Source organism: Halotalea alkalilenta DSM 17697 (genome assembly GCF_000621205.1).
GTDB classification, from domain to species: domain Bacteria; phylum Pseudomonadota; class Gammaproteobacteria; order Pseudomonadales; family Halomonadaceae; genus Halotalea; species Halotalea alkalilenta.
In genome coordinates, this window is sequence record NZ_KK211226.1 from 96,001 (window position 1) to 182,946 (window position 86,946).

82 protein-coding genes, 1 other RNA gene and 1 riboswitch are annotated in these 86,946 nt (G+C 66.4%); of the genes, 41 read left to right on the plus strand and 42 right to left on the minus strand.

Annotated features, from left to right (window positions below; all coding sequences use genetic code 11):
• Window positions 1-238 precede the first annotated feature (238 nt).
• The 3 genes from Q376_RS0109665 to Q376_RS0109675 form a co-directional block, all read right to left on the minus strand.
• On the minus strand, window positions 239-961 hold the full coding sequence (locus Q376_RS0109665) for a 16S rRNA (uracil(1498)-N(3))-methyltransferase (protein WP_027350138.1): 723 nt from the start codon (window positions 959-961) through the stop codon (window positions 239-241).
• A gap of 6 nt (window positions 962-967) precedes the next feature.
• Window positions 968-1,426, minus strand: a complete 459-nt coding sequence (secB, locus tag Q376_RS0109670) for a protein-export chaperone SecB (RefSeq protein ID WP_027350139.1) — start codon at window positions 1,424-1,426, stop codon at window positions 968-970.
• Between the two features lie 78 nt (window positions 1,427-1,504).
• Complete coding sequence (locus tag Q376_RS0109675; protein ID WP_027350140.1) at window positions 1,505-1,927, minus strand: rhodanese-like domain-containing protein; 423 nt, start codon at window positions 1,925-1,927, stop codon at window positions 1,505-1,507.
• A gap of 455 nt (window positions 1,928-2,382) precedes the next feature.
• On the opposite strand from Q376_RS0109675, the gene Q376_RS24010 reads away from it, so the two are divergent.
• Both Q376_RS24010 and Q376_RS22135 read left to right on the plus strand, forming a co-directional pair.
• Entirely contained in the window at window positions 2,383-3,885 is a 1,503-nt protein-coding gene (locus tag Q376_RS24010; RefSeq protein WP_027350141.1) for a murein hydrolase activator EnvC family protein, read from the plus strand.
• Between the two features lie 76 nt (window positions 3,886-3,961).
• Entirely contained in the window at window positions 3,962-5,365 is a 1,404-nt protein-coding gene (locus Q376_RS22135; protein ID WP_081803489.1) for a S41 family peptidase, read from the plus strand.
• Window positions 5,366-5,406: 41 nt separating this feature from the next.
• Here Q376_RS22135 and Q376_RS0109690 read toward each other — a convergent pair whose 3' ends face one another.
• From Q376_RS0109690 to Q376_RS0109700, 3 genes are read right to left on the minus strand one after another with little or no spacing between them, the layout of a single operon-like run.
• Window positions 5,407-6,660: a UbiH/UbiF/VisC/COQ6 family ubiquinone biosynthesis hydroxylase gene (locus Q376_RS0109690; RefSeq protein WP_027350142.1), complete on the minus strand. Its 1,254-nt coding sequence runs from the start codon at window positions 6,658-6,660 to the stop codon at window positions 5,407-5,409.
• A gap of 45 nt (window positions 6,661-6,705) precedes the next feature.
• Window positions 6,706-7,917 (minus strand): 2-octaprenyl-6-methoxyphenyl hydroxylase, encoded by a 1,212-nt coding sequence (gene ubiH / locus Q376_RS0109695; RefSeq protein WP_027350143.1) that lies wholly within the window; start codon window positions 7,915-7,917, stop codon window positions 6,706-6,708.
• A 26-nt stretch (window positions 7,918-7,943) separates the two neighbouring features.
• Window positions 7,944-8,558 carry a UPF0149 family protein gene (locus Q376_RS0109700; RefSeq protein ID WP_052365114.1) on the minus strand — a complete coding sequence of 205 codons (615 nt, stop codon included), beginning with the start codon at window positions 8,556-8,558 and terminating at the stop codon, window positions 7,944-7,946.
• A 329-nt stretch (window positions 8,559-8,887) separates the two neighbouring features.
• Here Q376_RS0109700 and Q376_RS0109705 point away from each other — a divergent pair, with 329 nt between their 5' ends.
• The 4 genes from Q376_RS0109705 to pyrC all read left to right on the plus strand — a co-directional run bounded on the left by Q376_RS0109705 (window position 8,888) and on the right by pyrC (window position 11,710).
• Window positions 8,888-9,193 (plus strand): cell division protein ZapA, encoded by a 306-nt coding sequence (locus Q376_RS0109705; protein WP_027350145.1) that lies wholly within the window; start codon window positions 8,888-8,890, stop codon window positions 9,191-9,193.
• Window positions 9,194-9,234: 41 nt separating this feature from the next.
• A non-coding RNA gene (gene ssrS / locus Q376_RS24330) (6S RNA) lies at window positions 9,235-9,417 on the plus strand.
• Between the two features lie 5 nt (window positions 9,418-9,422).
• A complete protein-coding gene (locus tag Q376_RS22140) occupies window positions 9,423-10,199 on the plus strand; it encodes a 5-formyltetrahydrofolate cyclo-ligase (RefSeq protein WP_081803490.1) in 777 nt (258 codons plus the stop codon).
• 455 nt (window positions 10,200-10,654) lie between these two features.
• The gene (gene pyrC, locus Q376_RS0109720) at window positions 10,655-11,710 is read left to right on the plus strand and encodes a dihydroorotase (RefSeq protein WP_043447227.1); all 1,056 of its coding nucleotides are present in this window, start codon (window positions 10,655-10,657) and stop codon (window positions 11,708-11,710) included.
• A gap of 64 nt (window positions 11,711-11,774) precedes the next feature.
• On the opposite strand, the gene Q376_RS25535 is transcribed toward pyrC, so the two are convergent.
• The 3 genes from Q376_RS25535 to Q376_RS25060 form a co-directional block, all read right to left on the minus strand.
• Window positions 11,775-11,897, minus strand: coding sequence for a hypothetical protein (locus Q376_RS25535; RefSeq protein ID WP_281173355.1), 123 nt, complete (start codon window positions 11,895-11,897; stop codon window positions 11,775-11,777).
• Between the two features lie 837 nt (window positions 11,898-12,734).
• A complete protein-coding gene (locus Q376_RS24795; protein ID WP_155834271.1) occupies window positions 12,735-13,118 on the minus strand; it encodes a hypothetical protein in 384 nt (127 codons plus the stop codon).
• A gap of 394 nt (window positions 13,119-13,512) precedes the next feature.
• Window positions 13,513-13,821, minus strand: coding sequence for a hypothetical protein (locus tag Q376_RS25060; RefSeq protein WP_162177903.1), 309 nt, complete (start codon window positions 13,819-13,821; stop codon window positions 13,513-13,515).
• Between the two features lie 565 nt (window positions 13,822-14,386).
• Between Q376_RS25060 and Q376_RS0109740 the strand changes: the two genes are divergently transcribed.
• Entirely contained in the window at window positions 14,387-14,914 is a 528-nt protein-coding gene (locus tag Q376_RS0109740) for a hypothetical protein (protein WP_027350148.1), read from the plus strand.
• Between the two features lie 408 nt (window positions 14,915-15,322).
• Here Q376_RS0109740 and ilvA read toward each other — a convergent pair whose 3' ends face one another.
• Window positions 15,323-16,864, minus strand: a complete 1,542-nt coding sequence (gene ilvA, locus Q376_RS0109745) for a threonine ammonia-lyase, biosynthetic (RefSeq protein WP_081803491.1) — start codon at window positions 16,862-16,864, stop codon at window positions 15,323-15,325.
• A gap of 329 nt (window positions 16,865-17,193) precedes the next feature.
• On the opposite strand from ilvA, the gene rpiA reads away from it, so the two are divergent.
• The 4 genes from rpiA to Q376_RS22145 all read left to right on the plus strand — a co-directional run bounded on the left by rpiA (window position 17,194) and on the right by Q376_RS22145 (window position 20,426).
• Window positions 17,194-17,895, plus strand: coding sequence for a ribose-5-phosphate isomerase RpiA (gene rpiA, locus Q376_RS0109750; RefSeq protein WP_027350150.1), 702 nt, complete (start codon window positions 17,194-17,196; stop codon window positions 17,893-17,895).
• Window positions 17,896-17,928: 33 nt separating this feature from the next.
• Window positions 17,929-18,135: a hypothetical protein gene (locus Q376_RS0109755; protein ID WP_027350151.1), complete on the plus strand. Its 207-nt coding sequence runs from the start codon at window positions 17,929-17,931 to the stop codon at window positions 18,133-18,135.
• 111 nt (window positions 18,136-18,246) lie between these two features.
• Entirely contained in the window at window positions 18,247-19,263 is a 1,017-nt protein-coding gene (locus Q376_RS0109760) for a GlxA family transcriptional regulator (RefSeq protein ID WP_027350152.1), read from the plus strand.
• A complete protein-coding gene (locus Q376_RS22145; protein WP_043447231.1) occupies window positions 19,260-20,426 on the plus strand; it encodes an MFS transporter in 1,167 nt (388 codons plus the stop codon). Before Q376_RS0109760 ends, Q376_RS22145 begins: the two co-directional genes overlap by 4 nt.
• A gap of 748 nt (window positions 20,427-21,174) precedes the next feature.
• Here the strand turns inward: Q376_RS22145 and Q376_RS22150 are convergent.
• The 4 genes from Q376_RS22150 to Q376_RS0109785 all read right to left on the minus strand — a co-directional run bounded on the left by Q376_RS22150 (window position 21,175) and on the right by Q376_RS0109785 (window position 28,021).
• Window positions 21,175-24,099: a DEAD/DEAH box helicase gene (locus Q376_RS22150; protein WP_081803492.1), complete on the minus strand. Its 2,925-nt coding sequence runs from the start codon at window positions 24,097-24,099 to the stop codon at window positions 21,175-21,177.
• 89 nt (window positions 24,100-24,188) lie between these two features.
• Window positions 24,189-25,469, minus strand: a complete 1,281-nt coding sequence (waaA, locus tag Q376_RS0109775) for a lipid IV(A) 3-deoxy-D-manno-octulosonic acid transferase (RefSeq protein WP_081803493.1) — start codon at window positions 25,467-25,469, stop codon at window positions 24,189-24,191.
• A 4-nt stretch (window positions 25,470-25,473) separates the two neighbouring features.
• Window positions 25,474-26,907 (minus strand): bifunctional D-glycero-beta-D-manno-heptose-7-phosphate kinase/D-glycero-beta-D-manno-heptose 1-phosphate adenylyltransferase HldE, encoded by a 1,434-nt coding sequence (gene hldE, locus Q376_RS0109780; protein ID WP_027350154.1) that lies wholly within the window; start codon window positions 26,905-26,907, stop codon window positions 25,474-25,476.
• Complete coding sequence (locus Q376_RS0109785) at window positions 26,897-28,021, minus strand: glycosyltransferase family 9 protein (RefSeq protein WP_027350155.1); 1,125 nt, start codon at window positions 28,019-28,021, stop codon at window positions 26,897-26,899. The genes hldE and Q376_RS0109785 overlap by 11 nt, the downstream gene beginning before the upstream one ends.
• Before the next feature lie 129 nt (window positions 28,022-28,150).
• On the opposite strand from Q376_RS0109785, the gene Q376_RS0109790 reads away from it, so the two are divergent.
• Window positions 28,151-28,900 carry a 3-deoxy-D-manno-octulosonic acid kinase gene (locus Q376_RS0109790; protein ID WP_027350156.1) on the plus strand — a complete coding sequence of 250 codons (750 nt, stop codon included), beginning with the start codon at window positions 28,151-28,153 and terminating at the stop codon, window positions 28,898-28,900.
• Here the strand turns inward: Q376_RS0109790 and Q376_RS0109795 are convergent.
• On the minus strand, window positions 28,882-30,000 hold the full coding sequence (locus Q376_RS0109795) for a glycosyltransferase (protein ID WP_027350157.1): 1,119 nt from the start codon (window positions 29,998-30,000) through the stop codon (window positions 28,882-28,884). The genes Q376_RS0109790 and Q376_RS0109795 overlap by 19 nt on opposite strands.
• A 61-nt stretch (window positions 30,001-30,061) precedes the next feature.
• Here Q376_RS0109795 and Q376_RS0109800 point away from each other — a divergent pair, with 61 nt between their 5' ends.
• Window positions 30,062-31,108: a glycosyltransferase family 9 protein gene (locus Q376_RS0109800; protein WP_027350158.1), complete on the plus strand. Its 1,047-nt coding sequence runs from the start codon at window positions 30,062-30,064 to the stop codon at window positions 31,106-31,108.
• Between the two features lie 22 nt (window positions 31,109-31,130).
• Here Q376_RS0109800 and Q376_RS0109805 read toward each other — a convergent pair whose 3' ends face one another.
• The gene (locus Q376_RS0109805) at window positions 31,131-32,222 is read right to left on the minus strand and encodes an NAD(P)H-dependent flavin oxidoreductase (RefSeq protein ID WP_043447236.1); all 1,092 of its coding nucleotides are present in this window, start codon (window positions 32,220-32,222) and stop codon (window positions 31,131-31,133) included.
• An 81-nt stretch (window positions 32,223-32,303) separates the two neighbouring features.
• Window positions 32,304-33,005 (minus strand): glutathione S-transferase, encoded by a 702-nt coding sequence (locus Q376_RS0109810; RefSeq protein WP_043447239.1) that lies wholly within the window; start codon window positions 33,003-33,005, stop codon window positions 32,304-32,306.
• Between the two features lie 150 nt (window positions 33,006-33,155).
• On the opposite strand from Q376_RS0109810, the gene Q376_RS0109815 reads away from it, so the two are divergent.
• Window positions 33,156-33,476: a hypothetical protein gene (locus tag Q376_RS0109815; protein ID WP_027350161.1), complete on the plus strand. Its 321-nt coding sequence runs from the start codon at window positions 33,156-33,158 to the stop codon at window positions 33,474-33,476.
• Between the two features lie 32 nt (window positions 33,477-33,508).
• On the opposite strand, the gene Q376_RS22155 is transcribed toward Q376_RS0109815, so the two are convergent.
• From Q376_RS22155 to rfaD, 4 genes are all read right to left on the minus strand, one after another.
• Window positions 33,509-34,207 carry a hypothetical protein gene (locus Q376_RS22155; RefSeq protein ID WP_052365115.1) on the minus strand — a complete coding sequence of 233 codons (699 nt, stop codon included), beginning with the start codon at window positions 34,205-34,207 and terminating at the stop codon, window positions 33,509-33,511.
• A gap of 63 nt (window positions 34,208-34,270) precedes the next feature.
• Window positions 34,271-35,029: a glycosyltransferase family 2 protein gene (locus Q376_RS0109825; protein ID WP_027350162.1), complete on the minus strand. Its 759-nt coding sequence runs from the start codon at window positions 35,027-35,029 to the stop codon at window positions 34,271-34,273.
• Entirely contained in the window at window positions 35,026-36,072 is a 1,047-nt protein-coding gene (waaF, locus tag Q376_RS0109830) for a lipopolysaccharide heptosyltransferase II (protein ID WP_027350163.1), read from the minus strand. The genes Q376_RS0109825 and waaF overlap by 4 nt, the downstream gene beginning before the upstream one ends.
• Entirely contained in the window at window positions 36,069-37,028 is a 960-nt protein-coding gene (gene rfaD, locus Q376_RS0109835) for an ADP-glyceromanno-heptose 6-epimerase (protein WP_027350164.1), read from the minus strand. Before rfaD ends, waaF begins: the two co-directional genes overlap by 4 nt.
• Window positions 37,029-37,186: 158 nt before the next feature.
• Between rfaD and glyQ the strand changes: the two genes are divergently transcribed.
• From glyQ to Q376_RS22170, 9 genes are all read left to right on the plus strand, one after another.
• Window positions 37,187-38,179 (plus strand): glycine--tRNA ligase subunit alpha, encoded by a 993-nt coding sequence (glyQ, locus tag Q376_RS22160; protein WP_081803495.1) that lies wholly within the window; start codon window positions 37,187-37,189, stop codon window positions 38,177-38,179.
• 2 nt (window positions 38,180-38,181) lie between these two features.
• Entirely contained in the window at window positions 38,182-40,260 is a 2,079-nt protein-coding gene (gene glyS / locus Q376_RS0109845) for a glycine--tRNA ligase subunit beta (protein ID WP_027350165.1), read from the plus strand.
• Window positions 40,261-40,387: 127 nt separating this feature from the next.
• Window positions 40,388-40,484: riboswitch (Fluoride riboswitch) on the plus strand.
• Window positions 40,485-40,580: 96 nt separating this feature from the next.
• Entirely contained in the window at window positions 40,581-40,964 is a 384-nt protein-coding gene (crcB, locus tag Q376_RS0109850) for a fluoride efflux transporter CrcB (RefSeq protein WP_027350166.1), read from the plus strand.
• A 94-nt stretch (window positions 40,965-41,058) separates the two neighbouring features.
• Window positions 41,059-41,628, plus strand: a complete 570-nt coding sequence (gene gmhB, locus Q376_RS0109855; RefSeq protein WP_027350167.1) for a D-glycero-beta-D-manno-heptose 1,7-bisphosphate 7-phosphatase — start codon at window positions 41,059-41,061, stop codon at window positions 41,626-41,628.
• Window positions 41,629-41,632: 4 nt separating this feature from the next.
• The gene (locus Q376_RS0109860) at window positions 41,633-42,853 is read left to right on the plus strand and encodes a winged helix-turn-helix domain-containing protein (RefSeq protein ID WP_027350168.1); all 1,221 of its coding nucleotides are present in this window, start codon (window positions 41,633-41,635) and stop codon (window positions 42,851-42,853) included.
• Between the two features lie 331 nt (window positions 42,854-43,184).
• Window positions 43,185-44,015: a transporter substrate-binding domain-containing protein gene (locus Q376_RS0109865; RefSeq protein WP_211266641.1), complete on the plus strand. Its 831-nt coding sequence runs from the start codon at window positions 43,185-43,187 to the stop codon at window positions 44,013-44,015.
• Window positions 44,016-44,082: 67 nt separating this feature from the next.
• Window positions 44,083-44,754, plus strand: a complete 672-nt coding sequence (locus tag Q376_RS22165) for an amino acid ABC transporter permease (protein ID WP_043447243.1) — start codon at window positions 44,083-44,085, stop codon at window positions 44,752-44,754.
• A complete protein-coding gene (locus tag Q376_RS0109875) occupies window positions 44,751-45,410 on the plus strand; it encodes an amino acid ABC transporter permease (protein ID WP_027350170.1) in 660 nt (219 codons plus the stop codon). Before Q376_RS22165 ends, Q376_RS0109875 begins: the two co-directional genes overlap by 4 nt.
• A gap of 16 nt (window positions 45,411-45,426) precedes the next feature.
• Window positions 45,427-46,326, plus strand: a complete 900-nt coding sequence (locus Q376_RS22170) for an amino acid ABC transporter ATP-binding protein (protein ID WP_081803496.1) — start codon at window positions 45,427-45,429, stop codon at window positions 46,324-46,326.
• Window positions 46,327-46,459: 133 nt separating this feature from the next.
• Here the strand turns inward: Q376_RS22170 and Q376_RS0109885 are convergent, their stop codons facing one another.
• Together Q376_RS0109885 and Q376_RS24800 are read right to left on the minus strand one after the other, a co-directional pair.
• Window positions 46,460-47,014 (minus strand): glycine zipper 2TM domain-containing protein, encoded by a 555-nt coding sequence (locus Q376_RS0109885; RefSeq protein WP_027350171.1) that lies wholly within the window; start codon window positions 47,012-47,014, stop codon window positions 46,460-46,462.
• Between the two features lie 169 nt (window positions 47,015-47,183).
• Window positions 47,184-47,435, minus strand: a complete 252-nt coding sequence (locus Q376_RS24800) for a hypothetical protein (protein WP_155834273.1) — start codon at window positions 47,433-47,435, stop codon at window positions 47,184-47,186.
• A gap of 68 nt (window positions 47,436-47,503) precedes the next feature.
• On the opposite strand from Q376_RS24800, the gene Q376_RS0109890 reads away from it, so the two are divergent.
• Window positions 47,504-49,156: an electron transfer flavoprotein-ubiquinone oxidoreductase gene (locus tag Q376_RS0109890; RefSeq protein ID WP_043447247.1), complete on the plus strand. Its 1,653-nt coding sequence runs from the start codon at window positions 47,504-47,506 to the stop codon at window positions 49,154-49,156.
• A 24-nt stretch (window positions 49,157-49,180) separates the two neighbouring features.
• Here Q376_RS0109890 and Q376_RS0109895 read toward each other — a convergent pair whose 3' ends face one another.
• Together Q376_RS0109895 and Q376_RS0109900 are read right to left on the minus strand one after the other, a co-directional pair.
• Complete coding sequence (locus tag Q376_RS0109895; protein WP_027350173.1) at window positions 49,181-49,456, minus strand: hypothetical protein; 276 nt, start codon at window positions 49,454-49,456, stop codon at window positions 49,181-49,183.
• A 79-nt stretch (window positions 49,457-49,535) separates the two neighbouring features.
• Window positions 49,536-49,886: a hypothetical protein gene (locus tag Q376_RS0109900; protein ID WP_027350174.1), complete on the minus strand. Its 351-nt coding sequence runs from the start codon at window positions 49,884-49,886 to the stop codon at window positions 49,536-49,538.
• 254 nt (window positions 49,887-50,140) lie between these two features.
• On the opposite strand from Q376_RS0109900, the gene Q376_RS0109905 reads away from it, so the two are divergent.
• Window positions 50,141-50,467: a hypothetical protein gene (locus tag Q376_RS0109905; RefSeq protein ID WP_027350175.1), complete on the plus strand. Its 327-nt coding sequence runs from the start codon at window positions 50,141-50,143 to the stop codon at window positions 50,465-50,467.
• Window positions 50,468-50,480: 13 nt separating this feature from the next.
• Here Q376_RS0109905 and Q376_RS0109910 read toward each other — a convergent pair whose 3' ends face one another.
• Together Q376_RS0109910 and Q376_RS0109915 are read right to left on the minus strand one after the other, a co-directional pair.
• The gene (locus Q376_RS0109910; protein WP_027350176.1) at window positions 50,481-51,407 is read right to left on the minus strand and encodes an electron transfer flavoprotein subunit alpha/FixB family protein; all 927 of its coding nucleotides are present in this window, start codon (window positions 51,405-51,407) and stop codon (window positions 50,481-50,483) included.
• Window positions 51,404-52,156 carry an electron transfer flavoprotein subunit beta/FixA family protein gene (locus tag Q376_RS0109915; RefSeq protein WP_027350177.1) on the minus strand — a complete coding sequence of 251 codons (753 nt, stop codon included), beginning with the start codon at window positions 52,154-52,156 and terminating at the stop codon, window positions 51,404-51,406. Before Q376_RS0109915 ends, Q376_RS0109910 begins: the two co-directional genes overlap by 4 nt.
• Before the next feature lie 242 nt (window positions 52,157-52,398).
• Between Q376_RS0109915 and Q376_RS0109920 the strand changes: the two genes are divergently transcribed.
• From Q376_RS0109920 to Q376_RS0109970, 9 genes are all read left to right on the plus strand, one after another.
• A complete protein-coding gene (locus tag Q376_RS0109920) occupies window positions 52,399-53,736 on the plus strand; it encodes an enolase C-terminal domain-like protein (protein WP_027350178.1) in 1,338 nt (445 codons plus the stop codon).
• A gap of 92 nt (window positions 53,737-53,828) precedes the next feature.
• Entirely contained in the window at window positions 53,829-54,773 is a 945-nt protein-coding gene (locus Q376_RS0109925; protein ID WP_027350179.1) for a tripartite tricarboxylate transporter substrate binding protein, read from the plus strand.
• A gap of 19 nt (window positions 54,774-54,792) precedes the next feature.
• A complete protein-coding gene (locus Q376_RS22175) occupies window positions 54,793-55,293 on the plus strand; it encodes a tripartite tricarboxylate transporter TctB family protein (protein WP_043447251.1) in 501 nt (166 codons plus the stop codon).
• 15 nt (window positions 55,294-55,308) lie between these two features.
• A complete protein-coding gene (locus tag Q376_RS0109935) occupies window positions 55,309-56,802 on the plus strand; it encodes a tripartite tricarboxylate transporter permease (protein ID WP_027350180.1) in 1,494 nt (497 codons plus the stop codon).
• Window positions 56,799-57,812: a 3-dehydro-L-gulonate 2-dehydrogenase gene (gene yiaK / locus Q376_RS0109940; RefSeq protein ID WP_027350181.1), complete on the plus strand. Its 1,014-nt coding sequence runs from the start codon at window positions 56,799-56,801 to the stop codon at window positions 57,810-57,812. Before Q376_RS0109935 ends, yiaK begins: the two co-directional genes overlap by 4 nt.
• Before the next feature lie 1,173 nt (window positions 57,813-58,985).
• The gene (locus tag Q376_RS22180) at window positions 58,986-59,870 is read left to right on the plus strand and encodes a Bug family tripartite tricarboxylate transporter substrate binding protein (RefSeq protein ID WP_162177904.1); all 885 of its coding nucleotides are present in this window, start codon (window positions 58,986-58,988) and stop codon (window positions 59,868-59,870) included.
• A gap of 119 nt (window positions 59,871-59,989) precedes the next feature.
• Window positions 59,990-60,436, plus strand: coding sequence for a tripartite tricarboxylate transporter TctB family protein (locus Q376_RS22185; protein WP_081803497.1), 447 nt, complete (start codon window positions 59,990-59,992; stop codon window positions 60,434-60,436).
• Entirely contained in the window at window positions 60,436-61,947 is a 1,512-nt protein-coding gene (locus Q376_RS0109965; RefSeq protein ID WP_027350183.1) for a tripartite tricarboxylate transporter permease, read from the plus strand. Before Q376_RS22185 ends, Q376_RS0109965 begins: the two co-directional genes overlap by 1 nt.
• Before the next feature lie 84 nt (window positions 61,948-62,031).
• Window positions 62,032-62,766: a FadR/GntR family transcriptional regulator gene (locus tag Q376_RS0109970; protein ID WP_027350184.1), complete on the plus strand. Its 735-nt coding sequence runs from the start codon at window positions 62,032-62,034 to the stop codon at window positions 62,764-62,766.
• 29 nt (window positions 62,767-62,795) lie between these two features.
• On the opposite strand, the gene Q376_RS0109975 is transcribed toward Q376_RS0109970, so the two are convergent.
• From Q376_RS0109975 to Q376_RS0109985, 3 genes are read right to left on the minus strand one after another with little or no spacing between them, the layout of a single operon-like run.
• The gene (locus Q376_RS0109975; protein WP_027350185.1) at window positions 62,796-64,127 is read right to left on the minus strand and encodes an enolase C-terminal domain-like protein; all 1,332 of its coding nucleotides are present in this window, start codon (window positions 64,125-64,127) and stop codon (window positions 62,796-62,798) included.
• Window positions 64,124-65,062, minus strand: a complete 939-nt coding sequence (locus Q376_RS0109980) for a 5-dehydro-4-deoxyglucarate dehydratase (protein ID WP_027350186.1) — start codon at window positions 65,060-65,062, stop codon at window positions 64,124-64,126. The genes Q376_RS0109975 and Q376_RS0109980 overlap by 4 nt, the downstream gene beginning before the upstream one ends.
• A 26-nt stretch (window positions 65,063-65,088) precedes the next feature.
• Window positions 65,089-66,669: an aldehyde dehydrogenase (NADP(+)) gene (locus Q376_RS0109985; protein WP_027350187.1), complete on the minus strand. Its 1,581-nt coding sequence runs from the start codon at window positions 66,667-66,669 to the stop codon at window positions 65,089-65,091.
• Window positions 66,670-66,880: 211 nt separating this feature from the next.
• Here Q376_RS0109985 and Q376_RS0109990 point away from each other — a divergent pair, with 211 nt between their 5' ends.
• Window positions 66,881-68,938 (plus strand): AsmA family protein, encoded by a 2,058-nt coding sequence (locus Q376_RS0109990; RefSeq protein WP_027350188.1) that lies wholly within the window; start codon window positions 66,881-66,883, stop codon window positions 68,936-68,938.
• Between the two features lie 22 nt (window positions 68,939-68,960).
• On the opposite strand, the gene Q376_RS0109995 is transcribed toward Q376_RS0109990, so the two are convergent.
• From Q376_RS0109995 to Q376_RS0110005, 3 genes are all read right to left on the minus strand, one after another.
• A complete protein-coding gene (locus tag Q376_RS0109995) occupies window positions 68,961-71,363 on the minus strand; it encodes a TonB-dependent siderophore receptor (protein WP_027350189.1) in 2,403 nt (800 codons plus the stop codon).
• 112 nt (window positions 71,364-71,475) lie between these two features.
• Window positions 71,476-72,462, minus strand: a complete 987-nt coding sequence (locus Q376_RS0110000; RefSeq protein ID WP_043447254.1) for a FecR family protein — start codon at window positions 72,460-72,462, stop codon at window positions 71,476-71,478.
• Between the two features lie 6 nt (window positions 72,463-72,468).
• Entirely contained in the window at window positions 72,469-72,978 is a 510-nt protein-coding gene (locus Q376_RS0110005) for a sigma-70 family RNA polymerase sigma factor (protein WP_027350191.1), read from the minus strand.
• Between the two features lie 282 nt (window positions 72,979-73,260).
• Between Q376_RS0110005 and Q376_RS0110010 the strand changes: the two genes are divergently transcribed.
• Window positions 73,261-73,464: a cold-shock protein gene (locus tag Q376_RS0110010; protein WP_027350192.1), complete on the plus strand. Its 204-nt coding sequence runs from the start codon at window positions 73,261-73,263 to the stop codon at window positions 73,462-73,464.
• Between the two features lie 99 nt (window positions 73,465-73,563).
• Here Q376_RS0110010 and Q376_RS0110015 read toward each other — a convergent pair whose 3' ends face one another.
• Window positions 73,564-75,864 (minus strand): ATP-dependent DNA helicase, encoded by a 2,301-nt coding sequence (locus Q376_RS0110015; protein ID WP_027350193.1) that lies wholly within the window; start codon window positions 75,862-75,864, stop codon window positions 73,564-73,566.
• The gene (locus Q376_RS0110020) at window positions 75,861-77,513 is read right to left on the minus strand and encodes a VRR-NUC domain-containing protein (RefSeq protein WP_027350194.1); all 1,653 of its coding nucleotides are present in this window, start codon (window positions 77,511-77,513) and stop codon (window positions 75,861-75,863) included. The genes Q376_RS0110015 and Q376_RS0110020 overlap by 4 nt, the downstream gene beginning before the upstream one ends.
• Before the next feature lie 145 nt (window positions 77,514-77,658).
• Between Q376_RS0110020 and Q376_RS0110025 the strand changes: the two genes are divergently transcribed.
• Complete coding sequence (locus Q376_RS0110025; RefSeq protein ID WP_027350195.1) at window positions 77,659-78,033, plus strand: hypothetical protein; 375 nt, start codon at window positions 77,659-77,661, stop codon at window positions 78,031-78,033.
• Window positions 78,034-78,213: 180 nt separating this feature from the next.
• Window positions 78,214-78,663, plus strand: coding sequence for a MerR family transcriptional regulator (locus Q376_RS22190; RefSeq protein ID WP_081803499.1), 450 nt, complete (start codon window positions 78,214-78,216; stop codon window positions 78,661-78,663).
• Between the two features lie 31 nt (window positions 78,664-78,694).
• On the opposite strand, the gene Q376_RS0110035 is transcribed toward Q376_RS22190, so the two are convergent.
• Genes Q376_RS0110035 through Q376_RS0110060 form a run of 6 tightly spaced genes read right to left on the minus strand, consistent with a single transcriptional unit; the run spans window position 78,695 to window position 83,184 of the window.
• Complete coding sequence (locus tag Q376_RS0110035) at window positions 78,695-79,576, minus strand: arginase family protein (protein WP_027350196.1); 882 nt, start codon at window positions 79,574-79,576, stop codon at window positions 78,695-78,697.
• A gap of 32 nt (window positions 79,577-79,608) precedes the next feature.
• Window positions 79,609-80,295, minus strand: a complete 687-nt coding sequence (locus Q376_RS0110040; protein ID WP_027350197.1) for an ABC transporter permease — start codon at window positions 80,293-80,295, stop codon at window positions 79,609-79,611.
• 3 nt (window positions 80,296-80,298) lie between these two features.
• On the minus strand, window positions 80,299-80,979 hold the full coding sequence (locus Q376_RS0110045; protein WP_027350198.1) for an ABC transporter permease: 681 nt from the start codon (window positions 80,977-80,979) through the stop codon (window positions 80,299-80,301).
• A 9-nt stretch (window positions 80,980-80,988) separates the two neighbouring features.
• Window positions 80,989-81,753 (minus strand): transporter substrate-binding domain-containing protein, encoded by a 765-nt coding sequence (locus Q376_RS0110050; protein ID WP_043447260.1) that lies wholly within the window; start codon window positions 81,751-81,753, stop codon window positions 80,989-80,991.
• 51 nt (window positions 81,754-81,804) lie between these two features.
• Entirely contained in the window at window positions 81,805-82,569 is a 765-nt protein-coding gene (locus Q376_RS0110055; RefSeq protein WP_027350200.1) for an ATP-binding cassette domain-containing protein, read from the minus strand.
• Between the two features lie 18 nt (window positions 82,570-82,587).
• Window positions 82,588-83,184 (minus strand): helix-turn-helix domain-containing protein, encoded by a 597-nt coding sequence (locus tag Q376_RS0110060; RefSeq protein ID WP_027350201.1) that lies wholly within the window; start codon window positions 83,182-83,184, stop codon window positions 82,588-82,590.
• Window positions 83,185-83,558: 374 nt separating this feature from the next.
• Between Q376_RS0110060 and Q376_RS24015 the strand changes: the two genes are divergently transcribed.
• Entirely contained in the window at window positions 83,559-84,725 is a 1,167-nt protein-coding gene (locus Q376_RS24015; protein ID WP_052365117.1) for a siderophore-interacting protein, read from the plus strand.
• A gap of 31 nt (window positions 84,726-84,756) precedes the next feature.
• Window positions 84,757-85,587, plus strand: a complete 831-nt coding sequence (locus Q376_RS0110075) for a TrmH family RNA methyltransferase (protein ID WP_043447264.1) — start codon at window positions 84,757-84,759, stop codon at window positions 85,585-85,587.
• Between the two features lie 23 nt (window positions 85,588-85,610).
• On the opposite strand, the gene Q376_RS22200 is transcribed toward Q376_RS0110075, so the two are convergent.
• On the minus strand, window positions 85,611-85,871 hold the full coding sequence (locus Q376_RS22200) for an aspartate/glutamate racemase family protein (RefSeq protein ID WP_052365118.1): 261 nt from the start codon (window positions 85,869-85,871) through the stop codon (window positions 85,611-85,613).
• A gap of 210 nt (window positions 85,872-86,081) precedes the next feature.
• Between Q376_RS22200 and Q376_RS0110085 the strand changes: the two genes are divergently transcribed.
• Window positions 86,082-86,765: an HAD family hydrolase gene (locus Q376_RS0110085; protein WP_027350203.1), complete on the plus strand. Its 684-nt coding sequence runs from the start codon at window positions 86,082-86,084 to the stop codon at window positions 86,763-86,765.
• Window positions 86,766-86,946 lie beyond the last annotated feature (181 nt).

Genomic DNA, 86,946 nt, shown 5'->3' on the forward strand with positions numbered 1-86,946 from the left:
CCTCGCCGGCTATCCGAGCATCCTGAGCGAGCGAAGCGAGCCGAAGGACACGAGCGGTCGACAAACCCGTTCGTCCCGAGCGGCGCCCATACGCGCCAAGGTCGAGCACCCGCTCGGCAATCGGGGGCGCCAGTCGAGGGATCGAGGGACATGCACGATGGAATCAAGGGACCGCCCTCGGCACCGAAGCCGCTGACTGGAAAACCATGGCAGGGTTTCGCATTCCCGCCAGCGAGACTCAGAGATCGCCGTAGAGGTGCTGGAGCAGGGTCAGGGCGACGATGGGGGCGGTCTCGGTGCGCAGGATCCGCGGGCCGAGCGCGAGGGCGTCGAAGCCATGGCTGCGCGCGATGTCGACCTCGGTGGCGCTGAAGCCGCCTTCGGGGCCGATCAGCAGCGCGGCGTCGCTGGGTGCGGGGCCATCCAGCGCGCGCGAGGCCTCGCCGGGATGGAGAATCAGGCGCAGCTCCTCGCTGCGCTCGGCGAGCCAATCGCCGAGCGCACGCGGTGGATGGACCTCGGGAACCCAGGCGCGCCCGCACTGCTCGCAGGCGCTGACCGCGACCGCCTGCCAATGGGCGAGCTTCTTCGCCTCGCGCTCGCCCTTGAGCCGGACATCGCCGTGCTCGCTGTAAAGCGGCGTGATCGCGGCGACGCCGAGCTCGACCGACTTCTGGATCGCGAACTCCATCCGCTCGCCCTTCGACACTACCTGCCCGAGATGCACCGCCAGCGGCGACTCAGGGCGTGCCTGGCGCGATTCGAGCACGCTGACCTCGACCACTTTACGGTCGGCGCGCTCGATTTGCGCTTCGACCTCGTGACCACGTCCATCGAAGAGGCCCAGCCGCTGCCCTACGCGTGCGCGCATCACCAGTCCAACGTGGCGGGCCTGCGCCTCGGGTAGCGCCAAGCGTTCGCCGAGGCGTTCGGTCAGATCGAGATCGAGGTGGATGCGCATCGAGGATCAGGCGTCGGCTTTCTGCTTCTGCTGCTTCTGCGCGTAGAGGGCATCGAAGTTGACCGGTGCCAGCATCAGGGTCGGGAAGCTGCCACGGTTGACCAGGTTGTCGATGCACTCGCGGGCGTAGGGGAAAAGGATGTTCGGGCAGAAGGCGTTGAGGGTGTGGTCGAGCTGCGTCTCGGGAAGGCCCGAGATGGTGAAAAGGCCGGCCTGCTGCACTTCGGCGAGGAAGGCGGTGGCCTGCTCTTCGCCGTTGAACACCTGCGCGGTGACGTGCACCACCACCTCGTAGACGTTGTCGGCGACCTTGGTGAAGCCGTTGTCCACGTCGAGCTTGACCTTCGGCTTGAACGGCTGCTGGAAGAGGCTCGGTGAATTCGGCGCTTCGAACGAAATGTCCTTGACGTAGATGCGCTGCAGCGCGAACTGCACGTCGTTGCTCTGGGCGTTCTGCTGGGTCATGGAAGACTCCCGGGGTCGATGATGGCGATGAAAGAGGTCAGGGCCTGCGAGCGCAGCCGCCAGGGCTGCGGCTGCGCATCACTTGGTCACGGTCGGCAGGTCGTCGGCCTGCCATTGGCTGATTCCGCCGCGTAGCCGGGTCACACGGGTGAAACCCGCTTTATCCAGCTTGGCCGCGGCGGCGGCGGAGCTCTGGCCGGTCTTGCAGACCAGGATCACCGGTTTGTCCTTGAACTTGTCGAGCTCGCTGAGCCGGGACTCCAGCCGGGCATCGGGGATGTTGCGAGCCCCGGAAATATGCCCGGCCTTGAACTCCTTCGGCTCGCGCAGGTCGATGACGATGGCGTCTTCGCGATTGATCAGGCGGGTCGCTTCACTGGAACTCACCACATTGGCACTGCTGCGGCGGACTTCGTAAAGGATCCATACCAGCAGGACGGCGAGGAAGCCGCCGACCAGCAAGGGGTGGCGCGAGGCGAATTCGAAAAGCTGTTCGATCATGGGGATGGCGGACTCTCAAACGTCTCGGTGCGTTCGGGAAGGCGACCCTGCCAGCTGTCCGGGTCGCCATCGCGCGGGCGAATGACGGAGCACGCCTCCCTCCACCCAACGCACTTCCAAAGCGAAAGCGCGACGGCACGGAGGAAACGTGCCCGAAGCGCGGGCCAGTATACACTAGGGCGGGGTATCGTTTAGCCACCGACTGCGTTGCCGGCCAGGGCGCCCAATCCCCGGACCAGCTGGCACCCGCATCGCAGGCCGGCCGTGACGCGTTCGGCTGACGCCGTCTGGCCCGCTACGGTATGATTCCCCGGCGCACGCCGCCTCCGGCGCCCCGCTTTCCGGGCCGCGCCACGGAGTATTGCCCATGTCCGACGGCGGACCCTATGACGATTGTTGAAGGCAGCGGTATCCCGAATTCGCGGCTCCCCAGGCCAGGCCCAGGCAGCACGACGGTGAAGCTGGCATCGCTTGCAGCGCTGGCGCTGGTGGCCACCCTGGCTGCGCCACTGCAGGCCGCCGATGTCGACGTCTCGCCGCAGCGGCTGCGTGAGATCAACGCCGATATCGCCTCGATGCAGGCACGGCTGCGCAGTACCGAAAGCCAGCGCGACGAGGCTCGCAGTGCGCTACGCCAGGCCGAGCAGGCGCTCGCGCAGACCCATGCCCAGCTCGCCACGCTCGGCGAGCAGCGCCAGAGCGCGAGCGACACCCTGGCCCAGCTCGACCAGCGCCTCGGCGAGCTGCGCGAAGAAAGCGCAGCGCAGAAGGCCGCTCTCGCGGCCCAGCTCGATGCGCTCTATCGCCTCGGCGCCCAGCCGGAGCTCAAGCTGCTGCTCGAACAGCGCGACCCGACTCAGCTGGAGCGCTACCAGCGCTACCTCAACGCCATCGAAGGCGCCCGGCGAGAACGGCTCGAGACCCTGGCCCGGCTCGATCGGGAGATCAACGCCAACCGCGCAGAGGCGAGCCGACAGCACCAGACCCTGGAGCGCTTGATCGAGGAGCAGCGCAGCCGGGAACAGCACCTCGCCAGCCAGCAGAGCGAGCGTGAAAGCGCCCTCGCCCGGCTCGATGCCAGCTATGCCAACGACCAGGCGAGGCTCACCGATCTCGGCGAACAGCGCCGCGACGCCGAGGAGACCCTGGCGCGGATCGAGCGTGAAGTGGCCGCGGCCCGCGCCGCGGCCGAGCGGGCGGCCGCTGAGCGCGCGCGCCAAGCCGAACAGGCCCGCCAGGCCGAACTGGCGCGTCAGGCGGCTGAACGCGAGCGCCAGGCCGAGCAGGCACGGCTCGCGCAGCAGCGCGATGAACGCGCCCGCGCCACCGAGGAACTCGCCCGGCGCACGCAGCAGCAGTCTCAGCAGCCGCAGCCGCAGCCGCAGCCGCAGCAGTCTCAGGATCGACCGACGCCGCAGGATCGACAGCCCGCCCCGCCACCGAGCGGCTCGCAGCTGACCGAGGAAGAGATGAACGCAGAGGCCCCCGGCACGCTGGCGAGCCGGGCACCAGCGCAGAGCGCACCACCTCCACCGCCGCCCGCGCCAAGTGCGCAGAACGAACCTCGACTGCGCGCCGGGAGCGCCTGGAGCGGGCGCTGGCCGATCGATGGCCGGCTGGTTTCGAACTACGGTGAGGGCGAGGGGCTGAGCCGCAATGGCGTGGTGATCCAGGCCGCTGAGGGCACGCCGATTCACGCCATCCGTGCGGGCCAGGTGGTGTTCGCCGATTGGCTCAACGGCTTCGGCTACCTGGTGATCGTCGACCACGGCGGTACCCTCACCGTCTACGCGCACAACCAGCGCAACTCGGTCGAAGTCGGCGACCGGGTCGAGCGCGGCACCGTACTCGGCACCGTCGGCGACACCGGCGGGCGCTCGAGCCCAGCGCTTTACTTCGAGGTGCGCCGCGGTGGCAAGCCGGTCAATCCGACCGGCTGGCTCTCCGCCTCCCGCTAGATCGAATCGTCACTGATCCAACGCGCGCCTTCGGGCCGTGAACGGCCCTATTGCCAAGGTATGCCAAGGAGATTTCATGCCCGCTTCCACCTTGCTCAAGCGCTCTCTCGCAGGCACCGCACTGGCGCTGATGTTCACCGGCGTCCAGGCACAGCAGCCGGCCCCAACGCCGCAAGTCCCTGCGGCCGAACGGCCCGAAGATGCGCCGGTAAGCGGTGAGATGCCGCTTGCGGACATCCGCGCCTTCGCCGAGGCATTCGAGCGGATCAAGCGTGGCTACGTCGACGAGGTCGACGACCAGACGCTGCTGCACGGGGCGATCCGCGGCATGCTCGCCGAGCTCGACCCGCACTCAAGCTACCTCGACGCCGAGCAGCTCAGCGACCTGCGCGAAGCCACCGAAGGGGAATTCGGCGGTATCGGCATCGAGGTCGGCCTCGAACAGGGTCGGCCCGCGGTGATCTCACCGATCGACGATACCCCCGCCGCCCGGGCAGGACTCAAGCCCCACGACCTGATCCTGTCGATCGACGGGACCTCCACCGACGGCATGAGCCTCGAAGAGGCGGTCGGCAAGATGCGCGGCGAGATCGGCAGCCCGATCACCTTAGGCATAGGCCGCGAGGGCGAGAGCGAGCCGCTCATCGTCGAGCTGGAACGCGCCAGCATTCGCGCCAATAGCGTGACCTCGCGGCGCCTCGCCGGCGATATCGGTTACGTGCGGATCAGCCAGTTCCAGGTCCGCACCGGCGAGGACCTGCGCAAGGCGATCCAGAGCCTCAACGATGAACGCCCGGTCGAAGGGCTGGTGCTCGATCTGCGCAACAATCCAGGTGGGGTGCTCAATGCCGCGGTGGACGTCGGCAGCGTGTTCATCCCCTCGGGCCTGGTGGTCTACACCGAAGGCCGGATCGAGGGCAGCGAGTCCCGCTTCGAGGCCAACGGCGACCCGATGGCGCCGGAGCTGCCGATAGTAGTACTGATCAACAGCGGCACCGCCTCGGCGGCGGAGATCGTCGCTGGTGCCCTGCAGGACCATCACCGCGCGGTGATCATGGGCACCGACAGCTTCGGCAAGGGGTCGGTACAGACCGTGCTGCCGCTCGACAACGGCGGCGCGCTGAAGCTCACCACCGCGCTCTACTACACCCCGGACGGCCGCTCGATCCAGGCCGAGGGCATCGTTCCCGATGTCGAGGTCGCGCCCGCACGGATCACCAGCGAAGCGGCCCAGCAGCTGCTGCGCGAGACGGATCTCGAGCGCCACTTGGAGAATGCGGCACCCCGCCCTGAACAAGCGGTGCCCGAGGGCGACCAGGAAGGCGCACAGGACGACCCCACCGCCACCGATTACCAGCTGCACGAGGCGACCAATCTGCTCAAGGCGCTGAAAGTGGTCGAGCGAGGGCGTCAGGCCCGCGAGGCCTCCGCGCCCGCCTCCGCGCCCGCCTCCGCGCCCGCCGCCGCGAACGACGAATAGCCGGGCCGGGCCCGGCGGAGAAGCGCTATCGCCGGCAGCGCTCAGGCGATGTCGAGGTGGCGATCGATGCGGTTCGGCAGGTCGAAGCGCTCACCCAGCGCCTGGCGAATCAACAGGCGCTTCAGCGGCCGGCAGCGATCGACCCTGGTCAGTCCCAGGTTGCGGACCAGGCGAATCAGCGGCTGGCGGCTACCGAAGCCGATTCGGAAGGCGTCCATCAACCGCAGCATGGCGGCATTGTCGAGCCGGCGCCGGCGCGCATAGCGCGCCAGCACGCGCGGGTCGCCCAGCGGAGCGCCCCGCCGGGCCGCGCGAGCCAGCTCTTCGGCCAGCACCGCGACATCCATCAGCCCAAGGTTGGCGCCCTGGCCGGCGAGCGGATGGAGGCTGTGGGCGGCGTCACCGACCAGAGCGAAGCTCGGCGCCACGTAGCGCTCGGCGTGGCGCTGGACCAGCGGGAAGTCGATACGCTGGGTGACCGACTCGATCGCGCCCAAGCGCTGCTGGAAGGCACCACCAAGCGCCACGGCGAACGACTCGTCGTCGAGGGCGAGCAGCTCCTGGGCCCGCGCTTCGTCGGCGGACCATACGATCGACGACCAGTGCTGGTCGTCCGCGCCGAAGGCGAGCGGCAGGAAGGCGAGCGGGCCGCTGGGCAGGAAGCACTGCCGCGCGGTGCGCCGGTGCGGCTCGAGATGACGGACGCTGGCGACGATCGCGCGCTGGCCGGTGGGCCGCTCGGACGCCGCGATCCTGACCAGCGCGCGCAGCGGCGAATGGCTACCGTCGGCGCCGATCACCAAGCTGGCGTCCAGGGTCTCTCCGTCGTCCATAGTGAGCGTGCGCTCACTTACACCAGGAGCGCTGGTTTTCGGCGGGCTGAGTTCGACCACTCTACGCTCGCTCAGCAGGGTGACCCGGCTAGACTCGCGCAAGTGGGCAAGGAGGCTGTCGAGGATCGCGCCGTTCTCGACGATGTGGCCCAAGGTCGCGGCACCGACGTCGCTGGCGTCGAAGCGGATCTCGCCGCTGCCCTCCTGATCCCACACTTCCATCGCAACGTAAGGGCTGACCCGCCGCGCTTCGATCGATGACCAAAGCCCGAGGGAGGCGAACAGCGCCTTCGACGCGCTGGTGATCGCACTGACCCGGGCGTCGATGCGCGCCGGCGCCCAGCGCGACTCGAGCGTGCCCGCATCGATCAGCGCCACCCGCAGGCCCGCATCGTCGAGCAGCGCGGCAAGCGTGGCGCCGATCATGCCGCCACCGGCGATCGCCACATCGTATCGACTCATCCTCCTACCCTCCTGGTCGTTGCAGTGATCGTGCTGAACTCGGGCTCAACGCTCCAACCCCATCGCTCGCCGGGTCAGCGCACGGCGCAGCGGCGAGGCGAGGTTGAGCCCGACCAGCCCGGCCGCGCGCAGATGGGAAAGCATCGGATTGCCGATGCCGAACAGCTCCACCAGCCGGTGGCTGGCTTGGACCATCACATCCCTGTCGCGCCGCCGGCGCGATTCGAAATCCATCATCGTCGCCGTCTCCCCCACCGTTCGGCCGGACTCCAGCGCGACCTCGAGCGCATCGCGCAGGTCGAGCACGCCGCGCAGGGCAAGGTTGAACCCTTGGCCCGCCACCGGATGCAGCGAATGGGCGGCGTTGCCGAGCACCGCCAGGTGCGGCCGTACCTGCTCGCAGGCCTGGACCAGCCGCAGCGGATAATGGCGGCGCGCACCGATGCGCTGGAAGCGGCCGAGACGATCGCCGAAGAACGCCTGCACCTCGGCGAGGAAAGCCCGGTCGTCGAGTTCGAGCATCCGCTCGAGCGCCTGCGGAGCGAGCGTCCACACCAGCGCCATGCGCCGACCGCGCAGCGGCAGCAGCGCCATCGGTCCGCGCGGGTCGAAGCGTTCGTAGGCGATACCCATGTGGTCACGACCGAGCTCGAGATTGCCGATCAGCGCATGCTGGCCATAGTCATGCACTCGGCTTGCGATGCCGAGACGCGCCTTCAGCGGCGATCTGCCGCCGTCGGCCAGGACGGTGAGCCCCGCTTCCAGCACCGCGCCGTCATCGAGGGTCAGCCGATGACCACCGGGACACGACTCAACCATCACCACCTGCGCGGGGCAGCGCCAATCGATCGAAAGCCGCTCCAGGCGCCGCATCAGCACTTCGCCCATCCAGGCATTGGGCACCACATAGCCGAGCGCTTCGACCTTCATCTCGGCGTGGTCGAGGCGCACCGCACCGAAACGTCCGCGCTCGGCGATGTGGATCCGCTCGATCGCCGCCGCCTCCCGGGCGAGCCCAGGCATTGAAGCGGCATCGTGCCAGAGCCCGAGGCGCTCGAAGTGCAGCCGCGAGCCATAGGAGAGCGCGCTCGATCGCTCATCGAAGCTTGGCTGGTAGCGCACGCCCTCGGCCGAAAGCGGTGTCGCCTCGATCACCGCGATACGCAACCGGTGACGCTCGGTAAGCCCCGCCAGCGCGCAGGCGAGGCTCGCCCCGACCAGACCACCACCGATGATCGCGACATCGACTCGCTGCATCGCGTCTTCGCTCCTTGCAGATTGGTTCAGTGCAGCCGCGGCGGCACACCGTCGTCGTCGACACCCTCGACCCGTGGATTGCCTGGGTGGCACTCGAGATAGAGCAGGATCGCCGCGACCCGGGCGTGCTCGGCCAGCGCCAGCAGGTCGGCCTCGCTCTCGCCATCATCCTTCACGCCCTCGTCGAGATCGAGCTCGCCGATGCCGCGCAGGTCGTCGAGCGCCTCGCGCAGCGGTGCCGACCAGCGCTCGTCGATGCCATGATCGTCGAGCGCCTCGCTGAACCCCTGGCACCACGCCTTGAGCCCCTCGGCACGCTCGGTGAGGGTGAAGAGCTCATCGGGAAGCAGCGGCTCGAAGCTCATCTCCTCGTCCGCCAGCCGCGCCTTGGCACGAGCGCGCCAGCCGAGCAGCAGCCCAGCGTCGTCGCGATCGCGCGGCGACTCGACGCCGAGCACCTGGCAGACCTCGGCCAGCCAGCGCTCGCTGGCCTCGACCCCGTCGTTCTCCCCAAGCGCCAGCCTGGCGCTCATCCGACCGTCGAGAAAGGCCGGGGAGGCCAGCGAGCCGTAGCTCAAGAACAGATCGGCGATCGTCGCGAAATCGATCGCGGTATCGCCCGCACGCAGGTCGTCGCTCATCGCGTCCTCGTGGCTTGCATGGGACGCCGCCCGATAACCCGGCGGCGTCGAGAATCCAATGCCGGACAACGCCGCGATACCGCATGGCCCGGTTCGTGACGTTTATCGGCAGACTGTTATAGTGGGCGCCAAGAAGGCAGGCCACGGCGCCCGACGTGCATGGTACCCGCCGAGCGGCACGGCGTCTCCTCATCGCGCCACCGCCCGAGGTAGCCGCATCGCTGGGATCGCCGATGCGTACCATGGTCATCGTCCCGAGCACAGTGAGCGATTCGGCGGCGCCAATCCGAGCGTCGCCGCATAGCGAATCAGGTCCCCAGGAGCAGAGTATGAGCGACTCCCCCCGCAGCACCGTCGAGATCACCCTGCTCGGCCAGTCCTACACCTTTCGCTGCGCCAAGGGCGAGGCCGAGGGGCTGCAGCGCGCGGCGCGCTATCTCGACAAAGCCTTGGCCGGGGTCAAGCAGCGCGCAGGCGGCATGAGCGATGAAAAAGTCGCGCTGATGACCGCATTGAACATCACCCATGAATTGCTGCAGGCGCTCGAAACCCGCGGCGAGCTCGAGGAGCAGGCGTCCCGGCTCGGCCAGCGGATCGATACCGCCTTGGCCAAGGTTCGCCTTGCCGAGCGCTGAGCCTGCACTGTCGCCGCGCCTAGCATCTGTTACACTGGGCGCGTTCTCTGGGGTGTTCGCCAGTTGTCGAAGTCCCTCGAGCCTATGTGTAGTACCTGGGGGCATTATGCTAGTGAGGGGCCGTGTGCATGTCCGTGCGTCGGAACGCCTAAAGCCCTTCCTGCAGCCACCCACCTGAACCGGTAGGTTCAGGGCCAGAACAACAGCGGCACTCTGGAGAACTCTCTACATGCTTTCACGCCACTCCCGGCGTGCCCGGCGCCCCTTCACCGCCTCTTTTCTCTTCACCCCGTCCCCTTTGCCACTCGTCGCGGACCACGCTCCGGTACTCGCGCCGCTGCCGTTCGATGCCGATCGTCGCCTGCTCAGGCAGCGCCTGCGCGCTCGCCGCCGCAGCCTCGGCACCCAGGCCCAGCGCATCGCCGCGCGCCGGCTGGCTCGTCGGCTGCTCGCCGAGCCCCGGCTTCGTCATGTTCGTCATCTCGCGCTCTACCTGCCAAGCGACGGGGAGATCGATCCGACCCCGTTGATTGCGCTGCTCGCCCGGCGCGGCGTGCGTATCTACCTGCCAGTGCTGCGCCCGTTGGTCGAGAACCGGCTGTGGTTCGTACGACTCACCCCACGTACCCGCCTGGCGCCCAATCGCTTCAATATTCCCGAACCCCAGACCCGCGCCTCGGCCCATCCCGCCAGGCGGCTGCCCGCCTGGGCACTGGGCGCAGTGCTGCTGCCGCTGGTCGGGTTCGACGCGCGGGGCGAGCGGCTCGGCATGGGAGGGGGATTCTACGATCGCAGCCTCGGCTTCGTGCGCCGTAATGTGGGTCGGCGCCCGAGACTCTATGGCATCGCCCATGCGCTTCAAGAGGTCGAGCGGCTGCCGGTGGCCCCCTGGGACGTACCCCTCGACGCGGTAGTGAGCGATGCGGGAAGGGTAGTGCCAAGCCATCGAATGAAGCCAAAAACGGCTAGAAATGACGACCGAAACGCCGAACGGGCCGGTGGCTAAGCCACCGGCCCGTTCGGGGTCGATCTGGTGTCGCTCGCTGCTGGTCAGGAGTTGATCAGCGTCTGCGCGTAGCTCGTCGCTACCATGCCGATGCCGAATACCAGGACCAGGGTCAACACTAAATCGGGCTTGCGTCGTCTCATCTCTGCTCCGCGAATTCGAAACACCTGACCGGCTACATGACGCCGCGGCAGTGGACGCTCGTCCTGCGCCCCCGCCTTCGAACTGCTAAAGCGTCTGGCATCGGGTATCGGTCGGCTTCCGCGACGCAAGAATATTATGACCATGCGGGACGTGTGGCAACGGGAAAAGCATCTACTGCGCGCCTTCCGTGCACCTTCTGACGCTGCCCGGGCGATACGTTATGCTGTGCCATCCGATACCGGGCGCGACAGCCGTCATGTCCGGTGTCGCTAGCGCCTTCCATCCCAACAAGTCCGAGCCTTGCGACCGCCATGACAGCCTCCGCCGAACCCTCCCGCTTGACCCTGCGCCGCCCCGACGATTGGCACCTTCACTTTCGTGACGAGATGATGCTCGAGACGGTGGTACCCAGTACCAGCGCCCACTTCGCGCGGGCCATCGTGATGCCCAATCTGGTCCCACCGGTCACCAGCATCGAGGCAGCCGTCGCCTACAAAAAGCGCATCGAGGCGGCGATCCCAACAGGCGATGACTTCGCCCCGCTGCTCACCTGCTACCTCACCGATGGACTCGACCCCGCCGAGCTCGAGCGCGGGCACCGCGAGGGCGTGTTCACCGCCGCCAAGCTCTATCCCGCCCATGCCACCACCAACTCGAGCCACGGCGTCAGCGACGTGAGCAAGATTCGCCCGCTGCTCGAGACCATGCAGCGCATCGGCATGCCGATGCTGGTGCATGGCGAAGTCACCGATCCCACCGTCGACATCTTCGATCGCGAGGCGGCGTTCATCGAGCGGGTGCTCGATGGCGTGCGCCGAGACTTTCCCGAGTTGAAGATCGTGATGGAGCACATCACCACCAAGGATGCCGCGGACTACCTGCGTGAGGGCAACGACTACCTCGGCGCGACGATCACTCCCCAGCATTTGCGCCACAACCGCAACGACATGCTGGTCGGCGGCATCCGGCCGCATCTCTACTGCCTGCCGATCCTGAAGCGCAACGTTCACCAGCAGGCCCTGCGCCAGCTGGTGGCGAGCGGCTTCGAGCGGGTCTTCCTCGGCACCGATTCAGCCCCGCATCCGCGCCACGCCAAAGAGAGCGCCTGCGGCTGCGCTGGGGTGTTCAACGCATCCGCCGCACTCGGCGTCTATGCAGAGGTATTCGAGGAAGAGAACGCGCTCGAGCATTTCGAGGCGTTCTGCTCGCTCAACGGCCCGCGCTTCTACGGCCTGCCGATCAACCAGGGCGAGATCACCCTGGTCAAGCGCGAGACGCGCTATCCCGAGCGGGTCGGCCACGGTGATATCGAACTGTTTCCCTTCCTCGGCGGCGAGAGCACCCGCTGGGGCGTCGAAAACGGCTGAGCGTCGTCCTCAAGCCTTGCGCGCGCGGGGCCTCGGGCCGCGCGCGCGCTAATCAACAGGCGGTTCAGATGTCCTCACCCTCACCGCTCTTCATGCCTTTCAGGCACTGTCCGCACATCAACGCCACGATGCTCGAGATCGCCAGGATCCCGGCGGATACGGTCAGGAAGATGAAAAAGGTCGTCATGGCTAAGCCCCACTGGCTGTCTTCGCCCGCCTTCTAGTCGAGAAAAGCGCCGAAGCGGCTCAATGGGCTGGAGACAGCCCCGAAAAGGAGGGTCCGGCGGGAAGACTCACCTTCCGAGCGATGGCGCGATCATGGTCTTGAGAAGTGAGGATACTGCCCGTGGGGCGATGTCAATCTCAGGAGTAACGAGGTAAAACGCCCCCATTTGACGCCTTTGCCCGCAAGGGACACCGCCCCGGCGGGCAGCGCCCACGATCACGCATATCGCTGCGTGGTGTTTCACGTGAAACGCCACGCAGCGATTCAAGCCAGAAACAGCCTGTAGGCGGGGTTGTCGCTCTCCTTACCCGGCGGCACGGCAACCAGCCGCTTGGCCGAGCCGTCGCTCTGCGGTACCGAACGATCAGAAGAATAGGTTGCCTTCGCCGATCTCCCAGTTGATGAAACCCGGCTCCCGGTTCTGGTCCGCGGTGATCTCCGAGTTCAAGCTGCCCCAGCTCAACATGCCCTGTGTAACAGACCGCTGACAAAGTATTTGAAGATGCCACGATGGCTTCCAGCCGCCTCCAAGAGCGCGCTGGCCGGCAATCGATTGCACCGGGGTTTGCGACATGGATGTCGCAAAAGGCGCGCCCGGACAGGGACGTCCATGCGCGCCGACCCGAGGGCAAGCGATTGCCGGCCAGGGTTTCGCGATCTTGTGGCGGCGCATCCCCATCAGGGGGAGCGCGAGGGGTCCGCCCCTCGCATCTAAACGAGCGATAGGCTCGTTAGAGCGAAAACGGTTCTCGACTCGCCAGGATCGAAAGTGTCGCTGGGTCCGAAAGGGGTTTGTCATTAATCTGGTGTAATGACATTGTTCTTTAGCGCGCCCCCCTTCAGTGCGGAAAACTGCCCCTCCGTAAGAACGGAGCTGAACAGCTCACCCATATACTTTGGCAGCTTGCTTACCTCAGGGATCAAATGATTGAACAGAGCATCACCTGTTCCTTTCTTGCTTTCAGGATCAACATAATGCCTGGACTCATCCTCATAGTTTTCATAGTAATAGTCATTGTTTTGACCGATCAAATTATAAATATAGTAAGTAGGCACCGTGGGCCCACTGCCACTGCTGAAGTGTACACCGGCCATTGTGAACCCGCCGCCAGCATAATTCGGTTGCGTTGGAGGAGTATAATATCCCCAGACGGTCATCGCAGAAGCTGTTTGCATCGTCATCGTTCACCTCGAATGATTTTCTTTTTAAGCAAGGCACGATCTAAACGACTTGGGTCAACCACAAAAATAGGTGGCGCCGGGAGATTTATAATAAGTCAGCACGAAAAGGCTAACTGACATAGAGTTAATACGACACAGACTCAAATGCAAGTGAATATCATTAAGATTTGTCTAAGAAAAGGCTTTTCTCCCCCGGCTATACTGCTAGCAGCGCCGGCCTTCACATTGATCCGTGCGCTTAGCCTCTACCGCATTCCTTGCGGCGAGGCCGGAGACGGATTTTCTTTTTCACCCCGGTCGAGGGCGAATTTAGGCTACCAAGGCATTGTTTAACGGTGAAAATCTGGTAGAGGAAGAATGAGCGGATCGAGGCACGAAGCAGTCAGCGAAGCGACTAGCAACGGCCAAGCGACGAAAAAGGGAAAGGATAAGAGAAACAAGCTAGAGGATTAGGACAATGCGTTTGGACGGGTACGGATATGCGTTTTTCGAACGCAAGGAAGATGGCGTCATCATATACCATGGCCAGTTCCGTGGCCCTGGCTACATCGTTACCGAAGAGATCAAAAGGAAAATCAAGAGGCTCTTCGCCTTCATATTCACTACCCAGCTCTTCGTCATCTTCCCTATTTTCTCCACCGGAAATTATCTGCTGGGACTCTCCATCGCCACCGTGGTCGTAGCGATCTTTTACTATGTCCATGGGAAACTAGTGAAAGACCTCCCAATATCTCCTTATCCGCGCCAGCGCTTCCCTCAGAGAGTCGATCGCATCGCAGAAAATATGCCTATTTGGTATTTCCTTTTTTTCCCTTTCTTACTCCTACTCTTGTATGTTTTCACAAATCATTTCTTTAACCAAGAGGATCACAAGCTTTTAGCATTCGTAAGCATGATATTCCTGCTCATACTCAATGCATGGGCGGTCTTGTGCTTGGTCGTCAAGATAAAGCACCTTTTCGAATACATACAGAAACGTCGACAGATAAAATAATAAATAGTATTGCACTGAAAATCACTTGGCTAAGAGAGGAAAACGCCCGTACACACTATTGGTTTCTCGCATTCTTATTCCTTATCTTTTTTCATTACTACACCTGGCTTTTTGTCCAAGGCGATAAAAAATAGAGGGCCACCCCAGTATGACTGCGCTCTCTATGAATATGACCTCGGAGATCAAAATAAGACTTTTCATAAGATCCAGACAAAACATTGAGTGGTTCGTATTTTTCCACACCATAAGCGTCTCGAACAGGAGGAATAGACCAATGCGCTCGAGAGGACTCGGGAATATTTTTTTTGAAACCAAAGAAGATGGCACCATTATCTATCATGGTAAGTTTAGAGATCGTGGCTATATCGTCACCGAAAAGATAAAGAGCAAGCTGCTGGCGCTCTATTCCTCTGCCTTTGGTATCCAATTTTTTGTCATCTTTCCTGCATTTAGTACCGGACATTATTTCTTCGGACTTTTCCTGGGAGGCCTGATCGTCATGATTTTCTACTTCATCCACCGCCGATTGGTCAAAAATCTGCCTCTTTCCCCCTATCCTCGGCAACGATTGCCACAACGAGCCGAGCGGGTCGGCAGGGAGGCGCCTTTATGGCTCCTGCTTTTCTCACTTCCATTTCTGTTCATGATTACCTATTTCCTCGCATGGCATTTTTTCACCCAGGATGATCAGAAAGCATTGGCCCTAAGCGCAATGATTTTCTTCATCCTGCTGGATATGATCCTGATCGTGACTCTAGTGATCAAAACAAGGCTTTTCCTCCGATCCCGGAAAAAACGTTGAGAGGCTCATGCTTTCCATGCGCTCCCCGATCAACCGTGCCATTGGCAGCCCCCTATAGCCTCGTCCAGAAAACCCATATCCAGAAGAACAGCGCCGGCACCTGGATCCAGTACCGTGGGGCCTGCGCCAACAACCGGCAGCGCTGCTGCGGCAGACGCAGATAGAGCAGCGGTTGCGGACTGCATTGAACTAGCGCTCAGCTTGATCCACGAAAGGGAACCATTGCCGCCTTTCGTGAAGACTCACTGGATATCATTGAATACATCGGGATTGAACGCAAAGTAGCCGCACCGCCATCGCTGAACGGCTTTCCCGCCAGCGCGTCACCTCGATGCGGGTGACTGCGGCTCAGCGCGTCGGGCCATTCGCCGCAGCCAATGGCCCGATCCATTAGCACCGAACCCCATTTCAAGCCAGAAACAGCCTGTAGGCGGGGTTGTCGCTCTCTTTCCAGTAGCGGTAGCCGATTTCGTCGAGGTGGCTCTCGAGCCCTTCGAGCTCGGCGCTGGGTACCTGCATGCCGACCAGCACCCGGCCGTAGGCGGCGCCGTGGTTGCGGTAGTGGAACAGTGAGATGTTCCAGCTCTCCGGCAGGTGGCTGAGGAAGTTCATCAGCGCGCCGGGACGTTCGGGAAACTCGAATCGATAGAGCGCCTCCTCCACCCCTTGGCGGTCACCGACCGGTGGCCTGCCGCCGCCGAGATGGCGGATGTGCAGCTTGGCCAGTTCGTTGTCGGAAAGATCCTCCACCGGGTAGCCCGCCTCTTCTAGCCGGGCGATGGCACGACGCCGGTCCTCGCCGCCGGGGACGACCTGGATGCCGACGAAGATCCGCGCCGCCTGGGCATCGGCGTAGCGATAGTTGAACTCGGTCACCATCCGCGCGCCGATGTTCTGGCAGAACTGCTTGAAGCTGCCCGGGCGTTCGGGAATGGTCACCGCGATGATCGCCTCGCGCTGCTCGCCGAGCTGGGCGCGCTCGGCGATGTGCTGGAGCCGGTCGAAGTTGGTGTTGGCACCGGAGTTGACGCATACCAGCGTGCGCCCCGAGACACCGGGACGCTTGGCGTACTTTTTCAGCCCCGCCAGCGACACGGCACCAGAGGCTTCGGCGAGCCCGCGGGTGTCTTCGAAGATGTCCTTGACCGCCGCGCAAACCTCGTCGGTGGTCACCGTGATCACCTCGTCGACCAGATCCTTGAGCAGTGCGAACGGCGCTTCGCCGATCCGCGCCACCGCCACCCCTTCGGCGAACAGGCCGACGCTCGTCAGGGTCACCGGCTCCCCCGCGTCCATCGCGGCCTTGAGGCAGGCGGCGTCCTCCGGCTCGACCCCGATCACCTTGATCTCCGGGCGCAGGTACTTGATGTAGGCGGCCATCCCGGCGATCAGCCCGCCGCCGCCAACCGGCACGAACACCGCATCGATCGGCCCCTGGTGCTGGCGCAGAAGCTCCATCGCCACGGTTCCCTGGCCCGCGATCACGTCGGGGTCGTCGAACGGCGCCAGGTAGGTGTAGCCGAACTCGCGCTGGAGCTCGAGCGCGTGGTCGAGCGCGGCGTTGAACGCATCCCCCTCGAGCACCACCTCCGCGCCCCGCGCCCGCACCGCGGCGACCTTGATCTCTGGCGTGATCCTCGGCATCACGATCACCGCCTTGACCCCCATCTGACGCGCCGCCAGCGCCACGCCCTGGGCATGGTTGCCGGCCGAGGCGGTAATCACGCCCTTGGCGCGCTGCTCCTCGCTGAGAAAGGTCATGCGGTTGTAGGCGCCGCGAATCTTGAACGAGAACACCGGCTGCAGGTCCTCGCGCTTGATCAGCACGCGGTTGCCCAATCGTTCGGAGAGGAAGGGGGCGGGAGAGAGCGGAGTTTCGATCGCCGCCTCGTAGACCCTCGCGGTGAGGATCTTCTTGACGTACGACTCGAGCATCGAGGTGTCAGGCATGTTCCAGGTCCAGACAGCGGACGCGTCGCTTGGCTCGAAAAGACTATGGCGACGGCGAAGGCATCGTTCGGTGGTTGATTAAGGTGCCGCGGCGAAATGCAAACCTCGCCCTGCGGGGCGAAACGAAGCGGCTCAGTCCGCCATTGGTATCAGGCGCGCGTCGACGCGTCCAGTACCAAGCGAGGCAGCGACGCTCGCCCATCGGCGCGCGCGGTCAGCGAGTCGATAAGGGCGCCACGGTTTCGCTTCCCCCGGGCGGGCGGCCTATAATCTCCGGGTTCGCCACCCTACTCGACGTCGCCGCAAGGCGGCGACCGCGGAGCCAAGCCATGCCTGCATCCCCCTCCGGCGCTAGCCGCCAGGATGAACTCAAGCGTGCCGTCGCACAGGCCGCCCTCGATGAAATCACCCCGCTCCTCGAGCGCGATACCGTCATCGGCATCGGCACCGGCTCCACCACGAGCCTGTTCATCGACGCCCTTGCGCCGCTGCGCGATCGTTTCCTCGGTGCGGTGGCGAGCTCGGAGGTCAGCGCCAAGCAGCTGCGCGACCACGGCATCGAGGTGCTCGAGCTCAACAGCGTCGGGCGCATCCCGTTCTATGTCGACGGCGCCGACGAGATCGACCACGAGCTTGCGATGATCAAGGGCGGCGGCGCGGCGCTGACCCGCGAGAAGATCGTCGCCGCCTGCGCCGACCGCTTCATCTGCATCGCCGATGAAAGCAAGTGGGTGCCCCAGCTCGGCCAGTATCCGCTGCCGATCGAGGTGATCCCGATGGCGCGCTCGTACGTCGCCCGCGAGTTGGTGGCGCTGGGTGCCTCGCCGATCTACCGTGAGGGTGTGGTGACCGACAACGGCAACCAGATCCTCGATCTCTACGACTTCCCTATCCCGCAGCCCAAGGCGATGGAGAGCCGGATCAACGATATCGTCGGGGTGGTCTGCAACGGCATTTTCGCCCATCGCGGCGCGGACCTGCTGCTGCTCGGCCGCACCAACGGCGTCGAGCGCCTCGAGCGTCGGCGCTGATCCTCACCGCGCCGCTCTACTACTGGAGTCCTCATGTCACGTCTCGCCTCCTTGCCACTGCTGGCACTGGCCTGGCTCGCCTGCTCACCTCAAGCGCTCGCCGCGCGTGAGGCGGACCCGGAAGCGATCGCCTTCTGGCGCGCCGCCGGCCCGACGGTGATCCTGATCATGGCGACAGCGAGCATCCTGATCGTCCTGGTCGTTGCCTTGATCCTCGCCCGGCGCGCCAAGCGCCCCTAGGGCCCCATCGGCACGCCCTGGCCGAATCGTCCGAATCCGTGGGGTCGGTGTCATTGTGGACGCCGCGCCACGGTCGCACACTCGAGGCATCTTCCCCATCGAGATGCCACGATGACCAGCCCGCCGCCCATCCGCACCGTTGCCAGCCTGCTCTACCCCAAGGTGATGAGCCTCGACGTCTGCGGCCCGCTGCAGGCGTTCGCCTCGGCCAACGTGGAACTCGGCCGGCGCGCGGCCGAGCCCGCCTATGCCATCCGCCTGCTCGGCACCGGGCCGGGCGTGATCGAGAGCTCCGCTGGTATCCGCCTGGTCCCGGACCAGCCCTATACCGACTGCTCACCGGCCTCGCTCGACACCCTGCTGGTGCCCGGCGGGGAAGGAGTCGAGGCGCTGCTCGACGATCCCGCACTGACCGACTGGCTGCGCCGGGCCGAGCCGCAGGTACGCCGGCTCGGCTCGGTATGCTCGGGGGCGCTGCTGCTCGCCGCCACCGGCCTGCTCGACGGTCGTCTCGCCACCACCCACTGGGCCGATGCCTCGCGACTTGCCAGCCGTCATCCGCGGGTCTCGGTCGATGGAGACCGGCTGCACACCTTCGATGCCACGGGCCGCGACGGCGATCCGCACCTGTTCACCTCCGCGGGCGTCACTGCCGGAATCGATCTTGCTCTGGCGCTGATCGAAGCCGATCTCGGCCGCAGCCTCTCACTCGCCGTGGCACGCCGACTGGTGATGTTCGTCCGCCGTCCCGGCGGGCAGGCGCAGTTCAGCGCACTGCTGGTTCCAGACGCGCGCAGCGAAAAGCTCGGCGCGCTGCTCGAGTGGATCGCCATGCATCTCGACCAGGATCTATGCCTGGAGCGCTTGGCCGAGCGCGCCTGCACCACGCCGCGCAGCCTCTCGAGGATGTTCGTCAGCGAGCTCGGCATGCCGCCGGGGCGCTATGTCGAACGGCTAAGGGTCGATACCGCGCGCGGCCTGCTCGACGACGGCCAGGTCGGCATCGACACCGTCGCGCGGCTGACCGGGATCAAGCACGCCGAGACCCTGCGGCGGTTGTTCCACAAGCATCTGGCGGTCTCACCGAGCGCCTATCGAGCCCGTTTCACCGCAGGAGAGAACGGATGACCCCGGTACTGCTGAGACTCTTCTGCCTCCAGGCGCTGTTCTGGAGCGCATCGATCGCCGGGATCACCCTGACCGGACTGGTGGGACTGGAACTCTCTCCCTGGCAACGCCTCGCCACCCTGCCGCTGGCGCTGCAGGTGCTCGGCGGGCTGCTCGCCACCCAGCCGCTCTCCAACCTGATGCAGCGTCGCGGGCGCGGCTTCGGCCTGCGCCTCGGGGCGCTGGCGGGGCTCACTGGGGCGATGATCTGCGCCTGGGCACTGCTCGAGCGCCAGTTCTGGCTGTTCTGCGCCGGAACCCTCGCCCTTGGCGTCTATCAGGCCTCGGCGATGTTCTATCGCCACTGCGCGCTGGAAGTGGTCGCCCCGGCCAAGCGCGGCCGCGCGATCGCCCTGGTCCTCGGCGGCGGCCTCTGCGCCGCGCTGATCGCCCCGAGCCTTGTGGTGCACGGGCGCGATGCGCTGAGCGTCCCCTACCTCGGCGCCTATTTATTGATCGGGCTGCTCGCCGTACTGGCGCTGGTCATACTCTCAGGCCTGCACGTCCCGGCCCCGCCGCCCGCGACGCAAGGGACACCGACGCCGCTACGCGCGCTGCTGGCGCGCCGCGACATTCGCCTGGCGCTGCTGGTCACCGCGTCCGCTCAAGGGCTGATGATCCTGGTCATGAACGCGACCCCGCTGGCGATGCATGCGGTCCACCATCCTCTCGATTCGTCCGCGACGGTGATCCAATGGCATGTGATCGGGATGTTCCTGCCGGCGTTCTTCGCAGGCCCCTTGGTCGATCGATTCAGTGCCAGGTACATGGCACTGGCCGGCGCCCTGGTGCTGGCGGCGAGCGCGACGATCGCACTCAGCGGGGAGGGATTCACCACCTTCCTGCTCAGCTCGCTGGCGCTCGGCCTGGGCTGGAACCTGCTGCTGGTCAGCGGCACCGCACTGCTCGCCCAGAGTCACGCCGCAGAGGAGCGCGGCCGCGCCCAGGGCGCGATGGAACTGGCCAACGCCCTCGCCGCCCTCATCGGTAGTGCCGCGGCCGGTGTCGGCATCGGCACGATCGGCTGGAGCGGGATCAATTGGCTGATGCTGGGGCTGAGCGTGGCGCTGCTTTCGCGATTGGTCATCTTCGACCGCTCCTCCCCCTGTGCCGAACGAGCGTAGCGAGTCGAAGGAGCCTCGCTGGCTCGCTGGCTCGCTGGCTCGCTACGAAAGGATATGAGGGCCTGGCCTTGGGAGTGGGCCGTGGTTCGACTCGGCTCGTTCCTCGCCGGCTCACCACGAGCGGACAAAGCGCCCTCGCCGGCCCACCACGAGCAGACAAGGCACCCTCGCCGGCTCACCGCGAACGGATATGGCGCCCTCGCCGGCTCACCACGAGCGGACAAGGCACCCTCGCCGGCTCGCTACGAGCGGATATGGCACCCTCGCTGGCTCGCTATGAGCGGATATGGCACCCGCGCCGGCTCACCACGAGCGGATAAAGCGCCCTCGCCGGCTGACCACGAGCGGACAAGGCGCCCTCGCCGGCTCACCACGAGCGGACAAGGCACCCTCGCCGGCTCACCACGAGCGGACAAGGCACCCTCGCCGACCCACCACGAGCGGACAAGGCACCCTCGCCGGCCCACCACGAACGGATATGGCGCCCTCGCCGGCTCACCACGAGCGGATATGGCACCCTCGCTGGCTCGCTATGAGCGGATATGGCACCCGCGCCGGCTCTCCACGAACGGATGCTGGCCCACCATGAACGGCTGTGGTGCGAACGGGGTGGGGGGTATCGGGTCTTGGCGCCACTCCCCCTCCCGTTCGTCCCGAGCGGCGTCCCGCTCAATGGGCCTTCGGGCGAGCGGGACAGCGGGGGACGCCTGTCGAGGGACCTGGGCGGGACGCCGAGGTAGGGGCAACCTCAGTCGAGCGGGGCGAACAGTTGGTGCAGGGTGGTGTGGTCGAACGACCAGTCGAGGCCGCGTTCGCCTTCGAGCAGGGTATCGCTGAGCGCTGCCTTGCGCCGCTGGATCGATTGGATGCGCTCTTCGACGGTGCCGCGTGCGATCAGCCGGTAGACGAATACCGGTTTGTCCTGGCCAATGCGGTGGGCGCGGTCGATCGCTTGGTTCTCCACCGCGGGGTTCCACCATGGATCGAAGTGGATCACCGTATCAGCGGCGGTCAGGTTGAGCCCGGCGCCGCCGGCCTTGAGGCTGATCAGGAACAGCGGCGCTTCACCGGCCTGGAAGGCGCGCACCGGCTCGCGGCGGTCGCGCGATTCGCCGGTCAGCAGCAGGTAGCGCCAGCCGCGCCGTTCGAGTTCGCGCTGGATCAGGGCGAGCACCGAGGTGAACTGGGAGAACAGCAGCACCCGGCGCCCGGCCTCGAGCATCGGGGCCAGCATCTCGAGCAGGGTCACCAGCTTGGCCGAGTCGCCGCCGACCGTGACCGGACGCAGCCCTCGCTCCGCCTTCGGTTCGAGCAGCCGGGCGTCGCAGCTCACTTGGCGCAGCCGCAGCAGCGCTTCGAGCACCACCATCCGGCTGCCGCCCAGGCCGCGTGCGGCGACCGCTTCTTCGACCCGCGCCAGCATGCTGCGGCGAACCTCTTCGTAGCGCTCGCGCTGGCGCCCTTCGAGCTCGACGCGAACCACGATTTCGCTCTTGCCGGGCAGGTCGGCGGCGACCTCTTCCTTGGTCCGACGCAGCAGGTAAGGGCGCAGCCGCGCGAGCAGCAGTTCGAGCCGGGCTCGATCGCCACGGCCTTCGATCGGCTGTCGATAGCGGCGGGTGAATCCGCTGGCATCGTCGAGCCAGCCGGGCATCAATAGTTCGAACTGCGACCATAGCTCACCGAGGTGGTTCTCCACCGGGGTCCCGCTCAGGCAAAGCCGCAGGTCGGCCTTCAGCCGCCGGGCCGCGAGCGCAGTGCGACTGGAGGGGTTTTTCAACATCTGCGCCTCATCGCACACCAGCACCCGCCAGGAGCGCTGCTCGAGCAGCTCGACGTCGCGGGCGAGCAGCGGGTAGGAGGTGAGCACCACCTGATGGCGATCGATCTCCTGGTGCATGGCACGGCGCCCGCCTCCATGCAGGGTCAGCACCGCGAGGGCCGGGGCGAAACGCGCCAGCTCGTCCTCCCAGTTGGCCAGCAGGCTGGTCGGCGCGATCACCAGCGCCGGGCGGTCGAGACGCTCGGCCTCGAATTCGCCGAGCAGGAAGGCAATCACCTGGAGCGTCTTGCCAAGCCCCATGTCGTCGGCCAGCAGGCCTCCAGCGTGGATGCGATCGAGCCCGCGTAGCCAGGCCAATCCCTCGCGCTGATAGCCTCGCAGCGTCGCCTGGAGTCCTCGCGGCGGCTGGTCGAGCGGCACTGCATCCAGTGAGCCCAGGGCATCGAGCGATACCTTGGCCGGCCATTCGTAGGCATCGGAGGCGAAGGGGGCGAGTCGCGCAAGCTCCAGCCGCGACCAGCGCAGCGGCTCGCCCTCGGCGAAGGCGGCGGGGTCGAATCGCAGCTCCTCGAAGGCGCTCAGCAGCGCTTCGAGCCGTGCATGGGGCAGCGCCAAGCGCAGCGCCGGGCGCTCGGCCTCCGCTGGCAGCTCCAGCACCAGCGCCGCTTCCTCGCCACCGGCGGCGAGGGTCTGCGGCGAGAAACGCTGCGGTGCACGCAGGATCGCCCGTGCCAGCGCCGCGCGCAGATCGATACGGTAACCGCCCGCGCGGACACCGAAGGCCACATCGAAGTGGGCGGCCTCGGGGTCGAAATCGAAAAACCAAGCGTCTATCGGGGTCAGATCGAAGGCGAAGTCGGGCTGGATCACCACCTCCCAGCCGCTGTCACGGAGCTTGGGCAGCGCCTCGCGGACGAACTTGAGCCAGCCCCGCTCGCCGTTCATCTCGAACGCATCGCCACTTGCGGAACTCAGCGCATCGCTACGCCGGGCGGCACGCTTGAGCCCCCAGGCGGCGAGCTCGCGCTGCGCCGCGCGCTCGGTCTCGAAGCGCCGGGTCACCTGCCAGCGCCGCTGGTCGCGCTCGACCACCAGCGCCTTCGGGGTCTCGCCGAACGCCAGGGTGCCGCCATAGTCGAAGGCCAGCGCGGCGCGGTGGCGCTGACGCAAAGTCATGCGTCCGCTGCGCGGTTGGAACACGCGCTCGCGGAGGCTGCCAAGGGTCAGGCGAGGCACCGGCGCGAAGGCATCCTCCATTGCGGCGGTCAGCGGCGGCGGCGGTGCCGGAGACCACTGGACGAGCTCCGCGCGTAGCCGCTCGGCGGCATCGACGTCGAGCGGCGCCTGGGCGGCGGCGCGAACCGCCAGCTCGACCGGCAATCCGGTGTCGAGCGGCCCCACCAGGCCATGGCCGAGATCCAGATAGTGCGGCGGCGCAAGCGCCAGCAGCCGCTCGAATCCCTGCGCGGGATCGACGGCGAGCCAGGCCAGCCGGTAGCGCGGCGCACGCCCGGCCAGCGCCCGCCAGTCGAAGCGCACCGCGCGGATTTCGCCCATGCGCAGCGCGAGGCCATCGACATTGTGGAGATAGAAGCGTTGGCTTGCGAGCAGCGCCTCGAGCGCCTCCCGACCGCCTTCGCCGTCCAGGCGCAGGCGTTCACCGTCGCCCTGGCGAGCCGCCAGTTCGGCCAGCCGGCGATCGAGGGCGTCGGATTCATCACCGACGTCGGCGATCCCGACCCACTCGACGCCGTCGAGGCTGCCGTCACGACGCCTGCGAACCCGGTAGGCTTCGATCAGGGCGAAGTCGTCACGAGCATAGGGAGCGAGCACGTATTCGCGCTGCCACTGCGACGCGCGGAGTTCGTCGCGAAGATAGCTCGACACCATGGAGGAACACCTGGAATGCGAACGAAGCTTTCCATGCTATGGCGTCTCATCCTTGCTGCACAAGCCATTGGCTCAGCTCAAGGTCAGATTCAGCGCCGTCGATCGCGCGGCTCGAGCGGAATCATCGCCAGCAGATGGTCGCGAATCAGCTTCTTGGCCCCACGGTTGGCGTCGACCACGCCACGTGCGGCGGCGCCAAGACGGCGCCGCCGCGCGGGGTCATCGAACAGTTCGACCAGCGTATCGCCGAGACTCGCGGCATCGTCGACCTCGATCCGCGCATTCGCACGAGCGAGCGCCTCGGCGATCTCGCTGAGGTTGGCGAGCTGCGGGCCGCTCAACACGGCAACGCCGAGCGCCGCCGGCTCGAGCAGATTGTGGCCGCCGACCGGCACCAGGGTACCGCCGACGAAGGCGACCTCTGCGCAGGCGTAGAGGCCCATCAGCTCGCCCATGGTGTCGCCGAGGTAGACCTGGGTCGTCGCGAGGATCGCATCGTCATGGCTGCGCCGCGCCACCGCCGGTGCGCCCAGCTGGTCGATGCAGAGCCCAGCGACGGCGTCGAAGCGCTGCGGATGGCGCGGCACCAGGATCAGCAGCGCCTCGGGGTAGCGGCTGCGCAGCCGCGCATGGGCCTCGAGCGCGGCGCGCTCCTCACCCTCGTGGGTCGACGCGGCGATCCACACCGGACGCGGGCCGATCCGCTCGCGCAGCGCCTCGCCCAAGGCCCGCGCCGCCTCGTCGACTTCGAGGTCGAACTTGAGCGCACCGGCCACGGTGATCCGCTTCACCGGCAGGCCGAGGGCGCGAAAACGCTTGCCGTCCTCGCCGCTCTTCACCGCCGCCCAGTTGATCCTGATCAGCATGTCGCCGACCAGCCGCTTGAAGCGCAGGTAGCGCTTGAACCCACGCTCGGTGATCCGCGCATTGATCAGCGCGATCGGCACATGGTGGTCGGCGGCGGCGTGGATCAGGTTCGGCCACAGCTCGGTCTCGACGATCACCAGCAGCTCCGGGTCGAGCAGACGCACCATCCGTCGCGTGGCAGCGGGGAAGTCCAAGGCAATGAAGTAATGACTCACTTCGCTGCCGAACAGCGCGGCTACGCGCTCTGCCCCAGTGGCGGTCATGGTGGTGACGACCACCCGGTGCTCCGGGTTGTCATCGATCAGCGCGCGGATCACGGGCGCCGCCGTGACCACCTCGCCGACCGAGGCGGCGTGCACCCACAGCACTCGCTGGCCGCGATGGTCGGGAATCCGGCCGAGCCGCTCGGCGCGCGAGCGCCCGGGCAGCTGCTCGCGCCAGACTCGCTTCCACACCAGCGGGGAGAGCGCGTAGAACAGGCCGCTGTAGAGTCGTCTTCCCACCCGCTCACTCCTGGCCGCGGATCGCGTCGATCAGCGCGCTGGTCGATACGCCGCGCTCGAAGCCGAGCACCTTGACCTCGCCACCGTTGGCGAGCACCGCCTCGTGCCCGGCGATCTGTTCGACCGAGTAATCACCACCCTTGACCAGCACGTCCGGCAGCACCGCCTCGATCAGCCGCTGCGGCGTGTCCTCGCTGAACGGAATCACCCAATCGACCGCGGCCAAGGCGCCGAGTACCCGCATCCGCCGGTCGAGCGGGTTGACCGGCCGGCTCGGCCCCTTGAGCCGGGCCACCGAAGCGTCGTCGTTGACCGCCACGATCAGCCGATCGCCGAGCCGGCGGGCCTGCTCGAGATAGCCGACGTGGCCGGAGTGGAGGATGTCGAAGCAGCCGTTGGTCATCACCACCCGCTCGCCGCGCTGCTGGGCCGCCCGCACCATCCGGATCAGTGCCATCTCATCCCCCTCGCCGCTCTCTTCCGCGCTCAGCCCGTACTCGTGCAGCGCACCGTAGAGCTCGGCCATGGTCAGCGTCGCGGTGCCGGGCTTGGCCACCACCAGTCCGGCGGAGAAGTTGGCCAGCCATAGCGCATCGTCGAGGCTCTGGCCGGCGGCGAGCGCCAGGCCGAGAATCCCGATCACGGTGTCGCCCGCGCCGGTGACGTCGTACACCTCGCGGGCATGGGTCGGCAGGTGCAAGGGCGGCACGCCCTCGCGGATCAGCACCATGCCGCGTTCGGAGAGGGTCACCAGCAGCGCCTCGAGCTCGAGCTCCACACGCAGCCGCTCCCCCTTGGCGAACAGCTCGGCATCGTTCTCACTACGCCCCATCACCGCCTCGAATTCGCTGAGGTTGGGAGTGAGCACGCTAGCGCCGCGATAGCGGGAGAAATCGGTGCCCTTGGGATCGACCAGCACGCGCTTGCCTTGGGCACGACCGAGCTGGATCAGCGTCTGGACCCTGGAGAGGGTGCCCTTGCCGTAGTCGGAGAGGATCATCAGGTCGCACTCCGGGAGCGCGCGCGCGACCTGCTCCTCCAGCGGCGAAGTGTCGACCGAGGCGAGCGGGCTTTCGAAGTCGAGCCGGATCAGCTGCTGGCTGCGGCTCATCACGCGCAGCTTGGTGATCGTCGGCACCGAGCGACTGGCGTGGAACAGCGGCTCGACCCCGGCGGCGACCAGGGCGCGTTCGAGCAGGGTGGCGTTGTCGTCGACCCCGACGACCCCGGCCAAGCGGCTCTGCGCGCCCAGCGAGGCGATGTTGAGCGCCACGTTGGCGGCCCCGCCGGGACGGTCCTCGACCTCGTCGACCCGCACCACCGGCACCGGCGCTTCGGGAGAGATCCGCGAGGTCGGGCCATGCCAGTAGCGGTCGAGCATCACATCGCCGACGACCAGCAGGCGGGCGGCATCGAAAGCGTTCAGGTCAAGCTTCACGAGGATTCTCCGAAGAGCGGGAGGAAGTGGCGGCGGTATCGAAGATCAGCCGGTCGAGCTGGGCGCAGACCTCTTCGCTGGTGATCAGCGCCATCGCGTCGGGATGGCGCACCCGTGCGCCCCAGCTGATCTGGTCGGGGGACTTGTGCATGAAGGTGCGCACCGCGTCAGGGTAGCGATTGACCACGTAGTCGCGCCACAGGTAGGGCGCGGCGCGATCGGGGTTGGTGGTGGCATAGAGCCCGACCACTGGCGTGCCGAGGGCATTGGCCATGTGTACCGGCCCCGAGTCCGGCGCGATCACTACCCGCGCACGCGCGATCAGCGCCAGCAGCCCCTTGAGCGAAGTGCGTCCGAGCAGGTCGACCGGCGCCCCCTCGCCGAGGTGGGCGCAGAGCGCCTGGATCCGGGCGACCATTTCGCGCTCGGCGGTGCTGGTGCCGCCGGTGAGGAAAGAGGTCAGGCCATGGCGATGCCAGGCGTGTTCGATCACCGCGGCGTAGCCCTCGGCCGACCAGTTGCGGAAGTTGCGCAGCCTCGGGTTGGCGCAGGGGCTGATCACCAGCGCCCGGCGCCCGGCGAGCAGGCCCTCGGCTTCGGCCTCGGCGGCGTCGGGAATCGCCAGGTCCCAGCGCAGCCGGGAGAGCTCCTGCTCGGCGTCGAGCCCGAGGGCGACCGCGAAGTCCATGAACGACTCGAGCACGTGGGCATGCGGATGCGGCGCGATCCGCCGGTTGGTGAACCAGGTCTGCCAATCCTTGGAGCGCTCGCTGTCATAGCCGATTCGCACGCGGGTCTTGAGTCCGAGCGAGAGGATGCTCGCGCGCAGCGACTGCTGCATGTGCAGCAGCAGGTCGAAGCGAGTGTCACCGAGGCTTAGCCACAGCGCGCGCATCCCCTTGAATCCGGTGGCTTTGTCGTAGACCACCAGCTCGACCCCGTCGATCCCGCTGAGTAGACTGTATTCGGCCTTGCCGACGATCCAGGTGATCCTTGCTTCCGGCCAGCGGCGCGCCAGCGCACGCACGGTGGGTACCAGGTTGCAGACGTCACCCAGGGCCGAGAGCCGCAGCACGCAGATGTGGCCAGGGCGTGCTGGCAAGGGTTGTTTCATGCGAATGACCATGTCTGGTTGGCGATGCTCTGACCGGCGCCCGCCGCCGCCATCGACGACGCGCCCCGGTCCAATGGGGCCGCGCGCCGTTCTCCTTCACTTGCACGGAACCTAGCAAGCCGCTCATCCATGCCAATCATCCGCTCACGACGCGCGAATGCGCACATTCTATATGATGCCGATCGTCTTTGCGGCGTCGCCGGGAAACCGGGCGACGCACCGAGCGAGGGGATCGATCCGGCGCTGTTCGAGCCGCGCTTCTGGACGCAGCGCAAGGCGGTGGTGGCGCGCGCCCCGGGGCGCGGCGAAAGCCTGTTCGTCGAACCGGGGGAGCTCGCCCGCACGACCGACGAGCAGTGGGTATTGCGCCCCTACCGGCGCGGTGGCGCGGTGGCGCGGGTGAGCGAGAAACGCTACCTGTGGCGCGGCGCCGAACGCTCGCGGGCATTTTTGGAGCTGCGCCTCACCGCGCGGCTTCACGCCGAGGGGCTGTCGGTACCGCCGCCGGTCGGCGCCTGCGTGTGGCGATTCGGCCTCGGCTACGAGGCGGCGCTGCTGAGTGTGAGGATTCCCGGCGCCCAGGCGCTTGCCGCGCGGCTCGAGGGGATCGATCGATCGACCCTGGAGGCGGTCGGCGCGCTGATCCGCCAGGCCCACGCACGAGGTCTCGACCATGTCGATCTCAACGCGCGCAATCTGCTGATCGACCCCGAGGGCCGCCCCTGGATGATCGATCTCGACCGCTGCCGGCTGCGTCCACCCGGGCGCTGGCGCGAAAACAACCTGGTGCGGCTCGAGCGCTCGCTGGCCAAGTTCGCCCCCGGCCGCGAGCACGAGCTGATCACCGCGATCCGCGACGGCTACGCGGCCCCGGTGTAGTAGCCGATCAGCGCTTCGACGTGGCGCCCGAGTTCGAACGACTGCTCGACCCGCAGCCTTCCGGCGGCGCCCAGCGCCGCCCGGCGAGCGGGATCGCGCTCGAGCGCGAGCATCGCGTCGCGCCAGCCGTCGACATCCTCCGCGCCGACCAAGAGCCCGGTATTCGCGGTGACGATCTCGGGCAAGGCCCCCGCATCGGCACAGATCACCGCCCGTCCAGCCGCCATCGCCTCGATCGCGGTGAGCCCGAAGGCCTCGTTGCGCGAGGGCACGCAGACGATGTCGAGCGCGGCGAGCACCTGCGGCAGGTCGGCGCGAAAGCCGCTGAAGCGTACCCGCCCGCCCAGGCCCAGCGCCTCGATGCGGCGGTCGAGTTCGGCGACGAAGCGTACATCGCTGCCTTCCCGAGCTTCCCGCCCGCCGATGATCAGCCCCTCGATGCGACTCTCGGCGGGCAGTCTCGCCAGCGCCTCGAGCCACACCAAGTGCCCCTTGCCATCGGTGAGCCGTCCCGGCAGACCGACCGCGACGCGCTGTTCATCGATACCGAGCGAGGCGCGCAGCGCGCTGCGCGCCCCGGCTGCCAGCCCAGCAGGATGGCAGGCCAGGTCGAGTCCCTGGTAGAGCCGCGCCAGCCGTTCGCTCGGCACCGGCAGCGCGCGCCGGTTGCGCGCAAGCGTCGCGTCGCTGATCGCCAGCACCTGGTCGACCCGGCCGTAGGCCCAGCGATGATAGAGATCATGCTTCGGCTTGCTCACCCCCATGTGCTCGGTGAACACCAGTCTCAGCGAGGGATCGAGGGTCTTGAGCAGCGCGCCGATGCGCAGGTCGCTGGATTTGTGACAGTGCACCACCGAGATGCCGCGCCGGCGAACGAAGCGCGAGAGCGCGACGATTCCCAGCAGCGCGCGCGCCCGGCTGGCGCAGCTGAACACCTCGACACCGGCGGCGCGCATGCTTCGCTCGACGCTGGAACCGGCGATCGCCGCGCCATACACTTGCCACCCTTGCGACTCGAGCTCCGCGATGATCCTCGATGGATACATCTCGAGCCCGCCCCAGCCGGTCGAGAGGCAGAGCTGGAGCACTTTATGGGTCATACGCGCTTCCTGTATCGACTATGGTGATCCGCGACCAGCCCCCGTTAGGAGAGAAGAGGCCATGACCGCCAAGCCCCGTATCCTCGTCGTACGCAACGACAAGCTCGGCGACTTCATGCTCGCCTGGCCGGCCTTGAGAACGCTGCGCGAGGGATCGAAGGCGAATCACATCGCGGTGCTGGTGCCCGACTACACAGCGCCCCTGGCGCGGGTCTGCCCCTGGGTAGACGAGGTGATCGTCGACCCCGGCCCCAAGGGCGACCGCGAGCTGCTGGCGCAGCTGCGCGAGGGACGCTTCGACGCCCTGCTGACGCTCTTCTCCACCTCGAGGATCGGCTGGCTGGGCTTTCGCGCCGGGATCGCACTGCGCATGGCGCCTGCGACCAAATGGGCGCAGCTATTCTACAACGCGCGCATTCGCCAGCGCAGATCGCGCTCGGAGAAACCCGAGTATCGCTACAACGTCGAACTCGCCGAGCGGCTGCTAGACCGCTTGGGCCAGCGAGCGCCCGAGACCGCGCCGCCCTACTGGCCAATCAGCCCCGAGCAGCGCCAGGCGGAGCGACAACGGATCGCGGCCGAGTGCGGGCTGGACCCCGACCGCCCCTGGTGGTTTCTCCACCCGGGCAGCGGCGGCTCGGCGGTCAACCTCAGCGCCGAACGCTACGTCGAACTCATCACCAGGGTCCACGCCCGGCTGGAGCGTCCAGCCGGCTGGCTGGTCACCTTCGGCCCGAACGAACAAGCCAACGCCGAGTGGGTACGCGCCGAACTCGCCGCCTCCGGCGTCGATGCCAGGCTGATGCCCAAGCGCGAAGGGCTCGCCGGGTTCGCCTGCTCGCTCGCGGCCGGCGACGGCATGATCGCCGGCTCGACCGGGCCGCTGCACATCGCCGGCTGCCTCGATCTCGGCACCGTCGGCTTCTATCCGGCCAAACGCTCCGCCACTTCGCTGCGCTGGCAGACCTGCAACGACGCATCGAAGCGGCTCGCCTTCAGCCCGCCTGCCGATGGCGATCCGGCCGCCGCCACCGACATGAGCCGGATCGACCTCGACGCCGCCGCAGCGCCGATCGCGGCGCTGATCGAGCGCCTGCGTTTCACGTGAAACGTGCCCACCGCAGGTGCATCTAACGTTCGGCTCTGGGGGTCTCGTCGAGCGCCTCGATGACCGCTGCCGCGTCGAGCTCGGCGGCCAACCGCGCGAGCAGCTGCGCGGCCCCCATCCGCCGCAGCCGCGCCACACCCTGACCGGCCCACAGCGACAGATACTCGGCATCGTTGCGCCGCGCGCCCTCGGCGCGCATCGCTGCGGTCAGGGCATTCTGCAGCGGGTAATCGGGCGCTTCGCGCTCGAACTCACCGAGCAGCCTCATCGCACGGTTAGGCAGGCCCCGCGCGGCGCGTCCAGAAAAGCTTCGGGTCAGCCGAGTCTCCCCGCTCGCCGCTTCGAGCGCCTCCTTGTAGGCGGCGGGGATGCCGCTCTCATCGCAGGCGAGGAAGGCGGTGCCGAGCTGGGCGGCCTGGGCGCCCCGAGCGAGCAGGGCGGCAATTTCAGTCCCGTCCATCACTCCGCCGGCAGCGATCACCGGCAGGTCGATCGCCTCGACGCAGGCTTCGACCAGCGCGCCGGTATCGTGCAGCGCTTCGTCAATAGGGCCGATGAAGGTGCCACGGTGGCCGCCCGCCTGGGCGCCCTGGGCGCATACCGCGTAGGCGCCGGCACGCTCCCAGGCGATCGCCTCCTCGACCCGGGTCGCGGTGCCGATCACCAGGCTCTCGGCCGCGTGCAGCCGCTCGACGGTCAGCGGGTCGAGGATGCCGAAGGTGAAGCTGGCTACCGCCGGGCGACACTCGAGCAGCGCATGGAGCTGCTCGTCGAACGGCTGGCACCAGCGGGTGGGAAGCGATGGCTCGATACCCAGCTCGGCGTGCAGCGGCGCGAGTCTCGCCCAGGCAGCCTCGATCTCGCCCGGATCGGGTTCTGGTGTGTCGAGGATGAAGAGGTTGATCGCGAAGGGGCGGTCGGTGAGCTCACGAATCCCGGCGACCGCATCGACGATCTGCTCGGGCGAGAGCATCGCCGCCGCCAGCGAGCCGAGACCTCCTGCGTTGGAGACCGCGGCGACCAGCGCAGGGGTAGTGGCGCCACCAGCCATCGGCGCTTGAATGATCGGCAGACCCAGGCCAAGGGTGCGAGTGAGCGCGGTGGAGGGAATCATCGGCGGGCTCCTTGATCCAGTGGGGGCATGGCTTCCATTCAAGCATGCCCGCCGCAAGGCGGCGTTAAGACCTTGGCAGCTTCAACGCGCTGCATGCGCCGGGGCGCGCAGGTCCTCGACCAGCTCGCCCGCAGCCAGTGCCTGCGCCTCGTGGCCCGCCTCGGCCGGCTCTTCGAGCGCGGCGGCGCGCCATTCCCGCAGTGCAGCGGATGCCAGCAGCCGCTCGGCATAGGCCGCGCTCTGCGCCGAAAGCGGCAGCCCGAAACCGGCCCAGCGCAGCGCCACTGGAGCGAAGAAAGCGTCCACCGCAGTGAAACGCGAACCGGCGAGGAAAGGGCCTGAGAATCGCTCGAGCCCGTCGCGCCAGAGCGCGTCGATGCGCGCGAGATCGGCACCGAGCGGCGCATCGATCCCAGCCAGGCGCAGTACCAGTGCGCAGTTCATCGGGCAGCGGCTGCGCAGCGCGGTGAAGCCGGCATGCATCTCCGCCGCCGCCGAACGCGCCCAGGCGCGAGCCTGTGGCGACTCGGGCCAGACGCCGGGATGACGCTCGGCGAGGTATTCGATGATCGACAGCGACTCCCACACCGTCGTCTCGCCATCGACCAGGCAGGGCACCTTGGCGTTGGGAGAGAACGCGGCGAAGCGAGCATGATTGTCCTCGGCATCGGTGAACGGCGTCAGCATCTCGTCGAAGGGGATGCCGAGCTCGCGCATCAGCGCCCAGGGACGCAGCGACCAGGAAGAGTAGTTCTTGTTGGCGATGTGCAGCAGATATCCCATCGGATGGCTCCTGAAGCGGTCGATGCGTGCCGCTGGCTCGCAGCATGCGTATCGGCCTGCTATTGGTGGATGGTGTTAGACTGGATCATACCCCAGCCCCTTCCCCACCCGCCCCACCCAGTCGGCGCGATCGCGCCGAGGAGACACGAAATGGATCCTCGCCGATGGTTCGGCGCGGCCTGCTGTGCGCTGGTGACCGCCAGCAACGCGGCCGAGCCCGTGTCCCCGGCGCTGAGCGACGAGTTGAGCGACGCACTCGACACCTGCTTGTCGCATCCGCCGCCGGTGGTGCGCAACCTCGAGCTCGACGTCTCCCAGCGTATCCGCGCCACCAGCGATGCTCGCCAGCGCCTCACCAGCCTCACCCTCGATGTATCGGCGCCGGGGCGTCCGCACGTGCGCGGCGAGGTGGTGTGCCGCTTCGAAAAGGGCGAACTGGTCTCATCGGAGCTGGTGACGATCCAGCGCTGAACGCTCGCCAAGCATCGACGGCAGCGAAAGCCTCAGCGGGAGACATCGACCGAGGGTGTCGCGGTCGCGTTCTCCGACCACTTGACCTCGACCAGCTGGTGACCGAGGAAGCGACCGGCGGCATCGAAGTCATAGGCCACCGAGAGCCAGCCGTCGATCTCGCAGGCGTGGCAGCCGCGCAAGGCGGTATCGAAGCGAAGCTGTTCGCCGCCGCCGTTGAGCCGCTCGCTGCGCGTGAGGCTCGCCGGGGGAAAGGGCATCACTCCTGGGTGGGCGGCGAGAAAGGCAGAGTAGTCGGCCCGGTACTGGTCCTCCTCGGAGAGGATCGCGCGATCGACGTCGATGGTGGCGCCATCGCTCGCGACCAGCAGGGTGCCTTGGTTGGTGTTGGGCCGAAACGGATAGGTGACCTGGGCGACGCCGATCAAGCCCTCGCGGCGAAAGCCCGAGACGAAACCGGCGTCGCCCTCGGCGGAGAGCGTCTCGACCGCCTCGATCACCTCATCCGGTGCCTTGGCGCGGTGCAGCACATCGACCATGCAACCATCCAGCGACAGCGCCTCGTCCTCGCTGCGACAGAGCTCGAAGACGCCGCTGTCGCGCCACACCGCGCGCTCGTCGATCATCGCGACATCCTCCTGGGCCTGCTCGGAACGCTCATCCGGTAGCTGGTCGCAGCCCGCCAGTGCTACCAGCGCCAGCAGCGCGAACGCACAGGAGCGATACGGCATGTCGCAACCTCTCAAAGGGTACTCACGAGATCGCTCGCGATCGGTGATGGAACGAAGCCGAACTCAGTCGGGCGACCCCGTACGGGTACGGACCCAGAGATCGGCATACTTGGCGAAGGTCGAATGCGCCGACAGCAGCGCCAGCAGCAGGCCGGCCCGGCCATCGAGAAATCCCGCCCGCAGCAGGTACATGCGCAGAAAGCAGCCGACCCCGTGGCCAATCCCCGCCGCCAGGCTGCCGCGCTTGCCGCGCGCCGCGCGCGCCTCGGCCCAAGCCTCGGCGTAGTGGGCTGATTTCTCCAGATAGTGACGCAGGTCGCGGTAAGTGTAGTGCAGCAGATCACCCTCGAGGGAGCGCTCGGGCAGCCCGCTTCGGTTCTCGAGCTTCTCGTGCACCAGGGCGTCATTGTAGCCCGCGCCACTGCGTGGGTAGAGCCGCGCCACCGGGTCCGGATACCAGCCGCTGTGGCGAATGAAGGCACCGAAGCACCAGGAGAGCCGCGGCATCGAGAGGATCGCGGGCTCACCGGCGATCGCCTCGCGAATGCTCTGCGCAAGCTGAGGGGTGACCCGCTCGTCGGCGTCGATCATCAGGATCCAGTCACCGCTGGCGTAGGCCTCGGCACGCTGGCGCTGCACGCCGAAACCGCGCCACTGCGCCTCGACGAAGACCTTGTCGGTATAGCGTGCGGCGATCTCGCGGGTCGCATCCTCGCTGCCGCCATCGAGTACGACGATCTCATCGGCGAAACCCAGCGTGTCGAGGCAGGCGGCAAGGTTCTGCGCCTCGTTCTTGACCATCAGCACGGCGGAGAGACTCACGCGCGACGCTCCTCGGAGTGTGCCTCGATCGCCGCCTCGATACGCGCCGGGGAGATCTGCTTGAGGCAGTTGGTGTGACCGAGCGGGCAGACGCGCTGGAAGCACGGCGAACAGTCCAGCGCCAGCCAATGGACCTCGGCATGATCGGTGAGCGGTGGGGTGTAGTGCGGGGAAGAAGAGCCGTAGATCGCCTGGATGTGAGTGCCCACTGCGGCTGCGACATGCATCAGTCCGGAGTCGTTACTGACCACTTGGGCACAGGCTGCGAGCAGATCGACGGCGTCTTCAAGACGGGTCGCGCCGCACAGGTTGTGTACGCCCTCGAGCCCTGAGGCGATCTCCTCCCCCGCAGGATGGTCCTTGGGGCCTCCGAGCACCACGACCCCGATGCCACGCGCGACCAGCCGCTCGGCGAGGATGCGGAAGTAAGCCAGCGGCCACTGCTTGGCCGGGCCGTACTCGGCGCCTGGCATCATGCCGACCAAAGGCTTGCCGCGCAGACCGAAGCGCTCGAGCAGCGCCGCCTGGTTGGCGGAGTCGATGCGCAGCCTGGGACGCGGGATCTCCGCCGGCGGATTGGCCTCGGGCACCGGCAGGCCGAGCGAGACGAAGCGCTTGACGGTCTGGTCGAGCACCTCTTTGTCGAGCCGGCGGCGGCGATTGAGCAGTCCATAGCGCTGCTCGCCGGTGAAACCGATCCTGCGCGGCACACCGGCGAAGAACGGCACCAGCGCGGACTTGAGCGAGCGCGGCAGCACGATCGCGCGATCGTACTCGCCCTTGATCCGCCGCCCCAGCCGCCATCGCGCCTTCAACCCGGTCTCGCCGTGGCCGACCGACAGGGTCAGCGCGCGCCGCGCCTCGGGCATCCGGTGGATGATCGGCGCCGACCAGTTGGGGCCGAGCACGTCGATCACGCACCCCGGATCCTGGCGCTTGAGCGTGATCAGCAGGCTCTGGGCCATCACCATGTCGCCCACCCAGGAAGGGCCGACGATCAGGATTCTCTCGCCCAGCGCGGTTTCAGGCGCGTGAGCGCTCACTTCGCAGCAGCCACCCGGTCCGCGTTGAGCCATTCCAGATAGGCGCGCACGCCCTCGGCGACGGTCTTGAACGAATGATCGAAGCCGGCCTCACGCAGCCGTGCGATGTCGGCGCAGGTGTAGCTCTGGTAGCGTCCCTTGAGCTGCTCGGGGAAGTCGATGTACTCGATGTCGCCCTTGCCGTAGTAGTCGATCACCGTCTCGGCGATGGCCTTGAACGGCTCGGCGCGACCGGTGCCGAGATTGAACACCCCGGACTTCTCCGGATGGTCGAGGAACCACAGGTTGGCCGCCACCACGTCGCCGACGTAGATGAAGTCCCGGCTCTGCATCCCGGCCTCGAAGCCGTCCCACGCGCCGAACAGCTTCGGATCCTGCCCAGCGCAGACCTGCTGGTGGTGATGGAAGGCGACGCTCGCCATGCTGCCCTTGTGCTGCTCGCGCGGGCCATAGACATTGAAGTAGCGGAACCCGACGACCTGGGCGGTGAGCGCATGCTCGCGCGCGCGCACGTACTGGTCGAACAGCAGCTTGGAATAGCCGTAGACGTTGAGCGGGCGCTCGAACTCGGGCACCTCGCGGAACACCGGGCTGGCGCCGTAGGTCGCCGCCGAGGAGGCATAGAGGAACGCCACCCGATGATCCTGGCAGTAGTGGAACAGCTCCTTCGAATAGGTGAAGTTGTTGTCCAGCATGTACTTGCCATTCCACTCGGTGGTGGACGAGCAGGCGCCCTGGTGGAACACCGCATCGATCGCGGGCAGCCGCCCCTCTCTGAGCATCGCGCGGAATTCGTCGACGTCGAGATAGTCACTGATCCGACAGTCGACCAGGTTGACGAATTTGGTGCCATCGGTCAGGTCGTCGACCACGATGATGTCATCGCGGCCGCGATCGTTCAGGCCCTTGACGATGTTGGAGCCGATGAAGCCGGCTCCGCCGGTCACTACGATCATGTTTCTCTCCGCTGGTGTCGCGGCTGCGTCCCGATGGGCGGCGCAGCCCTATAACCAAATAGAGGTCGATTGTATACTTGCGGGTCTTTTAATTCATGAATTCTAGGCTCACCCGCCGCTCGGCCGGGATGGGCCGCCATCCCAGCCGGACGGAGCCAATGACACAGTCGACGCCAGACGTGACAACCTTTCAGGGCCTGATCCTCGCCCTCCAGCAGTACTGGGCCGAGCGCGGCTGCGTGATCATGCAGCCGCTCGACATGGAGGTCGGCGCGGGCACCTTCCATCCGGCCACCTTCCTGCGCTCGATCGGTCCGGAACGCTGGAACGCCGCCTACGTCCAGCCGTCGCGGCGACCGACCGACGGCCGCTATGGCGAAAACCCCAACCGGCTGCAGCACTACTACCAGTTCCAGGTGGTGATGAAACCCTCGCCGCCGGATCTTCAGGATCTCTACCTCGGCTCGCTGCGCTATCTCGGCCTCGACCCCGAGATCCACGACATCCGCTTCGTCGAGGACAACTGGGAGTCTCCGACCCTCGGCGCCTGGGGCCTCGGCTGGGAGGTGTGGCTCAACGGCATGGAGGTGACCCAGTTCACCTATTTCCAGCAGGCCGGGGGGATAGAGTGCTTTCCGGTCACCGGCGAACTGACCTACGGGCTCGAGCGCCTGGCGATGTACCTGCAGGACGTCGACAGCGTCTACGACCTGGTCTGGGCACGCTCGCCGGAGGGCATCGAAGTCAGCTATGGCGACGTCTACCTGCAAAACGAGCGCGAGCAGTCGGCCTACAACTTCGAATACGCCGACGTAGAGGTGCTGTTCGCCGCCTTCGAGCAGTGTGAAAAGGCCTGCTCCCGGCTGCTCGAGGCCAAGCTGCCGCTGCCCGCCTATGAGCAGGTGCTCAAGGCCTCGCACACCTTCAACCTGCTCGACGCCCGCCATGCGGTCTCGGTCACCGAGCGCCAGCGCTACATCCTGCGCGTGCGCACCATGGCCCGCGATGTCGCCCACGCGTACTACGCCTCCCGCCTGGAGGCCGGTTTCCCGCTTGCGGATCCAGATATCCGCGAGCCGCTGCTGGCCGCCCACCGGGCCGAACTCGAGGCCGCCGCCTCCACCGCATCCGCGCAAGAACAGAAGGCTTGAGCATGTCATCGGACTCCACTTTCCTGGTTGAACTGGGCTGCGAAGAGCTGCCCCCGAAAAGCCTGCCCGCGCTGGCCGAATCCTTCGCCGCGAGCATCCGTGAAAGCCTCGGCGGCGCCGGCCTGGCCTTCGGCGAGGTGCGCGCCTACGCCACTCCGCGCCGGCTCGCGGTGAGCGTCGAACGGCTCGCCGCACGCCAGCCCGACCGCGAGACCGAGCGCCTCGGCCCGGCGCTGGCCGCCGCCTTCAAGGACGGCGAGCCGACCAAGGCCGCGCTCGGCTTCGCCGCCTCGCTGGGCATCGAGGTCGCCGAGCTCGCCACCATCGATACCGACAAGGGCCCGCGCATCGGCTATCGCCAGGTCCAGCCGGGCGAAGCCACGGTGGCGCTGCTGCCGGGTATCGTCGAGCGCGCGGTGGCACAGCTGCCGGTGCCGAAGTACATGCGCTGGGGTGCCTCCAGGATCGAGTTCTCCCGCCCGGTGCACTGGCTGACGATGCTCTACGGCGACCAGCTGGTGGAAGGCGCAGTCCTCGGCCTGGCGTCCGGCCGCACCACCCTCGGCCACCGCGTCCACTGCCCCGCGCCGATCGAACTCGCCCACGCCGACGACTACCTCGCCAGGCTCGAATCCCCCGGCTACGTGATCGCCGATCCCGAGCGCCGGCGCGAGGTCATCCGCGCCCAGGTCGAGGCCGAAGCGGCCAGGATCGGGGCCACCGCGGTGATCGACGAAGCCCTGCTCACCGAGGTCGCGGGGCTGGTCGAGTGGCCGGTGGCGCTGACCGGTAGCTTCGATGGCCGCTTCCTCGAGGTGCCGCAGGAGTGCCTGATCTCGTCGATGAAGGCCAACCAGAAGTACTTCCACCTGCTCGACGCCGAAGGCCGGCTGCTGCCCTCGTTCATCACCATCGCCAACCTCGTGAGCCGCGATCCGCGCCAGGTGATCGAGGGCAACGAGCGGGTGATCCGCCCGCGCCTGTCGGACGCCGCCTTCTTCTACCAGACCGATCGCACCAAGCCGCTCGACGCGCGCCGGCCGATGCTCGAGTCGGTGGTGTTCCAGCGCCGGCTCGGCTCGCTGGCCGACAAGTCGCGCCGGCTCGAGGCGCTCGCCGGCGCGATCAGCGAGCTGATCGAGGGCGACCGCCAGGCGGCGATTCGCGCAGCCCAGCTCTCCAAGTGCGACCTGGTCACCGAGATGGTGCTCGAGTTCCCCGAGCTGCAGGGCATCATGGGCACCTACTACGCCCGCGACGCCGGCGAACCGGAAGAAGTGGCGCTGGCCATCCAGCAGCAGTACCTGCCACGCAACGCCGCGGACGAGATTCCCTCGACCAAGACCGGCGTCGCCCTGGCGCTGGCCGACCGCCTCGACACCCTCACCGGGATATTCGGCATCGGCCAGCGCCCGACCGGCGCCAAGGACCCGTTCGCCCTGCGCCGCGCGGCGATCGGGGTGCTCAACATCCTGATCAAGGGCGAGTTCGACCTCGACCTCAAGGCGCTGCTCCAGCTCGCGGTCGAGCAGCACGTCGAGCTCAGCGACGACGACCGCCAGGGTCTCGCCCTCGACGTGCTCGACTACATGCTCGAGCGGCTGCGCGCCTGGGCCCAGGACGAAGGGATCGACACCGACGTCTACAACGCGGTACGCGCCCGCCCGGTCACCCGCCCGCTCGACTTCGCCCGCCGGCTGCGCGCCGTCCAGGCATTCGGCGCCAGAGCCGAGTCCAAGGCGCTGGCCGCCGCCAACAAGCGAGTCGCCAACATCCTGGCGAAGCACGAAGAACCGCTGCCGGCCGAGGTCGACCCCACCCTGTTCGAAAGCGACGCGGAGCGCGATCTCGCCGCGGCCGTACAGCGCCTGCGCGAAGAAACCGCACCGCTGCTCGCCCACGGCGCCTACCAGCCGGCGCTCGACGCGCTCGCCACGCTGCAAGGCCCGGTGGATGCCTTCTTCGAACAGGTGATGGTGATGGCCGAAGACCCGCGCACACGCGGCAATCGCCTCGCCCTGCTCGCCAGCCTGCAAGCGCTGTTCCTCGAAGTCGCCGACATCTCGCTGCTGCCGCAGTAAGCGCCTGCTGACCGTACGAGGCCCGTCTGGTGCAAGCCCGGCGGGCCTCGTCACATCAGCGGCCACTCTTTCTTGCACCGCCCTCCGGCCGCTGAGCGCATTGCGACCGGAACGGCCAGCCTCTATCCTGGGCGCTGGAGATGGCATGCCTCCTGTCTTCGGCCATATACCCAGCGAATCACGAAGCGAACCGCCCTCACCGGGCCGATGATGCCTACGCACTGCGCTCGAGCCAGCCCTCGAGGAGCGCTGCGTGGGTCGCGCCACCGTGCTCTCCTCGCTGCCGCGAGCGCCTCGACATTCGCGCTCGGAGAATCCATATGCTCGCTTCCTTCATCGCCGTAGCCCTCGGTGGCGCCACCGGCAGCGTTCTGCGCTGGTGGCTCGGCCTGCGCTTGAACGGCCTGTTTCCCGCCCTGCCGCTGGGGACGCTGACGGTCAATCTGGCCGGCGGTCTGGTCGTTGGCCTGGCGCTGGCGATCCTCCTGCGCTTGCCGGGCATCGACCCGGTGTGGCGTGCGCTGATCGTAACCGGCTTTTGCGGGGGGCTGACCACCTTCTCGACCTTCTCCGCCGAGGTGGTGACGATGCTCACCAGCGGCCGTCCGGGCTGGGCACTGGCGATCATCAGCACGCACCTGCTGGGGTCGCTGGCGATGACGCTGCTCGGCTTCGCCCTGGTCGACTGGCTGGCGCCGCGCTGACCCTGGGCTTCGCCGTGGATGCCGATTCGCCAGGGCGGTTGGTTTAGTCCGCCGGGGTGCCTAAACTGGGGATCCTCTGCCCAGGGAAGGCCCGATGCCCGACAAAACGATTGATAAGTTGGTGATCCTCGATCGCGACGGCGTGATCAATCGCGACTCCAAATCCTTCGTCAAGAACCTCGATGAGTGGATACCGCTGCCCGGCGCGATCGAGGCGATCGCCAAGCTGTACCGTGCGGGCTATCGCGTCGCGGTGGCGACCAACCAGTCAGGGATAGCCCGCGGCCTGATCACGCCTGATGCGCTTGAACAGATGCATGCTCATCTCACTGCGCTGGTTGCTGAAGCCGGTGGCGAGCTGGCGCGGATCGAGGTCTGCCCCCACGGGCCCAATGACGGCTGCGCCTGTCGCAAACCGCTGCCGGGGATGCTGCTATCGATTCGGGACGCGCTCGGCCTCATCGACCTCACCACCGCCTGGATGGTCGGCGACTCGCTGCGCGACCTGCAGGCCGGCGAGGCGGCGGGCACTCGGGTGGCGCTGGTGCTGACCGGCAACGGCGAGGAGACCTTGGGCAAGCTCGGCGAGCTCGAGCACCCCGAGCGGGTCGCGTGCTTCGCCTCGCTGGCCGACTTCGCCGATCGGCTGCTGGCGGAGCATTGAGCCAATGGCGCGCGAGCGGCTGTCGGCGAGCCAGGCACGGCGCCTTGCGCTCAGCGCCCAGGGTTTCGCCACGCCGCGACCGCAACGCTGCGACCGCGGACACCTGCGCCGGATGCTCGAGCGTATCCAGGTGCTCCAGATCGATTCGGTCAATGCGGTGGTGCGCGCCCATTACCTGCCGCTGTTCTCGCGGCTCGGCGACTACCCGCGCCAGCTGCTCGACGAGGCGGCGTGGAGCGGCGGGCGCCACCGCCAGCTGTTCGAATACTGGGGGCATGAAGCCTCACTGTTGCCGCTCGAGCTCTACCCGGCGATGCGCTGGCGGATGCAGGAAGCACGTGCAGGGGTAGGCATCTACAAGGGGCTTGCGCGCTTCGGCGTCGAGCACCGCGACGTCATCGAGCGGGTGCTGGGCGAGATCGAGCGCCACGGCGCGCGCCCGGCGTCCGCGCTCAATACCCGCCAGGGCCCGGCCGGCCCCTGGTGGGACTGGAGCGATGAGAAACACGCGCTGGAGTGGCTGTTCGCCGCCGGCCTGGTGACCGTCTCCGCCCGGCGCGGTTTCGAACGGCTCTACGACCTGCCTGAACGGGTGCTGCCCAAAGCGGTGCTGGCGCGCCCGGAACCGGACGCCGCCGCAGCGCAGCGCGAGCTGGTCGAACGCGCGGCCAGGGCGCTCGGCGTCGCCACCCAGCGCGATCTACGCGACTACTACCGGCTCTCGCCCAAGGCGACCCAGGAGGCACTGCGAGCGCTGGTCGAAGACGGCCGGCTGCGCCCGGTCGAGGTAGAGGGCTGGCGCGAGCCCGGCTATCTGGCCGGCGACCCGGTGATTCCCCGAAGGATCGAGGCCAGCGCGCTGCTCGCCCCGTTCGATCCGCTGATCTGGGATCGAGCGCGTACCGAACGGCTGTTCGGCTTCCATTACCGGCTCGAAATCTATGTGCCCGAGGGCAAGCGCCGCTATGGCTACTACGTACTGCCCTTCCTCTTTGGTGAGCGCCTGGTCGCCCGGCTCGACCTGCGCACCCGGCGGCGCGAAGGCACCCTCGAACTGCTCGCCGTCCATCAGGAACCCGAGGTGGAAATCGACGAACACGAGCTCGAAGCGCTGGCGCTCGAACTCGAGCGCCTCGCCGACTGGCTCGAACTGCCGCGACTGAAGCTCTCCTGCCCACGCCCGCTGGCAAGCCGCTTGGTGCCGCTGCTGCAGCATCGGCGCTGAAGCCCTTTACCACCCTCCGGTTCGCGTCGATCGGCTGGATGCGCCGACCGCAGGATCAAAAAAATTGATCTCGAAGCCCATCTAAAAATATTTTAAAGATGCCGCCTGACTCTCTAGCGTGGAACCAAGGTCAAAGACCAAATAACGATAACAATGGAGTCCTCCGATGCCCGCTCGCCTCGATCGCGTCCATTGCCCCACCCCACCTTGGCGATTCGATGCCGGGCGCGTGACGCCCCAGGTTCGCTGCGTCACAGGCTGAAGACTTTTTTCGTCATCTCGCCGCGCCAGGCCGAGAGCGCCATGCGCATCGTTTCTTCCCGGAGCCGACATGAACAACTACAAACCAAGCTCGATGCTCAAGATCTTCGCCACCGTCCTGGCCTTCGCCATTGGTTCCCAAGCGGCCCATGCCGATGTGCTCAGCGATGCCAAGGCGAGCGGAGAGCTCAAGATCGCCACCGAGTTCCACTTCGCGCCCTTCGCCTACCTGGTCGACGGACAGTACGCCGGGCTCAATCTCGAGCTGATGGATGAAGTCGGCAAACGCTTGGGCTTCGAAGTCAGCTGGATCGACCTGCCCTGGGCGAGCGTGCTGCCGGGCCTCGAGGCGGGCAACTACGACTTCGTCGCCGGGCCTGCGATGGTCACCCGTGAGCGCCAGAGCCGCTATGCCTTCACCCTGCCGATCGCCGATGCCACCGTCGGGCTGATCAAGCGGGAGAACGACGACAGCATCGAGAAGCCCGAAGATGTCGCCGGCAAGCGCGTCGGGGTGCAGCGCGGCTCGGCCCAGGCCGACGAGTTCCGCGCCTTCAACCAGACCCTGCCGGAACCTGCGACGATCACCGAATACGTCGACTTCACCCAGTCGATGGCGGACCTGGCCGCGCGTCGCGTCGATGCGGTCGCCAACTCGCTGCCCAACATCGCCTACACCGCCACCCAGCGGCCGATGTTCGCGGTGGTCGAGCCGACCTTCGGCAAGCCTGCCTACTTCGCCTACATGGCGCGCAACGACGCTGAATCCGCCTCACTGGTCGAGGCGATCAACCAAACCCTTGGCCAGATGCACGAGGACGGCTCGCTCGCCGCGCTGCAGACCAAGTGGTTCGGCGCACCGATGGACGTACCGACCGGCGACTTCGTCCCCGAGCTGTGAGACCGCGAGGCTCCGCCGCGCTTGGTTTGCGCGATGTGGGAAAAACGCAACGGGAGAGTTCATCGCCATGTTCGACTGGACATCCTTCGTCCATAGCCTGCCGCTGCTCGGGCAGGCGCTGCTGGTGACGCTCAAGGCGTCGCTTGCGGGCAACCTGTTCGGTTTCCTGATCGCGATTCCCGTCACCGCCCTGCGCCTCTCCTCGCGACCGCTCGCCCGCACGCTCGGGGCGAGCTACATCTTTGTCTTTCGCGGCGTGCCGCTGCTGGTCCAGCTGCTGGTGATCTACTACCTGCTACCGACCACCGGGCTGCCCAACCTGTCGCCGATGACTGCCGCCGTGCTGGCGCTGTCGCTGTGCTCCGGCGCCTACATCGCCGAGATCCTGCGCGGCGGCTTCCTCGCCATTCCTCCGGGGCAGATCGAAGCCGCCCGGCTGCTCGGCATCGGGGCGGCGACGACGCTGGTCCGCATCGAGCTGCCACAGGCGGTGCGCCTGACGCTGCCGTCGCTGGTCAATGAACTGGTGCTGCTGATCAAGGCCTCGGCACTGATCTCGGTGGTCGGCCTTGCCGATCTCAGCCGGGTGGCGCAGAACCTTGCCGCGTCGGACTACCTGTTCTTCCAGCACTACCTGGTGCTGGCACTGGCTTACTGCCTGATCAACCTGCCGCTGACGTTCAGCGGCCGGCTGCTCGAGCGCCACCTGGCACGTTCGCAGTACAGGGCCGCCGAATGAATTTCGATCCTTCCATCCTCACCACGCATGCAGGCGAGATCGGCGACGCCTTCCTGGTCACCGTCAAGACCTGGCTGCTCGGCAGCGCGCTCGGGTTGATCGTCGGACTCGCCCTCGCCCTGCTGATCCGCTCGCTGGGCCGATGGGCGCGGCTGCCGCTGCTGGCGTTGAGCGAGCTGATACGCGGCACGCCGTTCCTGGTGATCTGCTTCATCCTCTACTACGGCGGGCCGAGCATCGGGATCGACCTGAACGCGATCTTCGCCGGCATCGTCTGCATCGGTTTCTATTCCAGCGTCTACTTCGCCGAGATCTTCCGCAGCGGCTTCAACGCGGTGCCTCGCGGCCAGCTCGAGGCAGCCGAGTGCCTGGGGCTCGGCCGCTGGCAGCTGCTCGTGCGCATCGAACTGCCGCAGATGCTGGTGATCATTCTGCCGGCGCTCACCAATCTGCTCACCGTGCTGTGCAAGGAGACCGCGATTCTCTCGATCATCACCGTGCCTGAGCTGACCGCGGTGCTCGGCGGAATCGGTACGCGCACCTTCTCCTTCGCCGAGACCCTGGTCGCGCTATGCCTCGCCTACCTGCTGCTGGTCGAGCTCACCGCACGCGTGGGCAACTGGCTGGAGCGGCGCGTCGGCGGCTACCTCAATTGACCCGGGAGCGAATCCGATGAGCCAGTCCCCGACCACCCCACAGGCCCGTTTTCCCGCGATTCGGCTCGACCAGGTCGGCAAGCGCTTCGGCGATCACCAGGTGCTCGAGGGAATCGATCTGGAGGTCGCCCACTCCGAAGTGGTCTGCCTGATCGGCCCCTCGGGCTCGGGCAAGAGCACCCTGCTGCGCTGCATGGCCTTTCTCGAGCACTACGACCAAGGCGAAATCTACATCGAGGGCGCACTGATCGGCTGGGAGATCGACGACCAGGGCCGCCGCAGGCGAGCCTCGAATCGCCGCCTGCGCCAGAGCAGGAGCAATCTCGGCATGGTGTTCCAGCAGTTCAACCTATGGCCGCACATGACCGCCCTGGGCAACGTCAGCGAAGCGCTCAAACGGGTGAAGGGGCTTTCGCGCCTGGATGCCGAGCGCCGGGGTCGCCAGGCGCTCGAGCGCGTCGGCCTGCTCGACAAGGCCGACGCCCATCCTGCGCGGCTCTCCGGCGGACAGCAGCAGCGGGTGGCGATAGCCCGCGCCCTGGCGATGGAACCCAAGATCATGCTGTTCGACGAGCCCACTTCCGCGCTCGATCCCGAGCTGGTCGGCGAAGTGCTGGCGGTGATGAAAAGACTCGCGAGCGAAGGCATGACCATGGTCGTGGTCACTCATGAGATGGGCTTCGCCGCGCGGATGGCGGACACCCTGGTGTTTCTCGATCATGGACGCATCATCGCCCGGGGGGCGCCGGCCCAGGTATTCGGCGAAGAGGCGCCGCCGCGCGTACGCCAGTTCCTCCAGGACTACCTGGAACGCAACGCCCTGCTGATCGACGCCAACACCGAGGCCCCCGGGGCGATGCCATCGAGCATCAGCGCAGGCGACGGGGCCGCCGCTGCGACCAAGGGCATGTTCTGAGTTCGATCGAGCCGCCGCACCCAGGCCCTATGCTCCAAAACAAAGCAGGGCGGCCAGATGGCCGCCCCGTCGTCCTTTTACACGCTCATCCATGAGCGCTCGTCCTTGTCCGTTCATCCCTGGGTTGTGAACCTCAGCCCTGGGGAACGCCGCCGTTCTGCCCAGGCAGTACCACCTGGCCGTTGTAGACCGGCAGACGCTTGCCCGGGTCCTGCTCGGTACGCACGGTGCGATTCTGACCGTCATAGCTGTAGACCACGTCGAAACCGACCTGCTCCTCGTGGCTCTCGGTGACCGTGTGGCAGCGGTTCTCGGTAGTGGTATAGGTGCTGCCGCGATTCATGTTGCCTTGGATCTGGTTACCGGCATAGCCGCCGCCCACCGCACCCGCGGCGGTCAGGATCTTCTTGCCGGAGCCACCGCCGAACTGGTTGCCGACCAGACCACCGATCACCGCGCCCGCGGCGGTGCCGATGATGTTGTTACTGTCGGCCGGCGGCTTGTAGTGATTGACGCTGACCTGCTCGCAAACCTGCCGTGGGGTCTCGACGGTGCGGGACACCGGGGTGACGCTGAGCACTTCCGCATAGGCCGGCTCATTGCTACCACCGACATAGGAGGCCACTGCGACGCCGCCGACAATGCCGAGGACACCGATCGTGGCACCGATCGCAATCGATTTGTTCATCGCTCAACTCCCTGAATGGAACGTCCCTACCCTTCTCGTCGGGGCTGACGACGCGCACGCCGACGGGACGAATCATGCGCTGCTGGAAGCGAATCCTATGCGGTGCCCACGGGCGCCACCACGGGCATTTGGTAATCATTGTATCTGCGCGTTAAATTCGCCAAATGAGTCAAAGGTCACAAAAAATGCGGACATTTTCGAAGAAAAAGACATTTTTCCAGTTACATTCCATAGTGTATGTATCTCTCTGAGAACAGCGCTTACGCCGCCATCGGCCAAGATCGCTCACCATCAGCCAACGATTCTTTACCGAAAGGTGGCCGATCGCGTACAGCGCAACGGGTGCTACCATGCCCGCCTTGGTGAGGAAACCAGGCGCCGCGACCGCGCCGACGGCGGCGCAGCCCTTTGGCAAGCTCACGCACGCCGTCCTGGCCACGTACAAACAGGGCGATGTGTCGCTGCGTTTCGAGCGAGCTGGAGACGGGAATGGATGTAGAGGTAATGGAATTCGACGTAGTGATCGTCGGCGCGGGCCCGAGCGGACTGGCGGCGGCGTGCCGCCTGATGCAAGGCGCTCGGGCGGCGGGCCGCGAACTGAGCGTCTGTGTGCTCGAGAAAGGATCCGAAGTGGGCGCTCACATCGTCTCTGGCGCGGTATTCGACCCGCGAGCGCTCGACGAGCTCTTCCCTGACTGGGCCAGCGAAGGCGCCCCCACCGGGCCGATGGTCGCCGAAGATGGCCTGTACTGGCTGAGCGATGCCGAACGCTCCAGGCGCCTGCCTGGCGCCTTGGTGCCGAAAAGCCTGCACAACCTTGGCCACGAGCCTGCTCATCGCCTGATCTCGGCCGCAGACCTTTGTCGCTGGCTCGCCGAGCGCGCCGAAGCACTCGGCGTCGATCTGTTCCCGGGCTTCGCCGCCCAGTCATTGATCATCGAACAAGAGCAGGTACGTGGCGTGGTCACCGGTGCGCTGGGGATCGCCGCAGACGGCAGCGAAAAGCCCGGCTATGCGCCGGGCATGGAGCTGCGGGCCCGACATACTCTGTTCGCCGAAGGCTCCCGCGGCCATCTCGGCAAGCAGCTGATCGAACGCTTCGCGCTGGCCCAGGGACGCGCCACCCAGCACCATGCGATCGGGCTCAAGGAGATCTGGGAAATCCCCCAGGCCCAGCATCGCCCCGGACGCGTGCAGCACGGTGCCGGCTGGCCGCTGGGTCGCGGCAGCCACGGCGGCTGGTTTCTCTATCATCTGGATGCGCAACGGGTAGCGGTCGGGCTGATCGTCGATCTCGACTACACCAACCCTTGGCTGTCGCCGTTCGAGGAGTTCCAGCGGCTCAAGCACCATCCGCTGATCCGCGCCCAGCTCGAGGGCGGCGAGCGCCTCGGCTACGCCGCACGGGCGCTGACCAAGGGCGGGCCGGAAGCGCTGCCCAAGCTGGCCTTCCCTGGCGGGGCGCTGCTCGGCTGCGACGCGGGCACCCTCGATGTCTCGCGGATCAAGGGGCTGCACATGGCGATGAAGTCGGGCATGGTCGCCGCCGACACCCTGCTCGCCGCAAGCGACGAAGCGCTCGAGCTTGGCCGTGGACTGGCGGACTTCGACACCGCCTGGGCCGACAGCTGGGCCGGACGCGAGCATGCGGCGAGCCAAGGATTCGGTGCCGCACTGCACCGCCTGGGCCCGCTGCTCGGCGGCGCCTGGAACCTGATCGACCAGTGGCTGGGCAAGCGCTTGCCGAAGCTCACCGACCCGCGCCCGGACCATGCCAGCCTGCGCGAAGCGAGCGAGGCGCCACGTATCGACTATCCCAAGGCGGACAACCGGCTCTCCTTCGATCGGCTCTCGTCGGTATATCTCACCAACGTCTACCACGAGGAGGACCAGCCCTGCCATTTGCATCTCGCCGATGCCGAGGTGCCGATCAGGGACAATCTGCCGCACTACGCCGAGCCCGCGACCCGCTACTGCCCGGCGGCGGTCTACGAGGTAGTGGAAGAGCAAGGGCAGACGCGGTTCCGGATCAATTTCCAGAACTGCATCCACTGCAAGACCTGCGATATCAAGGACCCGGCGCAGAACATCACCTGGGTGCCACCTGAAGGCGGCAACGGCCCCAACTACCGCAGCATGTGAGGCGCCAGCGAAAGCGCCCAGGGCTCACGCCGAAGCGCTGCGCTCGGCCAGGGCGTGGATGAAGCTCACATCGCCGACCCATACCAGCGCCACCAGATTGAGCACGGTGACCAGGGTACCGAGCAGCAGCGGCCGCTTGCTCGGGCCCTCGGCCGCGATGCCGAGTCCGACTGCGTGGAGCATTGCGCACGCGAACAGCAGTGGATAGCCATCGAGAGTGCTCATCGCGAGCAGCGGCGGAAGTGCAACCACCAGCACCGCGACTGCGGTCCAGGCATAACGAAGACGAACGGCGCCCATGCAGCGAGCCTCGAGGCAATTCAAGGGGGCCATAGGATATACGATCGAGGCAGCCGCGGCGATCCGAGCCGGATCACCTTCAGCCGGTGGCGAGGCGCAGCACCAGTCGACCCGCGACCAGCGCCACACCCGCGGAGATCGCAAGCCCCAGCGCGCCGGCCAGGTACTGCTTGAGCCGCGCCGGGGTGGCCGAGAACAATTTCCACTTCTTGATCAGGTAGGCGATCCCGTCGATCGACTGCATGAACAGCAGCACGAACAGGGCGAGCGCCACCGCGATCACCAGCCAGCCCGACGGGGTGTCCACATAGCGGGTCCCGGCGCTGAACAGGGCTCCGACCAGCACAAGCCTGGCCACCCAAGCGAACAGGGCGTCCACATAGCCGTGCGACTTCATCCATTCATAAAGATCAGCGAAACGATCGAGCATACCGTGTCCATCCCAAGGATATCGTCCGCCACCGCCGGCGGCCGAGCGATGCAAGGCAGGATAGCACCCGCCTCATCGATCTAGGTGACAACCGCGCGAGGTCGACTTAGCATAGTGGCGCGCCGATTTAATCAGCAACTTGCGGGGCGCGCGACGCCTTCGGGCGGTCGAAGAAATTCCGCTAAAGCAGCTTGCCGGCGACGCCTCGCGCCTCCGGGCCAGCGGCTCTCATCGGCCCAGGAACATCATCCAACATGAATCAAGCGCTATCCTCGGCACAGCTCGCCGAGCTCCCCGTCCGACCTCATCGTGCGCTGCTCTACGGCACCGACCAGCCCCAGCTACTGAAACGCCTCGACATCTGGCGGCGCGGCAAGCGCCTCGCCGCTGCCGCCGTGGAGATCGAGTTCATCAGCTCGAGCGTCGAGCTCGCCGCGCTCAGCGGTCGAGTCGAACTGCTGGTCTGCCAACCGCGCAGCGACGACGACTTCGCCAACCTCCTGCGGCTCGCGGCGACCCGCGCCGAGGAAGCGCTGTTCCTGCGCCCGTGCCGCGGCGACCGCGCCATGCGGCCGCGCTGACACTCAGCCCGGGCTAGAGCTTGCGCTCGAGCTCGGGCAGCAGCTCGAACAGGTCGCCGACCAGCCCATAGTCGGCTACCTGGAAGATCGGCGCCTCTTCGTCCCGGTTGATCGCGACGATCACCTTCGCTCCCTGCATCCCGGCGAGATGCTGCATCGCACCGGAGATACCCACCGCGATGTAGAGATCCGGCGCGACGATCTTGCCGGTCTGTCCGACCTGCAGCTCGTTGGATACATAGCCTGCATCGACCGCCGCGCGAGAGGCCCCGATCGCGGCGTCCAGCTTACCCGCCACTCCCTCGAGCAGGGAGAAGTTCTGCTTGCTGCCGAGCCCTCTGCCGCCGCTGACGACCACCCGCGCCGCGGTAAGCTCCGGACGCTCGCTGGCCTCGCGATGGGACTCGACGAAACGCGCGCCGAGCGCCTCACCCTGCGCTTCAACGGTCTCGATCGGCGCCGGCGCCTGCTCTCCGACCGATTCGAAAGCAGTGGCGCGAATACTGAGCACCTTGAGCGGCGCGTCGCTTCTTACCGTGGCGACCAGCGCGCCGGCGTGGATCGGCCGCTTGAAGGTGGCGGGATCCACCACCTCGATGACCTCGGATATCTGCCCCACTCCGGCGAGCGCGGCAGCGCGCGGCAGCACGTCCTTGCCAAAGGTCGAGGCGGCGGCGAGCAGGTAGCCATAGCGCTTGGCATGTGCGGCGAGCAGCGTGGCGAGGGGTTCGGCGAGCTGATCCGCATAGCGCGCATCGTCGGCGACCAGCACCCGCGACACGCCGTCGAGCCGCGCGGCCTGAGCGGCGACTTCTTCGACCCGGTACCCCGCCACCAGCGCCTCGATCGGCGCACCGAGCTTGCGCGCCGCGGCGACCACGCGCGCGCAGGCGGGGCTGATCCGCCCATCGTGGTGTTCGATCAGGATCAAGCTGCTCATCGGATCACCTTCTCCACGTTACGCAGTTTGTCGATCAGGGCGTCGACCGAATCGAGGATCACCCCCCGCTGTCGGGGCGTCGGCGTCTCGACCGCGAGCACCTCGGTCTGCGCCGGCAGGTCGAGCGCCATCTCCTCGAGCGTGCGCCGCTCGATCGGCTTCTTCTTCGCCTTCATGATGTCCGGCAGCCGGGCGTAGCGCGGCTCGTTGAGCCTGAGATCCGCGGTGACCACCGCGGGCAGCGCGAGCTCCAGGGTGACCATGCCACCGTCGACCTCGCGGGTGACCCGCGCCTTTTCGCCTTCGAGCTCGACTGCGGATGCGAAGGTGGCCTGCGGCCAGCCGAGCAGCGCAGCGAGCATCTGACCGACCTGATTGTCGTCGGAATCGATCGCCTGCTTGCCGAGCAGCGCCAGTCCCGGGCGCTCTTCCTCGACGACCCGGGTGAGCGTGCGCGCCACCGCCAGCGGCTCCAGCGCGCGCTCGGTCTCGATCAGCAGCGCTCGGTCGGCACCCACCGCCAGTGCCCCGCGCAGCTGCTCCTGGGCCGCGGCGGTGCCGATCGTCACCACCAGCACTTCACTCGCGAGCCCCCGCTCCTTGAGCCGAACCGCCTCCTCTAGCGCGATCTCGCAGAACGGATTGATCGCCATCTTGACGCTGGTCGAATCGACGCCAGTGCCATCGGCCGTCGGCCTCACACGGACGTTGTGATCGATCACCCGCTTGATCGGCACGACTATCTTCATGCGCGCATGCCCCCTTGGAACCCAATCGATGAAATCGTGCGCCGCGAACCCAGACGCGTGGGCGGACATTCTACGCGAGCCGGACGATCGAGGTCGAAGCCCCCGCCCGGGGCGAGCGCAAGGTTTCACGTGAAACCTTGCGCGCACGACGATGGAGAGGCTCGACTTTTCGCTACTATGGCGATGAGAGAGGGCCGGGTAGTCTTTTGTACTATGTATGACAACATCAAAGGCTACCCCTCATGCCCACCCGCGTCCCACTCATCACCTCGGTCGAGGTGATCCCCGTCGCCGGCCAGGACAGCATGCTGCTCAACGTCGGCGGTGCCCATGCCCCCTACTTCACTCGCAACCTGCTGTTGCTGCGCGACGATGCGGGCAACGTCGGCGTTGGCGAAGCCCCGGGAGGAGAGATCATCCAGCGCCAGTTGGAGAGCGCTCGACCGTGGCTGATCGATCAGCCGATCTCGCGACTGCATGGGCTGGTGGCGCGGCTCCATCGCCAGGGGCAGGCGGAGGATTTCGAGGCCTTCGGCAACGGTGCCTGGACCTTCGAGCTCAAGGTCAACGCGGTGGCCGCACTCGAGGCGGCGCTGCTCGACCTGCTGGGCAAGCATCTCGAGCTGCCGGTCTGCGAACTGCTCGGCGAGGGCCGCCAGCGCAGCGAGGTGGAGGTGCTCGGCTATCTGTTCTTCGTCGGCGACAAACGGCGCACCGACCTCGACTATCGCCATGCGCCGGGCGGCGGTGAGCGCAACGACTGGTTCGCCCTGCGCGATGCTCCCGCACTCGATCCGGCGTCGATCGTCGCCCAGGCCGAGGCCGCCCAGGCACGCTATGGCTTCCAGGACTTCAAACTCAAAGGTGGAGTGCTGGAGGGCGCGCGCGAGATAGAAGCCGCACGCGCGCTGGCCGCGCGCTTTCCCGATGCGCGAATCACCCTCGACCCCAACGGCGCCTGGTCGCTGGCCGAGGCGATCGCCCTGTGTCGCGACCTGCACGGCGTGCTCGCCTATGCCGAGGACCCCTGCGGCGCCGAGCAGGGCTACTCCGGGCGCGAGATCCTCGCCGAGTTCAAGCGCGCCACTGGGCTACCGGTGGCGACCAACATGGTCGCCACCAACTGGCGCGAGATGACCCACGCGATGATGCTGCGCGCGGTCGACATCCCGCTCGCCGACCCCCACTTCTGGACCCTCTCCGGGGCGGTGCGGGTCTCCCAGCTGTGCCATGAGTGGGGAATGACCTGGGGTTCGCACTCCAACAACCATTTCGATGTGTCGCTGGCGATGTTCGCCCAGGTCGGTGCCGCGGCGCTGGGCACCCCGACCGCTCTCGATACCCACTGGATCTGGCAGGACGGCCAGCGACTCAGCCGCGAACCGCATCGTATCGAACGAGGCAGGATCAAGGTCGACGACACGCCGGGTCTCGGGATCGAGCTCGACATGGACGAGGTGGAACGCGCCCATGCGCTCTACCGGCGCCTGCCTTCCTCGGCACGCAACGACGCCATGGCGATGCAGTACCTGATCCCCGACTGGCGCTTCGACCCCAAGCGTCCCGCACTGGTGCGCTGAGCCGCCACAACTTCGACCACCCGTTCGACGAGCCGCTGCCTCCCGCCCACCGGGCGCAAAGGCCGGCCTGAGCGTTCAATGAGGAAAGCAAGATGATCGATGTCGCCCGCCTTCGAAGGCTGCTGCTGCTCGCCTTGCTGGGCTGCGCCTCGCCGGCCTTGGCCTATCCCGACCGTAACCTGGACATCATCGTTCCGTTCTCCGCCGGCGGCGGCAACGACGTGTTCATCCGTGCCTTGCAGCCGGCCCTGGAGCGAGAACTGGGCACCCACCTGGTGGTACGCAACCTCGCCGGCGGCGGCGGCGCGGTGGGACTGACCCATGTCGCCCGGCTGCCCGCCGATGGCTACACCCTGGCGGTGGTCAGCGACGGCCTGCTGACCCAGGTGGCGATGGGCAACGTCGACTTCGTCCCCGAGGATTTCGACTTCGTCGCCAAGATCCTCGAGGAGCCCTATCTGCTCGCCGTCAGCCGGGACTCTCCGTACCCCGATCTCGCCACGATGATCGAGGATGCCCGAGGCGGCAAGCGGATCAAGATCGGCGTCTCGGGGGTCGGCTCGTCCGCCTACCTCACCGCCGGCGCGATCGGCGATGCACTGGGCATCGATCCGATCCTGATCCCCTTCGACGGCGGCACCGAGACCGTTTCAGCGGTGATGGGTGGTCACATCGACGCGGTGGTGCTCGGCGGTGCGGAGCTGCGCTCGGCGCTCTCCTCCCAACGGGTGCGGGCCCTGGCGACGAGTTACCCCGAGCGCAGTGCGAGCCTGCCCGAGGTGGCGACCTTCATCGAGCAGGGGATCGACTACCAGACGTCTGTGTTCCGCGGCCTCGCCGCTCCCAAAGGGCTCGAGGACAGCCACCGCGCCCGCTTGGTGGAGGCGCTGCAGCGTGCGACCGAAGACGCCGGCTTCCATACCACCATCGGCCATCTCGGCACCGACCTCGCGCCGCTCTATGGCGAGGAGCTGGACGAGTTCGTGCTCACCCTCGCCGAGCGAATGAACCAGCAGGCCGAGCAGCTCACTCAATGACCGTTTTTGGAGATCGACGATGAACGGATCGACCGGCTCGATCGCATTCAACGCGCTGCTGCTGCTCGGCGCGCTGGCGGCCTTCTTCGCCGCCTCCGCGCTACCCAGCGGTAATGCGCCGGAAACCCTGCCTCCCGCAGCGCTGCCCCAAGCGGTCGCGGTGCTGGTCGGCGCACTCGCGGCGCTGTGCCTGGTACGCGAGCTGCGCGCCTGGCGCTATCGCCGCGCGGCCACCAAGGTCGCGGGACGCCGCAGCGCGACCGCGGGTGTTGCGCTGGTGGCGCTGATGGCGGCCTACGCGGCGGCGTTCGAGCCGCTTGGCTACCTGCTCAGCACCATGGGCTTCATCGTCGCCTGCGTGGTGATGCTGGGATTCGCCAGCCGCGCGCGCAACGACGACGAGGCGATTTTCTCCACCCGCAGCCTGGTGACGCTGGCGATCATCGCGATCGGGGTACCGGTCGCGGTCTATTGCGCTTTCACCTGGGGCTTCGAAGTCCCGCTGCCGACGCTACGCTGATACCGGAGCCTCAAGATGATCGAGAACTACCTCAATGGGCTGAGCATGATCAGCGACTGGGGCGTACTGCTGGCGATCGCCGCCGGTACGCTGCTTGGCGTGGTGATCGGTGCGCTGCCAGGACTGACCTCGGCGATGGCGGTGGCGCTGCTGCTGCCGCTCACCTTCGGCATGCCGGCGGTGATGGGCGTCGGCATGCTGCTCGGCGTGCTCTGTGGCGCCGGCGCCGGTGGCGCGATCCCCTCGATACTGCTCAACATCCCGGGCTCTCCCGCCTCGGTGGCGACCTCGCTCGACGGCTTCCCGATGGCGCGCAACGGAGAGGCGGGGCGGGCGCTCGGCATCGCCATCGTCGCCTCGTTCGTCGGCGGCATTGTCAGCGCAATACTGCTCAGCATGCTGGCGCCGCCGATCGCCGAGTTCGCGCTGCGCTTCGGCCCGGCCGAATACTTCGCGCTGAGCGTTTTCGGCCTGGTGATCATCGCCTCGGTCGCCAGCCAGTCGATGATCAAGGGGCTGATCGCGGGACTGCTCGGGCTGTTCGCCGCCACCGTGGGGATGGACCCGATCACCGGCGTCGCCCGCTTCACCTTCGGCGAGCTGTCGCTGCTCACCGGCATCAGCCTGCTGCCCGCGCTGATCGGGCTGTTCGCGGTATCGCAGCTGATCAAGGATGCGATCGACTATGCCAACGTAGGCAGCCGCCACGATGCGCCGATCGATGCGCTGCAGATCCGCACCGCGCGCCCCCGCTGGCGCGATACCTTCAGCCACTGGCGCGCGCTGCTCTCCGGGGTCGGGGTCGGTTCGGTGATCGGGCCGGTGCCAGGCGCGGGGGCCAGCATCGCCAGCCTGATCTCCTACGATCAGGCCAAGCGCTGGTCGAAGACCCCAGAGCGCTTCGGCAGCGGCAATCCTGAAGGCGTGGTCGCCACCGAGAGCTCCAACAACGCGATGATCGGCGGTTCGCTGATTCCGACCCTGGCGCTGGGCGTGCCGGGCGAAGCGGCCACCGCGGTGCTGCTGGGTGGGCTGCTGATCCAGGGCATCACCCCGGGGCCCGCGCTGTTCGCCGATCCGAGCGGCACCATCTATGGGATATTCCTCGCCTACCTGGTCGCGAACATATTCATGCTGCTGGTGATGTGGCTGGGTATCCGCTACTTCGTGCGCATCCTCGCGGTACCACGCAAGCTGCTGCTCGCCACCGTCACCACCTTCTGCTTCATCGGGGTGTACGGCGTCGCCGGCGATATCTTCGACATCTGGCTGATGCTCGGCTTCGGCGTACTAGGCTACTTCCTCAACCGCTACGGCTTCGGCACCGCGCCGCTGGTGCTCGGCCTGATCCTCGGGCCGATCGCCGAAGCCAACCTGCGCCGCGGCCTGCTGATCTTCGAAGGCGACTGGAGCCCGTTCCTGACTCGCCCGATCAGCGCCACCTTCCTGTGCCTGGCGATCCTGCTGCTCACGCTCACCCTGTGGCAGAACCTGAGGAGCAGGGCATGATCGAGATCGCCCTCGAGCAGCTGCGAGCCACCCTCGAGCGGGCCTTGCTGCGCGCCGGCGTCCCGGCGCCCGTGGCCTCGATCTGCGCTCGCGTGCATAGCGAAAGCACCCGCGACGGCGTCGCCTCCCATGGCATAGGGCGAATTCCACGCTTGATCGAGTTCATCCAGCGCGGCTGGGTCGATCCCAAGGCGAAGCCGAGCCTGGTACAGGCGCTATCGACCATTGAAGTCTACGACGCCGGCTTCGGCCTCGGTGTACCCAACGCGCTGTTCGCGACCGAGCGCGCGATGGCGCTCGCCACCGCGCATGGCCTCGGCATCGTCGCGCTGCGCGATACCACTCACTGGATGCGCGGCGGAAGCTACGCCTGGCATGCGGTGGAGCGGGGCTTCGCTGCGATCATGTGGACCAACACCGAATCGGTGATGCCCGCCTGGGGCGCCAAGGATCCATGCATCGGCAACAATCCGCTGGTGATGGGCGTGCCACGCTCGAACGGGCCGTCGCTGGTGCTCGATATGGCGCAGTCGCAATTCTCCTATGGCGCCCTCGATCGCGCCGCCGCGGCGGGAGAGCAGCTTTCGGTCGATGGTGGCTTCGATGCAACGGGGCGGCCGAGCCGCGATCCCGAAGCGATCCTCGCCACCCGGCGCCTGCTGCCCGCTGGCCACTGGAAAGGCTCGGGCCTCGCGATCCTGCTCGATGCGCTTGGCGCAATGCTCGCCCAAGGCCGCCCCAGCCACCGGATCGATTCGATCGAGCGCGGCAGCAGCAGCGGCTGTTGCCAAGTATTCATGCTGTTCGACCCGACCCATCTCGGCGGGCGTGACGCCTGCGAAGCGATCGCCGACGGCATCGCCGCCCATATCGACGCCAGCGCCGCGCTCGACCCCCAACGCCCGCCCCGCACCCCCGGCGCCGGCTCGCGCCGGGATGCGGGAACTACCCATGTAGCGGTGGATGAGTCGCTATGGCGGGAGATAAAGCGGCTCGCCGCTGGTACTTAGCATTCATTTCACTCCCCGTTCGTCCCGAGCGGCGCCCACGCGTCAAGATCGAGCACCAGCTCGGCAACGGGGGCGTCAGTCGAGGGATCGAGCGGCCCAATAAGCCCGTTCGTCCCGAGCGGCGCCCACGCGCCAAGATCGAGCACCGGCTCGGCAACGGGGGCGCCAGTCGAGGGATCGAACGGCGGCGGTGAGGCCGTGGTTCGAGATACTTCCGAGCATCCTGAGCGAGCGAAGCGAGCCGAAGGGCACGAGCGGTATCGAAGCGTCCTCGGGCGCTAGCCGCAATCGGCCCAACAAGCCCGTTCGTCCCGAGCGGCGCCCACGCGCCAAGATCGAATCTCGGCTCGGCAACGGGGGCGCCAGTCGAGGGATCGTGCGGCGGCGGTAAGGCCGTGGTTCGACCGCCCTCGTTCCTCGGGCGCTATCCGAGCATCCTGAGCGAGCGAAGCGAGTCGAAGGGCACGAGCGGATGTCAGGACGTTCTCGCTCCTCACCACCAACGGGTCAACAAACCCGTTCGTCCCGAGCGGCGCCCACGCGCCAAGATCGAGCACCAGCTCGGCAACGGGGGCGCCTGTCGAGGGATCGAGCGGCGGCGGTGAGGCCGTGGTTCGACAGCCCTCGTTCCTCGGGCGCTCACCACGAGCGGGGGTGGCTAGTTCGTTTCTCACTGGCTATCCGAGCATCCTGAGCGAGCGAAGCGAGCCGAAGGGCACGAGCGGTATCGAAGCGTCCTCGGGCGCTAGCCGCAATCGGCCCAACAAGCCCGTTCGTCCCGAGCGGCGCCGATACGCGCTGGGATCGAATCTCGGCTCGGCAACGGGGGCGCCTGTCGAGGGATCGTGCGGCGGCGCTGGGTCGAGTATTTCGTCTTATCTTGACCTTCGTCCTATGTGAGAGCGGATATCGCGATGATACTTTTTGTCATACATATGACAACACACTTACAGGTTGAAAGGAGTCATTCACCCGCCAGACATCACTCTCGATCGAAGGGTTACGCCAAGGGACAGCGCTGGAATTTCGGTGACACGAGCATTCATCCGATGAAGAGGAACAGCAATGAGAACCAAGCCGGCTACGCTGCTGACCGCGACGATGATCACAGCGGCCACATTGACACTTTCTCTTCTCCCACCGCCTGCGCAAGCGCAGGAATTCAGAGGGCCGGTGCGCATCGTCGTCCCCTTCGCGCCCGGCGGCACTTCGGACATTCTCGCCAGGCATATCGCCCCCAGGCTTTCGGATGAGATCGGCCAGCCGGTCATCGTCGAGAACAAAGCCGGGGCTGGCGGCAACATAGGTGCCGATTTCGTCGCCAAGGCGGCTCCCAATGGGCACACGCTGCTGCTTTCCGACCTGACCGCGCTACTCGCGGCTCCCAGCGTGTTGAGTGGGATTTCCTATGACATCGAGAAGGATCTCGAACCGGTCACGATGGTTTCCTACTCACCCTACGTACTAGGCGTCGCCCAGCGACATTCGTTCCCGAGCTTCGATGAGCTGGTCGAATACTCTCGCGAGAATCCGGGCGGCCTGTCGGTCGCGACTTCCGGCGTGGGCGCCAACAACCACATCACCTCGGAACGGCTGAGCCACGGCCTGGACCTGGATTGGAACATCATCGCCTATCGCGGTGGATCCGACGCCACCAGGGCAGTGGTCTCAGGGGAAACCGACATGCTGCTCAACGGCACCACGGCTTCATTGCCCTTCGCCTTGAGTGGCCAGATGACGCCTCTCGCCGTGACCGGGGAGGAAAGGCTGCCCGAGCTTCCGGACACGCCCACTTTCCGCGAGCTCGGCCTGCCGGGGGAAATGGATGGAACCTACCAGGCCATCCTGATCACCGCCGGCAGCCCGCCTGAGATCATCGACAGACTGCATCGTGCGCTGGTCGAGATCCTCGACGAGGAAGAGATGCGCGGCAGAATCGCTGAGCAGGGCGGCATCGCAACGCCTTCGAGCTCGCGAGAAGAGGTGAGCGAGTGGATGAAGGCACAAAAAAGCGAGCTGGCGAGCTTCATCGAGGAGAGCCAGCTGGCCGAGCGCTGACCCTAGCGCATCTATCTAGGATTACTTTCACTCATCTCCATTTTTCCCCGATGCCTATGCATGGCTGAAACGCTGAGCATGCATAGGCGCTCCCCTCAAGCTCATGCAGACCGCCGACGATGAAATCATTGCTCAAGAGAGATTTTATTGCTGGTATCGCCTGTCTCGTCATCGCCGCGTTCGTAGTGTGGTATGGACAGGACTACTCCTATGGCAACTTGAACAATATGGGACCGGGATATCTCCCTCGAATCCTCGGAATCGCCCTGTCGATCTGCGGGATACTGACCATTCTCGGCGCGATCAACTCGATGGAGAGGGTCCCCCGCATCAACGTAAGGGCGCTGGTTTTCGTCACCCTCGGCATTCTCACCTTCGCCTTCACCATGAACCGGATCGGGATGCTACCCGCCACTTTCCTGCTCATTCACATCAGCGCGCTGAGTGAATCTCCCTACAGAATATTTCGAACCCTGGCCCTCTCGCTGTCGCTCTGCCTGCTCTCCTACCTGATTTTCATCTTCGGACTCAACATGCCCATCCGGCTGCATCCCTGGAGTTTCTGATGGAACTTTTCGACAATATCTTGCTGGGATTCAGCGTCGCGTTCACGCTGGACAACCTGCTCTATTGCGCGCTCGGCGTGACCATCGGCATGTTCATCGGCGTAATTCCGGGCGTTGGCCACCTGGCGGCGATTTCGATGCTGCTGCCGCTGACCTTCTACGTCCCGCCGACGACCGCGCTGGTGATGCTGGCCGGGATCTACTACGGCGCGCAGTACGGTGGATCGACCGCCTCGATACTCCTCAACCTGCCCGGGACACCGGCCTCGGCGGTGGTGTGCCTGGATGGCTATCCGATGGCACAGAACGGCCGCGGCGGCGTCGCCCTGCTGATGACCACGCTCGCCTCGTTCGTCGGCAGCTTCATCACCGTGTTCGTGCTGGCCGCCTTCGCTCCGCCCCTGGCTGCTTTCGCGGTCTCGTTCAACTCGGCCGACTACTTCTCGATGATGCTGCTGGGCCTGGTGGCCGCGGCCATCCTGGTGCAGGGAAGCCCCGCCAAAGGCGCCGCCGCGGTGATCATCGGGCTGATTCTCGGCATGGTCGGCACCGACGTGAACACCGGCGTGCAGCGATATACCTTCGGCTTCTCCTTTCTCTACGACGGCATCAACATCGTCGCCATCGCCATGGGCATATTCGGTATCGCCGAAGTGATCGCCAACGTCGGCAAGATCAAGGGAGCCCAGAACGATCACAAGATCACCCTGAGATCGCTGATCCCCACCGCGCAGGATCTCAAGCAGAGCATCATGCCGATGCTGCGCGGCACGGGCATAGGCACCGGCATCGGTATCCTTCCAGGCACCGGCACGTCGATCGCCTCCTTCCTCGCCTATGCGATCGAAAAAAGGGTCTCCCGCGATCCGAAGAAATTCGGCAAGGGCGCCATCGAGGGCATCACCGCGCCAGAGAGCGCCAACAATGCCGCCGCCCAGTCCGCCTTCATTCCCACCCTGACGTTGGGCATCCCGGGCGACGCGGTCATGGCACTGATGCTGGGTGCGCTACTCATTCACGGCATAGCGCCAGGCCCCAACGTGATCACCGACAACCCGGGGCTCTTCTGGGGATTGGTGGTGAGCTTCTTGATCGGCAACGTGCTGCTGCTGATCCTCAACATTCCACTGGTCGGTGTCTGGGTCAGGCTGCTCAAGATTCCCTATCCGCTGCTCTATCCCTCGATCATCCTGTTCATCGCCATCGGTGTTTACAGCATCAACTACTCGCACCTGGACATCGTGCTGGTGGCCTTTTTCGGCCTCGTCGGATGCCTGCTGCTGGTGCTCGGATTCGAACCCGCGCCGCTGTTGCTCGGCTACATCCTGGGGCCGATGATAGAAGAGAACTTTCGCCGCACCCTGCTGATCAGCCGGGGCGATATGATGGTCTTTCTCGAAAGGCCGGTCAGCGCTACCTTCCTCGCGCTCTGCCTTTTCCTGCTCATATGGTCGATCCACTCTTCCAGCAAAGAGCGGCGAATCCGAAAAAGAATCGAGTCCTCGCGGTGACATCAGCGCCTGCGCATGCCCGGCAACGGTGTGCTGCACTGCGGCAATGCCATATCATGACAGCCGAATTCGAGGAGATCCGATATGGCAGTTTCACGGCGCGATGAGATCGCCGGGCGACGCAGGGGCAGCCTTTCGTCCCATGTCGCCGATGCGATCGAGGAGATGATCCAGAGCGAGGAGTTCGACGTCGGCGACAAGCTGCCCACCGAGAGCGAGCTCGGGAGGATGTTCGACGTCAGCCGCACCGTGATCCGCGAAGCGGTTTCCCACCTCAAGTCGCTCGGCGTGGTCGAGTCGCGCCGGGGAGTGGGGGCATTCATCCGCCGCCGGCATGCCGGCGGGGCCTTCCTGTCCCGCGGGCTGTCTCCCAGCACCGCCGACGAGATTCTCCAGCTGCTCGAATTTCGCCTGCCGATCGAGATCGAGGCCGCGGGCCTGGCCGCCCAGCGTCGAACCGATGCCGACCTCGCCGCGCTCGCCGCGAGCCTGGAGAAGTTCGCCTCGCCACTCGATGACAATCTCGCCCGGCGTGAAGACTTCGAGTTCCACCGTCTGATCGGCGCCGCCGCTCGCAATCCGGTCTTCGTCGCTTTCTACGACTCTCTCGGCGAGGCGCTGGTGCCACGCTCCCACGTCAGCGAGCTGGTGATCCAGGCGCGGATCAAGCGCTACCTCGAGCAGGTGCTCGGGGAGCACCGCCAGATCTTCGCGCGCATCGAGGCCGCCGACGCCGAAGGCGCCCGCGCGGCGATGCGTGAGCACCTCAGGCGCAGCTTCGAGCTCTACCGCTCGCGGGTCGAGCCGGAGAACGCCTGACGCTCTCCGGCGCTCAGCGAGCCCTCTCTTCAACGCACCAGGCAGGGGCGCTTGGGATCGAAGCGCCAGCCCTCGATGAAGTATTGCATCGTCGCCGCGTCGTCGCGTCCGGCCTTACCAAATGCCAGGTAGCGCTGATGCGCCAGCTCGATCTGCTGCTCATCGAGCTCGATCCCAAGCCCTGGCCGCTTCGGCACGGCGATGCGACCATCTTCGATCCGCAGCGGGTCGACGGTGAGACGCTCGCCGTCCTGCCAGATCCAATGGGTGTCGATTGCGGTGATCTCGCCCGGACAGGCGGCGGCGACGTGGGTCATCATCGCGAGCGAAACATCGAAGTGATTGTTCGAGTGCGAGCCCCAAGTCATGCCGAGGCGATCGCACATCTCGCCCACCGCCACCGCACCCTGCATGGTCCAGAAGTGGCAGTCGGCGAGCGGGATGTCGACGGCGCGCTGGCCGATCGCGTGATGCAGCTGGCGGAAATCGGTGGCGATCATGTTGGTCGCGGTGGGAATACCGCTGCGCCGGCGGAACTCCGCCATGGTTTCCCTACCGGAGTAGCCCCCCTCCGCCCCGCAGGGGTCCTCGGCATAAGAGAGGATGCCTTTGAGCGGGGCCAGGTAGCGTAGCGCCTCATCCAGCGACCAGGCGCCGTTGGGGTCGAGGGTCACCCGTGCCTGCGGGAAGGCGCGATGGATCGCCCGGATGCATTCGGCCTCGAGCTCGCCATCGAGCACGCCCCCCTTGAGCTTGAAATCCTTGAAACCATATTTCTGCTGGGCGGCCACCGCCAGCGCGGCAACAGCGTCGGGGCCCAGCGCCTCGCGATCGCGCAGGTAGTCCCAGTCCGAGGCGCACTGCTCCCGCTGCGCGCGGCGATACGGCAGTCCGGTGCGCTGGCTATCGCCAATCAGGAAGAGATAGCCGAGCGCCTCGACGCTATCGCGCTGCTGGCCCTCCTGGCCGAGCAGCTCGGCGACCGGCAGCCCGATGGCCTGGCCGTGGAGATCGAGCAGCGCCGACTCCACCGCGGTGACGACATGGACCAGCACGCGCAGGTCGAAGGTCTGCAGGCCGCGCTCACCGCTGTCGCGATCGGCGAAGCGTGACTTGATCTCGCGCAGGATGCGCTTGTACTCGTGCGCATGGCGTCCTTCCACCAACGGGATGCAGGCTTGGAGTACGTCGAGGATGCCTTGTCCGCCGGGTACCTCGCCGGCGCCCTTGCGACCGTCGGCGTCCTCGAGGATCACCAGGTTGCGGGTGAACATCGGCGCATGCGCGCCGCTCAGGTTGAGCAGCAGGCTATCGTGCCCGGCCACCGGTACCACCCTCATGCGTGCGATCGGCGAGCTCATGGTGTCGCTCCTTCCTTGGCCAGGGCGTTGAAGGTCTCGATCAGCCCGGCGAGCGTTTGGCGCTGGGACTGGTTCGGCATGATCAGCGGTGCGCGTACGTGCCCGGCGCCGTGCCCGACCTGCTCGGCACCGGCTTTGATCAGGCTCACCGCATAGCCAGGACAGCTATCGCGCAGCTCGACGAAGGGGACGAAGAAGTCGCGGACCATCCGGCCCACGCGCGCATCCTCTCCGGCGCGCAGGGCGCGATAGAACGCAAGCGCGGCCTCGGGTACGAAGTTGTAGACCGCCGAGGAGTAAGTATTCACTCCTATCGCCAGATAGGCCTCGGCGAAGATCTCCGCGGTCGGCACCCCGCCGATGTAGACCAGCCGGTCGCCGACCGTCTTGATGATGGTGTTGAGCGCCTGGATGTTGCCGACGCCGTCTTTCAATGCGATCAGGTTGGGGCAACGCTCGGCGAGGACACGTACGCTTTTGGCATCGAGCTGGCCATTGGCGCGGTTGTAGAGCACCACCCCGAGCCGAGTGCTGTCGCAGACCGCGGCCACGTACTCGACCAGCCCCTCGCGCGGGCACTCGGTGAGATAAGGCGGCATCAGCAGCAGGCCATCGGCGCCGCCCTGCTCGGCGATACGCGCATGCTCGATGGCGTCACGCTGGCTGCGGCCCGCGCTGGCAAGGATCGGCAGCTTGCCGCCGCAGATCCGGCTCGCGCTTTCGACCACTCGGCCGAGCTCGGCATTGGTCAGCGAAAAGAACTCCCCCGTACCGCCAGCGACGAACAGCGCCGAGACCGGGTGAGACCCCAGCCACTCGAGCCGGGCCTCATAGCCGGCCTGATCGAAATCACCATTGGCATCGAAATCGGTGACCGGAAAGGAGAGCAAGCCATCGTCGAGGGCGGCGCGAAGCTGGGCATGATCGAAATGCATGAGAGATGACTCCAAGGGATGAAGGGTTAGTGCGATTCGCGCTTGCCGTCGACCAGCCGGACGAGACCAAGCGGATTGCCGTCGGCGAGCGCCTGCGGCAGCAGCGTGGCGGGCAGGTTCTGGTAGCAGACCGGGCGCAGGAAGCGCTCGATCGCGAGCGTCCCTACCGAGGTGGTTCGACTGTCCGAGGTGGCGGGATGGGGCCCGCCATGGACCATCGCATCGCACACCTCGACGCCGGTGGGAAAGCCGTTGGCGAGAATCCTCCCGGCCTTGCGCTCGAGCACCGGCAGCAGCTCCAGTGCGGCGTCCAAATCGGCATCGTCGAGGATCAGCGTGGCGGTGAGCTGGCCCTCCAGGGCCTGCGCGATCCGGCTCATCTGCGCCTGGTCATCGCACTCGATCACAAGCGATGTGGCACCGAACACCTCTTCATGCAGCGCGGGCGAAGCGAGGAAGGTGGCGGCATCGACCGCGAACAGCCCGGCCTGGCAGCGGTTCGGCCCGCTCCCCGCACGGCTGCTGGCGACCTCGCGCACGCCGCGCTGGCGGCCCAGGGTGTCGCGCCCCTCGACGTAGGCCCGATGGATTCCCGGCGACAGCATCACCGAGGCGTCCATCTCGGCGAGCGCGAGGGCGACGGCGGACTTGAAGCGCTCGAGCGCAGGGCCGGCGAGGGCGATCACCAAGCCCGGGTTGGTACAGAGCTGGCCAGCGCTGCCGGTGAGCGAGGCGGCGAAGCCCTGGGCGAGCTCCTCATCGCGCGCCTTTAGCGCAGCGGGAAGCATGAACACCGGGTTGACGCTGCTCATCTCGGCGTAGAAGGGAATCGGCTCAGGGCGCCCCTGGGCTACGCGCCATAGCGCAGTGCCACCGGAGCGTGAGCCGGTGAAGCCAGCGGCCTTGATTCGCGCATCCGCGACCAGCGCGGTGCCGATCTCACGGCCCGAGCCATGCAGCAGTGCGAACACGCCCGCCGGCAGGCCGGTCGCCGAGACAGCACGCTGGATCGCACGCCCGACCAGCTCCGAGGTACCTGGATGGGCGCCGTGGGCCTTGACCACCACTGGACACCCAGCGGCCAAGGCGGAAGCGGTATCGCCGCCGGCGACCGAAAAAGCGAGCGGGAAGTTGCTGGCGCCGAACACCGCGACCGGGCCGAGGCCGATCTTGCGCAGCCGATGGTCGAGCTTGGGCAGCGGCTGGCGCTCGGGCTGGGCGCGGTCGAGCCGCACGTCGAGCCACTCACCGTCGCGGACCACGCGAGCGAACAGACGCAGCTGTCCGCAGGTGCGCGCACGCTCGCCTTCGAGCCGCGCCCGGGGAAGGCCGGTCTCGCGCATCGCTCGGACGATCAACCCATCGCCCAGCGCCTCGATCTCGCTGGCGACACGCTCGAGGAAGGCCGCACGCGTCTCGAGCGAGGCCTCGCGGTAGCTGTCGAACGCCTCGGCGGCATACTGGCAGGCCAGCTCGATCTGTTCGAGCGAGGCGCCGGGAAAGGCAGGCGCGAGGGGCTCGCCGCTGGCCGGGTCGATGGCATGGATCGGCGTACCCGGCCCCGGATGGGCGGTGCCGGCGATCAGCTGGTGGCCGGTGATCTCGATCATTCGGTGCTCCTACGACAAGAAGTGGCGGGACGGAACTCAGTTATAAGACATCATACAAACTAGAAACGACTGCGCCTATCGACTTTAGGCTGACAACGCGGCCAGCCCCGGTCGTAGGTTTCACGTGAAACAGGCGAACCTCGCGGGCAACGTGCGCCGGGGTGGGCTAAGTTGATATTCACCTTGGATTACCGTCAAAAGGTCAACCATGTCCCGTGGCCGCAAGATATCGCTTTGGATCGTAGCCGTCGTACTGGCGCTGATCGCCATCGTGCTGATCCTGATCGCAACCTTCGACTGGAACCGGCTCAAGCCGACGATCAACGCGCGGGTCAGCGAAACGATCCAGCGCCCGTTCGAGATCCGCGGCGATCTCGGTGTCGATTGGGGCCGGGACCGGGAGGCGGGAGGCTGGCGCGCCTGGGTACCGATGCCCTACATCCACGCAGAGGACGTCCACCTCGGCAATCCCGAGGGCTTCGACGGCGAGATGGCGAGCCTCGAGCGAGTCGAAGCGAGCCTCGCGCCACTTTCGCTGCTGCACCGTGAAATCCGCGTGCCGAAGGTATCGCTCACCCGGCCGAGCGCTGATCTGGTGCGCCATGCCGACGGCGCGGCGAACTGGGTGTTCGATCTCGGCGAGCAGCAGGACGAGCAGCAGGAAGAGGGCAGCGGCTGGAGCTTTCGCCTCGACGAGGTCGCGTTCGACCAGGGCACCGCGCGCTTTCGCGATGCGATTCTCGATTCCGACTTCAACATCGCGATCGACCCTCTCGGCCAACCCGTGCCCTACGAAGAGATCGCCGGCGCCCAGGCGAATGGTGAAGGGGAAGAAGCGCCCCAGGCGCAGCCGGGGGCGTTCATCTTCGGCTGGAAGGCCGAAGGCCGCTACAAAGGCGAGCCACTCGAAGGCGAGGGCAGGATCGGCGGGATGCTGTCGATGGACGACCCCGATCGGCCCTTCCCGCTCCAGGCCGACGTGCGCTCGGGCACCACGCGAGTACGACTCAACGGCATCCTGTTCCAACCGATGACCTTCGGCGGGCTCGATCTCGACCTGCGCTTCGAGGGCCAGAGCCTTGGCAATCTCGATACCTTGACCGGCCTGGTGCTGCCCAACACGCCCCCCTACGCCACCGACGGGCATCTCTACGTGCGCTTCAACCAGCCAGGCGGCGCGGTGTTCGAGTACCGCGATTTCAATGGCAAGATCGGCGACAGCGACATCCACGGCAGCGTCACCTATACCCTCTCGACACCCCGCCCCAAACTGGTCGGCGAGCTGACCTCGAACCAGCTGCGCTTCGCCGATCTGGCACCGCTGATCGGCGCGGACTCCAACCAAGACAAGGAGGCCCGGGGCGGGACCACGCGCCAGCCGGAGGGCAAGGTACTGCCGGTAGAGAACTTCGACACCGCCGCCTGGGCGACCATGGATGCGGACGTGCGCTTCTCCGCCAGCCGGATCGAACACGGCGAGAGCCTGCCGTTGACCGACCTCTCGACCCACCTGCGTCTCGAAGGCGGCGAGCTGCTGATGGACCCGCTGCGCTTCGGCGTCGCTGGCGGCCAGCTCAATACCACGCTGAGGCTCGAGGGCCAGCGCGAGCCGATGCGCGGACGGATCGACGCCCACGCACGCGGTATGCAGCTGCAGCAGCTGATGCCCAACGCGGGCACCCTGCAGGAAAGCCTGGGCCGGCTCGACGGCGATGCGACCCTGAACGGCAGCGGCAACTCGGTCGCTTCGCTGCTCGCGACCAGCAACGGCGAGCTCAGCATGCTGCTCAGCGATGGCCAGATCAGCCGCAACCTGATGGAGCTCGCCGGGCTCAACGTCGGCAACTGGATGGTCGGCCAGCTGTTCGGCGATGAGCAGGAGCACATCAACTGCGCCGCCGCCAACATCGGCATCGCCCAGGGTGTGGCCGAGCCGAGGGTATTGGTGTTCGACACCGATAATGCGGTGATCAACGTCACCGGCCAGGTCAATTTCGCCACCGAAGGGCTGAACCTCGACATCCACCCCGAGAGCAAGGGCTTCAGAATCTTCACCCTGCGCTCGCCGCTCTACGTCCACGGCACCTTCGCCAATCCCTCTCCCGGGGTCGCCGCCACGCCGCTGATCCTTCGCGGCGCGGCGGCCCTGGTGCTCGGCACCGTAGCCGCACCGGTCGCGGCACTCGGCGCGCTGATCTCACCGAGCGCCGGCGAGGAGAACCAGTGCGCGCCGGTGATCGAGAGCATCCGTGCCCAGGGGCAGTGACGCCCCTTGGCGTTGCGCAAGCTCAGAAGGTGTAGCCGAGGGTCGCCACCACGCTGCGCTCGGCGCCGAAATAGCAGTAGTCGAGGCTATAGCAGGAAGAGACGTAGTCGCGGTCGAACAGGTTGTTGAAGTTGAGCCGCAGATTCAGCCCAGGCGCGCCCAGGCGTTGGAAATCGTAGCCGACCAAGGCGTCGACCAGGGTATAGCTGCCAAGCTCCAGGGTGTTCTCGGCGTCGGCCCAGATCCCGCCGATGTAGCGCACCCCGGCGCCCAGCTGGAGCCCAGCGAAGCGGCCCTGGTCGATACGATAGTCGCTCCAGATCGAAGCCTGGTGACGCGGCGCCTGGTAGGGCGCGTTGCCCTCGGTGCCATCGAGCGTACGGCGGTACTCGACATCGGTGAAAGCGTAGGCGGCGAGCAGCCGCCAGCGCTCGCTCAGCGCGGTATTGGCCTCGAGCTCGACCCCCTGGGAGCGGATCTCGCCCACCGCCCGATAGAAGTTCTCCTCCGGCCGCTTGGCGGCAACGTTGTCCTGCTCGATGTGGAACAGCGCGATGCTGTAGAGATCGTCGCTGCCCGGGCGCTGGTACTTGAGCCCGGTCTCCCACTGCCGCCCCTCGGTCGGCTCGAGCAACTGGCCGTCGACGTCGTAGGCGCTGCTCGGACTGAACGATTCCGAGTAGCTCAGGTAGGGTGAAAGCCCATTGTCGAAGGCATAGAGCACCCCGGCGCGACCGCTGAAGTGGCTGGGGTCGTCGGACACGGCGGTGCCGGCGTCCCGATCGGCGACCTCGGTCTCCACCCAGTCCTGGCGTCCACCGAGCGAAAAGCGCCAGCCACCGAGTTCGATCTGGTCCTGTAGGTAGATCCCGGTCTGACGCAGGTCGCGCCGATAGCGGGTGTTCGAGGTGATCTCCACATCGGCGGGCTGCGAGTAGTCCGGCGCGAACGGATCGATCGCGCTCGCCGTGCCGCCCTGCCAGCCGACATCGTTGCGCCGCCATTGATAATCGAACCCCATCAGCAGGGTGTGCTCGAGAGGCCCGGTTGCGAAGTCGGCCTGGACGATGTTGTCGATCGCGTAGGCGTCGAGCGACTCCTGGCCACCGCTGTAGTAGCGGTTGAGCAGGTCGGAGTCGCCGTTCACCCAGCCATAGCCGTAGACCTGGCGCAGGTCGACCTTGCTGTGCAGGTAGCGGAAGTTCTGCCGCACCGACCAGATATCGTTGAAGCGATGGCCGAACTGATAGGCGAGCATGGTCTGGTCGCGCTCGAAGCGGTCGGAGTCGGGATCGCCGTCGAAGAAGTGGCGCGAGATCCGCTTGCCGTTGTGGGCATTCACCGCACCGTCGGCGGGTGAACCGCTGTGGTAGCTGTTGCCCGGCTCATGCTGCAGGTAGGCCTGGAGGTTGAGAAAGGTGTTCTCGTCCGGGGTCCAGGAGAGCGACGGCGCGAGGGTGAAACGCTTGTGTGGGTCGACCGCGTCGAACTGGGTGTCGGTCTGCTCGGCAAGCCCCACCAGCCGATAGGCCAGGGTGCCGGCGCGATCGAGCGGAGCGCTGAAATCGAACGCGGTGCCCTGGCGTCCCTGGGTCCCGAAGCGGAACTCGACGTGGCGGTAGGGCTCGAGCAGCGGCTTCTTGCTGGTCAGGGCGACCAGCCCGCCAGGCGAACTGTTGCCGTAGAGCACGGAGGAGGGCCCCTTGATCACGTCGATACGCTCGAGGAAGAAGGGATCGATCTGGATCGAATTGTAGCCGCCGGCGTCGCCCATCGATTTCAGCCCATCGAGGAAGACGTTGTCGATGCTGCCATCGCTGAAGCCGCGCATCACCGCGTAATCGTAACGATCGGTAGCACCGATCTGCTCGCTGAATACCCCAGGGGTATAGCGCAGCGCCTGCGAGACGCTGTTCGAGCCTTGGGCATCGAGCTGCGCACGGCCGATCACCGAGATCGACTGCGGCGTCTCGACCAGGGCGGTGGGGGTCTTGGTCGCTGCGCGGCTGGCATCCGAGGTGTAGCCGCTGACCCGCTCCCACTCGTCGGAGCTCTGCCCGGTGACGGTCAGGGTATCGAAGCGCTCACCCGGCGCCTGCGCCGCCTCCACCAGCCGATAGCCGCGCTCGGGGTCGCCCTCGGCGACGAGCCCGGTGCCTTCCAGCAGCTGAGCCAGCGTCTCACCAGGGTCTGCCCCGACGCTTGCGCCCGGGCTTCGCTTTGCGCTGGTGAGCCGTGCGTCGGCGACCACCATCACTCCTGTGACACTGCCGAATCGGATCAGGCTGGCATCGAGCGCGCCGGGGGGAATCGTCACGCTCTCGGCATGGACGGGCGATGCCAGGCCCAGCGCGCTCGCAAGCCCAAGGGCCAGCACCGCACGCCCGGCAAAGGCAACAGAGCAACCAAAAGGAAATACAGCCATTTCAAGCGAGACCTCTCGTCGATGAGGCACCCAGGAGAAGGTGCGTCGGGCGGGCGTTCATCGACTAGGCCGCTCGAGCGGCGAAAATCTGCCCCGCCGCAGGAGAATTCTTTCAGCCTGCGTTGGATGGAACGGCGACCAGCCGGGTCCAATAGCGGGTCAGCCGCTCTAGCCTCACCGGCAGCGCGCGGGCGATGGCCTCGAGTACCCGCTCAGGGTCCGAGACCGGGAAGCTTCCGGTCAGCCTGAGTTCGGCGGCGTCGGCATCGCAGCCGAGATGGCCTGGCTGATAGCGGGCAAGTTCGCGGAGAAAGTCATCCAGCCGGCGGTTCTGCGCTTCGATCCGCCCCTCCGTCCAGGCGATCGCCTGGGGGTCGAGCGCCTCCAGCGACAGCGCGCCGAAGGCGTCGAACCGAGCCCCTTGCCCCGCTTCTATCACTCGTCGCTCGCCCCCGAAGCGAGCGCTCACCTCCACTGCGCCCTCCTCGACGTCGAGCCGGGTCTTCGAATCATCGTCCCAGCGCGTGACCCAAAAGCGCGTCCCGAGCGGACGCAGAGCGCCGTCCTGGCTGATCACTTCGAATGGACGAGCGCGGGGATCGGCCGCGGTCTCGACCATCACCGCACCGTCGAGCAGCCGTACCTGACGGCGGCGGTCATCGAAGCGCAGATCGATCGCGCTGCGCGGCCCAAGCATCAAACGGCTGCCGTCGGGGAGGGACAGGGCGCGCGGGGCGCGCCCTGTGCGCTGGTCGGCCCAGAGGCGCTGCCAGGAAGGAGGCGACCAGCCGTCTCCGGCCACCCCGAGCATGGCCAGCGCCGCTCCGCCCTTGAGCAGCATGCGACGCTTTCTCGCCCGCTCCAGGCCGTCGAGAGCGGCATTCGTCGCACCCGCATCCAGCCGGTCGTTGCCGAGCTCACCATCGATCGCGGCCAGCCGCTGCCAGACCCGCTCGTGCAGAGGGTCGCTCCGCCGCCAGCGCAGGCACTCCTCGAATGCCTGCGCATCGGCGCTGCCGGATGAAAGCCTGACCATCCAGCCAAGTGCCTGCTCGAGCGCGGCCTCCTCTCTTTCACCGCCGGTATTCATCGCAGACATCACAGATCAGCTATAGAGCAGCTGGTAGCAATGGCGGTAGGCACGCAGCATCGATTTCTGCACCGCATTGACGCTTACGCCCTGAAGTTCAGCGATCTGGGCATAGCCGAGCCCATCGAGACGGGAGAGCAGAAAAGCCTCTCGCACCCGCTGAGGCAGCCCATCGAGCAGCCGCGCGACCCGCTCGAGCGCCTCGAACACCAGCGCCCGCTCCTCCTCGGAGGGCGTACAGGCATCGGCACGCGCCGCCAGCGCTTCGAGATAGGCACGTTCGATCTGTTCGCGCCGCCAGAGCCCAATCACCAGGCCATTGGCGATGGTGCTGAGATAGGCCCGGGGCCGCTCGATAACGACCGGCTGTCCGCGCCCCAGCAGCCTCAAGAAGGTGTCCTGCGCGATGTCCGCGGCCTGCTGATGGCAGCGCAGCCGGGTTCGCAGCCAGCCGACCAGCCATTCGCGGTGCTCACGGTAGAGGCACTGAAGCTCGTGATGGACGGGCTTCTCGGAGGTCGGCATGAGTTGAGCAATCGCCTTAGATGAAAGTGATTATCATATTTCTCCCCTCGATCAGCGGCAACTAAGCCTGAGGCAGGATTATTGCCGCTCTAGACCAAGATCGTGCTTGACGTTGCATCGACAATAGGCGCAGGATGCCTGCGTGGGTTGGCAAGTCGTATTCGTCACAAGGCGTCGAGGTTCCTCGATGTTCGGGTGGATATCCCTTGTTTACCTTCTTCATTCGGGTAACACCCGGCAACACGAAGTTATTGACGCTGTCGCGTCATCGAGGAATTAGCAATGGCAACTGGCACAGTTAAGTGGTTCAACGACACCAAAGGTTTCGGCTTCATCTGCCCGGACGACGGTGGCGATGACCTTTTCGCACACTTCTCCGAAATCAAGGCAGAGGGCTTCAAGTCCCTGCAGGACGGCCAGAAGGTCTCCTTCGAGGTCACCCAGGGCCGTAAAGGCCTGCAGGCGTCCAACATTCAGGCTGCCTGAGCTCCAAAAGCTCTAGCGTCTCTCGACGAAGCCCGCGAAAGCGGGCTTCGTCGTTTTCGTGTCTTTCGCTTTTTCCAGCGTTTCCAGCTTCCGCCCATCCTACGCTCGCTCGATCTCCCACCACGATGGCAGCATCCCGCGCACCTCAGCGGTATCGAAACGATCATCGATCAGCCATAGCGCACCGCGATCGCCCTCATCCCGGATCACTCGCCCCGCTGCCTGGATCACCTTGGTCAGACCAGGATAGAGGTAGGCATAGCGATATCCCTGCGACGCTCCAAAAAGCGCGCCCAGCCGCTGGCGCAGCGCCTGGTTGACGGCATTGAACTGAGGCAGGCCCAGGGTGGCGATGAAAGCGCCGACCAACCGGTCGCCTGGTAGATCGACCCCCTCGCCGAAGGCGCCGCCGAGTACCGCGAAACCGATACCCTGCCCTCCGGGCGCGAAGCGCTCCAGAAAGGCGCGACGCTGCTCCTCTCCCATCCGCCGCGACTGCCGCCACTGCACGAGCCCGGGCGCCTTCTCGGCGAGCCGCTCGGCGACACGTTCGAGGTAATCGAAACTGCTGAAGAAGGCGAGGTAGTTGCCGGGGCGCGCAGCGTAGCCTGCCTGGATCAGCTCGACGATCGGCTCGATCGACGCCTCGCGATCGCGATAGCGGGTGGATATCCGCGAGACCGTGCGAACCTTCAACTGGACGGCTGCGAACGGCGAGGCGACATCGAACCAAGCGGTCTGCGCCGGCAGCCCGAGCAGGTCGATGAAGTAATCGGTCGGCGCGAGCGTCGCCGAGAACAGCACGCAGGCGCGGGCCGCCTCGAAACGCGGCGCAAGCCAGGGGCCTGGCACCAGGTTGCTCAGCTTCAGCCGGAGCGTCTCCCGCGGCTTGCCGGGCAGCCGCTCGAACTCGCATTGGAAGTGCCTTGCGTCGAACAGCTCGAGCACACGGGCGAAGCCGAGCGCCTGCAGATAAAAGCGCATGAGTTCGGGGTCGACCGGCTCGTCGAGCTGGGTGGCCAAGTGCTCCCCGAGTCTCGCGGTGAGCCCGGTAAGCTCCCCGACCAGTGACGATGGGACCTCCTCGAGCACTCCTTCGAGCGGCGCCTCGCCCGCCGATGGGGCGAGCGCCTGGCGCTGGGTGCGAAACGCACGCGCCAACCGCTCGAAGCCCCTACGCAGCCCCTTGGGGGCACTGCGGGCAAGCTCGCGTACCGAGCGCTCATCGAGCTCGGCGCTGAACATCAGCCGCCCGCGCTCGACCAGGTTATGCGCCTCGTCGACCAGTACCCCCACCCGCCAGCGCTGCTCCTGGGCCAATGCGTGCAGCATACCGCCCAGGCCGAAGTAGTGGTTGTAGTCACCGACCACCACGTCGCTCCAACGCGCCATCTCCTGGCCGAGATAATAGGGGCAGATGCCCTCGGCCAAAGCCAGCCGGCGCAGCGTCTCGGCATCCAGCAGCGAGCGCTCGCCATCTACCTGCTCCAACGCCTTCGCGCGTGCGGCGGGAAGACGATCGTAGAAGCCCGCGGCCAGCGGGCAGCTTTCCCCATGGCAGGCCTTGTCCGGATGCTCGCAGCTCTTCTCCCGCGCGATCAGTTCGAGCGCGCGCAGCGGTGTGTCGAGGCCGGGGGATAGCCGTGCCAGCGCATCCAGCGCGAGCTGCCGCCCGGGCGTCTTGGCGGTGAGGAAGAAGACCTTGTCGAGCTTGCCGGCGGGCAGCGCCTTGAGCAGCGGGAACAACGTGCCCAAGGTCTTGCCGATGCCGGTCGGCGCCTGGAGCAGCAGCGGCCGTTCGAGGCGCGCGGCCTTGTACACCGTCTCTGCCAGCGCGCGCTGGCCGGGTCGAAAATCGGCCATCGGAAACTTCATCGAAGCAAGCGCTTGCTCACGCTGGAGGGCATGCTTTGCCTCCTGCTGCGCCCAGGATAGGAACGCCTCGCAGGTCGCGGTGAAGAACCGCTCCAGCGCATTTCGATCGTGCCGCGCACGAATCACCGTCTCGCGCTCCCGGTCGATGTCGAAGTAAACCAGCGCCAGCTCGATCTCCTCGAGCGCGAAACGCTGGCAGGCGAGCCAGCCGTAGATCTTGGCCTGGGCCCAGTGCAGCTGGCGATGATTGTCGGGCTGGCGCTCCAGCTCGCCACGGTGGGTCTTGATCTCCTCGAGCCTCGGCACCGTCGCGTCGAAACCATCGGCGCGCCCGCGCACTTTGAGCTCACGGTACTCGCCCTCGAGGTTCAGCTCGCGCTGGTAGCCCGCGCCGCGCCGCGCGGCCACCTTGGCATGCCCCTCGATCCCTTCGAGCGCGCTCGGCGAAGGCGTGAAGCGCAAATCGAGATCGCCGCGCTTGGCAACGAACTCGCAAAGCGCCCGCACCGCGACGGTATAGCTCATCCCGGCGCTTCCGCCCAAGCCACCCAGCACACCGACACCGGGATGCCGTACTCGAGGCAGTGGGCGATCATCCGGCGCTGGTTGTCCTGCAGCCGGTCGCCCGGCCCCTTGACCTCGACCATCCGGTAGCGGCGCTGTTCGGGCCAGAACTGGATCAGGTCGGGGAAGCCTGCACGGTTGCGCTTCAGGTCGCTCAATAGCCACAGGCACCACTGCTTCAGGTGCGCCGCCGGCAGGCAGGCCAGTGCGCGTTCGAGCAGCGTCTGGTCGAGCACTCCCCAATGGACGAACGGCGATTGGATACCCTGCTTGTCGACGAAGCGTCGCCGGATCGTCTCCAGGTAGCGGTCATCGTCGAGTTCGGCCAGACAGGCATCGAACAGCGCGCGGCGGCGCTCGACGAAGCCTTCGCGGAGGAGATCGGCCGGCCCGGCGTGGAAGGGATGGAAGAAGGCGCCGCTGATCGGGGCGAAGATCGCCTCCCAGCAGAGCAGCCCGAACAGCGAGTTGAGCAGGCCATTCTCGACGTAGTGGACCGGCGCCTCCGGCCGGGTCAGATGATCGCGCACCGCAGCCTCGACGCTCGGGCTGCGCGGAAGGCACAGCTCGAAGCTCTCCACCGGCACGCTCTTGGCCGCCGCGGGGCGAGGCAGCCCGAGACGACGATGCAGCCTGGGCGCGATCCGCGACAGCTGCTGGCGCTCCTCGGCGCTCTCCGGCGCGTCCTGCGCCTGCCTGGCCAGCGCCATCGCCGCCTCCGTGCGCCCCGACCGCTCGAGCAGCCGAATCCTTCTTACCCTGGCCCCCGGAGCCTGGCATAGCGCATAGATCGATAGCGAGCGCTCACTATGACCGAGACGCTCGAGCTCCTTCGCGTAGCCGAGCAGCAGTCGCTGGCGGCGCTGCTCGATCCATGGATTGTCGAGCGCTCCCTCCATCGCCCAGCGCCCCCCCTCCCCTTCCATCGCCTCCATGCCCTCCCGCTCGAGGCGATCTCGCAGCCGATGCAGGCGCAGGTAGTCCTCGACCTCTCCACGATGGTGGAAGCCGCGTGATACGGGATCGAGCCGGATGCGCTCGAAGCGGTAGATGCCGAGGTCGGCGAGCACGAATTCGGAGAAGTCCTGGCGCAGGTTGCCGAAGAACATCAGCCGCAGCCGGTCGTAGCGCGCCGGGGCACGCAGCTCGACCACCCGATCGGCGATGCCCGGCGCCCACCGCGCCAGCGAGCGCGGCTCGGGCCGCTTGGCCGAAAGCGACGCGCACCAGTCAGCCTTGCGGGTTCCCACCGGCGGCAGCTCGAGGAAGGTTTCGAGCTCGGCACGCCGCAGCAGCGAGAACAGCGCCTCGAGCGAGAGCGCGGGCTCCGGGTCGACCAGGCCGGCAGCGGCCAGCGCCTGAAGCGCGCTCTCCCGGCCGCCGACCGCTTCGATCTCGGGATAGACCAGCTTCGAGACCCGGAACAGCTCGCCCTTGCGCATCACCATCCGCGCCAGCAGCGCGCGTGCCGCGACCGGCAAGCGGGAGAAAAGCTCGATGAATCCGCGCTCGTCATCGTCGAGCAGGTCATCGTAGCGACCAGCGACCCAATCGAGCAGGGTGTGAAAATTGTCGAGGTAGTAAAGCGGGTCTTCGAGCGGATGGCTCATTGCCGATCCCATTGGGACTGTATATCCGCACAAGATATCAGCCTATCCTCAGCTTCGCCAAACCTTGCGCGAACGCTCCAAGGGGCCAGGCTGCTAAGATGAAGGAAATCTGATCCGTCCAGATCCGTTCCACCGAGGAGGCTTGATGATCCGGACCGTGCTGCTCGCCCTTGCCCTGGCCTTGCTGGTGCTCGGTCTGGTGTTCTGGCTGTTCAACCTGATGGCCTTGGGCACCAAGCGCTCGCTCTACGCCACCCTCGGCGTCGGTGCCGCCATGCTGGTCGTCGCTCTGCTGATCGGCCTGGTGGTCAGCGGCCAGGAGCGCCCGAGCAACGACCCCACCTTCCAACAGCGCTACCTGCGCGTCGCTACCCTGCGCGAACCGAAGCGCATGCCGTCGCTTGCGATCTGCCCCTCGAGCGATCCTCGCCACCTGCTACTGCTCGATTCCAATGGCGAACCGGTCGACGACATCCAACAGGCGCAGAGCGTCTGGTGCGAGCGGCACCCGCGGGACTAGCCGGCTCATTCATCGCCGCAAGGGATCGAAACGAGCGCGACGAACGAGGCCGGATGCGGCAATCACGCACGGAGCACTTTACGTCAACGTCACCATGCTTAGAATGCCCGCTATCCGCCAGGCGCGCGGAAGCCACAGCGCCCTTTCGTTCGACCCCATATCTCCCCAAGGTCCGCTCGCATGTCAGCCACCTACAGCATCTCCGCGCTCGCCAGCGAACTGGCCATCACCACGCGCACGATTCGCTTCTACGAGGAACAGGGGCTGCTCGAACCCGAGCGCCGCGGCCAGGAGCGGATCTACCACGAGCGCGACCGCAGCGCGCTGATCCTGGTGCTGCGCGCCAAACGACTCGGCTTCTCGCTCAACGAATGCCAAGCGCTGCTAGCGCTGTGCACGCAGCCGGCCGGCGACGATCCCGCCGGCCTGGGTGCGCGCATGGAGGGCATCGCCGCGCTGAGATCGAAACTGGCCGAACAGCGCGAAGCGATCGAGCAGCTCGACCAGCGCCTCACCGAAGCCGAAACCAAAACTCGCGACCGCCTCGAGACGCTGCGGGCACCGCGCCGCGGCTCGCGCCCGGATGAACAGCAGATGACGCTGTTCCGCTTCGACCAGCCGGACGGCTAGTGCCCGCCTCCTTGGATCTACCAGTGGGCCCTCACCGTGCCTGGCTGCCATACACGGCGAAGGTGAAAGCCAGATATGCGGCAAGGGTCGAGGTCATATCCTGGTGATCCTTGCTCGGATTGACTTCAGTGATCGCCATTGCGGCGCAGTGCGGTGCGAGCAGCTCTACCATCTCCAGGGCTTGATCAGCGCCAATGCCGCCTGGCTCGTGGGCTCCAGCGCCGGGCGCGTAGGCAGGATCGATGGCGTCGATGTCGAAGGAGAGATAAAGGTGGTCGGCGCCGCGCACCCGCTCGAGGATTCTCTCCACCGTATCTCGTGCCCCCAGGCGCAACGCTTCACGCGCAGAAATGTGGATTAATCCATGGTCACGCTTGAAACGCCCGGAGGCCGGAAAATTGAAATGCCGCTCGCAGACCTGGACGCAATCACCTGCCTGGATACGCTCGAGCTCCAGGGCCCGGCGCATGCCGCTGGACTGACTATAGCGACCCTGCCGAGAGCTCGAGTCCATCAGGTCGAGGTGGGCATCGAAGTGAACGATGCCAATCCGTCCGGGCAGCGCATCATGGACGCCCCGCGCAATCGGAAACAACAGGCTATCGTCGCCGCCGATCATGATCGGCGTTCGTTTGGCGTGTAGCGACTCGCTCACTGCGGCGCTGGTCGCGGCAAAGGTAGCGAGGGTGTCATGGGGCACGACTTCGACATCGCCGCGATCGACCAGCAGCCGTTCACCGACCTCCATCACTTCGTCGTTCTCGAGGCTGTAGATGCAGCCGTCCTCGACGCGCATGGAGATCCACCGCGCGCACTCGCGCACCTTGGCCGGCGCTTCCCTCGACCCTGGCCAGCCAAGGGTGGATTCGCCGTCGAAGGGGATACCCCAGAGATCGAATTGTCGTTCGTTCATGCTTTGACTCGTCCATCGGAGGAAATGGGACGCTAGCGCTGCACTAGATAACCCGCCCAGCGCCGCTCAGCCCAGTGCAGCAGGCCAACCAGAGAGAGGGTCAGGATTAAGTAGAGCAGCCCCGCGGTGACATAGGGTTCGAACTGGATGTAGTAATTGAGGGTCAGGTTACGAGCGACGCCCGTGATCTCCATCAGCGTCACGGTGCTGGCTAGCGAGGTGGCATGCATCAACATCACCGCCTCATTGCCATACAGCGGCAGCGAGCGGGTCAGCATGGCCGGCAGGTAGATTCGTCGCGTGCGCACCCATGCGCTCATGCCGAACGCGCGAGCGGCTTCGATTTCGCCGCGCGGCAGATGAGCGAGCCCGGCTGCGAATATCTCGGTGGAATAGGCGGCACTGTTGAGCACGAAGGCGAGCAGCACGCAGACCAACGGGCTCGATAGCCACGGCCACAGCCAGCTCTCGCGCAGGAGCTCGAACTGGGCTAGTCCGAAGTAGATCAAGAACAGCTGGATCAGCAGCGGAGTGCCGCGGAACAGCAGGGTATAGCCCGAAATGATTGCGCGGGTCACTGCGCCACCTGACCATTTGGCCAATGCCAGCGGTACGGCGAGCAGAAAACTGAACAGCAGCGAGGCCAAGGTCAAGCCAAGCGTCAAACGCAGCCCGGAAAGATAGAGCCCGGCACTATCCAAGATGATGTCCCAGTTCATCACCTACTCCCTGCGCTCGAAGGCATAGCGATCGGCCACCAGCCTGAGTACGCCAACCGACACCAGCGTCACGGCGAGGTAGAAGCCCGCAGCGACCAGGTAGAAGAGAAAAGGCTGCCCAGTAGCCTCGGCTGCGCCGCGGGCGCGAAACATCACGTCATGCAGACCGATCAGCGAAACCAGCGCCGTTGCCTTGGCCAGCACCAGCCAGTTGTTGGCGAAACCGGGCAGCGCCAGACGGATCATCTGCGGCGCAATGATCAGGCGCAGCAGCGCGATCGGCCCGAAGCCGCAGGCGAGCCCTGCTTCGATCTGACCACGAGGCACGTTCTGCAGCGCCGCGCGAAAAGTCTCGGTCATGTAGCCGCCAAAGATCGCCCCGAGGGTCAAGATCCCGGCTACCCAGGGATCGAGCTCGAAATAGGCATCGCTGCCGAAGGCCTCCAATCCTTGATTGACCAGCGCGGGCAGGCTGTAGAAGACCAGCAGCAGCAGCACCAGGTCGGGCACCCCTCGCATCAGCCCGGTATAGCCCCCTGCCAGCAACCGTAGCCAACGCCGCCGCGACAGCTTGCACGCGGCGCCTACCATCCCGAGCACCACCGACAGCAGCAAGGAGGCTCCCGCGAGAGTGAGGGTCACCCTCGCGGCCCCCAGGATGGTCAGCGCATAGTCACCGAGCATCGCACGCCCTCACTCACCACCGAGGTACTTGGCGTCCAGCGCCTCGATCGCACCTGTTTCACGCAGCTTCGCCAGCCCTTGGTCGAGCTTCTCACGCAGCGCGTCGTTGCGCTTGTTGACCGCGATCGCCACACCCTCGCCGAACTCAGGCGCATCTTGCCCCGTATAGCGTGGCCCCATCAGGGTAAACCCCTCTCGGCCTCGATCACTCAGGAACCCATAGGTGATCTGGGCCTCATAGCTCATCACCAGGTCGGCGCGCCCGGACACCAACTCAAGATAGGCGGCACTGCTACTGTCGTAGCGCTTGATCGTCGAGCGCGGGAAGTGTCGCGAGACGAACGCATCCATCGGCGTGCCGGTCTGCACCGCGATGGTCGCACCGGCAAGATCACCCTCGACGAAGTCGTATTCACTGCCGTCACGCCCGACGAAACGAAACACCGGACGTGAGTAAACCTCGGTAAAGGCCATCGATCGGCGTCGCTCTTCGGTGACGGTGAGCTGCGAGATCAACGCGTCGTACTTGCGCGACATCAGCCCAGGGATCATGCCGTCCCACGCGGCTGCGATCAGTTCGCAGTCGAGCTCGGCCGCCTCGCACACGGCCTGTGCCAATTCGACGTCGTAGCCGGCGAGCTGCCCTTGGGCATCGATGTACTCGAACGGAGGGAAAGTGGCATCGGTCGCGATCTTGATCGGCTGCTGCGCAAGGGCCTGGGCGCCGGTACACAGCAGCGTGGCCAGGCACAAGGAGGAAAGTGCGTATCGCATGGAGGTCGAGCCTCGTTGTCGTTGGTCTGGGGTAGGAGTCATCGATTACGCTCAACCAAGGCCGAGAAGCCGCCGCAAACGCGGACTGCGCGGGTCGCCGAACACCGCCTCGGGCGCCCCTTGCTCCTCGATTCGACCTCGATGGAGAAACAGCACCCGGTCGGAAACCTGCCGAGCGAAGGACATTTCATGCGTCACCAGCAGCATCGTGCGTCTCTCGTTCGCCAGGGCGCGCATCACTTCAAGCACTTCGCCCACCCGCTGCGGATCCAGCGCAGAGGTGGGTTCATCGAACAGCAGCACCTCCGGCGCCAGGCACAGCGCCCGCGCGATGGCCACGCGCTGCTGCTGGCCGCCCGAAAGACGCTCGGGGTAGCGACGGGCGATGCCGGCCTCGAGCCCTACCTTGGCAAGCTGCGCCAGCGCCTGTGCCCTGGCAGCCTCCTCGTCGCGACCCAACACGTGGCGCTGGGGAAGGACCAGGTTGTCGAGCACGCTCATATGGGTCCACAGGCAAAAGCTTTGGAAAACCATTGCCAGACGCGCGCGAAAGCGCCGAAGCTGCCTGGCATCGACTGCGACCAGCTCGCCACCGGGACGCTCGCTGCAGGTCAGCAACCGCTCGCCGTCGAGGCGGATGTCACCGCGAAACGGCCGCTCGAGAAAGTTGATGCAGCGCAGCAAAGTGCTCTTGCCTGAGCCGCTGGCCCCGATCAAGCTGATCACTTCGCCTTCCTCTGCGTGGAAGGAAACGTCGTCGATCACCAGATGGTCGCCGTAGCGTTTGCACAGACCTTCGACCTCGAGCTTGGCCATACGGGCCCTCATCGATGCTCAGCCACGCGACGTGCCGGGGGGAGGAACGATGACCCAGAGCGCCGTGCAGGGCTCGTCGTCGCTCGGATTGACCCACGAATGCGGCAGACGGGGAGAAAAGGTCAGGGTGTCCCCGGAGGAGAGCAGGTAAACCTGCTCACCGATCGTGATCGAAAGCCGACCGGACTTGATATGGACCAGATCCGCGGCGGCCTCGAGGGAATAGGGCTCGCTGCCAGAGCCTCCCCCCGGCTCGATCTCGGAATAAAGCGCCATGAGATGTTCGCTGCCGGCCCCGCCGACGATGAACTCGCGCATGCCCTCGCCACCGAGACTGATGGGCGTGCCGCAACCGGCCGGCACGTAACTGGCTTCGGGTGACTCGAACAGTTCACCGGGCCTGATCCCGATCGCATCACAAATCCGCAACAGCGAAGCGACCGAAGCCTGAGCGATATCGCGTTCGAAGCGGCTGAGGAAGGATTTGCTCATCCCGGTGCGCTCTGCGACCTCGATGATCGATAGCCCCTTCATTCGCCTGAAGCTGCGAATCCGCTGCCCAAGGTGAATACCGCTCGCCTCGAAGGGAGTCGCTGCGTGCGTCGCACGGCTCATGCCATCGTCTCGTTGCTCCATACCGGCTCCGCAAGTTGCATATTAAACAACCGACAAAAAAGCAAAGAACAAGCCAGGGCCTCATAAAACATCTGAATATCAATCATATAGTTAACAAAGTGCATTTCACTCCTTGGGCCGGCATGAAAAATCCGCGCCAAAAGGATGCGATCAGCGATATTTGTTTCCTCATATGCACCTCGATGAATGCAGCGATCTGCCGGTTGCGCACCGGCGCATGCACGCCAGGCATGGCGGTGCTGCGGCTTCTACGCATCCGGCCCGAGTGCTAGACTCGGTCCTTGGAGTGGACCGCTGGGCGCTCCGCGCTGCTCCCATCCAGTCCGTTTCCCCGTCTTCGAAGGCCCGCCCCCATGAGAAGCAACGTACTGCCCATCTCCCGCCAATGTTCCAGCAAGGAGCAGCGACTGCTGCGTGCCTTGCGTGCGATGAACGGGCGTAACGCCTGGCCCTCCCATGCGGGGCACCTGCTCGAAGAGCTGGACGTGGACAGTAGCGGCATCTATTCCCTGGCGCGCTTGATGCGTGCGATCGAGGACGAACTCGAGGACTTCGAGCTGCTCGGGCCGAGCTCGCCGTTCGTCTCGCGCGATGAGCTCAACTTGCTCGCGGCGCTGGGCCAGCCGCTCGAGGTCGAGGAGGCGGCGCGCACGCGTGCGCGGATCATCGGCAACGAGGAGTTTCGCGGCGCGGAGCTGATCAGGGCCTGTGCGGAGGCGCTCGAGCGCGCCAATGTGGCGCTGCGCCCGCGGGCGCCGCTCAAGGTGGCGCTCAATCCGCTCGACGACAGCGCCAACCTGCGGGTGCGCCCGCAGTCCGAGCGGCGCCTGCGCCCGGTGCAGGTCGAATCGATCGAGGAGGTGACTCCGCGCGTACGCCGCCTGCGGCTGACCGGCGAGGCGTTCGATGACTTCGACCCCAGCCTGCCAGCCCAGTGGGTGCTGCTGTTCTTGGGCGAAGGCGAGCAGCGCAACCGCGGGCGGATCTACGTCGTGCGCGAATTCGATGCCGCGGCCAGGCGGTTGACCCTCGACCTGGTGCTCAACCAGGAAGGCGAGACCTCGAATTGGGTACGCAGCGCCAAGCCCGGCGATCGGGCGCTCATCGCAGGTCCCCGCGGCGGCTTCGCGCTGCACGAGGAGGAGCCTTGGCTGCTGCTGGCCGGCGATGAGAGCGCGCTGCCGGCGATCGTTTCGATCATTGCCGCCCAGCCGAGAGAGCGGCGGATCACGGCGCTGATCGAGGTCGAAGATCGCCGTGAGATCCAGCCGCTGCCGAGCCATCCGCATCTAGATGCGGAGTGGCTGGTGCGCGGCGAATCGCGCTCCCTCGCCGCCGCGATCCAGGCCTGCGCCAGCGATCACCAGCACGGCTATGCCTGGGTCGGCACCGAAGCCAGCGATGCTCGCGAGATCCGGCTCCAGCTGACCCGGATGCGTGGCTTCGGCTTCGAACGCACCCATGTCACCGGGTTCTGGAAGCGTGGCGAGCCACGCTACAAAGACCTCGCCGCCGGCTGAAGCCGCGAAAGGACGCAGACCAGGGTCGCCCATGCCAGTTCCCTATCCTTCTTTCGACGCAGTGACCATCACCAGCGTCGCCAATCCGCGAGTCAAAGCGCTGCGCAAGCTCAAGGAGCGCAAGTATCGAGAGCAACTTGGCCAGCACCTGGTCGAGGGGGTAAGGGCGATCGCCGACGGCCTCGATGCCGAGGCGCAGCTGGCCTGCCTGCTGTTCGACGTCGATGCGCGCGCGACCGATCCCGCCCTGGCGGCGCTGCTCGCCCGTGCGGCCGGCCTCGGAGCCGATCTGCTGCCGACCACCCGCGAGGTGCTCGGCGGCTTCTCGGCCCGTGCCAACCCCCATCACGCGGTCGCGGTGTTCAAGCAGCGCTGGACCGTGCTCGATACGCTCTCGCCGCGGGCCGACGAGGTGTGGATCGCGCTGGAGTCCCCGCGCGATCCAGGCAATCTCGGCACCATCATCCGCAGCTGCGAGGCGGCAGGCGGTGCCGGCGTAATTCTCATCGACGACGCCTGCGATCCCTACTCACCGGAGGCGATGCGCGCCAGCACCGGCGCGCTGTTCGGTGTGCGGCTGGTGCGCAGCCGGCGCGACGAGTTCATCGCCTGGGCGGCGCGCGAGCCGCTCGAGCTGATCGGCACCGGGCTTGCGCGCAGCGAGGACTATCGCTCGCCGGACTATGCCGGCCCCACGGTGCTGCTGATGGGCACCGAACGCGACGGCCTGAGCGACGAGCTCAGTCTCGCCTGCGACCGTATCGTGCGGATTCCGATGCGCGGTCGCACCGATTCGCTCAACCTCTCGGTCGCAAGCGCCCTGATGCTGTTCGAAGCGACCAACCGCAAGGCCGGCGCCTGAGCCAGGTTTCACGTGAAACGTCATCATCCGGCCAGCGCGTACTCCACCGCCGCCTCGACGTGCAGCCGGGTGGTATCGTAGAGCGCCACACCGGTGTCCGGCGGGGTGACCAGCAGTCCGATCTCGGTACAGCCGAGGATCACCCCTTGGGCACCGCGAGCAGCCAACGCCTCGATCGCCTCGACGTAGCAGCGACGCGACTGCTCATGCAGCTCGCCATGGCACAGCTCGTCGAAGATGATCCGGTCCAGCTCGGCGATGCTCGGCGTATCCGGCACCAGCACGTCGAGCTCGAACTCCCGTTAACCATCGGCGAACGATGCGCCCAGCGCTTTTTCGCCACCCCGACAATCCGACGGCCTTGGCTGGGCCCCAGGACCAAAGTCGCGGCTCGATTTGTCATTGCCGCCCCGATTGGCCACCATGAAAGACGGTTCGGCCCAAGCGTACGACGCCCTGCGGCCCTTCGAAGAACGACAATGAGAGGATTCGCGATGCATGACGCTCACCCGATCGAGGCAGTGATTTTCGATATGGACGGGCTGCTGCTGGACTCCGAGCGGCTGGCGATGGAAGCGCTGGTGGCGGCGGGAGACGAGCTCGGCTATGAGATGCCCGAATCGTTCTGCCAGGCGATGATCGGTGTGCCGGCCGACCGCTGCCGCGCGATGGTGGTCGAGACCTACGGCGCGGATTTCCCGCTCGAGCGCTACTTCGCCGCCCAGGAGGTGCACCTGCGCGCGATGGTCGACAACGGCCGGCTGAGCACCAAGGCGGGCGTCGGCGCACTGCTCGACCTGCTCGACAGCCATCGCCTGCCCCGTGCGATCGCCACCTCGTCGAGCCGCTACCGTACCGATCACCACCTGGCGCTGGCCGGCATCGACGGCCGCTTCCAGGCGATCGTCACCCGCGACGACGTCTCGCGCGGCAAACCCCATGCGGACCCTTACCTCGCCGCCGCGGATAAGCTCGGGGTCGCACCGGCCAGCTGCCTGGCCCTCGAGGACTCCTACAACGGCATTCGTGCCGCGCACGCGGCGAACATCCCTGTGATCATGATCCCGGACCTGCTGCCGCCGACCGACGAGATGCGCGACACCGCGCTGAAGGTGGTCGACACGCTCCATGACGTCGTCGAGTGGCTGACCCCGAGGCTCGCCGCCCGCAGCGCATGACGCCAGGCTCCTTCGCGCAAGCGCCCGAGAGGCGCAGGAGTTCCCTGCGCCTCGCAGGCTGCTGACAAAGTATTTGAAGATGCCACGATGGTTTCCAGCCGCCTCCGAGAGCGCGCTGGACGGCAATCGCTTGCACCGGGGTTTGCGACATGGATGTCGCAAAAGGCGCGCCCGGACAGGG

Excerpts from the sequence above, each read along its gene's own strand:
- Q376_RS0109965 (WP_027350183.1), top strand. The coding sequence starts at position 60,436 with ATGGAACTTTTCGACAATATCTTGCTGGGATTCAGCGTCGCGTTCACG.
- Q376_RS0109970 (WP_027350184.1), top strand. The coding sequence starts at position 62,032 with ATGGCAGTTTCACGGCGCGATGAGATCGCCGGGCGACGCAGGGGCAGC.
- Q376_RS0109790 (WP_027350156.1), top strand. The coding sequence starts at position 28,151 with ATGCCAATCATCCGCTCACGACGCGCGAATGCGCACATTCTATATGAT.
- Q376_RS0109805 (WP_043447236.1), bottom strand. The coding sequence starts at position 32,222 with ATGATTCCCTCCACCGCGCTCACTCGCACCCTTGGCCTGGGTCTGCCG.
- Q376_RS0110010 (WP_027350192.1), top strand. The coding sequence starts at position 73,261 with ATGGCAACTGGCACAGTTAAGTGGTTCAACGACACCAAAGGTTTCGGC.
- Q376_RS0110020 (WP_027350194.1), bottom strand. The coding sequence starts at position 77,513 with ATGAGCCATCCGCTCGAAGACCCGCTTTACTACCTCGACAATTTTCAC.
- Q376_RS0109815 (WP_027350161.1), top strand. The coding sequence starts at position 33,156 with ATGGATCCTCGCCGATGGTTCGGCGCGGCCTGCTGTGCGCTGGTGACC.
- Q376_RS0109700 (WP_052365114.1), bottom strand. The coding sequence starts at position 8,558 with ATGAGCGACGACCTGCGTGCGGGCGATACCGCGATCGATTTCGCGACG.
- Q376_RS0109995 (WP_027350189.1), bottom strand. The coding sequence starts at position 71,363 with ATGGCTGTATTTCCTTTTGGTTGCTCTGTTGCCTTTGCCGGGCGTGCG.
- Q376_RS0110085 (WP_027350203.1), top strand. The coding sequence starts at position 86,082 with ATGCATGACGCTCACCCGATCGAGGCAGTGATTTTCGATATGGACGGG.
- Q376_RS0110055 (WP_027350200.1), bottom strand. The coding sequence starts at position 82,569 with ATGGCCAAGCTCGAGGTCGAAGGTCTGTGCAAACGCTACGGCGACCAT.
- Q376_RS0109920 (WP_027350178.1), top strand. The coding sequence starts at position 52,399 with ATGCCCACCCGCGTCCCACTCATCACCTCGGTCGAGGTGATCCCCGTC.
- Q376_RS0109900 (WP_027350174.1), bottom strand. The coding sequence starts at position 49,886 with ATGCTCGATCGTTTCGCTGATCTTTATGAATGGATGAAGTCGCACGGC.
- Q376_RS22155 (WP_052365115.1), bottom strand. The coding sequence starts at position 34,207 with ATGCCGTATCGCTCCTGTGCGTTCGCGCTGCTGGCGCTGGTAGCACTG.
- Q376_RS0109795 (WP_027350157.1), bottom strand. The coding sequence starts at position 30,000 with ATGACCCATAAAGTGCTCCAGCTCTGCCTCTCGACCGGCTGGGGCGGG.
- Q376_RS0110025 (WP_027350195.1), top strand. The coding sequence starts at position 77,659 with ATGATCCGGACCGTGCTGCTCGCCCTTGCCCTGGCCTTGCTGGTGCTC.
- Q376_RS0109740 (WP_027350148.1), top strand. The coding sequence starts at position 14,387 with ATGCGCTCGAGAGGACTCGGGAATATTTTTTTTGAAACCAAAGAAGAT.
- Q376_RS0110000 (WP_043447254.1), bottom strand. The coding sequence starts at position 72,462 with ATGTCTGCGATGAATACCGGCGGTGAAAGAGAGGAGGCCGCGCTCGAG.
- Q376_RS0109885 (WP_027350171.1), bottom strand. The coding sequence starts at position 47,014 with ATGAACAAATCGATTGCGATCGGTGCCACGATCGGTGTCCTCGGCATT.
- Q376_RS0109875 (WP_027350170.1), top strand. The coding sequence starts at position 44,751 with ATGAATTTCGATCCTTCCATCCTCACCACGCATGCAGGCGAGATCGGC.
- Q376_RS0110045 (WP_027350198.1), bottom strand. The coding sequence starts at position 80,979 with ATGCTCGGTGACTATGCGCTGACCATCCTGGGGGCCGCGAGGGTGACC.
- Q376_RS25060 (WP_162177903.1), bottom strand. The coding sequence starts at position 13,821 with ATGGACATAGTAAAAGATCGCTACGACCACGGTGGCGATGGAGAGTCC.
- Q376_RS0109915 (WP_027350177.1), bottom strand. The coding sequence starts at position 52,156 with ATGAAGATAGTCGTGCCGATCAAGCGGGTGATCGATCACAACGTCCGT.
- Q376_RS0109755 (WP_027350151.1), top strand. The coding sequence starts at position 17,929 with ATGTCACGTCTCGCCTCCTTGCCACTGCTGGCACTGGCCTGGCTCGCC.
- Q376_RS22190 (WP_081803499.1), top strand. The coding sequence starts at position 78,214 with ATGTCAGCCACCTACAGCATCTCCGCGCTCGCCAGCGAACTGGCCATC.
- ilvA (WP_081803491.1), bottom strand. The coding sequence starts at position 16,864 with ATGCCTGACACCTCGATGCTCGAGTCGTACGTCAAGAAGATCCTCACC.
- Q376_RS0109865 (WP_211266641.1), top strand. The coding sequence starts at position 43,185 with ATGAACAACTACAAACCAAGCTCGATGCTCAAGATCTTCGCCACCGTC.
- Q376_RS0109910 (WP_027350176.1), bottom strand. The coding sequence starts at position 51,407 with ATGAGCAGCTTGATCCTGATCGAACACCACGATGGGCGGATCAGCCCC.
- crcB (WP_027350166.1), top strand. The coding sequence starts at position 40,581 with ATGCTCGCTTCCTTCATCGCCGTAGCCCTCGGTGGCGCCACCGGCAGC.
- gmhB (WP_027350167.1), top strand. The coding sequence starts at position 41,059 with ATGCCCGACAAAACGATTGATAAGTTGGTGATCCTCGATCGCGACGGC.
- Q376_RS0109690 (WP_027350142.1), bottom strand. The coding sequence starts at position 6,660 with ATGAGTCGATACGATGTGGCGATCGCCGGTGGCGGCATGATCGGCGCC.
- Q376_RS0109675 (WP_027350140.1), bottom strand. The coding sequence starts at position 1,927 with ATGATCGAACAGCTTTTCGAATTCGCCTCGCGCCACCCCTTGCTGGTC.
- Q376_RS22185 (WP_081803497.1), top strand. The coding sequence starts at position 59,990 with ATGAAATCATTGCTCAAGAGAGATTTTATTGCTGGTATCGCCTGTCTC.
- ubiH (WP_027350143.1), bottom strand. The coding sequence starts at position 7,917 with ATGCAGCGAGTCGATGTCGCGATCATCGGTGGTGGTCTGGTCGGGGCG.
- Q376_RS0109980 (WP_027350186.1), bottom strand. The coding sequence starts at position 65,062 with ATGCATTTCGATCATGCCCAGCTTCGCGCCGCCCTCGACGATGGCTTG.
- Q376_RS0109905 (WP_027350175.1), top strand. The coding sequence starts at position 50,141 with ATGAATCAAGCGCTATCCTCGGCACAGCTCGCCGAGCTCCCCGTCCGA.
- Q376_RS0109860 (WP_027350168.1), top strand. The coding sequence starts at position 41,633 with ATGGCGCGCGAGCGGCTGTCGGCGAGCCAGGCACGGCGCCTTGCGCTC.
- Q376_RS0109925 (WP_027350179.1), top strand. The coding sequence starts at position 53,829 with ATGATCGATGTCGCCCGCCTTCGAAGGCTGCTGCTGCTCGCCTTGCTG.
- Q376_RS0110050 (WP_043447260.1), bottom strand. The coding sequence starts at position 81,753 with ATGCGATACGCACTTTCCTCCTTGTGCCTGGCCACGCTGCTGTGTACC.
- Q376_RS0110035 (WP_027350196.1), bottom strand. The coding sequence starts at position 79,576 with ATGAACGAACGACAATTCGATCTCTGGGGTATCCCCTTCGACGGCGAA.
- Q376_RS22140 (WP_081803490.1), top strand. The coding sequence starts at position 9,423 with ATGCTTTCACGCCACTCCCGGCGTGCCCGGCGCCCCTTCACCGCCTCT.
- Q376_RS22165 (WP_043447243.1), top strand. The coding sequence starts at position 44,083 with ATGTTCGACTGGACATCCTTCGTCCATAGCCTGCCGCTGCTCGGGCAG.
- Q376_RS0109990 (WP_027350188.1), top strand. The coding sequence starts at position 66,881 with ATGTCCCGTGGCCGCAAGATATCGCTTTGGATCGTAGCCGTCGTACTG.
- Q376_RS24795 (WP_155834271.1), bottom strand. The coding sequence starts at position 13,118 with ATGACGATGCAAACAGCTTCTGCGATGACCGTCTGGGGATATTATACT.
- Q376_RS25535 (WP_281173355.1), bottom strand. The coding sequence starts at position 11,897 with ATGACGACCTTTTTCATCTTCCTGACCGTATCCGCCGGGATCCTGGCG.
- Q376_RS0109800 (WP_027350158.1), top strand. The coding sequence starts at position 30,062 with ATGACCGCCAAGCCCCGTATCCTCGTCGTACGCAACGACAAGCTCGGC.
- Q376_RS0110005 (WP_027350191.1), bottom strand. The coding sequence starts at position 72,978 with ATGCCGACCTCCGAGAAGCCCGTCCATCACGAGCTTCAGTGCCTCTAC.
- Q376_RS0110015 (WP_027350193.1), bottom strand. The coding sequence starts at position 75,864 with ATGAGCTATACCGTCGCGGTGCGGGCGCTTTGCGAGTTCGTTGCCAAG.
- Q376_RS0109975 (WP_027350185.1), bottom strand. The coding sequence starts at position 64,127 with ATGAGCTCGCCGATCGCACGCATGAGGGTGGTACCGGTGGCCGGGCAC.
- Q376_RS0109665 (WP_027350138.1), bottom strand. The coding sequence starts at position 961 with ATGCGCATCCACCTCGATCTCGATCTGACCGAACGCCTCGGCGAACGC.
- Q376_RS24015 (WP_052365117.1), top strand. The coding sequence starts at position 83,559 with ATGAGAAGCAACGTACTGCCCATCTCCCGCCAATGTTCCAGCAAGGAG.
- rfaD (WP_027350164.1), bottom strand. The coding sequence starts at position 37,028 with ATGATCGTAGTGACCGGCGGAGCCGGCTTCATCGGCTCCAACATCGTC.
- Q376_RS0110040 (WP_027350197.1), bottom strand. The coding sequence starts at position 80,295 with ATGAACTGGGACATCATCTTGGATAGTGCCGGGCTCTATCTTTCCGGG.
- Q376_RS0109890 (WP_043447247.1), top strand. The coding sequence starts at position 47,504 with ATGGATGTAGAGGTAATGGAATTCGACGTAGTGATCGTCGGCGCGGGC.
- Q376_RS0109705 (WP_027350145.1), top strand. The coding sequence starts at position 8,888 with ATGAGCGACTCCCCCCGCAGCACCGTCGAGATCACCCTGCTCGGCCAG.
- glyS (WP_027350165.1), top strand. The coding sequence starts at position 38,182 with ATGTCATCGGACTCCACTTTCCTGGTTGAACTGGGCTGCGAAGAGCTG.
- Q376_RS0109895 (WP_027350173.1), bottom strand. The coding sequence starts at position 49,456 with ATGGGCGCCGTTCGTCTTCGTTATGCCTGGACCGCAGTCGCGGTGCTG.
- Q376_RS0110075 (WP_043447264.1), top strand. The coding sequence starts at position 84,757 with ATGCCAGTTCCCTATCCTTCTTTCGACGCAGTGACCATCACCAGCGTC.
- Q376_RS22150 (WP_081803492.1), bottom strand. The coding sequence starts at position 24,099 with ATGGTGTCGAGCTATCTTCGCGACGAACTCCGCGCGTCGCAGTGGCAG.
- Q376_RS0109760 (WP_027350152.1), top strand. The coding sequence starts at position 18,247 with ATGACCAGCCCGCCGCCCATCCGCACCGTTGCCAGCCTGCTCTACCCC.
- Q376_RS22170 (WP_081803496.1), top strand. The coding sequence starts at position 45,427 with ATGAGCCAGTCCCCGACCACCCCACAGGCCCGTTTTCCCGCGATTCGG.
- pyrC (WP_043447227.1), top strand. The coding sequence starts at position 10,655 with ATGACAGCCTCCGCCGAACCCTCCCGCTTGACCCTGCGCCGCCCCGAC.
- secB (WP_027350139.1), bottom strand. The coding sequence starts at position 1,426 with ATGACCCAGCAGAACGCCCAGAGCAACGACGTGCAGTTCGCGCTGCAG.
- glyQ (WP_081803495.1), top strand. The coding sequence starts at position 37,187 with ATGACACAGTCGACGCCAGACGTGACAACCTTTCAGGGCCTGATCCTC.
- rpiA (WP_027350150.1), top strand. The coding sequence starts at position 17,194 with ATGCCTGCATCCCCCTCCGGCGCTAGCCGCCAGGATGAACTCAAGCGT.
- Q376_RS0109785 (WP_027350155.1), bottom strand. The coding sequence starts at position 28,021 with ATGAAACAACCCTTGCCAGCACGCCCTGGCCACATCTGCGTGCTGCGG.
- Q376_RS0110060 (WP_027350201.1), bottom strand. The coding sequence starts at position 83,184 with ATGAGCCGTGCGACGCACGCAGCGACTCCCTTCGAGGCGAGCGGTATT.
- Q376_RS22145 (WP_043447231.1), top strand. The coding sequence starts at position 19,260 with ATGACCCCGGTACTGCTGAGACTCTTCTGCCTCCAGGCGCTGTTCTGG.
- Q376_RS0109810 (WP_043447239.1), bottom strand. The coding sequence starts at position 33,005 with ATGGGATATCTGCTGCACATCGCCAACAAGAACTACTCTTCCTGGTCG.
- Q376_RS22135 (WP_081803489.1), top strand. The coding sequence starts at position 3,962 with ATGCCCGCTTCCACCTTGCTCAAGCGCTCTCTCGCAGGCACCGCACTG.
- Q376_RS22175 (WP_043447251.1), top strand. The coding sequence starts at position 54,793 with ATGAACGGATCGACCGGCTCGATCGCATTCAACGCGCTGCTGCTGCTC.
- Q376_RS0109935 (WP_027350180.1), top strand. The coding sequence starts at position 55,309 with ATGATCGAGAACTACCTCAATGGGCTGAGCATGATCAGCGACTGGGGC.
- yiaK (WP_027350181.1), top strand. The coding sequence starts at position 56,799 with ATGATCGAGATCGCCCTCGAGCAGCTGCGAGCCACCCTCGAGCGGGCC.